Source organism: Bacillus sp. BF2-3 (assembly GCF_008368795.1).
GTDB lineage: Bacteria > Bacillota > Bacilli > Bacillales > Bacillaceae_G > Bacillus_A > Bacillus_A cereus.
In genome coordinates this window covers 1-115,343 of sequence record NZ_QOSA01000020.1, presented here as the reverse complement: position 1 = coordinate 115,343, position 115,343 = coordinate 1, and the positions used below count along the sequence as shown (strand labels likewise).

The following is a 115,343-nucleotide window of genomic DNA, read 5'->3' as shown; positions in this document are numbered from 1 at the left end:
AAATATTTCAGACATTGAAATACTGAAAACAACAAATCATACTACTTCCAAATCTCAAACAGATAATAAAGAAATGATAAAATCTATCGTTTCAGCCGTTCAAAATGGAACACCTAAAACTATCACTTTAGATCAAAAAAAGAGAGAATCTGCACATTCTACTATTAACGTTACATATAAAGATGACGCAAAAGAAGAATTTCTTGTTTGGGTTGATAATAAGGAACAAATTACAATTGCTAAAGATGAGAAGAAAGATAAGGTAGAAGATGTGATAGTAAATATTAAAGATGCTAAAATGATGAAGGATTTCTTTTAAAATTCTAGTTAACGTTAAAAAAAGAGTAGGATTACACCCTACTCTTTTGTTTAATCATGCTCAATAAATAGACCTTTATAAAATCTATTTAAGGTCTAATTTTGCTAAATCATGTTGTAAAACATTATTTCCTTCTTGTGGGTTAAATACGATTGCACTAAGACCAAAAACATTTGTAACAACATCTCTATCTTTCGGACGAATGATTCTTACTTCATAAGCAAAGAGTGCTGGAGGAAGAGCTGCTGAACGAAAAGTAACATATCGATTAGGTGGCAATGTTTGTGTTGAAGGGTCTATTAATGGTAACAATACCGGAGAACCCGATGACCAATCAAACATTTCAACTGTTACTCTACGAGTATCATCTGGATCAACATTCATAGCTTCAACAGTAAGAAATAACGTAGCGGAATGTCTACGTAATACACCCGTTGATAAAGTTTCATTATGATGTTCAAAGCATTTTTTTGGAGGGTGACCATAGCCATAACTCATACCAATTCCCCCCTTTCATTTACAATTAAGGACAAGTATTCCTTATAATATATAATGCTAGTATTCTTTTATTGAAAGGTATAAAAGCGGATTTCTATCTATATTTTTGGATATTTTATTTTTCATTTATTCGCTCTTAAATAATAAAGTGAAACTATATTCCAAACAATATCGCTATTGCAGCAAAGTAAAACAAACTGGACAACCTAGATTTCAAACTGTAAGATTAGATGTTGGTGAAATTGGGCAGCAAAGCATATATAGAAAATAGGTGTTAATGTTGAAAATCAATAAAAAATTTGAACCATTAATTTTTAATATCTTTATGATTTTAGGCATATCTAGCATTATCTCTTTCGTCATGGTTTCAATGAATGTTGGATATACAGCTTTATTTCTCAAATCATGGATAAAAACATGGGGAATTGCTTTCATACTTGCATTTTTAGCTTCTAAATTATTACCCTTTGTAGTTAAAAAGATAATGAAAATCTTCACTTTTGTTGAGAATGATGCTTAAGAATAAAGTGATGTACTGCGTAGGTTCATTCCAATTAAAAGAGTTTATTATCACAAAAACTTAACCTAGTAAAATGTTTCAAATAGAAGGAAGACACCTTAAAGGTTGTCTTTTCTTTATAAGTAAAAAAAGCCCGCCTATTTCCGTAGGCGGGCTTTATCTTTATTACACAATACGAAAGTATACTCTCTTTTTCACTGAAATTTTATGTAATTTTACATATTCATGAACATACATGTCTTGATGGACTTTATCTATATACTCATGACAGTAATCCATTGAAAATGTATCTTCTTGAAAGCAAAACTCTCTTTTAGAAAGAAAAAAAGACACCCTAAAGTTCATTCCTCCGACTTGAACCTCTTTAATTTTAATAATATGTATTGGACTCTTATCTAAAAAATAATCTAGTGTATTCCAATAAGAGAAAGATAATGATAAAATAAAAGTGCAACAAGATGTTGCTTAGTTTTTAAATTTTATGGGAATAACACAAAAGCTAGGTTTGGTCGCCAAGTTTTTTCATTCCTATCGGTCATGAAATACCCCGGTTGGTCGCTGGGGTATTTCTTTTTTATTAACGTATATATAGGTCTATTATGGACAAAATAAAATATAATCTTAGTAGAAGATAGAACACTGACATCTTTGCCGCTTCTAAATCACTTTGGTCTTGTGCGAAGAAAGGATGGTCAGTACTTTCAGCTCAGTGTTCGATCTACTTTAGTTTTTGAGTTGAGTGTTGCTAATCATAGCAGCACTTTTTTACATTCCAATTTGTTCTTTGATGAATTGAATTATATGTTTTACAAACTGGCTTTGCGTGAAGAAGTAATGAATATTTCTCAGTACTGTCGTCCACGATGCTAGATTACTTACGAAAGACTGGGATTCTGTCTTTTTGGTCGCCTTTTTTTTACGTTTTTTCATTCCTGTCCCTCCCTTCATAAGGGAAGGGCAAAGATGGCACATTTTACATTTTAAAGAGTTATATAGAAGAGGACAAGCTATTCATTAGCAAAATAAAGAAAAGACACCCTAAGGTGCCTTCCTCCGACTTGAACCACTTTAATTTTAATAATATGTATTAGACTCCCATCCAACTGTTATTTTTGTTTATTGAGAAATACAATAATTTATTTGTGCTGGTTGTCTGTATGGTCCATGCAGCGATTAACAAGAGGACAATAGCAGTGATGACACCTAAAAGTCATTGCTTGAGCTGATGGCTAGAAACATAAGCGTTACTGTGTATTTATGAAATTTCATTATAAGCAACCTCCTAGTGGAACTACACATTGGTAGAAAAATATATATACTTCTTTCTACTTGATAAGTTCTTATTTTAATCATATATAAAAGGAAATGAAACCGGCTATAACAATCAATGGAAGGATTACTGCGAGTTTATTTTTTAGAGGGACACGCTTGTCTGGGACGCCGGGGTGGATAACAAAAGCTAGTAAAACAATTACTCCAATAATACCTAAAAGTGTATGAATGATGATCATCCTCCTAAGTAATATTATTATTAAAATTATGTCACATTCAAATGTTTATAAAGTAAATATTTTACAATATAACCCAGATGTTGCATTTTTAAATTCAAAAAAGCTCCTCAAAGCATCAGCTTTAAGAGACCCCATCCTATCATCTTCTCTCTTCATACAATCGATTCGCTTTATACGAGCAAACGAAAAACATACATGTCGCAACGGGGATAAATGTCAAAAAAAGTCCTCTCATTAATGCAAATGGCGTTTCAAATAAGAATGACCATAGAAATGATACACCTTGCTTATCCCATAATCCTGGCGTCAAGTATAGTTCTTTCGGATTTACAAAGGCTCCTAAATTCATTGTATTACTATACATAAATAAAAATAATATTGGCAAATAACAGATCGCTAATTCTAGAAATGTTTTAGATAGACGCTTATACTTCCCTGCTCGTGACATTGGATCTGAAAAAATGTCATCTTCACTTTCCTCATTTACCTTTTTAAAATAGTACGTACCTGACCAACGATTACCAGCTATATGCTCCCAGCCACTATCTTCAAATAATGTACAGTAATTAATAAAGTCACTTTTTCTACTAAATACTCTATGGTCTATTTTAATCGTCGCATCTTCTGGTTCTGTATATCTAAATGTATAACCAAATGTAGTGCTTTCCAGTTGATAGCCTTTCCAAGCCATCTCTTCTAACCATTTTTCCTCTTTCTCAAAGTCTAAAAAGAATTTCAATCTCCACATCATCGTTTCCCCCTAACTATACGTGTAATAAACTCTTTGTAACCTCAATAATGTGCTGCATTCTCATAAAGTCTAAGTGCAATACTTCTTTCCCGCGTTCCGTAATGACATACACTTTTCTTCGTTTATCTTCACTTTTTACTGATTCTATTAACCCTTGTTTTAATAAATTTTCAACCGCACCATACAATGTACCCGCTGCGATTTTTACTTGATGATTACTCAGTTCCTCCACCTTTTGCATAATTAAATATCCATGAGCTGGCTCTAATAAAGCTAAAAGAACGTAATACGTTGTTTCCGTTAATGGTAAATTTTTATCTCTATTCATAAAGACCTCCAATGTCACGATAAATATATAGTCAAACTATATAGTTGAACTGTATAGTTTAATTTTATACAGTCAGACTGTATGTGTCAAATGTAGGAATAACTTTATAACCCAAAACAAAAACGCTATCTTTTAAAAGATAACGTTTTTGTTTTACCCTTGCTTATTCTTCGCCTTCATTTGCTCTTCATAAACAAACTTCGCGGTCATAAAGTCGTTAGAAAAATCTTTCAATGCATTCTTCATTACATTTAATTCTTCTTGTGATTTAATTTCAATACTGTTTAAGAAATCAAATGCTTTTGATTGTTCCTCCGCAACAAAGTTTTGTGTCATATAATCATCTTGGAAGTCTTTCTTCGCCTTTTCTTTTACTTTATTCATTGCCTCTGTTTTGTTTATGCTTTTCATTGGATTTTCGAATGCTCCAGTAGGTTGTTCTGGTTTTGGCTCTTCTTTCTTTTCCGGCTGTTGCGCTGGTGCTGGTTGTTGTGGTTCCTGCTTTGGTTGTTCTTGTTGAACCGGCTGCTGCGCTACTTGTTGCTCTTTTTTCGCTAACTCATCTTTTAACTTCTTCACTTGCTCATCAAGAGATTTTTTTTCAGTTTCTAACACACTCATATCACTTTTCAACTTTTGCGTTTCTTCAAAATGTTCATCTACTAATTTATTATATTCTTTCTCAGAGTACATTTTTTCACTAGTTGATGTCGTTTTCTCTTTCATAACAACTACATTAATAATTACAAATAAGGCTACAATTCCTATTAACGCACCGAAAATCTTCTTTTTGTTCATGATTAATCCTCCAAAATGTAAAATTTCAAAAATTATCATAACAGACCAATTCGCCTTCCCTTGTCATATTTTGTCGAATCAATACAATAAAAAAAAAGCATCTGAAACAGATGCTTTTTCTCATTCTTAATACGTAAACGTAATTGTTACTAAAGAATACCCTTCTTTCGCATTGTAAGGCTCCGCTTTATAAGAAACTCGATTTGCCCCTTGCGGATAATCGATTTCGCCAATTGCCTTCTTCACATCTTGCAGTGCACCATTCATTGATTGCTTGTATAGCACTTCAATTTTCTCTGGTTTTGCACTATAGCGTTGCTGCATTTTATTTTTTAATTCGGTATAGTTATTTGCGATATATTCATTTCCTAAATAGTTTAACTTTGTATCTTTTAATATTTGTTGATATGCAGGCGTTTTCGTACTACCTGCCGCAATTTTGTTTGTCAGTGTACTATAATAATTCGTTGTAGCTTGCGGGTAGTCTCCGCGGTTCCACTCATGGTTTCTTGCGATTTGTTCATCTGATAAATTGAAATACGAATACGTGACGCGGCCCTGCTCATCTGGCACTGGATCATCGAATGTTGTATCAAGGTGATACCATTTGTTTTCGATTTTCACTAAATTCCAAGCATGAGGTTGTCCGTCCCCAGTTCCTGTCACGAAATGATTTTCAATTCCTGCTTCTTTTAATAATTGATACGTTAATAGTGCGTAACCTTGGCAAACCGCAGAACGATTTACAAGTGCTTCATATGCTGTATAAGCTTTATAAGACGTATCATAAGAAACATGTTTTACTACGTAATCATGAATCGCCTTCACTTTTTCGTGATCATCCATTCCAACTTGAGTAATAGAAGAAACGATTGCTTTCGCTTGTTTCATGACATATTCCGTCTGTTCTTTCGTTTCACGATATGTAATCTTAAGCGTAAACGTATAATTTCCAGGTGATCCAGAAAGTCCATATGAAACATTCGATCTATTATTATTTGTATACTCATTTTTACTTGCAACTTCTTTATATGCGTTAAAAAGTGTATTCATCACTTCGTTTGTATTATTGTTTTTCGTTTTATATGGAAGTGTAATATTTGTCTCGTATGTATTAATACGCTTTTGTACTTCCTCTTTAAACGCTGTTAATAATGCAGCATCTCCTGTATCTTTCACATCGGCATTTTTATATTTTAAAGTTTTATATAAAAACTGCGCATACTGTTCACGTGTTACTGTGCCATACGGTTCAAAATTCCCGTTCCCTGTGCCATCTGCGATTCCATTTGACTGCACTGCACTAATTGCGTTTTCTGCCCAAAATGGATTTGGAACATCCTTAAAGGTATGTTTTTGTTTTGCCGCAAGATGGAAAGCATTTGTAAGAATTTGTGCCATTTCCGCACGACTCACAGAAGCTTTCGGTCTAAATTGGCCATTTTCATCACCTTTAAAAACTCCTAAATTCGTTAAAGTTAATACCTCTTCTGGAAACATTGTAGAACTTTGATTAATATCACCGTAAGGATTTTTAAACGTAGACCCATCCTTTAATACGTAACGAGTTCCATCATTACTAAACGAACCGCCTTGTTTATTCGGTACTAACACTCGATAAATTAAAGCCGCAACTTGCTCCCTTGTCGCAACATCTCCAAAACCAAATATCCCATTCCCATAACCGGAAATAATATTCTTACTGGCTAAATCTTTAATCGCAGGATATGACCAATGTGATGTCGGCACATCAGAAAAAACACCCACTTCAGCAGCTTTCACATCGCTGCCATTTGTATATAACAACGCACCACCAATAAGTGATAATGATGTAATTGATTTTAATAGTTTTGTATACATAATGTCTTCTCCCAATACGTTCTCTATTTTTGTTGGTTTATGTCGAAAAATCTAAAAATATGACAAAATATATTATACAATTAAAAGTTTTTGAGGGATATATTGAATTTTAAAATATGCAAAAATTCATATTGTTATAAGGATTCATAGTGATATTATGTTATTTTACTTGCGAATATATAAATAAAAAAACGCTCATCTGAGCGTTTCATCTATATACTTATTAGTTACTTTTTCTTCACTTAGAACTCTTCTTCGGTAATCATCCTTCGATCTAACAACTCTTTATACTTCAATATTTCTTCAGCCCCACAGCTCTCCATGCGTATATTGTATAACACTTGTTGTATTGACCTTTGATTGGTCCGTTGAAACATTTACTCCATTTAGAGATAATTCTATTGAATTTTTCACTACTAATCACAAAAATATCTTATAATCTCTATATAACAAATTAATGTATTAGGAGTAGATAAAATGCCAGTTACACTCGAACTTATTCTTTTCATTCTTATAGCAATTAGTGCTGTTGGCTATTTAATAAAAGAATTTCAAAAAACTAGGAAACGAACACTTGGAATTTCACTAGAATTTTTAGTTCTTTTCTGGTCAATATGGAGAATATCAACTATCATAATCTAATTTATAAAACATAAATTCCTTCGAATGAATTGAAACTCTAATCAGCGGGGTTATAGGATAAATTTACCGGTATTTTTACCACAACATTCATGTTAAAATCCCTTGTGAGTACGACATAACTCGACCTTATGAAGCTCCGTAGCTTTTATCGCGGAGCTTTTTTTATTAAAATTAACGCTTTTGTTCACTTTTTTGATACATTTACGAAACATTCATATGTTACGTTATATAAGTCCTTTTTTAAATCTTATTCATTCTAGCAAAAAGTCCTAGTCCCCCTAGGGCTTTTTTGCATTCAAACAATGAGTTGTATTTTTTCTCAATAATCGAAACTACTTAACGTGGTAAAATAATAATCAGACTGGAATTTAATACCATATTGCAATGGATCAAATCGCAAAAAGCAGCTTAGGGTGTCTTTCTTATAGAGAATCAGTTTAAAAACTAAAAATAAAAGAACCTCAATAAATGAGGTTCAAAAAATCTACTATTTTAAATTACCTTCGTAAAAAGCAACTCCATTTTGAACATGTTTTAAGTACCACGTAATCGTCCCACCACAAACATTTTCATTAAAACTATTAGCATATACTCCATTTGAGTAATAAAGAGTTCTTTTGAATTTACCATTAGAATACTCATAAGGAATTGAGCATGTTGCTTGCTTCGGAGAGCTCACAGCTTTTTGCGTATCAGCTGAAGCTGCACCAATTCCCCCTGTTAATGCAATACCTGTTGCTACTGCTCCTACTACTAATTTCTTGAACATAATAAATCCCCCTTTAATAGTTTTTATAGATTACAACTTAAATGTATCACTTTTGTAATTTATGTAAATGTCTTGAATATGTAGAAATATTTATTAAACTATTGGTAATATTAGGATTTTATTTTATCAAATGGATAATAGAGGGATTAGAAAAGCATGTAAAAATACAGATAAGTTTATATTAAATGAATGTGGTTCAAGTCGGCGAAAGGAACTTTTGGTGTCTTTTTTTGTACATAAAAAAATCTCAACATCTTATAGAAACGATAAGCCCTTTAAAACAATAATTGCAACTATATTAATTTTACATTACATTAAGGTTAGAGAATATCATACTAATAAAGTGTTAAATAGTAGGTGGGGAAAATGGAATTTAACGATTTGGGTATTACCATTAAAGAACTTAGAATTAAAAAAAATATATCACAATCCGACTTATGTCACGGAATATGTTCACAAAGTCAAATTAGTAAGATCGAAAAAGGTGTGATTTATCCATCTAGCATATTATTATATCAATTATCTGAAAGACTTGGTATTGATCCGAATAACATATTTGCACTAACTCAAAACAAAAGATTAAAATATGTAGAAAACGTAAAATACGTAATAAAAGATTGCTTAAAGCAAAAACAATATAAAGAACTTTATGAAATAGTAAAAAAAGAGAAAAACTTAAATAATTTTCAAACAAAAGATGAGAAACAATTTCTAATGTGGCATGAAGCAATTGCTATATTTATGGTGGATAAATCAATAAAAACTGCTTTAGATTTTTTAAATAATGCATTAAAACTGACTTTAACTAATTCTGATTTTTTATCAGAAAGAGAAATAGATATTATGCAAACAATGGCTATATTTTATGCAGAAAATAAAGAATATGAAAAAAGTATTAATATATTCAAAAGATGTTTAACTAATTTTAATAAATTAGATTTTCCTAGAGATAAAGAAATTAAATTAAAACTCATGTTAAATTTAGCAAAATGTTTCGACTTCACATATCAACATGAAGAGGCAATAAAGTATATTGATAAGGGTATCAAATTAGCAATTAATCTAAATACTTTATACTTACTAGGTGAACTATTCTATTTAAAAGGTCAGTGTTTATTAAAAATGAAACAACATAATGTAGAAGATGTTATTTATAACTGGAAAAAAGCATTATTTATATTTGAACTAACAGAAAAAGAATATTATACAAAAATGCTACCAGATGAACTTATTGAAATACAAAATAAAAAACACTCATAATTTCGTAAAAACTACTTACAAAACCCACAGAAAAAATCCCTACAGCTTTTAAACTTAGATCGATAATATTAAAATTAATTTAAGTCGGCGAAAGGCACCTTTAGATGTCTTTTCTTTATTTTTACAAGGACCTGCTCAATTAATTCTTAAAAACATACTGAGAAACATTGTTTTATTTATCCCATTTTCATTCATGCTATATATAAAATTCTTTAATAAATCCACCTCAAACATACTTATATGCATAGGAGTATGTTTGAGGTGGAACTTCTTCAAATACTAGTTCCTTTTATAAACCGTTTTTTGATGTAGATGACATTATTCTCAATACAATAGAATGAATTATGGGAACATATTTAGCAATATATATCAAAAAACATATTAAAAAAACCCTTCACCTTAAGGTAGAAGGGATCCTCTAATTTCTATTTCAAACTACCCGAAATCTCCGTAAAGGTACCCCAAGCGCATGTGCACCTGCATCTGGATATCCTAAACTTCTTTCACCAACTACCGCTCCTCTGCCGAATGATCTTTCAACGATAGATTATATGCCTTGAAGTGCTGTTTGCAACATTTCAATTCAGATATACGACAGTAAAGAATACATTATCACAGTGTCAGCAAGCAAAAGTGTATTCTGCATTTCTGAAAACAGTAGATGGCAGATTATGACCTACTGAATCTGCTAAGAAAGAATATACAAGAACATCCTTAACATCCTCTCTATTTCCACTAATGATGATATCAAGGAAATCTTCTACTTGGAATTCTGGAGTAAACAACACAATCTTAGTTGTTCTGTTTGGTTCTAAAGAAACAAAAGTACGAGAGATTTCAACTAATTCATTTTGAGTTGGGAAAAAGGTGTTTCGACTTCTCTTAACAGTTACCGTTACATTACTAGTATGACAGCGTGAATCATTGTTTAACATAATGTTGAGAGCAGTTGGAATAATCCCATTTTCAGAAACTGGAACTCGAAACACTCCAGTAGATTTATGAGCCATATAATCACATCCTTCCAAAATAAAATATATTTACAATATATTAAATGCAAAAAACGTTCATTTTGATATGGACAAATTACATGATTAATATATCTATAATAACCCTCGGTATTACTAAGCCAATGTTTTAAAAGATTAACAAATATCGCGAGAACCAATCGAATGTATATTAAAAGTAAAAAGAATAAGTTGTCTAAAAGACCCCCTATTTTGAGCCAATAATGAGACATTATGTTAATCTTATATGTATAGTTGCACAAAATTGAGAAACTTAAGGAGACAGATAAATTTTATGAGAAAATTATCTATATTACTTACTTTCATTCTAGTATTAGTCAGTGTTACGGCTGCTTGCACACAAGATAAAACAGATAGTGCCGTTGAAAATGGTCCAATAGAAGAACCAACCGCAAAAAATGAAAATGAAGAATTAATAAATTTTGAAGAAAAAGAAGATATGAGCCGCTTGGAACAAGGTATTTTATTAGTTGGTGAGAGTGTTAAGGGAGGCTATTACTTGACCGCTGTTCAAAGTGCCTATTTAAATGCTAGCAACGATTCCGTAGTTGTTAATGTCTCTGTAAAAAATGTACGAGGTCAAACGATTGGACTATCAGAATTAAAATATAACTTAAAAGATGAAAAAGACGGAAAGATCTATAAAGGAAAGGTGCTTGATCAAAACCCTTCTGATATACAAGTTAAACCAAATGAAACGGTAGAATTGAAAATAGCTTTTGAAGTACCACGTACCGCAGATGAATATATGTTTTATATTGAAAGCTCTTTAGACCCTCTACAAACATACTGGAAAATTGATAAGCTGCAATCACAAACAAACTAAGTCTAAAATAAGCAAAAAGCAATGAAAAATTTAATATAGATACAAATGAATACTATATAAACGTAAGACCATCGATTTAATGAATCGTTGGTCTTTTTCAAAAAATGCCCCATTAAAAACTAAGAGATAAAAAAGAACTAATCTCGAGAAGAGATTAGCTCAATATATCCAAAGCTATTATGGTACATAGTTTTATGAGCAAACGTTATATAATGTTGTATGGGATACATAACCTGTCATCCCTTTATATGTAACTTTTAACCACTGTTTAGAATTACTGTAATGACCTTGAACATATTCACCAGTTACCCATGTTCCAGTAATTTTCGTACCATCATTAAATGTATGTAAGACAGGTGAATCGACAGTATAACCACTGCGCATCTTTGCACCATATACACCTACCGTACCTCCCTTTGCACAAGCTGCTACTACATTTTGATTTTCAGTAGCATTCGTAGCCGCGAAAGCAGAGCCGTTAAATGTAAATAAAGTAAATATAAAAGCTGTTAGTACTGTACAAATAGATAAACGACGTAACAAAATAAATTCCCCCTTTTTTTATAATTTACTTCTTCACAAATAATTATCTTAAATATTCTAACTATTTTCAATATATTAATGTTGAGAAATATTAGTTGTATTTTTGAAATAAGATTTTATCAAAAATAGTAACAAACTCATATTTTACTGAGAAAGAACCGAAAGAAGTCTTCTACATATCAACTATATAAAAATCCCTCCACCTTAAGGCAGAGGGACTTTCCAATTACTATTTCAAACTACCTGCAATCTCCGTAAAGATAACCCCAAGTGCATGTGCACCTGCATCTGGATATCCTAAGCTTCTTTCGCCAACTGTACCAGCGCGGCCCATGCGAGCTACGATTTCTTTCGTGTACTCTGCTCCTTTGACCGCTGCTTCTGCTCCTTTTTCAAAGGCAGTTTTTACGTCTACTTCGTTTGAGGCGCTATCTAACCAAGAGTCTACACATGGAGCAAGTGCGTCAACAAGTGTTTTGTCACCAACTACTGCTCCTCTGCCGAATGATCTTTCACCGATCAATTGGATGCCTTGCAATGCTGCTTGCAGCATTTCAGCGAATTCTTTCACTGTTAACTCACGCTTCTCGGCTGCTGCTTTACTAGCTGCGCGGAATGCACCGCCCCAAATTGGACCAGATGCGCCGCCGCAATGTTCCATAATAATCATCGAACAGCCGTCAAGGAATGATCCGATCGTTACGTTTTCTTGTTCTACAATAGAGTGCCACTCACGTTTTAATTGCTTAAATCCTTTTGCCACACTCATTCCGAAGTCGCCATCACCAGCATGCGTATCTAGCTCACAGAACGGTACTTCATTTTTAATAATAATATCGCTCATTTTATCAACGAGATAAATCATGTTGTTTAATGTAATAACATTATCTTTAATAACAGCGTGCTCTTCCGCAGTTTCTAGTTCAAATGAAACTTCCTTCTCTTCTGTCTCTTCAAGTACATTTACGTACTCTACACTTTCAACTGGACCGTCTACTTTAAACGCTGGTGTATTACATTCTTTTGATAGTAATGTTTTTAGCTCTTCATCTAACTTCATTACCGTTAAAGACATACCAGCCATATCAATACTTGTCATATAGTTACCGACGAATACTCTATTAATTTTAATGTTTCTTGCAGCTAGTTCTCTCGTAACTGCGTTGTTAAATAAGTAAAGTTCTTGCAGTGGTGTTCCGCCAAAACCGTTAACTAGAATTGCGATTTCCTCGCCATCTTTTACTCCTAAATCTTTTACAAGGTCATTTGTCATACGGTTCGCTAGTTCATCTGCTGACAGCATTTTTTCACGCTTAATTCCTGGTTCGCCGTGAATACCTACACCGTATTCCATTTCATCTTCCGCAAGTGTGAAAGTAGGTGATCCACTCGCTGGAACTGTACAAGACGTTAATGCTAAACCGATTGTGCGCACGTTAGCCGCTGCTTTTTCTGCTACAGCTTTCACCGCTCCTAAATCCATACCTGCTTCCGCTGCTGCGCCGGCAATTTTATGAACTAAAATAACGCCCGCAACGCCGCGGCGTCCTACTGTGTACAGGCTATCTTCTACCGCAATATCATCGTCCACCTTTACGTAGTCGACTTCAATTCCATCTTCCGTCGCTAAATGCGCACCGTTTTTGAAATTCATAATATCGCCGCTATAATTTTTAATAATTAATAACGTACCTTTTTTACTAGCTGTCTCTTTAATCGCTTGGTATACCTGAATTTGTGAAGGTGACGCAAACACATCTCCGCACACTGCCGCATCTAACATTCCTTTTCCGACTAATCCTGCATGTGCCGGCTCGTGACCACTACCGCCTCCACTAATTAACGTTACTTTATTTTCGTTCATTTCTTTCTTCTTAATCACTTTATATTTTTTCAAAAGCTCAAGCTCTGGATGAGCCATAACCATTCCGTTGCACATTTCCATTACTAATGTTTCTGGTTTGTTTATAATCTTTTTCATTGTAGTTCTCCCTCAATTCCTTTAATATATTGTGATATATTTGAAATCTTCTTCTTACTAACCATGTTAAAATGAAAGCGTTTTATAGTAAACGGACAAAATGGACAATCTGTCTAAAGACACCGCTCTCATTTATAGATAGGATTTTCATATTAATAACATTCTAGGGATGATTCAGATGACCTCTTCTATAATTTCTAAAAAGATAATCGCGAACTCATTGAAGTATTTAATGGAAACAGAGTCGTTTCATAAAATATCAGTGAGCGATATTATGTTACACTGTCAAATGCGTAGGCAAACTTTTTATTATCATTTTAAAGATAAATTTGAACTATTAAGCTGGATTTATAGAGAAGAAACGAGGGAAAACATTATCGACTTTCTCGATTATGAAACGTGGGAAAACATTTTCGATTTATTATTTGATTACTTTTATGAAAATCAAAAATTTTACCGAAATGCTTTTAAAGTCATTGAGCAAAACTCGTTTAATCACTATTTATTTGAGCATACGAAAAACTTATATATGAAGATTATCGATGAACTATCTGTGAGCTGTGGATTCAGCCTTTCTGATGAGACAAAAAATACGATTGCCTCCTTTTATAGTCACGGCTTCGTTGGAACGATAAAAGATTGGATTGAAAGTAAGTGCGAAGTAGATCCTTCCATTATGTCTTCTCTTATGAAAAATATGATAAACAATCAATTACTACTATTACTGGAGCAATCAGCAAAGTAATTAAAGGGTGGCAAAAGCAATGAAAAAGATTATGAATGATGTACAAAATATCGTTCAAGATATGCTGCACGGCTTTTATTTTGAACATAACGACAAAGTAAATTACGATGAAACGAATAACATCATTTATGTAAAAGATATCGAAAAAATGAAGCAAGACGTCGCTATTATAAGTGGCGGTGGTAGCGGACATGAACCTGCTGATATTGGCTATGTAGGAAAAGGTATGCTTACAGCGGCAGTAAACGGAAGCATCTTCACTCCGCCTACAGTGGAACAAATTGCGGCGGCAACTCGCCTTATGCCAAAAGATAAAAGTATACTATTCATTATTAAAAACTTTAAAGATGACGTTGAGAACTTTCTTGCGGCAAAGCAGATCGCTAAAGAAGAAGGAAGAAAAATTGACCACATCATCGTAAATGACGACGTTTCAATTGAAGATGATGCTTCTTTTAATAAAAGAAGACGCGGCGTCGCTGGTACTGTTTTCGTTCAAAAAATACTTGGTGCGGCCGCTCTTGAAGGCCATTCTCTAGAAGAACTAACAACACTTGGCCACTCTATCACTAAAAACTTACACACATTAGGAGTTGCTCTTTCCCCTGTCAACGATCCAGTAAAAGGAAAAGCTTCATTCACATTAAATGACGATGAAGTGTTTTATGGCGTAGGCATTCACGGAGAAAAAGGTTACCGTAAAGAAGCACTATCCTCTTCTGAAATATTAGCGATCGAACTAATGAACAAACTAAAAAGCATTTATCGCTGGAGAAAAGGAGACAACTTCGCTATCCTCATTAATGGACTCGGCGCAACTCCATTAATGGAACAATACATTTTCGCAAACGACATTCGCCGTTTGTATGAACTTGAAGGATTGCAAGTGACATTCGTAAAGGTTGGTACACTGTTAACTTCTTTAGATATGAAGGGTGTTTCGCTTAGTTTGCTTAAGGTAGAGGATTTGGATTGGGTGAAGTGGTTGAAGGCGGATGTTAGAGTGGGTAATTGGTAAGTAAAAATTATGATGATAAAAGCCTTTAACTATAACAAGTTAAAGGCTTTTTGCAAATTGAAATATCACTCGAGCATTCAAAAGAAATTCGTAATTGCCTCACTGAATGATGACAGGTCTTCCAAATAAAGCTGGATGATAAATTAACATCGCTCCTACAAATGAACATACTAAACAAAAAATAGCCTCGTATTTTATAACTAGAGAAGAGCTGGTATCAAGCTTTTCCCCCTCTCTTTTAAATATCATTTTTAAAGCTCTATATAATAAATACCCAATAATCGCCCCGAGGGTGTTCGTAAATAAATCATCAATATCTGTAATTCTATTATTTAACAATTGATTTAACTCAATTGCCAATGAAAAAAAGAATCCTGCACATACCGTGTTTTTTATTTTTCTAAAATACGGCCAAATCATCGGTAATAAAAAACCGAACGGCATAAACAGTACGATGTTCAAAAGATACGTAGTACTACCTACCGTATCAAATAGAGTCAAGTTAATTTGACTTACACGAATCCACGTTTCATATCTACTTATATCCCATACAGTCGCGATTTGCGTCACCTTATACACAAGCGAAAGGTAAAATAGAAAAACATGCACCCATAGAAAATGCCGAATAGATATATTGTTTTTCGCTTTAAAATAACATCCAATTTGAAATACAATACAAAACATAATTGTAAAAAAATACGTATACAAATAACTCATCAAAACTTCTGTATGCATGTGGAATCCCCTAACTTTACATTTTCATCTATTATTTAGAACATAGTTTAAGAACCAGTACTTTGTTCATATATTTAATCTTTTACTTTGTCTTCGAATATAGGGAATATATTAAAAATAAAAAAATCCCCACTTATTCATTTTCAGTCTCCTCCTTGATGTAACTTGTTTATAGGATAGGAAAAACTTTTAAAATAAAAAGTGGGGGAAATATAAAATTTTCCTTAAATTTTATGTTAGATTTTATTATTACTCTAATTACTAATCCGCTATTCGTTGTTAGGCAACAGTATGCTGAAACTTAGGTTTCACTTTATCCCTTCTCATCCCTCATACTGTAATACCCCAAATTAATAATAACCAAGAAATACCCACCCATAATTCCAGCAGCGAATGTCCACATGAATTCATGGTGTTCAATTTCATACATAATAATCGCGCCGAGTATTGCGGCTGCGAACCGATTTATCATTCCAAGCATCGGTGTTTTTTCTTTTTTTACAATGCTATCTCCGAACTTTTCAATACGCCTTCCTAAAATCCAGGCGCAGTACATACTCACCAAAAGGCCAATGCTTATCCCTACGAACTGGGCTGAAAAAGGTGTCACAAGCCATCCCAATAACATTACGCCTAGCAAACAATACATTTGTATGTTGAATGATCTTAATGCCATACGAATCATGTTATACTCCTTTATCTTTCTCATTGTAATCCCGTATCATCAATCCAATCTTCCAGGCTTCAAGCTTTCAGCTATATCTTTTTTAAAATGAGGGAATTTGATTTTGCTTACCATTAAATAAGCGAGTACGCATGTACCAAACGCCACGGAAACTGGATTCTTAAAAAAACATAAAATGAGGAGACACATTGCCGCGAATGGGATTGGCATGCCGATAAAGGTCGGGAGTTTGCTTTGCTGTGTGTTAAATCTTGCAAGCCGAAGCATGCCGCAAATACTGTAAGCAAGCGCGCATATCATCCCGATAGACTGCAAATCTTTTAACGAGGCACTATATGCAAGAATAGACGGTGCCACACCAAAAGTAACTAAATCCGCAAATGAGTCTAACTCTCCACCAATTTCCGAAACAGAATCAAGTTTCCGAGCGACCATACCATCTAAAAAGTCAAACAACATACCTGTAATAATAAAAACTGCTCCCAAATAAATATCGTGAACGAAAACAGCGTAAATAGCTAAAAGCCCACATACAAAATTTGCTATCGTAATCATATTTGGTATGAAACTCATAATACACTTCTCCTCCTTTCTACTAATTGCTTCATCTACGTTCTTACTCATTACAATCAAGATCTTTCTGTTTTTCTTCCAATATGACTTTATTTATTTTCGTTAACGTATCTGTCATTTGCTCTAGGGCGTTTATATCGATTTTAGAAAAATATTTCTCAATTAATACATCATCTAACTCCGACAACCGCTCTATATACTTACTACCGTTTGGACCAAGTGTAAGAAAATACTCCCGTTTATTATTAGGGTTTACTTGTTTTGAAATCATCTTCTGTTTCTCCAATTTAGATAAAACTTGGCTAACGGCACTTTTTGATATATTAAAAGTAGTCGCAATGTGATTTGCTGTCGTGTTTTCATTTAAATTAATATGAAATAGCATGCTCTCTTGCTGTCCTGTAAGACCGAACTCATCTTTTAACTCCTGGAATAGTAAAATGTAGAATTCATTATAAGCTCGGTTCATTTCATTAATTACTTCTTTATACGTTCTAGTCATAGCGTTATTCCTCCATGCTTTTATTTCGTTTTGTTTAATAGTTAAGTTTACTTAACTTAACTATATTATACCGTTATGTTCGTGTAAAGGGAAATATAACTCTACACTTTACTCACAATGATACAAAAAAGAAGACACTCTTCTAAAACAAGTTAAGTCCCTTCTTCCTCACCGCTTCCTTCATCCAAATACCCGATTAATCGTTCTGAATAATCAAAAAGAAAATCAATTAAATTCCATATAGACCCATTACTGGTTAAAATGTTATAATGGAATTACCCTACATAGTTACTCATAGCCAGACTGAGGAACTAGCGTCTTATTAAGTAATGCGCATAACTAAAATAAAAAAGACACTTTACGGTGTCTTTTTTATTTATATTCCTAGGAATCATCTCTTTTATAAACAGACCCTATCAAACAGTAAAGGAGACAAACAGATGGAACATCCTGTTGCAAGAGAATTACGTTTTATACGGGTATGTCTTATCATTTTGATTATTGTCATTGCATTCTGGGATCGCGAGAAAACTGTGGAAATTACTGATCACGGTAGCGATCCTATCTTAAACACCAGCAATATGACCCAAGTTGGTGAGAATACATTTGCATACAAAGACGAATCGAATCAAATTAAAATATTTAAGTTTAATCCAGATACAAATGAAATAAAATTAATAAAAGATTTTTATGCTAACGAATATTAATTACATGAATTAAATAATTCAAATCTGTAGAAGACACTTTAAAGTGTCTTTTCTTTATGAACTACAAAGTATGAGGCCCCAAGTCATTAGCTGCAATTACGACTAAGGCTTTTACTATATAAAAAATAAAACATAGTAAGAATAGAATACTCACTTAAATTATTTTTCACTTCACAAACTACATCCAAAAAGTTGGATAACTTCTTTTACTACTCATATTATTAATGAATAAAGCAATAACTACAATAACAACGGAGCCAATTAAAACTGGTGTTACTAAATAACTCCAACTATTTGCCCCTAAAATTACGATAATCGGATCGGCGCCTGCCGGAGGGTGCGTCGTTCTCGTTAACATCATAACGGCTATTGCCATCCCCACCGCTAAAGCAATTGTCCAATATTCATTCCCAAACAAATGATATATTGATAGACCAATGAAAGTTGAAATCAAATGTCCTCCAATAATATTACGCGGCTGAGATAATGGCGCATTCCAAACTCCAAACGCTAATACACAACTCGCACCAAATGGAGCCATTAATAATTCTGTAGAGGTTATGCTCGTTAAATATGTTAAGGTAAGAATTGTTAAAAATCCCCCTAGTAGTCCCGTTAAAGAGTCCTTTACATTTACTTGTAATGGACTTCTTCCTTTCCCTTTCATTTTTGTAAAATATCGTACACTTATTGGTTGAGGGTCTTTTTGCTTAGTTGCTGTTATATTATTCATCGTTCTCCTCCTTTATTTACCAACCATTATAACTCGGCAATAACTAACCTGTAAATATCATTTTTATAGGTTAGTTGGAGAATACAAAAAAAGAATCAACTATTATAAGTTGATTCTCTAAACTTCCTCAAATTTTCGATCCTGAAATTTTGCTACCTTTTTCCGGTTCCCACATATTTTCATAGAACACCATTTTCGTTTTCCACTCTTATCTATAAATAATAAAACACAGTCAGGATTTGAACACCTTTTAAGGGAAATAAGCTTATTTTCTGCTATTAACGTTAAAGCGTCAAATGCAATTAACGATGCGAGTACATCCTCGATTTCTCCAACTGGGATAGATACTAGCTGCTGTTCAATGATTTTATATGTAAATGGTGCCTTCTCAATTTGTTTTTCTAAATACGTAATAAAATCATTAGAAATTTCTTGCTGATCAGCAATTGCCTCAAACTGTTTTCTCAATACTTCTCTTACCTCTAATATGCTAGATGTAACTTGATCCATTCGCTTCTGAATTCCTATAAGTGTTTTTTCATTCCAAAAAGGAAGATTAACCTTTATTACATGTAGCCATTCTAATACATCTTCATCTGTTATTAATAAATCATAACGTTGTCCACGCCTAACTAACTCTGTATTTACTAAATCTAATGAGAGATTTCCCGATATAAGCGGGAATTGTTTTGTTTCCTGCATGTACTCATCACCTTCTCTTTAAATAATCATATTCCAAATTAATACAGCAGTGCAACTTTTTTATAAACTAAAAAGTATGAAGATTAAGGCCTTTAGCCATAATTACGACTAAAGGCTTTTTGTATGTAAGTAAATGAAAAAGGAGCTAATTTTATGGAACATAATAAAAATGGAATACTTGCTTTAATTGTTTTATTTGTAGGACTAGCATTTTTTGTTATCGGTATGGTTTATCATTTATGGGGAACGGTTTAAAAATAAATAATAATTCATTTAAGAAAAAGTACTCGTATGAGTACTTTTTTAAATGTCATATAAAAACATTCTAAACTTACTTACATGCATACAATTATCAAAGATAGTTATATAATTGAGAAGGTTTTAAATTATCAATCTATATTTATGTTGATTAGGAAAGGAGCTAAAAATGTTAGAAATCATTTTTGTTGCTGTATTACTTTTATCTAGTATCATTCCCATCTTTATCAAACGGGGTTTGACGAAAAAAAATGGAGTCATTTTACTAATAAATTATGCATTATTATTTGTCACCATCATTGTAATTGGTGCAAACTGGCGTATGATTCCCGCCTATTTCTTATTGTTCGTTTTAACATTACAAGTTTTTTTGAAACCAAAAACTACAGCCGTTTCTAAAAAGTTAGTGATGAAAGTTTTAAAAGGTTTAGGAATTATCGTAACTGCTATCGCAATGTTTACATTACCTTTACTTTTTCCGATCATAACACTCCCAGAGCCTACTGGAAAATATACAGTAGGCACGAAAGCTTTTCATTTAATTGATACAAATCGAAAAGAAACAACTGTACCAAATAATCATGGAAATCGTGAGTTAATGATACAAGTATACTATCCTGCCGCAAAAGGATCAGGGAATCCTTCTGTCTATTTTGAGAACATAAACGAACTGGCCGAACAATTGGCAGTAACAAACGGTGCTCCGTATATCGTAACGACACATTTAGGGCTGACAAAAACACATTCTTATCAAAATGCTAAGCCACTTCAAGCTAAAGAAAAATTCCCCCTCCTTTTATTCGGCCATGGGATGGGATTATATGGTCAACAAAATACATTCCAGTTAGAGGAATTAGCTAGTCAAGGCTATGTAGTAATCGCTCTTAATTTCACAGGATATGCAGCAACAACGATTTTCCCTAACGGAAACCGTGTAGACTCTATACCAATTGAAAATACACCTACGGCCTTAAATACCATAGTTCAAAAATGGGAACAAGATACTACTTTTGTTTTAAACGAAGTAATAAAAGGTAATTTCGATAAAAGTTTTAAAACTATTGCAGACTTAATTAACTATGACAAAATTGGAATGTTCGGTCACTCTTTTGGCGGAGCAACCTCCGCACAAATGTTAGTAAAGGATACGCGTATTAAAGCTGCAATTGATATGGATGGCGGATTGTTTGGCGACCCAATGCCTAAAGACGGTCCTCAGAAACCATTCATGTTGATGAATGCTGAGGCGACGATTCATTATATGAAAGAAGCGGAGAATCAAAAGACAACCGGAATCCAAAATGAATTATTGGAAATATCCTATTTAAGAAATAAAACGATTGAAAAACCGGGCGTGTACACAGTGGTAATTCCAAAAACAAACCATACCAGTTTTACAGATTTAGCAGCATTTTCACCTATTATTAATGAACCAGACGAAGATGTAGCCGCAAATTATACACTCATTAATAAACTAGTAACTAGCTTCTTTGATCAAAATTTAAAAGGGATAAACGAAAATCATTTAGAAGAAATTCAGAAGCAATATCCTGAACTTCAGCTCATTAAACACTAATAACCATTCATTTCCCTAGTCATGTAACCCCTCACTATGCTTGAGGGGTTTCTACTTTAACACAATTATAAAAAAGGCCTCATTACTGGGGCTCTCAAAAAATAATACGAATAAATGAATTAAAACAAATAATAGATAACTAAAATAGGAGTCGACAATCGTTATTTTCTTCTTATTTCTAAAGCAATATGGATATATCTTCTTAACTTCATTTGGATTGTACAAGCAAAAGAAGACATCTTAATTGATGTCTTCTTTTTTTATAGTTTTATGAATTTTTTTGAGCAGCTGCTCTCCAATCACGAAAAGATGTTGGGCGTCCAGAAAAAGCTCTTTGCTTTGTAACAGATGGTTTTTCTTCAGGAGTCATTGTTTTTTCTTTAAGAGTCGCTGGTTTTTCTTTAAGCGTCACTGACTTTTCTTCAAGAATAGTCACAGCTGTTTGCATTTTCTCTAACTGTTCTTTCAACAATTGTTGTTCAATCTTTAAATCCGTAAGTAAACGTAAAATCATCTCAGAATTAGCCATAAGATCCTCCTTCCCCCAATACACAGAATAAAATACAATATGTAGAAGACAAAATTCCGGTGACAAAAATAAGATCGTCAACTCTTTTTAACTTCCAAAATCCTTTTATTTTTTTAAGGACCTGCTCCATTCACCCTTAAAAACATAAATTAAATTAAATCCATTAATAAATGGTCTTTATGGAAGGAGGAGTTAATATGGGCTATGGAGGTAGTTGTGGTGGAGGCTGTGGTTTCGGCGGCGGATTTGCCTTACTTGTTGTGCTCTTCATCTTATTAATCATCGTTGGCGCTAGCTGTTGGGGCGGCGGATTCGGCTGCTAAGGAGAGGCACTCTTGAGAGTGTCTTTTTTTGATATGTGGCTCGTATACATATTGTTCAAATCTATATATTTTTTAAAAATATATATTTAAAGCATATTTCTCAATGAATAAAACAATTTAACATGGTAAAATAATAGTTGGATGGGAGTCCAATATATTATTAAAATTAAGATGGTTCAAGTCGAAGGAAGGCACCTTAGGGTGTCTTTTCTTTATGACTTCTATCATCAACAAAGGGTGATACAAACTATTACATATGTTTGTACCACCCTTTATTGATGCGTTTAGACTTCACAGTTGTTGAAGTTTTAGACTTCTCCCTTAGTGTACCCATATTATTAGAACATCCTGTAATCTGTAGACAAAATGTAGCTAATAAAAACAATATTAATAATTTCTTCAATAAATCCTCCTACATGCATAAAACACGATATGTTACAAAACAAACATAACATCAACCCTTTATAAAAACAATATAATCCTCGGTCCTTAAGCTATCTCTTAACATAGGAGTACCGCTACATATTCATCAAGCTAAGATTTTAAAATATCCTTTACTTAAGGAATTTGTAAGTATCAAGTAAGAAAAACGAGAGCTTTGTTTCGTATAATCAAAATATAAAGTGAAGGAAGAAAGATTATTTCTGGGATTAATATGCATGTGACAAGAGAAGAAAGCTACGTTTTTTTAGAATAATAATATGAGTATGTCCAAGTTTTAGAGATTGCTTGCAAATATTTTGAAGTTTTCGCACCAGAATTCTAATTACCATACCTGTTTTTTACCATCACATATTGGAGGTTAAAACATGAATAAAAAAAAGAAAATACAAAGATCAATACTTACCTTTCCCCTACTCTTTTCTTTAGGCGTTTTATCTTTCCCGCTTACCACAACTATTCACGCAGATACACACGAGGAACAATCTGCTGAAAAGAAACTAGTCTCTTTAACGGAGCTTACATCATTATTTTTTGAATATCTCCAGCAAGGTAAATATGCAGAGGCACTACAGTTGACGTCTACTGCTTTTCAATCCAAGTTTACAGCAACCACATTACAAAACTGGTGGACACAAAGTGGCTGGAGCGGGATAAAAAGCATGGGAACCCCTGTGATAAAAGAACGAAACTTGGTCCATCAGACGGTAGAAATTCCAGCAGCTACCGAAGGAACTACCATACCACTACTCCTTAAATTCACACCTGGCGGGAAAGTAGATGAAATTGGAGAAAGGCCACCCGAGGAATCTTTTACCATCCCCCATCCTAGCTATGATCAACCTAACTCCTATCAAGAACGTGAAATCGTCATTGGAAATTCTACCTATCCGTTACCAGCGACATTAACAGTTCCGAAACATAAGCGTGGTGAAAAGCTGCCCTTAGTTGTTCTTGTTCATGGTGCTGGCATCCATGATCGCGATAGCACATATATGGGAACAAAAATCTTACGAGACATTGCGGTGGGACTTTCATCCAACGGAATTGCAGTGTTGCGCTATGAAAAACGCACCTTAGAACATGCATTAAAGATGAGTGCAGAACCCATTACGTTAGACCGTGATACTACAGATGATGCCATATATGCAGCAAAATCAGCAGCGCAGCAGGAAGGCATTGATCCAAATAATATTTTCATTCTTGGACATAGCCTAGGAGCTGGCACAATGCCGCGTATACTGAGCAAAGCGCCTTCCTCACTTGTCCGAGGAAGCATCTTACTCGCACCACCTGCACGCCCTTTGACTGAAATTGCCATTGATCAGTATGAATACCTTGGGGCGTCAAAGGAAGAAATCGATGAACTAAAAAGACAAGCTGCTTTTATTCAGGATCCTACTTTCAATCCTGACCATCCTCCAGCTGGCTACAATTTTGGGTCACCTCATTTTATGTATGATGTTTCTAGGTGGCGTCCAGTTGAAGAGGCAAAATCACGAAAAGAGCCTTTACTCATTCTGCAAGGAGCACGCGATTATCAAGTAACAGTAAAAAACGAATATACAAAATGGCAGAAAGGACTTTCAAACCGCGGGAATGTTCAGTTCAAAAAATATCCGAAATTGAATCATTTCTTCACGGAGGGTGACGGGGAATTAAGTCTTCCTAGTGAATACGAAATCCCTGCTAACGTTCCCGAATACGTCATCCAGGACATTATTACATGGGTTAACGAGACAAAAAAATAAGAAAACATCAAAAGCCTTCATGCAATCATCATTGCGTGAAGGCTTTTTGAAACTGGTGATTCAGACATATCTATTATAATTATATTTTTCTACGCACTAAATAAAAAACTAAGGACCCCATCATAACAGGTGCAACGAAATAAAAGAAATGTGAAAAAGAAAAAGTAAAAAGAAAAAGAAATGGTATGAGTGTATAGATAACTGCTAGTCCTATAAATAAAGGAATTCCAAATTGAAACTCTCTACATCGTTTAATTTTCCTATATAAGACTTCCCCAAGTAAACAAGCTATAAGAGCTGGTATACTACCATAAGTGACGATAGTTTTTATGAATCCCTGTAAAACGTCCGGGTGAATAAAGCTAGGATTAAAAATATATGAAATTAAGAACCATCCAAAAATAAAAGCAAATAGACTTGCAGCATAACTAACTACAAATTTTATTAAAGTAAGCAACGTAATCATCCCCACAATTTCCTAATATTATCTTCATTGTATCATTATATAAGATAGATAAACTGTGAAATAAATGGAGCATACATGTGAGTTTGACATAACGTCCTATTATTGGAATTGAAATGTGCTTACTTACACATCCAAACTGTTGATGATAGCTAATATTTGATGATCTGTCCATTTGCCATTAATCCTTATATTTTCTTTCGCTATACCTTCTTTTTTAAACCCCACTTTTTCTAATACACAAATAGATGCTATATTATCAAGCATCGCTCCTGCTTCAATTCTATGTAGCTTTAATTCCCTAAAAGCAAAATCTACAACAAGTTGAAGAGCCTCTGTTGTATAGCCATTTGCATTATGCTCCTTATCTAAAGTAAATCCCGTATAACAGCTTTGGAGGTCTCCCCTAACAATTTGAGTTAATGAAATGTCTCCAATCAGTTTATCATTTTCTCTTAAAAAGATTCCGAAAGGGTATACTTGCCCTTCAGCTGTCTTTTTTAGAGCTTGTTCAAGACGTATTTTTTGATGTTCTTCTGTATAAAAAACTTCTGGGAGCAACGGGCAAACTCGTTGAAAAAATTCGCGATTTCTAATATGTAAGTTAGCTAACTCGTTAGCATCAGCAGTTTTATAAAGCCGAATATAAATGTGCTTCCCTACTAGTTTCATAACATCCCTCCAACATTTTTATATGTCTAATGAGGAAAAAATATACCGTATACTATATACAGTTGGATATTATCAGGAATCATTTTGCACGAAAGAAAAGACACTCCATATGAGTGTCTTTTCCAATAGTTTTTAGCAGAAGCAAGAAGCTCCAACAATGATTAATAAAATGAATAACACAACTAATAAAGCGAAGCCTCCCGAGAAGCCACAACCGCCACAACTACCACCATAACCCATAATAGTTCCTCCTTTAGATAAGAGGGGAAAACTAAGGTTCACTCATGTATTTTAATGGATTCGTTTCATCTTATGTTTTTCCGCATTGATTGAGCAGGTCCTTTCGAAAACTATTCACATATTAACTATATTTTTAAAAATGAATAATTTAACTATATCAATAAATAGATTAATTAATATAATGTATTAATTCCAAAAGAAGGGAGGAATAGCCATGCAAGTAGTTTGTTTTAAAATAGTAAGTGGTCAGTATTTCTTGTTTGTAGAAGGTATTCAAATTCCTGTACCAATTCCAGCAGTTGCTGCAGCTTTATTAATTGGTTTAGGAGTAATTCCACTTTGTTCTTAATGTAAGGAATTCGGATCATTCCTATCTTTCCATTAGAAAAGCCTCAAGTATATGAATACTTGAGGCTTTCTTTATATTAAAGAAAAAACACCTTACAGCGCTTGAAGATCTCCTGATTTAACTAATGCAGCCGTTACATCATCACCGAAAGTATTGAGACAGAATACTTGCTCGTCTACCGTATCCATTACTGTAGCTTCACCTATCTTGCCACCTTGAAGTTTAATAAAATAGTTATGTTCTTCTAAAATTTTACTAAAATCTCTATTTGCCCATCTTTCAGTAATTGCTAATAGCTCTTCTTTGTTCTTGAAATTGTTTCCGTTTAGAATATTTCTTACTTTCTCTGCATTCTTTTTGGACATAGGGGTTGCTCCCTTTCCTTCACACGCTTTTACTTTTTGATGAGTCATGCTATGCATAGCTGAAATAACTTCTTCTTCAGTAGAAGTTACTGTAATGTGAAGTTGTGCATTTGAACCTTTCACTTCTGCTTCATTCGATAGTATGTCTTCTTTATTAACCTCTGCAAAAACATGGTCCTCACTCTTAAGCGGGACTTCAGCAAACTGTAACATTCCATAAGTCATACCAGTTGCAAGTACTACTCCCCCTATAATAGATGCTAGCCAATACGTTAGCTTCTTGTCCATCTTCATTTCCCCTGTCTTCGTTTAAATATCTTAACTAAAGAATACCATATTTAATTCCTTTTTATTGAAGAGTCTCTAATTTTCACTATAAAAAAACGCGCAAATCGTTTAATGCAAATATAATAACTTCATAATCATGACTATGCCTATTCTCATAACAGAATCTATATACGATGTCACTAAATCATCTGGTGAACTATTAGCGGCAGAACTTATTATAAGAACACACTCTCTCATTATTGGACTTTTAGTTATTAGCACAGCTTTGCATCGTTATTCTCAAAAAGGATAAATATTGTACATACCAATTCTTATGTATGAAGACAACCAAAACAAGTGTTACGAAAAAAATATGAAAAAGACATCTTTGCTAGGGAAAGATGTCTTTTTTATATAAACCTTAATGTTCGTTCTGTAAAACTCTCGCTTCCTTTACTCCTTCTTTCTCCTCTTTTAAGAATAACGATACGATAAATGCAACAATAATAAAGATTAACCCAAGTGCAAATGCACCTTGGAACCCTGAAGTTAAACCGTTTAACTTCTCTACTGGATCCAGTGGATTTGCGGAGCTTTCCATATACTTAGTTGTTCCTGAAGACATTTTCGAAATAAAGATAGCTGTACCAATTGCACCAGCTACTTGTTGCAACGTATTAAACAGTGCGGTTCCATGCGGATATAAATCTGGTGTTAATTGATTTAAACCGTATGTTTGTGCTGTCATGACAAACATAAGTCCAACCATTAATACGCTATGCATAATAATAATTTGTAACATTGATGTATCAGGAGTAATGCCTTTAAATAAGAACATTGCAATCCCTACTAACACAATGCCGGGAACGATAATAACTTTCGGACTAAATTTATCAAATAGTTTACCTGCAATCGGTCCCATTATAGCGCTAATAATACTTCCCGGAAGCATGATGATCCCTGACTTAAAAGCTGTAACGAGTAAAACTGTTTGCAGGAACATCGGTAATAAAGTCATCGTTGAAAATAACGACATCATCACAATGACAATTAATCCGACTGATAATGTAAACATCGGAACTTTAAATGCTCGTAATTCTAAAATTGGATTCTCAATTTTCAATTGTCGAACGGCAAAAATACATAATGAGATAAGCCCAACAATTAAAGTACCATACACTTTTGCATCGGACCACCCTAAATCACCCGATGCACTAAAGCTATACACAAGCCCGCCAAATCCTAATGTCGATAAAAGGATAGATGGGTAATCTACTTTTGGCCTTGTTAACTCTGAAACATTTTGAATGTACTTCATCCCAATCATAATGGAAATGATCACGATAGGAATAACAATATAGAATAACCAGCGCCAATTTAATGAATCCACAATTACTCCAGATAATGTAGGGCCAATTGCCGGAGCTGCCATCATCACGAGTGCGATTAATCCCATTGTCGCACCACGTTTTTCAGGCGGACAAATAATTAAAATCGTATTCATTAATAACGGTGAAATTAACCCTGTCGCTATAGCTTGGACGATACGGCCGATTAATAAAACAGAAAATGTTGGTGCAAATCCCGCAATTAATGTACCAGCTAAAAACGTTACCATAGCGATCAAAAACATTTGTCTCGTTGTGAGCCATTGCTGAAGTAACGCTGTAATTGGGACTAAAACCCCAACCACCAACATGTAAGCTGTAGAAAGCCATTGAATCGTTGAAGCTGTTACGTCAAATTCTTTCATTAATACTGTTAACGCATTACCAAGTAATGTTTCATTTAATAATGCAACCATTGCTCCTAAAAGTAACGCAATTAAAATGGGGGTATGTTTCAAATTAGAAGTATCAACTTTGCCACTTGCAGGGCTCTTAGTTGTCATATTCATTTACAGATTCTCCTCCTGTTTCTTACTTAAAAAACTTTAAATATACCTAAACACATGTAATATAATATACATATGTAGATTAAAAAGGGAGAATCAATTTTCAACCACTGTATATTTAATCTACAAAAAAGGAGAATTGTAGATGAATGATAACGAAAAACAACTTGATTTACGTATTAGACGTACACATAAATTACTGTGGGATTCCTTATTTGAATTAATGACGCAATCAAAACAGAAATATAGTACGATCACGATTAACCAAATATGTGACCGCGCTATGGTACACCGAACAACCTTTTATAAACACTTTGAAGATAAAGATGCTTTATTAACATTTGGATTTAAACGATACGGCAAGATGATTGCTGAAATACCGGTTTCAGATCGATTAAGTAAACCATTTCAAGTAATGGAACAATTCCTACATCATGAAGAACTCGGTAAAATATTAGAAACGCAAATGTCTGATGAACAATTTATTACCCGTACACATTATTTAAGTCACGAAACGAGAAAACAAGAAATAGAAGCATTAAATCAGCTTTGCAAAAACCATACGATACCAAATGATTTAATCATTGAGTTTTATTCAGGGGCAATCACCTCATTAAGCACATGGTGGTTTAAAAATAAAAAAAGCGTTTCTGCTGCTGAAATGGATAGGTACCTCCACCAACTCATTAATCGGGATATTTTTCAGTTTGAAAAGGAATAAGACTACACCTTTTCAATCATTCAATCAAATTGAAACTTTAATCAGTGGGGGTTTTGTTCATCCCCCACTGATTATTAGCCTTCACCAATCGGACTTTTACGGACAGCCCGACCCCCACCTAACTTCTTTGCTTCCACTGAATTTTGAGGTGGGGGTCTTACTGCCCGTTAAAGCGGGATCAAATTGACCACAAAATAGGAATATGATATATTTTCCATAGAATACTATATAAGTATGACATCAAATAAAATGGCATATAATAAAAAGAAGAGATGCGCTCACATCTCTTCCCTAACTGCTACCGCTTAGGGTGGTGGTTATTATAAGCTATTTCTTTTTGCGGAACCCACCCTTTTGCTTGTGACGGCGCGGAGTGGGTTTTTTGTTGTCCTTATCCAGAAGTTGCTTCCGCAAAAAATACGCTGAAACTTCGCGCACAGTCGCTTTGACAAACTCTTTTACAAGGTCAAACAAAAACTCCATATTATCACCTCCTTTCCTTCCGAATAGAAAGAAGGGATAACCATCCACCCTCACAATATGCAGTTGATTTTATTTTATCAAATGATTGTAAAGGTATTATGTAAACAAAACAAATGAAATTTTACATAGAAAAAAGCCCCTCCAAACTGGGCTTTTTTTTATACATACTATTACTTCCCAATTGTTCTGAAAAAACCGTCGATAAATTTAAGTTACAAATATTCAGAATTAATATTAAAATTAAAAATGGGGATAGGGGTATGGGCTTATAAAATTTATACATAACGAGGGAATAGAAATGAAACTACAATTAAAAGCGGATTTAATGTTACTACTAGTTACATTTTTTTGGGGTGCATCCATCCTACTTACAAAGCTTGGACTTGATGGCATAGAAGAATATAATTTAATTGCATTACGATTTATTATCGCTTTTCTTTTATCAGGTTTAATATTTTACAAACATTTATTCAAAGTTGATTTTAAAACTGTAAAATATGCATTTATACTTGCTTCTGTCTTATTTATCGTTTATATTTTCGCGACTTTCGGTACAAAGTATACGAGTGTTTCTAATGCTGGTTTCTTACTATGTCTCACAGTCATTTTCATTCCAATATTATCAGCTATATTTTTAAAACACATTCCGGAAAAGAAAGTTATAGTAGGAATCATTTTAACGATAATAGGAATCGGCTTATTAACATTAACGAGCGAATTCAAAATCGGTAACGGCGATATATTTTGCATACTGTCTGCCCTATTTTATGCGATCCACGTCATCATTACTGGAAGCGTAACGAAACATGTGAATTCCATTGCACTTGGAGTAGTGCAACTAGGTTTCGTCGGTCTATTTAGTCTTATTTTTTCATTCATTATGGAAACACCAAAACTTCCTAGTACGATCAACTCATGGCTCATCATATTAGCTTTAAGCATATTTTGCACCGCAGTCGCATTCATCGTGCAAGTAATTGCCCAGCAATACACGACACCTACCCATACAGGTCTTATTTTTTCATTAGAACCTGTCTTTTCCGCAGGCTTTGCTTTCGTCTTCACAGGTGAAACGCTGACAGGAAAAGGATACTTAGGGGCTACGCTTATATTGCTGAGTGTGCTAATTGCTGAGTTAGATTTTAAGAGTTTGTTGAGGCCTAATTATAAGAAGAATATAGAATAAACATTTCACTATGATCAATAAACATACCCCAGAAAAATATGAGTTTATATTATTTTCATTCTCTTCAATTAGATTTTCTTTTTAGATGCTATCTTCAAATAAGGTAGCATCTAAAAAATGTTAAAAGGAATTTTCTCCCTAGTGTCTTCTTATATTTTATGTAATCTGCATCTTTGACCTTTTCTACGTTCTTTAATTACTTACTGAATATAGTCATACAGATTTTTCGCTAACAATAAACAAGTTACTGTAATGAACAGAGCACGAACATACCCGCTTCCTTTTTTTATAGCGAATTTGGAGCCAACAATCCCTCCAGCAATTTGAGCAATCCCCATTATAAAACCATATGCATAGTTGACTTGCCCTACATACATAAACATCAACAATGCACCAACATTACTTCCTAAATTAAGAAGCTTCGCATTACCTGCTGCTTTTAAAAAATCATACCCAATAAATAAAAGAGAAAACATTAAAAATGAACCTGTTCCAGGACCTAGAAATCCATCATAAAAACCAATAGCAAAAACAAAGAAAGTAAAAATAATGACGTGTCGACCAGACAATTTCTTATGAGTGGAAATACTACCCCAATCCTTTTTAAATATCGTATAAATAGCGACCGCACCAAGCATAATCAACATCAATGGCTTCAGTACTTCTGGATTCATTAAATGAACGGTCCATGCCCCTATTATGGAACCTATGAAAGTGAGCGGAACTAATTTAAACGCCGATTTCAAATCAAGATTACCAGAACGATAAAACACAATATTACTAGTTGCACTTCCCATTGTCGATGCTAGTTTATTCGTAGCTACTGCACTTGCTGGATTCAGTCCTGTAAATAATAAAGCTGGTAAAGCAATGAGTCCACCACCACCTACAACTGAATCAATAAATGCAGCTAAAAATCCAAAAGCGATCAAAATCATTAATACAGATGGGTCTAAATAAAAATCCATACTATTAACCTCCCCTTTAGTCACTATTCGAATAGTAACTAATAATTTGCTAAATGTAAATAGTTATTGTAACGTTGAAATATAAAAGCAAACATCGGAGGACGAAAAAAGTGGACTACATAGTGCAACAGCTTAAAAAAATTGGTTTCAATGAATATGAAGCTAAATCTTATGTATCTCTTGTTAAACAGGGGCCTGTCACAGCCTATCAAGTGAGTAAGGATTCGGGTGTCCCAAGAGCGCGAATTTATGAGATTTTAGGTAACCTTGTAGAAAAAGGAATTGTCATGAAAGAAGAAATAAATGACACCACCCGCTATTCACCTCTACCTGTTGAAATCTTTTTACAGAAAGCGCAAACAGAATGGCAATCTACTTACGAAGGAATAAGTGATTCATTAAAAAAACTAGAAACTTCCGAGGAAAAAACGGATAATCGAGTAATTACTTTAAAAGACAATCAAACAATCATTAGCTATTGTCAGGCATTAATAAAAAAAGCAGAACGACGTATTGTCATTTCAATGTGGGATGAGATGTATGAAGCGTTAAAAGAAGATCTATCTGAAGTAGCTGATAAAGTTACAATACAAGGTATTACCCTACATGTTGAAAATCCCATTAAAAATCTAGAAGCCCACCGCATAACACCTTATACAGAAACCTTGTCTACAGAACATTGGTTTATTGTATCGATAGATTCTAAAGAGATGATTTATGGACCATCACTTGAAGAGCGTAATATTGCTTTTTATACAGATGACCCCGTTCATATATACTTATTAGAGGATTATGTATGGCATGATGTTTTAGTAAATCGACTTGTCCGACGTAGCCAAGATGACTTGCAGCAGTGGATTACTGCAGAGAGAAAGTCTTTCTTTATGGGGAAATAAGTAGCATATTCAAGAGCAAACCAAAAGATTTGCGTATTAAACCTAACAACTTCTCCGTACAAAAATAGCCGACTATTATATAATAAATATTCGGCTATTTTTGTATAAATTTATACAGACGCTGCCATTACCCCAGCGATTAATGAGATAAACGCTTCTCCCACTCTTTCACCTTTTCAATTGTTACATCTAATTTTTAGCTATTTCTTCTACACTCATTCCTTTAAAAAGCATTCCAGCTGCCGAAAGTGCTTTATCAATTTCTTCTTGCTTCTCTTGTTCATATAAACGACCTACTTTTGTCATCCGTAACCACTCCTTTACCTTTTTATATGCCTTCTTCTATTTTATCATCCAATCTCCACAAACCGCCCAAACTCCTTCAAAAACCTCAACTTAAAACTCCCCACAGGTCCATTCCGATGCTTCGCCACATGAATCTCCGTCATCTCTTTCTGCTTCGTTTCCTTATCGTAATAATCTTCGCGATACATAAGCATAATGACATCCGCATCTTGCTCAATTTGCCCCGTCTCTCTTAAATCAGATAAAAGCGGACGCTTATCTTGCCGCGACTCTACAGAACGAGATAACTGTGATAACGCTACTACACAAACATTTAACTCACGTGCTAATACCTTAAGCTTACGAGAAATCTCACTAATCTCTTGAAATCGATTACCCTTATGCTTCGGATCGCCCGTAATAAGCTGCAAGTAATCTACAATAATTAAAATCTTTTTATCACCGTGCTTCCTCTTTAACTTACGAGTTTGCATCCAAATATCTTGTACCGTAACGCCTGCATTGTCGTAAATCTCAAATGGCAACTCACCAATCTCCGCAAACGCCTTACTTACCTTCTCCCAATCTTCCATCGCAAAACGATGCTTCGGATTTTTCAGCCTACCTCCTGACACTTCGCCTACGCAAGATGCCATCCTTTTTAACAATTGCTTACTACTCATCTCTAACGAAAACAATCCGACCGCCGCTCCAGACTTCGCCGCATGCAGTCCAACATTAAGCGCAAACGCAGTCTTCCCCATAGAAGGACGCGCACCAAGAACGACAAAATCACCTTCCTGCAATCCGCACGTCATTTTATTTAACGATGTATAACCAGTCTCAATACCAGTAATCTCTTTCCCATCTTGATGAAGCTCCTCATACAAATCAACTAATGCACCCTTCAAATCAAACTCACATACAGAATCTTTCTCCTCTAACTCACAAAGTGCCGTAATCGTCTCACCGATAACTTTCTCACTCTTCTCCGCAATAAGACGCTCCCCCATCTTGTGCCCGAGAACACCAGCCTGATACATTTTCCACGCACCTCGAACAAGCCCCTCATAATAAGAGAAATTGCTAATAGTAGGCACACTATCCATTAACCCTATAAAATACTCCATTCCCCCGATCCCCTCTAAAAACTTCGGATCCACCCTAGAAATGAACGTCACAAGATCAATCGGTTGCCCCTCTTCTTCCATTTTTCGCATTAACTGAAATATAGACTTATGCACCGGCATAGAAAAATACTGCTCCGTCAAACGGCACTCCTTAATAAGCTCTCCATCAATTAATAGAGAACCTAACACCGTCTTCTCCGCCTCCACATTTTGAATACTCATGGCCGCCACCCGCGCTCCGCTAAAAAGCGCTGCAACTCTTCCTCAGATGGCGCATTCTTCTCCCACTCCTCACACCTCGCCAAAAACTCCTCCGTCTCCCCCGTACTAACAGACGACTCCTTCTTCCGAAAGCTCGCCGTATCCGCCTCAACCTCAGAAACTTTCGTAAATCCTTTCCCGTGCCACCCTCTCAAAATTCCCTTCACATAAGCAACCGTCCGCTTATTATTCTCAAACGCAATTTGAAGCGCCTTCAGCACAAGCTCCTCTGACAAATCTTCCATCCACGCACTCAGTTCCTCCACCGCAAAAGGAGACAAACTACCGAAATGTTGCTCATAAAAAGAAAACACGCGACTTCCCGTCTCTTCCTCTATAACCTCTTCTTCCTCTGTCTCCTCACAAATCGGCTCAACATCATCCACATTCAAATCATCAGGCATACCGAAATGTGCTAAAAGCATCGGAACATTCAGCTCCTCCTCCGCACACTTCTGAAGAAACATATGTACAAACTCCTTATTCTTCACACTCTTCAGCTCACGAAGCACACACTTCTCCACATTCGTATTCGTCACAGGATTATAACGAAGCCAATTCAAAACGAATAGCTCCCGTGTATCTGCATCATAAAGAATCTTCCCATAATCAATGAAGCGCTGCACAAGCTTATCAACAGTCTCCCTGTTATAACCCGTCTCCATCTCAGCTAACCGCTTCGGAAAAGGAAAAATCCCGCACTGCGTCGTCTTCGAACAAGTTAGCAAATACACATAAAAATACCGCTCCTCCGGCGTCAAATCCAAAACAAAATCATCCTGCCAAAAATTCACCTGCACATTACGATACACCGCCATCCTAATTCCTCCCGTCCTCATTCAAAAATGAAAATTCCTCTTTGTACTATATATAGGAAGGAGGGCCGGGTTTTTGGCGTGTTATTTCAAATTTTTTTTCGACTCCTACTACGGTGTTTGTTGGTGTTTTTGTTTTGTTATGTTTTTTCTTAGTGATTTATTACTTGGTAGGGGCTTGTAAGGGGCTTAGGAGGGGCTAGTTATCGGTTACTTCGATTAGAAAGACTCGATCTGAAAAGCCGCCTCGTTCTTCTGCTTTCTTTTCACGGATGTTGTTGATTTCTTCTAGTGTTGTGCCTTCGTGTTCAGCTAGGGCGTTTATTAGTTCTAGTAGGTTGGATAGTTCTTCGAGTTTATGTTCTTTTGTGTCTGCTTCTAGGTATTCGGTTAGTTCTTCTTGTGTTTTCTTGCAGAGTTCCTCTATGTATTCATCTTCATTTAGGATTCTTGTTGTGGGTGTTTTTCCGTTGGATTTTATTATTTGTGGAATTTTGTTTCGGATTAGTTTGTTGTAGGTTGGCATGGGATTTTTCCTCCGTTTGGTTTTTCTTCTATTATAATGGAAAAGCAGTTTAACTAGTTGTTAAACTGCTGGATTGCTTCTTTTATATAGTTTTCTTCTTTGGTTGTGAAGAGAGCCGGGAATTCGGATAGTGGAAGGTCTGATTTTTGGATTATATCCTCTATATCACTTTGAGGTATATCAAGATAGTTCGTTACTCCTTCTATTAAATTGAAAAATTCCTTCAAAGTAACTTGAACGTCATGATGACTCGGATCCTTCTCTTCTTCCTTATACTTTTTCAACTTCCCTATCACATCCATAAAACGCCGATCAAACTTTTCTTTTAATTCCTTATTATTATAAAACGCTTGAATACTCTCCGTTGAAAAGTGTTCCTCTAACCATTCTTTATTTTCTTTCTCCCATATGAAGGTTTGCAAAAACGAAGAAAACAAAGCGACATCCACTCGTTCTTCCTTTTGAAACTTCTTCGTCATCTCATCCATATGCGAAAGCACCTTCGCAATTCTTTCTTGCTCTGCCAAAAGCAATTCCCTTTGAAAATGCATTTGTCTTAAAAAATCTTCAGTCTCTACATTCCGCTGTAATATAATATTTTGAATTTCCCCAAGCGAAAAACCGAGATGCTTAAACGATTGAATTTGCTGTAGCACATACAAATCATCTTTTGTATATAACCGATGACCTCCCTCAGTATAATCGCTTGGCTTTAATAAATTAATCTTGTCATAATAACGAAGCGTCCGCACCGTAACATTCCCAACACTTGCAAACTCACTAATCATCCACGCCATAACATCACCTACTCCGCTAACTTCTCTCTCACATACTGAAGCATACGAGAAAAACTCATCTCATTCTGCCGACAATATTGAAATAAACCTATAACAAGCAATAAAAAAGGAATATTCCTTCTATAACGATTTTCATACTCACTAATACCATCATAAAAGTACTCATACATTCTTTTTCGTAAAACAATATAAATTGCAATAAACAACACTGCAACCATAACAAAAAATTGCTTTCCCTTTACCTCCACTTCTTGTTTCATCACCTATTCTCCTTCCAACGCGTACTTATCTTCTTTAAATAACGGAATTCGAATGAAATAACGATACGGTTCATCACGTATTACTTTCCACGCAACAATGATCACTTGAACTACCTCAAAGATAAATACAATCCAAAACAAAACATCACTAATACGCGTACTAATATTAAATAGAAGAAAGATTAACAAATGAAAGTTGAACGCCTTTCGGCAATGGTACTTGTACACCTCATTTTTACGTGCCAGTGTGCTGTACATGAGTAGTGGTGAAAAGATTCCTATTACGGCTGAGAGTAGTAGCATGATGATGGTGTTTCTTTTTTCTATTTTGGTGGTTTTCATGAGTGGTTTGGTCCCCCTTTTTATTTTGTCTTCTTTAGGTTAGGGGATGACGTTGGGGTAGGTGCAAGGGGATTGTATAAAAAAATTTAGTAACACTAATATAGGATAAGAGCTTTACAATGACAGGGTGGAAGTCGTGAATTCAAGCCTCTCCGGGTCATACAGTTAGTTATATCAAGAATTTGAGTACGTTTCTTAACAATTAAAAATGTTATGGTCATTACCAAACCGGTATGACTAAACGAAAATCACTTCGCAAAAAATGCGGTGTGGTTTTTTTTGTTAAAATTTGCTGTCCTTGATTTTTTGGACGATAGAGAGTTTAAAAATATTACATCGAAAACGCTACAAAGCTATCGGGATATTCTGAAACAGTTTGAAAATTTCTGTTTAGAACATGATGTTATTAATGTCGAGGATATTACTACAATTATTATGAAGCGATACATCTTGCATTATCAAAAGAAAGGAAACAACGCAACGCTACCTTCCCTAAAGTCGTCACGCTGTTTGGCAATGACTTTGCCTTCCTGATTACGTTCTATAATTAAGTTTCTTTCCATTTCTGCCACTGCTAATAATGTAGTTAAAAAGAACCTTCCCTTTGTGGTATCTTCTAATAGTCCTTTTACAATCACGATTCCATCAACAGTGTTTCTTGCTAGTCTATCTAGTTTAGTGACAACTAATGTATCACCTTCTTTTAGGATTGAAAGAACTTCTTTTAACTGGGGTCTGTCTGATTTTGTTCCTGTAAACTTCTCAGAATAAATATTGTCACAGCCTTCATTTTCTAATGCTGTTAATTGTACATCTAATTCTTTTGACACTGTACTTACTCGTACGTATCCGTATTTCATTATGTAATAGCCTCTTTTTTACCGTCCATTTATGACAACTAAGTTATGACCCTCTTTTTGAAAAAAGTAGAATTAAAATATCTATAGTATTATATAATCAAATAGAATTATTTTACTAAAAAACAAAGGGTGGATATTTATATGGGAATCTATGAAATTCATGCAAAAATCCTTTTATTTTTACATGAAAATTACTTTAAATTGGTATCAAGCGATTTTAATCGGAATGAAAGTTTCGATAAAAAAGAATTTGAAAGTGGTATGCAATTAAATGATTATTATAAAAGTAGAATTACCTACAAAGAAAAATTTATTGGTGGCGGTTTAAAAAAGGTTAGACCATCTTTTAAGGTGTATGAGTCTACAAAGTATGGAACTTTTGGTATTGAGTACAGAAGCTACTCCGGGCTGGTAGGATTTAAAGCCAAAAAGAAGATTGAAAAAAAGATTGAAGATGGGATGTCTGCTGAGAGACTAAAGCAAGGTTGGGGAACTGGGGAATTTTGGAACGGAAGAAATGGAATGTTCGATTTTTATTTAGATACAGGAAATAGGTACGAGGTCTTGTATAATGGTGGGGATGCAACTCACTTTAATTTATTTGATGACTTGAAAAGACACGCAACATTTGAAGATTGTCTTAAAGTTTGGCATGGTGAAGATTTTTATTCTGGAGAGAAAGATAAAGAAAAGTTAGAGGCACTTATAACATTATTTTTGTTAATGTTTGAACAAGAAGTAAACTATGGCGAGTTAGATTTTCAACAATATACTAATTTTAGTATTAGTGAGGGTTTTAGACCAAGAGATATGATTATGGGATTTTTGAATATGATGTACAATGGCAAAGATGATTTTGATTCTTATCCATTCTGGACTGAAAAAGATGGAATAAAGTTCTCGACACACTTTGGATTTGATAAAGAAAGGGAGGGTTATGCTAATTTAGAAAATCGGTACAAAAAATATTTCGAGGAATATAGAAATATTTATCCGGACGTGAAATCTTTATTTAGCAATGAGGACATAAAAAATTCCTTTATAGCTGCAGCTAATGCAGCTGGACAAAACCCTGAACTGGATAAACTTGTTATAAATAATTAACATTCTCTACTTTGGTAAGTTACCAAATAAAAAAATGAATGAAAGATACTACAAGTAGATGTGGTATCTTTCATTCGACTTGAATCCCTAGAAGCCCACTAATATATCAAGCTACTCAATAGAAACAAAATAATAAAAACTAGGATAAAGGAACGAATGAAAGTATGTATCGGCAAATTTACTCTCAAAATAATGACTTTTCTTTCGTCGAGAATCTTTTGAAAATTCATAAGAAAAATGATATAGATTCAGATGAAACTTAATTCCAATAAAATAAAAAGTAAGAGTATTCTTCTATAGATTTATCAAGGGGGAAAAAGATGACTGAAGATATTAGGGATATATTAAAGGCAATGAATGACTATAATTTAATTAGTATTTACGGTGTGTGGCTAGCGGAATTGAAAGCTAGGGGAATGATTAGAACTAATAATGTTATTGGTGAACTCGGTGAATACCTAGCTATTAAATATTATAAGGAAAACCCTAAACTACCTAAACTTCAAGCTGCACCAACAGGAACCCAGAATATTGACGCAATAAGTATCAACGGAGATCGATATAGTATTAAATCAACAACAGGAAAAGTAACAGGTGTCTTCTATGGATTAAATGAACCGGATAGTGAAATTGAAGAAAAACAAAAATTTGAATATGTAGTAATAGTTGTTTTCAATAAAGATATAACATTAAATTCTATTTATGAAATTACATGGGAAAACTTCTTGAATCATAAACGTTGGCATAGCAGAATGAGGGCTTGGAACTTATCTATTAGCAAAACACTTTTAGAAGATTGTATAAAGATTTTCTAACAAGGTTGCAAAGACTCAACAATACCATCAACTATTAATTAGGGGCGGCTTTATGCCGTATAATATTTGGGTAGAGGAAATTATGGAAGCCTTGATTAAATTGGGTGGGAATGCTTCTTTAGTAGCTATTTATAATATAGTCGAAGGAAATGGTAAGACTGATTTATCAAAATATATCGACTAGAAATCAAAGATAAGGAAAAATGCATATCTACATTCTATCGATACTGATATTTTTAATTATACTGTTGGTGGAGAAATGGATCTTTCTATTCCATAGTTGGGAAAGGTAAAGGGATTTTTGGATTACGAAATTTCAAAAAAACAATTCAAATGATGATGCCGCTGAAACTGTTGAGAAGAAAAAGAGCTTAGATTCCTTTTAAATTAAGGTTTCTAAGCTTCTTTTAATTATTCCCATTCAATAAAAGTTTAATTCTATTATAACAAGAATTACTTTTAAATAAGGTCTTTATATGAAATTACGTTATTAAACAAAACTAAAATTCGATAAGCTCAGTATCATTTTTACATCTCAGAGGTGTTTTACGTTATCTTATGAAATTATGTTTGCCCAACCCTTATTTCAATTGAGGATGTTTTTTATTTTGTCTAACTCGAATAGAGTAGTTCATCATCCTATCTTTTAAACGTCGTTTATTCACTATGTACTATTATAAAATAGGGTAATTTTAATTATTGCATTTGTGGCACTCGAATCTTTTCTGTGTCTAAAAGATTCGCACAAATAATTTCTTTTACTTCCTCACGTGTTAGCATGTCTAACATTCTCACCCCACCAATTTGATTTAAGATTTTATTTGCATTTGAGTAAGAATAACGATTTACAATCATTTTATCTTGCTCGGCTAGCTCTTTAATGGCCTCTAAAATCCCTAATGAAATAGCTTTGTTAGAAATAATATTACTCGAGAACCAAATAACTGCGTTACCACGGAATGCACCGTCTACAAAAAAGTCCGTTAAGTGGAATGGATTACTTGGATGTTGCACATCTACAGTGTAATAAGCTACCCACCATAGTAACGATAAATTATTAATCGTCAGCGAGCGCTTATGGCCTTGATTAAAAATTGTTCTACTTTCAATACTACGGTCCTTATCTTGAGCTGAAATTAAATTCAACTGATTTAAATGATAATCTATGTAGTACGTGTTAGCTAAAGCTACCCACATCTTTTCACTTTCAGCTTCTGAAATTGAAATATGCTTCAAACTATTCCACAGCGTTCGAATATTTTCTTTTATAGCTTCACCATCAACTGTTTCTAACTTCAATGGTACATAATCGAAAACTGTCGAGCTTTCATGAACATTTTCAGGATTCGAAAAGATTTTCGCAATTTCTACTGTATTATTTGTTTTATACAGCGGTAAATAATCCGTTTTAAAATTAACTTTAAAGTTTTCTAGAAATTCATCTGTTACATATTTAATAACATTAGTCATAAGTAAGCTCCGCTCCTTTATAAAAGTTATATAATGCATCTTCTACAGGTGCATCTAATAGCTGCTGTGCAACTTTCATGGCGTCAGCAGTTAAAATCGTTTGTTCGTCATAACCCGCTTTGCTTAGTAACTCAAATAAGGCCGGCACCCATAAACAATCTCTATTGAAATCACCATTTTTCACGCGTTCAATTACATATGTTAATGCAGGCAAAACAATCGTTACTAGCAACATACTTTGTTTAACTTGATCCGAGCGACTCATAACTTGATAAGCTTCGTGCGCTTTTTGGGGTAAGTTGACTAAAATAATATCGCCATCAATATTAACATCCATAAACACATCATTAATCGCTGCAACACGAATCATCGACTTAGCATTTGGATTTTCTTTATTAGCAAATTTAATATTTAGCTCCGCCATCGTATCAAACGCTAAAATATCTCCTTTGATCAGCTTAAGTACATTAAAGTTATCACCATAGTATTCATTATTGAAATTTGGATTACTATAATTTTCAATCATTTCATTAGCTAAAATCATCGTATTCACTTCGATTTTGCCACTGATCTCGTTAGCATTTAACGAAATCGTAAGCTCATTTTGTAACTTGGACGCTGTAAATAACTTACGATAACTTGAAGAAACCCCTTCTAGATGAACGGCATACACAGCCTTTCCCTCAATAATGAATCGCTCTAACATCGCATCGTTTAATTTAAATTTCACCGTAACACTCATTTTCGATGGTGATACTTTTTCAAAATGAATGTCACTACTAAATTCGCTATTTTCATAGTCATTCATTTCACTATTTAAAACCGGATACGGAAATAAATCAGCTTTTAATTTCATATACCGTGCCCTCCATTTTCAAACGTAATTTACTATCAATCGAAATATCTGCACTGAATACAACATTTTTCGAAGGATTCTCTAAACGAACCGCGTTTCGTTTAATCGAAGTTTCATTCGATGGACTTGCAACATCCACTACTTTCAATGGGTATGTCATACCATTTGCACCAATTGACTTCAATTCAACTTCAATTGCTTTTGATTTCTTCAATACTTTCCCGACAATTCGGTACTTCCCTTCAGCTGCATTAAGCTCAACAATTTTCAGCTTAATAGAAGTAGACGGGCCTACTCGTTTTTCCTTATTCGTGATAACTTCCTCACCTTCACCATTTGGACCTTTATCGCCAGGTTCTTCACCTGGCCCATAGATTGTGTTAGGTGAGTCTCCACCGCCATGGCCCTCACGTTTACCGCCGCTACCAGAAGTATCACCATCCCCGATTCCTACAGCTTCTAGTACATTCTTTAACAAAGCTTCTTCTTTATCGCCATCTAATGTTTGAGTCTTATTATTTTTTCGCGAAAACTTAAAATCCTCGAAATTATTTTTTATACCCGAGTCTTTCTGCTTTTTCTCCCCTTCAGTTTGTTGCTCATTTAAAGGCAATAAATCATTTACTCCGAATGCATCAATAACATCCGTACCGATATCTGCAAACGCCTCTTGTACTTTATCTTTATACCATTGCAATAAATCCTTTAAAAAACCTGCTGCTTCTAGATGTGCTTCTCCCTGCTTACGATCAATACTCCATGTATCATGATTAGCGTTTTCTAAATCTTTTAAATACCCATTCAATTCTTTCCCTAACGCTTGAAATACGCCTGAGAAATTGATATTGCCACTAATACGATTACGCTCATAAATTTTCATACCAGCTGCACGAGTTTGCAATACTGTACGATTGGCTGGCTCATGCTGCAACAAATATAATTTAGCATCCGCTACATCTTTAACAAATGGATATTTTATAAAACGTTCATCCAAAGGAAAATGTAGTGTTTGCTCACTTGTTAATACTTCATAAAAACGATATGTTTTTAAAAACTGCGCTTTTATATCCCCACGAAGTTTATTCTCTTCATATATACGATTCATTAAAGAATGTACAGTTACATCGTTAATTATTTCTGATTTACCAACTTGTACAACAAGCTTCCCTTGAATAATCGCAAGTAGAAAATTATTTAAAGTTGAAAGAATAATATTTTGCGTCCAATTATCGTAATTTTTCAGACCGATAATAAAAATATCTGTACCAAATTCATCATTTTTTCTTTCAGGGTAACCAAATGTTTGCTGTTCAGCAATATAATCTGTTTCAGCGTCTACATATGTCGCACGCTCTTGTGTAATGAAGTTTTCTTCTTTAATTTTGAATGAAACGAAATTCATTACACCCACTGACTTTTCAGTTCCTTCATTTGCTAGTGTATTATAAAACACCATCCGTAGATCTGAAGCTGCAAACGGTGCTGCTTTACCAATTCCTTTACTACCCGCTGAATCAGTGTCATCCTTTTCTGAATAACCGTCTCCCAAAACTAATGACTCATACTTCTTTTTATTTAAGCCTGTTGTATTGTAGTCACTAATTTTTAAGACAGAGACTTTAGATGCATGAAGCACATCACTAAAACGATTTAAAAAATCGAGAGTGTCTTTATTATTTTTTTCTGTCCATAATTCGAGTGCTTTCGGCAGTGCCTCATCTCTAATAGATTCAATATTCGAGATATTTTCTGTTGGCATTTCAAAAAAATCGAACGTAATTTTAACTGCTTCCTCCTTACTTTTATCTTTTGCATCCAATGAATTTTGCAGTACCTCACGCGTCAAAGACTCCGCAACATTATCTAAGAATATTTCAATCGATGGATTATTTACCCCCTTTGGAGTTAACCCTTGTCCATTAGGAAATTTCCACTTATGCATATCTTATCCTCCTGTATTTTTAAATAATTGTTTGTCTATTTGAATTTAAACTCTGTAGAACGTTGTTTGCTTTCTTCTATATTTAATTCACCTGCTAATACAGGTTTTATCAAGGGTCCACCACCGATTCCTACTAGTAGGTCGATATTCAGAATTATTGAATATCGGACTTTGACGTTCCCATTTCTTCTCAATTAATCTATAATCTATTAAATCATTAATTGAGTCAGAAATACTCTTCTTTGAAACTCTAGGATTATTATTATAATGTTGTATTAAATCGTCTTCTGTAATACTATCCAGTACATCTTTTATTTCCTGCCAGAGATGAACAAATTCAGGCTCGTAGGAAAATAACTCTTCTCCATAACGAAATGAGTGCGTCTTAAATTGCATAGAAACCTCCTAATATTATCACCCAAACTAAATTCTTTACATTACCATAATCTATATTAAACTAATAAAAACTATACTTTCATGTCGCTAAAAAAATAAATATTATCACAAAGAAAGCAACCGATTTGTTAGTTGCTTTCTCATTACTTAGGAACATAAAATTACATTACATTCTTATTATAAAACTGGGAATCAATCTCCTTCAGCAATGAAGAAGGTTGATCATAATAATAGAGCTGTAAATACGTTTTGGCACGAGTGATGGATACGTAGAGAAGACGACGTTCAATTTCCTTATATTCCTCATCTTGAAGTTCTTGATCACCGGTATCATCCACTAAATCTAAAATAATAACATAATCAAATTCTAATCCTTTTGCAGAATGAAAGGTTGTGAGTTTGACTCCAGCAGTATGCGCATTACCTTGATCCTTTTTAATGTACTCGTGAGGAATCGATTCGGCTTGTAACGCATAATAAAATCGGTTAACACTTTTCCATTCCCTTGAGAGAACTCCTATCGTTTTATCTGGATTTTTCTGCAACAGCATCTTTATTGTGCTAACGATTGCAGTATCTTGTTTTTCTCTTGTACTACATTGATATACATCTGGTACAGGACCAGTATATTCTGGCAGAATAGGCATTACATATTCCTCGTCCTTAATAATAGAATCATTCAATTGTAGGCTATAAGCCATTTGAATAATCTGTTTCGTCGACCGGAAGGAATTTTGTAAAATTTTAGTCCTCCCTCCCAGGATATTAATACCTATTTCTTTCCATGTAAATGACGTCTTGTAAATCTTTTGCCCCTTATCCGCCGCGACTGCAAATCCCTTTTTGGCAATAAACCGTAGTAGCATTAGCTGAACTTGCTGTAAGTCCTGCCCTTCATCAATCATGACCTGATCAAATTTATAGGTATCCCTTATCTTTTCTTTATTTTCGAGAAGCGTCAATGCAAAGTCATCATAATCTATTTTCCCCGAATTTCGCTTCACCCTCTCATACTCTTCAAAAATACGATACATAATCTTACGATCTGGCTTCGTCACCCTAACCGAACTTCCTCTTCCGGTCCGCGACACATCTTGGTACTCGGTGAGATTCTTAATTCCTTTTCCTTTAACCCATGAAATTTCCTCGGCTAGGAATTCCCTAAATTTTTCTTCTGTGACAAAACGATGCGTGGAATCCTGTCTAACAATTTCAACGGCATTTTTTAGAAAATCCTTTTGATCTTTCGTATTTGTTACAAACAGTTTTCTTTTTTTCGTCACATCTCGCAACGCGCCGGCTGCCCAACCATGAAAAGTATAAACAAATAGATTACGCGGGCCAATTTGTTCAGCAATTATCTTGGCATATTGACTGAGCGTTTTATTATAGGTAAAAAGTCCTATCCGAATGGAAGGATCCTTTTTAATCATTTTTTTTGCTTTATTAAGCAGCACCGTCGTTTTACCACTTCCAGCAATTCCTTTTATTAACAATTCGTCCCCATCATAGTTGACGACTTCCTTCTGTTTATCCGTCAACGGATGTTCAATTGCAGCTAAAGTCATGATTTCCCCCCATTTTTACCAATCATCATCGTCATCATCGGCATTGATTGCATCTAACACCGACGGGACGGAATTGCTTTTCTCTATTGTTTTCATCACATTATCCAGATTTCCACGAATGTCCTCTTCAAGCCTTGCTTTATCGATTTTCGGCTTACTGATACGCCACTCTTTAGCCATTCTCTCCCATATCGTTGTCATTTCAGCCGCTTCCTTTCTGCGTCATCAACGGGATGAAAGGCTTCAGGACAAATTAGATTATGTGGACAATAGCGGCATTTGTCACTTGGGGTCGCTTTCATCTGGACTGGATGTTCTTGCAGCTGTTTTTCAAATTCCTCCCTCAAGGTCGGAAGAATGGTATCAGGCTGTTTATAAAGCTGTCCTATCGCAGCCGCAACAGCCTTGCTTTCCTCATCCGCCTTGTTGTTTTGAAGAGCAGGAAAGAGAAACAACTTGCGCAAATCACTAAACTCCTCTTCTTGTCCATATGGCGTATATCCCCCATAATGCTTTTTAGCCCAATTTCGATACTTTAGATTTTCATCCGTAATCAAGTTTAATTTAAATTCGTTCCAATAAGGGAAAAGCTTAAACACTTCTTCCTTAATCTTCTCATCACCTAAATTCGGCAATAAAGCACCAACTGACTTTAAGAGGTTACCGAATAGAAATTCATGGACAAATTCACTATGAAACGTCTCCGAATTCCCTGATAGATAACTATAATAAAATCTCCGCGGGCAGAACTTGAATTCCGCTAAAGCATCAATCGGATAGGCCAAGAAGGAATCCAGTTCCTGCTTCGTGATTTCTCTCTCAAGCTTTACATCCATCAATTCGTCTTGCTCATCCTTATCTTCACTATTTGGATTCAAGTTTAGCTGACTTAAATAGACGGCTTTATCAAGGTTCTTTTTATCCTCAAATTGTACCATCCACGATAATTCAAGCCTCTCAGAGAATTGAAGCAGATTATAGACCAAGTATCTCGTAATCTCCTTCACATAGTCATTTCGTAAAACTTGAAAAGACAGTGGGATATTCCTTTTGGCCAAATCATGGAAGACATCGTCACTCAGTGGCCATGGAAGCTTAAACTCAGAATACGGAAGACTGTTTTCATCAAGTCCTGTCACATGAGTGATGCCATTTTCCTTGAAAGCTTCCCCATCAATTTCAATAAACGGCCGAATTAACTCTTCCTCATGATAATCCTTTTGTAAATGCCCCGATAAGTATAGACTGATAGCAGTACTAATATCACTCACATGAAAGGTACCAATATCAGGAGTTGTCTGTAATGTTTTCTTCAGTTGGTCAATCAAGTCCCTTTCTTCCTTTAAAATTTCCTGCTCAAGGTACGGATTAGATGCATCGACCAGTTGACGAAGCTTAGAAAAATGGTTGGCGAGTGAAATCCGTTCTTTTCCATCACCGAACAAGTCAACAGCAATTTTAAAAATCATGTTCATAAAATGTACCAATTGAAGAACGTCCTCTTTTGCTGTCGCAAACTGCGAAAACATCGCAAACGGACTCGACATCCTTCTTTGAAAAGAGTCATCCTCTTCTTGTTTAAATACCGGGAGAACATTTTCGAGGATAGGAAGTAAATCCTTTACCCTTGTATCCCATGAATCTTTTGTCACGCACCCCTGAAAAAAGGGAAGCACGTCTTGAAGAATCTTTGTATACTCTCTTGCATTCTTCTTCGTTTCCTTATCATACAACCACCCCGAGGCAAAGCATTCAAAGAGACCATTCTCCGTCAAAATTAGGGTCTCCTCTTCCTCACTCCACATTTGATGAAGCTGGTAAAGAAATTGCCCAATCGGAAAACCAAGAAAATGCCTTTTAGCCTTGAATAGTTCTGGATAATATTCCTGTAATCGATTGTTCAAGGAAGTAGCATTCGGGGCAAGATACGTCTTATATACTTTCTTTTCGTTTTTATCTTTTTCAAGATTGGTTTCATAATCTTGAAGAAAGGTATAAAAATCCTGAAAATCCTTGACTCTTAAATGCGCTGGGTTTTTATAGCCTTCGATTCGTTCTCCTTCAAAATCAGCCAGAAACTTATCGGCTAAGGTCCGCACTTGTCTCAAGTGCTTCTCAATTTCCCACTGATTCCTATCTACCCAACCATGTCTTCCGTTTATGAATTTCTCAATAAATAAAAACGTCTCTGGATACCGCTCATCGTAAAGATTCAAAAAGACGATGTTCACTCCGGCTTCTTTTAACAATAAAAATATTCGCTGCTGTTCAGGCGTCATAAAGTAGAAACCGTGAAGAACAATCGTATCAAAACCGACCGAATGGTTAATCTTATGAAAGTCGACCTCACTCTTATCATAAGAGTGTTCAATCATATCTTCGATTATATTATTCCAACGATTAGCTAGTGTTTTCTTGAAGCCAAAAGTAAGGAGATTTCTTACTTTCTTGATGGATGGATGCACTTCAAACCTTTTCCAAATCGTTAAAAATACTTTCTCTTTCGTGGAAAGAACGAGCTCGTCATCGTCTAAATCAGCAGGGGTTACTCCTGCTACTTCCATCATTCGAATGGTTTCAAGTACATCTATCTGATTACGGCGAAACGACGAAAGAAAGTTCTCTTCTAGCACCATCTCATTTTGGATAATCTCTGATAGATGCAAATATTGTTTTAGTTTCGTTTCCGAGCTGGACCAATTCCCCAGCAAGCTCTCTATCAATTGAATCGAACTCACAATCGGAGCGCTGATGAATGGGTGATTCTGCTGTTTTTGATATCGTTCATAGACCCCTTCCCTCATGTTTTTGGTAGCACATACATGAAGAACATCCCTATAAGGCTTAAAGCCGTCTAATCTGTCAAGAGTCTTAGGATTGGTATAGGTTACCACTTTACAATTCATACAAGTTGCACTCTCCTCCTAATTACCCATGTCCAATTGCATAGACCAGGTATCATCCATTCGTTTAATTGGTTGAAAAATAATGAGTCTCTCCCGAGATCTTGTCATCGCAACATACAGCAATCTTGTTTCTTCTTTAACAATTTCCTTTGTTTCTAAATCACTCAAATCATCATAATAACTGTTTTTAAGTTTCAGTTTCTTTAGAAACCAGCCGACTTTTTTCTTTTCATTATCAAATAAAATCTCATCCCATTCAAAATGGAAGGGTTGGTCTGTGAAAGGCATAATAACCGTATGGTATTCCAAGCCTTTTGATTTGTGAACGGTCACGATTTCGACTACATCCTCTGTATCAACTGCTTCCACTCGTGGTTCATCTTCTTCACGATTGGTTTTGATATTGATTCCAAGCCACGAGTGCAGGGCATACAATGTCGCATTCGTACTGTCAAACTGCTGATGAAGTAAGTTCATCAAATGATTTAGATTGTTTTGATATTTGTGAACCTCAAATTTAGCCTTTACTTTTTCCTTATTTGATGGTTCACCATCGATTAAAGCCAGTTTTTTAGAATAGAGAGTTTGAAAAACGTCCTGGGTCATGAACTTCCGAATCACCGCAAATACAGGCTTAATTCTTAATTCCTGCACAGCAACGTCAAAATCTTTATTTAGCCCATGGTTCTGCCGTAAATACGCAAGAATCCGATTATTATCACCCTTGAATTTCACTAAGTTCTCTAACAACACTTCCGTTTTGAAAAATGGAGTCGCCAATGCATTCAGCACGCTTTTCGCATCATTTGAATAGAGCAGTGCTCCTAATAAACGATAAAAATCCTTTACCGCCTCGCTATTATAAAAAGTTCCACCAACATTCATCTCCACAGTAATTCCATGCTCATCGAGCCATTCATAAGCACACTTCGCTTGCTTATTCGTCCGAACAAGCAAGGCAATCTTCTTTTTCTTTGATTCATGCGTCTGTTTTTTTACAAGCTCTTGCGCGTTCTCCACTTCATTCAGTACTTTTCCTTTTAGTTCATCAGTCCATTTATTGTACTTTTTCACTCGGAATTCATTCATACCAAAAGTCGAACCTTCATTTCCAATCAATCGATCTTGTTGTTCATACGTTAACTCGCCACGCTTACCCCACGTCATAAAATAACAATCCAACTTTTCCAACAGTGTCTTGGAAGTACGGTAATTAATTTGAAGAGGTTCTTCAATGAATGCTTCGTCAACGTTTTCCCTCAATTGAGTAAAGGACGTATAATCCGCCCCTCTGAAACGGTAGATTGATTGCTTGATGTCACCTACGACAAATAATCTTGCTTGAATCATTTTATTAATTTGGGCAACAAGCTTGATTTGGACATCGTCACTGTCCTGAAATTCATCGACAAACAAGTATGCAAACTGATACGGCATTTCTTTTAATATTTCAGGTTTTTCCGAACTGATTTCACTAATTTTCCGTACAAGATCTCCTATTGTGATAGCGTTCTCCCGCCGTTTTACTTGATTAAACTCTTCTTCACACCTCGGGAATACATATGTGAATAGGTCATTGAACTTCTCGAATACTTCTTCTGAGGAGTAATTTCCTCTCCACTCTAAGTCAGCAATTTGTTTCTTGCTTAACCCTTTACTTTCCATTTCATCCCAGAAAGACTCCACAATCTTTACAAGTTCATAGTGTCGGAACCCATCAAGCCCTAACTCATTACTAGGTCTGCCAGCCACATACTCATTTAAAATCGTACTGATGATTTCTTTACGTTTGACCTTGTACCCTTTAAGCTGTACATTGCGGCCAAAACCAAGGATAAAACCAAGATCCTTAATTAAAGATTTCGCAAAGGAATGTATAGTGCTGATGTTCATTTCCCTAAGTTCCTCTGCATACTTTAAGTACCTTGGCTGTCTCGTTACCTGTTGCCTAAGCACCAATTCCTTCTTCAAACGATGCTTCATCTCTTGAGCTGATTCTCTCGTAAAGGTAATCATCACGATATCCTTTAGAGAAAGCTCTGGAACCATCGCGAGCAAAAACATAATCCGTTGTGTCATGACCGTAGTTTTCCCGGTTCCAGCCCCCGCCGTAATCGTCAAGTTTTCCTCTACCGGAGAGTGCTCAACTTTGTACTGCCCTTTGTTAAAGTTCGGAAATTTGTCTAGCCAATGCTTCTCGAATTCCTTATCCACTCCAGCTCCATCGATAACATAAATTGGCTTTGCCAATTTATATGGCTGTTTTGAAGAAAAATATTGAAACAAATAGGCTTTTTCAAACTTTTGATAAAAATCAATTGGGAACCATTCTGGTTTCTTTTTAAAATGAGACAGAATGATGACTTTAACTCCTTTTTCCAATAGTGGTTCAAATAATCGCTTATCTTGCAGCAGCTTTGTTTCCGTTGAAGCTATGTAAAGCAGCGAATATTTCGGACCTTCTTCTACCCCAGAAGTCTCAGGTAACTTCCCACCATGGATTAATTCCGTTAAACTTTCCCACTCATTTTCCTTTAATGAACTATTAGTTCTACTTAAGGAGACAGATGTTATGCGTCCAAGAAACGCTTCCTTATTAGAAAGATCCTCCTTGAATAAGATGGGCGGATTACTTGGCAAGCGACCAAATCCGCTCTCTTCCCACTCCATTTTTGTTATATATGGAAGGGCTACCAAAACTCGTCTTGAAAGCTTATTCGCTAAATCTCCTTTCTCTTTAATCCAATCCATCAAACTATGCATTTGATTCTCCGCCTGTTGATATGGATTTCCTTCTTCCATATAGAAGTTTTGATAAACCCATTTATGCCCTTGTATCGCAACAATTTGGTCAATCGTAATTCCTTTTACTTCAATAATATTAATCCCTAATTCTTTATCTAGAAGCAAGATGTCCGGTTCTTTTCTTCCGGAATAATCAGCTGAGAAAATAGGATAGTTCCAATAACCTAAACATTCTCTCTCCTTAAAGTTTTCTTTAATTGACTCCCATACAATCCCTTCCGCTTTGCTACCCTTCTTTTTTCTTACAAAGGTAGAAATAAACAATCCAGCCAATACTTCACCTACTTTAGTCATTTTTTCCTATTATTCAATATCTATTATTATAGCAAAAAAGTGGTAAATTGTAAGCGGACCCAAACTTCCTACAAGCATAGTGGAAAGATATTATTTTTTCATATTAAGGTAATAAAAGAAAACCTGCTATCAGGTGTGCACTCTTTTTATTATATATAAATTTAATAATGTATTATAAAATGCAAATAGAACAGTATTTCTACTGTTCTATAATATAGTTATTATTACTACTCACCAAAGAAAAAGTGGTGCGAACAGCAATAAATAAGAAGAAAAATATAGCCTGCATGCACCCAATCCTTCAAGTATCATTATAACTATATATAACATATTAAAACCTATAGTTATAATATTCACGTGTAATGTTTCTTGTATACTATTATACATTACTTAAAGCAAAACAATTCACCAGACTTTCTTGCACAATTTTAATAAGGCTAATCATACTTAATCAACTACTCCATTCTAAATTTCAAAAATCACATAAAAAATAACCCGAGCCTATAACTATAGAACCCAGGTTATCCCAACACTTTATTATTTTAAACGTATCAGAAGCCTATGCCACATTTATTTCCTAAAACAAACTCAATTGCACAATACTATCCATCTTCTCTTCTTCTTTGTTAATCTCTAAAATCCTTTGACCCATTCGCTCCACCAAATCAACCACTAAAGCATTTCCCATACAAAAGTATCTGTTTCTTTGTGGCATTCCTGTATTCGTCCAGTCCATTGGGAAACCATTTAACAGTTCACATTCAGCTGGTGTTAAATATCTTAGTCTTTTTGTATAAGGATCTTCAATAACATGGGAACTTCTATTACATGTTCCTTCACTTGTTAACATTGTACGCCCAGGCTTATCTAAATCATCAGGGAAAGCCATTCCTCCCTCAGAGTAGAAATATTTATGACCTGTCGCCTTTGATACTCTTTCTTCTTTTTTAGGACCTTTAAGATACTTAAGTTCCTCAAATTCCGTTCTGCCCTTTTTGTTAACCTTATCCATTTTTAAATAATACGATTCATCTGCAGGGCCAAATTTATCATATACCTTTTGAACAACTTCACCTAAAGTCTCTGGACTTTCAGTTACTGGAACTAATTCTTCCGTATATACTTGTCCATCCATCATTACGCCAGAATTATAGTATTCAGCTTTAAATGTATCAGAAACTTCAATAATATCGACTGGCAACTCAAATTGCCCTCTTTTTTTGTTTTCTTCAGGTGCTTCATGCACATTAAAAATTGGAGCGAAGAATCCATTTTCACACAATATCTCTAAAGGCTTCATCTTACTTTGAACAGATGTGAAATGAGATTCTTTTAAATACGCAAAAATAAATACTCTTCGTCTTCTTTGAGAATTTCCATAATCCGCAGCGTTAATAACTCTCCATTCCACTACATATCCTGCGTCTCTAAAGCTCGCCAGCATAATAGAAAAATCACGACCTCTTTGTTTTGCTGGTGACTTTAATAATCTATCTACATTCTCTAACAAAACAAATCTTGGCTTGCGAGAATTAACTATGTTCATTATCTCCCAAAAAAGAACACCTTTTTTCCCTTGTATTCCTTTTTCATTTGATAAAGTACGTGCTACAGAATAGTCTTGACAAGGGAATCCACCTACTAATAAATCATGCTCAGGTATTTCCGGCCAAGCTTCTGCTATATCTCTATTTACATGTATTCCTTTATTTTCAAAGCGAGTTGCATAACAATTAAATGCATGTTGTGCTTTAGTTGAGGGCTCCCACTGGTTTCCCCAAAGAACTTCAAAGTTTTCGTTTGCTTCTAGTCCTAATCTAAAACCTCCTACTCCCGCGAAAAGTTCTACTACTTTCACCATAAATACACGAACATCCTTTCGGTATTTTATTTATCTATGCTTCATTATAATAAAAAGTGAGGAAAAGATCAACTATAACATTTTAGGAATCATATTTTTTACAGTTCCTTTTTTGACTTGTAACCGTTAAGAAAATAATTCGTTACTATATCAATAGTATAAACGAAACAAATTGCCTTGAATAGATCCAATATAACTGTTCGTTAATAGAACAAACTGACTTTTCCTTCTTATAAATTTTACTTGTATAAAATTGAAACAGCTTTTTATTATAGCATAGATTTAATATGTATTGTTTAAAATCATACTACGCAGCACTGGATACAGAAAGGAGTTTATTATGGACTATACTACAATAGAAGAACTAATGAAAAAAGCACATGAAGCTGAAGGAAAAACATTTGGTGAAATTGATTCCACTAACCGACTTGCAAATGCTAAATCGAAAGGTGGACTAGGGCAAGTAATCGAAGAAAGCTTTTTTGGATATGAAGTCAATTCAAACGCAGAAGCTGACTTTAAACACCTTGGTATTGAACTTAAAGTAACTGCATTTAAACAAAATAAAAACGGTTCATTATCTGCCAAAGAGCGGCTGGTCTTAAATATTATCAACTATATGGAAGAAGTTCATACACACTTTGAAACCTCAAGCTTTTGGAAAAAAAACGAAAAACTACTATTAATGTTCTATGAATGGGTACCTGGTGTAGACCGTAAAGATTTTCACATTACAAAAAGCCTTTTATTCACCTATCCCGAAGCTGATTTAGAAATAATTAGACAGGACTGGGAAACCATCGCAAATAAAATTCGTGCCGGCAAAGCACATGAATTATCTGAAGGTGATACAAACTATTTAGGAGCTTGCACTAAGGGTTCCAATAAAAATTCACTTCGCTCACAACCGTATTCTGAAATTCCAGCAATGCAAAGAGCTTTTTCGTTAAAGCCTTCTTATATGACAGCACTAGTTCGCAGGTATCACCTAAACGAAGAACTAGTAAGTTTTACAACAACAAATGAACTAAAAGGAAAATCTTTAGAAGAAATCCTTTATTCAAAATTTAAAAATTACATAGGCTTAACTGATCAAGAAATCGCTCAAAAATTATCTATTGATTACAAACCTACAACAAAAAGCTTTGTTCCACTATTAGTAAGCTCTTTACTTGGTATCAAAGGAACTCGACTCGATAAAATTGAAGAATTTGCGAAAGCTAATATAGAATTTAAAACAGTTCGTTTAGAACCCAACGGTAAACCCGAACAAAGCATGTCATTTGAAACAATCGATTTTCATCAATGGACAAATGAATCCTGGGAAGAAAGCGAAGTTCGAGAACGCTTCTATCAAACCAAGTTTTTATTCGTAATTTTTGAATTTAACCAAACAAAAAAAGAAAATCCAAACCGTAAACTCTACTTTAAAGGGATTAAACTCTGGAACATGCCTGCTCCTACAATAGAAAAAGAAATACGTGAACTATGGGAAGAAGTGAATAAAGTAATACGTGAGGGTATTCAAATTGAATATAAAAAACGTGGTGATAAAGTCGTCGAAGCAAATAACCTACCAAAAATAAATTTCAATGGCGTTGCGCATATTAGACCAAAAGCTCGCAATGGTGCTGATAAAGTAACTTTACCTAATGGTCAGCATATTACAAAGCAGTGTTATTGGCTGAATAATTCTTATATTGCTCAAATTATTAACAAGATGGATAAATAACTATTCATTCCTAATCTTTTTCATTAATAAAAATGGATTATAGCTAGATGATATATAACTTATCCAGCTATAATCCATTTCATATACGCAAATCATTAAAATTATCTATGCCTTCATTATCATTGAAAATACTTCTGATAATCCTCTTCATTTTTAAATTCAATCGGCCCAACATCCATTCGGAATTTTCCATTCTCGTACAATAATGGTGAAGCCTCTGAATGGTCTTTTGAGTAACTTTCTACATGTGAAATTTTCATCTCATTTGAATTGGTGAAATCAATATGAGCAATGCAGACCCAATAAGCGTGGTCATTTATTTCTAATAATGGTGCTGTTACAACGCTTCCCATATGATTATCAACAACAGCTTTAGCCTTCATAGAATAGAAACTACCTATTCCATTTCCGACAGCACTATATGCAGCAAATAAAACATATTTTAAAGCTTCTGGTCGGTAAATACGAATTGTTTCTTTTCCTGGTTCTTGCGAATCACCGTCCAATACAATATACGGCGATACTTTAGACGAACCTAGATTTTTATAATAAACTTTTCCTATCTCTCCATTCGTTGTTACGTAAAAACAATATAAGTCTAAATCTTTATTTGTTTCCCACTCTAAAGTAGCTGTTACCATTTTAGATTTTTGTATATTTATAGATTGTTTTTTCTTCAATTCAACCTTCACTGCATTAATAGCTTTTTGTACTGGAGGCTTAGTAGGAACTATTTTCTTCTCTACAGGAGGAGTAAATTGTTTTTCATCTTCTGCGATTTCTATTCCAAAATTTGTACACAATGCAGCTAACCCACCAAAATAGCCAGCTCCAATAGGATTGAACTTCCATCCTCCTCCATGTCGATATAGCTCTCCAACAATAATGGCACTTTCATCTGTAAATGGATATGTAATAGGAAAATGAATAATTTCTAAACCTGATTGTGCGTTACTTATTTTCAATTGAATATGGGAAACATCTCGTAACGCCTGTTTCTTCTCTTCCGCATTATGAATTGTAATCGAAAAGACAATCTTTTGTACCTCATCTTTTATATGAGTAAAATCTATCGAAAATCTTTGTTTACTTCCATTTGTTTCATTTTGATTCAATTGAACAGATCGACAACTAGAATAAGGTTGTCCATAGAAAACGAAATCTTCTTCTTTAGTAATTTTCCCATTAAACCCTACTAAAAAAGCTGATGCATCTACATCCATATTCATCGGGGCATTCCAAGTTAAATCTACCAGTAAACCTCTAATCTCCGGATGATTATTAGTGACGTCTATCTTTTGTCCCCTTACTAAAGTATGTATCATCATAATTCCCCCGTCCTATACCTTTAATGTTCTATCATTCAGTCCAATTATACTCCCCTTTAGATTTTCCTTTCTATCTTAAATATGAAACCATAATAATGAATTATCATTATAAAAGGAAAAATCTATATAAAAACTTATTGAATCAACTAATCTCTATTTAAAATTCTAAATAAATATACTAAGAATGATGTCAATATTTCATGAGTACAGGTGGCTAAAATTACTTATCAACTCTAGCTCCACCAACCATCCCCCCATACCACCTACTACTCTCCTCCAAAAACCCCCTCGTCTCCCCACTATCCTTATAATAAGAATTCCAACCCCGCTCCCTCAAAATCCCCTTCCAACTATCACTCTCCACCATCCTCTTAATCACACCATCCCAATAAGCAACCTCTTCCTCCGTCATATCTTTTGGGCCCATAATTCCTTTCCAGTGCTGGAATATGACGTTGATTCCTTGTTCTTTCCAGGTTGGGATTTCTGGTAGTCGGTCTAGTCGTTTTGGTGCGGATACGGCTAGTATTTTTATTTTGCCGGCTTTGTATTGTTTTTCGGCTTCGGATAGGGTCATGGTTGCGGCGCCTATTTGTTTGTTCGTTAGAGCATTTATGATTTTTTCTTTGTTTTCGTAGACGAAGAATTGTAGTTCGGCAGGGTTTATGCCGAATGCTTTGCTTACTTGTACGAAGGATAGGTGATCGTCGTTCCCTAGGCCGGGGGCAACGCCAATTTTGAAGTTTTTCTTGTTTTGTTTTAGTTGTTCCATTAGTTCGTTTGCGTTTTCTATGTTTGAGTCTTTTGAGACGACAACGACCTCCCAATCCGATGCGAGAGTTGCGAGCGACGTAAAGTCTTTATATGTTAGTTTACTGTGGCCTAGTAGGTTGTTCGTTATGAGTAAGCTTGAGTTAATCGCCAGTACGTGACCACCTTTTTGTTTCGTATATTTCCATCCGACATCACCGCTGCCGCCTACTTTGTTTGTGACAGTGATTGGTTTTGTGAAGATTTTTTCTTCTGTTAGTGTTTTTTGCATCGCCCGTGCTGTTAAGTCCCATCCTGCTCCTTGAACGTTTGGTGCAACGATTTCTAATTTGTCGATGTTCACTTTATTCGTATGGGATTTTTCCGAGGAACAACCAGCTATTACTCCTGTCATGATCCATATACATAGTAATAATCGTTTTTTCATAGTCCTCGTCCTATTCGGTACTTTCGTTCTGGTCGTCCGATAATGCCGTATGTGTATTCTACTGTGCATTCGCCGGTCGCTACTAAGTATTCTAAATATCTTCTTGCGGTTGTTCTGGAGGCCCCCATTTGTTCTCCCATTTCTTCTATTGTAATGCCCTCTTCGAATCCTTTTATAATGTCTTTCACTTTTTTCAGTGTTAACGGATCAACACCAGTCGGTAAGTTTTTTATGTCTTGTGTTTGTGAAATACCGAAGAAGTTATCGATGAGTGCTTGATTTACTTCATTGTTACTATGTAATAGTTGCTTCTTTCTTTTATAGTCTTCAATTGTGCGAACAAATTTTTCTAACGTGACCGGTTTTATAAGGTAGTTGCTTACGCCGTTTCGAATTGCTTTTTCTAGCATATGGTTTTCATTTGCCGCAGTAACCATAATGACGTCAACGTTTGGAAAGTCAGCGTGGATTTGTGGCAATAAGTCTGTTCCAATTCCATCTGGCAAGTAATTATCTAATAGAAGTAAATCGATTTCTTCCTTTTGTAGTAGTTCCATCGTTTCTTTCGCGTTCAATGATTTTCCGATTACTTTTACATCCTTTATTTTTAATAAAAACTCCTCTTGAATTTGCGCGACGCGGAAATCATCTTCTGCAATTGCAACCTTCAACATATGTCCATCCCCCTGTTTGTCATGTACTTTCTTTCAATGTTTTCGGAAGGTAAATTGTAAAAATAGCTCCCCCATTTTTCTCGTTTTGAATTTCAATTGTTCCCTCTAGTAGATCTACCATTTCTTTCACGTTTGCTAGTCCGTAACCACGATCAGTTCCTTTCGTTGAAAATCCTTTTTGAAAAATGATCGTAATTTTTTCTACCGGTATCCCTATCCCGCTATCTATCACTTCAAATACAATATCGTGCCCAATATCCGTAACAAAGAAGGAAACACTCTTTTCCTCTCGTTCGCTCACCGCATCAAATGCATTATCGATTATGTTTCCAAGAATCGTAATAAGGTGCGACACCTTTATATGGTCTGGTAACGGATGAAGCGCACTATCTCCTTCAATATGAAAATCAATTTTCTTTTCAGACGCTGTTCCGAGTTTTCCTAATAAAATAGCTTGTACTTTCGCATCGTGAATTTGATGAAATAAAATATGATTTTGGCTTTGATGAATAGTAGATCCTTGCTGGATAAATTCAATTGCTTCTTTGTAATGTCCTAACTGAAGTAATCCTGATAAAACGAAAAGTTTATTTGTAAATTCATGTGTTTGAGCACGTAAGTCCTCGGAATATTTTCTTACCTCAGATATTGTATTAACAAGGTTTTGCAGTTCTGTTTTATCTCTAAAACTACATACAACTCCTACCGTACTGTTATTTTCGAGTATCGGCGTCATATTTAAAATAAACACCTTATCTTGAAACGCGATTTCTTGATCGTTTTCTAGCACTCTCTCCATATTAAATTCCGGTAAAACTTTTGAAATGTGCTGCTGCATATAATCATCATTCACATGCAGCATCTCTTCTGCCGACGTGTTCATCATCGTAATAAAACCATTTTGATCAATGGCGATAATCCCTTCTTTTATAGATAGTAGTATCGCGCTTCGTTCCCGGTATAGCGCTGCGATTTCATTCGGCTCTAAACCGAGTGTATCTTTCCTAATGCTACGCGCTAAAAGAATGCCACCAACAATGCCGGCTACTAATACTGCTAATGAAAAGAGGATAATTTCTTTCGTTCTACTCAATATGTTAGATTCAATACCTTTTATTAAAAACTCTACCGTCACAACGCCTACTACTTGATCGTAATCTCCGTTATGAACAATAATAGGTGCCTTTGCCATTAAGGCTGGACCACTTACACCATTTCCTTCAAGCGTATAGTACCCTCCAAAAGTGAGTGCCTCATAGTTATACGGGTTGTTACTCTTTGTTCCAATCAACTCAGAATTAGAATGGGAATACATAACCCCATAGCGATCTTCTATAATGACATAATCCGCACCAGCTTGCTCACGAACTTGTTCCGCAATGGATTGGATCGTACTTTTATGTTCGTTATATTGAAAAGCCTCTTTTATAGCTGGCATAAAAGAAAGAGATTTAGCCGTTTGCAGCGCTAACTGTTCTACTTGGCGCTTCGTATCAACGGACTGAATGTAAACAAATATTCCCGTTAATAGGAGAACGACAAATAAAATTAACTCGATAATTAAGCTTACTATTTTCGTTTGTAATGACACTTTGCGTGATTTTTTCATGCTTCATATCCTTTGATAAAATATTCAAAACTATCAATCTCCTTTTTCTATTATTATGACAAAACTGAAAATGAAGCAACTATTAAAAATATCCATGTACATAAAGTACAAAAAGAATAAAATTGTCATAATATTGAGATTTTAAATAAAGAACAGTACAATTCAAATACAATGAACACGCTTTCATATATACCTTTTATTACTAAGCAAGAGGAGGAATTAGTATGGCTCAAGCAAAATCTAATCGAGTCGCCGGCAATATTTTCAAAGGTTCTGTCGGCAATTTAATTGAATGGTACGACTGGTACGTTTACTCTGCTTTCGCTGTTTATTTTTCAGCAGAGTTCTTTCCTAAAGGAGATCCAACGAGTCAATTACTGAACACAGCAGCTATTTTCGCAGTTGGGTTTTTAATGCGCCCTATTGGGAGTTTATTAATGGGACGTTATGCGGATCGGCATGGACGCCGGGCGGCATTAACGCTTTCCATTACGGTTATGGCCGGTGGTTCTTTAATTATTGCCTGTACACCTAGTTACGAAAGCATCGGTATTATGGCACCAATTATTTTAGTTCTTGCTCGTTTACTTCAAGGATTATCACTTGGCGGAGAGTACGGAACTTCCGCAACGTATTTATCTGAAATGGCTAGTAGTGGACGCCGCGGTTTTTATTCAAGCTTCCAATATGTAACGCTCGTTGCTGGACAGATGGTTGCGTTAGGCGTTCAAATTGTTCTTCAGCAATTACTAAGCGAACCAGATATGAAAGCTTGGGGATGGCGTATTCCATTCATTATTGGAGCGATGGGTGCAGTAGCTGTATTATGGCTTCGCCGCACGATGGATGAATCGGAGCAATTCGCAAACATAAAATCACAAAAACGTGAAAGCGCAGGAACCATTCGCGCTCTTATGAAACATCCGAAAGCAGTATTAACAGTAGTCGGCCTAACATTAGGAGGCACTGTTGCATTTTATACGTACACAACATATTTACAAAAGTTCATGGTAAACACAGTCGGCCTTCCGAAAGAAGTTGTAAGCTGGATTAACTTTGTCGCACTACTTATATTCGTCGTACTTCAGCCAATTGCAGGGCTATTATCCGATAAAATTGGACGCCGCCCACTATTAATGGCATTCGGTATTCTCGGAACATTACTAACAGCACCGATCTTCTTCTTCATGGAAAAAACGACAGAACCAATCGTAGCATTTTTACTCATGATGGTCGGTCTCATTATCGTTACTGGTTACACTTCCATTAATGCAATTGTAAAAGCAGAACTCTTCCCAACTGAAATCCGCGCACTAGGCGTAGGTTTACCATATGCACTAACCGTTGCGATATTCGGTGGAACAGCTGAGTTCATCGCATTATGGCTAAAGAGTATCGGAATGGAGTCACTATTCTACTTCTACGTAGCTGGATGTATCGCGATCAGCTTTATTACGTATTGGCGTATGGATGAGTCATCGAAGACTTCGCAGATTGAGGCGGAGCTTGGTGGTGGGGATAAATTAGTTAATAATAAGTCTAGTTAAAATTATGTATTCTATAATCTTCGTTTATCTGAACTCGATTTGCTTTATCTAAAAAAGCATAATTCATTCATATATAATTTAAAAACCTCTACTTATATGTAGAGGTTTTTGTATGACGAAAAAACACGTATTATCGACAATTGCAAAAAGCCAGAGATTTTGCCGATGTAGAATTCATTGGTACTCACACCATGCGAAAAACCTTCGGCTATTGGTTCTATAAACAAAAGATGTTGCTATGTTACAAGAAATTCTTAACCATAGCACACCACACATCCCCCTGAAATATATTGGAATTAATAAAGAAGAAAAAGATAATATTCTTGATACATTTCAAATTTAATTTACTTAAAATTACTATTTCAATCATCATAAAAAAGACCTTTTATTTTAAAATAAAAGGTCTTTTTTATAAACATATATGTATTAAGATTTATATTTTTTTACTGTACAAGGAATAGTTACAATGTACAAATCTATAGCATAGATTGTAACCCAGATACCTTTACCTTCAGCTTCTAACTTTTTATCTAGTTGAGACAAATGCTCTGAAACTTTTCTTTTTCCCCATCTTCTAGGAAACCATTGAAAAACCTTAGGAACATTATATTTTTTATTATACCAAGTATTCAATCTCCAAAAAATGAAAAAAAACAAAACAATAATTATGATATGAAAAATATCAGAATATGAAATTCCTAAAACCATATTATATTTTCTCCATTTTCACTAAAACTCAGATAATTTACTTCTTAATTCTAATTCATCCTCTGTTTCGAAACCCTTAAATAATAAATGAATTATTTGATTATGATTAAAAAACACATTATATTCTTTTAATAAATTACCATGAGGATATGGACAAGAAACATAATCGCATAATTTATTATCAGCTTGTTGTTGCTTTCTTCCATAAATCATAAGAGGTTGATTAATTTCTTCTATAAGAGCTACAGAACCAATTGGTAATAATTAGCCTCCAATTGGAAAATAAGGGACAAACAAAGACAATCTACTCAGCTCCCCTAAGGTTTTAATGGTTTAATATTTTGATTTTCAAGTTTGCCTTCACAAATTCCTGTTAACACTGATAATAAAAAAACATGCCGTAAAACGGGCGATCAATTTGATCATAAAGGTCATACGCTTCGCCGAGTAGAAAACGTTTGGATAAATACGAAGCAAATAAATTATTAAAAGATTGTAACCCCTACTATAAGAAATACTATTATTACCAAAGGAAGAATGATAATCATAAAGGATATTATTATTGTTAATAATGCTTTCCATGCTGAAAATTGGTGTGCTTCTCCTAAACATTTTAAGGAAATAATGATTGTCCAAATTGCAATAACTATATCAATTATGGCAAAAATAATAAACAAAATCGTTAAAGTTATGCTACTATCCATTTTCGGTGTCTCACTCGTAAAGTTTTCTATCCCAAACAAGAAAAATGAAGGCAACCAAACTAATATAAGAGAATAAACGTAAGGTATATAAGAATAGGCAACTGAGTAACGTGTTTTTTCAAAGGTACCTTGTCCACCAAGTTTTTTTGCTACCCAATTAAATAACGCTGGTAGCAAAAAATAATAAATTAAGAAAGCAACGAAGGTACCGAATATAACTATTGAAATTATTGAAAATGGACTACTTATTGAATCCGCCACATTTTTAGAAGATGCTCGATCTAAAGTCTGTACGAATGAGCCTAATAAAATGAGTAAAAACACATTCTTAGGTTTGGATATAAAAATTTCTTTCATTGTATCACGTGGTTTTGTCCAAATGGAGAACCAAGGATTGAGTGCACGTTTAAATTGATTTTCTGAAGTTTCCATAAAAAACATTCCCCTTTCTTAAAACATATTAAATATAAATCCCTAATTATCCCAGTTATCTATATAGAAATATTAAAGCATAAATAGTCGATTATTTAAATATAAATATTCAATTATTTAATTTCATCTGAAACTCAGGCGGAGTGCTTCTTAGCAATTACCTCTATATTTTCTTGTATTTTTAACTATAGGCTGAGTAGTTACTTTCATTTTGAGTACCTCATATTCTTTAATACATTGGATAAACAGTTATAATCTTATCATTAATAAGAACAAACCTAATTTCCATTCCTTCAGATGTTTTACTAGAATATAATCTTCCTCTTATACATCTTTTATTGCTATAAGTCTCGTAAATGGCTTCCATAAGAAGAATGCAATTATATACTTGAAATGCAACAAATCCTCTTTAAAAGCCTATACGTATTTTCCCTCCATCTTCTATATGCTTCCGTAAATAATAGTACTTATGGAGTTCTATAATCATATAAAACAAAACAAACGAAATCACTGTGCATGCAGACATAAATACAATTGCCCCCATCTGTTGTGTTGCAATGCTAAGAATTATATTAGCAATTAACTGCCCCGATCCCGCTGCAATAGCTGCTACTTTTACACCACCAGTTCCTTTCGATGATTTTGATTTTTTTCTTGGTTCCTGAAGTTTTTCAATATGATTTTTATAAAAATAATACAAAGCAAAACCATACAAACCAAATGAAAGAATAAAATAGATGGGATTTTGTAATTGTAACACTTCATAAGCATATTTTTGAGTTATAACCAATAATCCGACTGAACATATGCCGCCATATACTCCTCGAAATAGAGTGTATTGTAACTGTCGTTTCCGAGGATTGATAGCAATCCATATCGCCCACAAATTTAAAAAAACAACTGGAGGAGTTACTATATATACATAGAGTAATCGAAAAGGATTCGCAAACGCAGGCAAAAGAACAAACACGTCTGCCCCCAAAAGGACAAGAACAATTACGTGGACTCTTATTTCATTTACAGGATAAAGAGCCATATAATGTGCAAAAGCTTTCTTATTAAAATCTAGACTTTTTTTCATATTAATTAAACCACCCTGCTATTGTTGACCAAGCTTTTTTCGAACCTGTTTTCACCATATCCTTAATACTTTCATCTTCACCATCATCATCTAAATCAACATCCCATTTTACACCTTTTGTGAAATATTATTCTCTTCTCGAAAAGAAGATCAACCCATTAATAAGATCTAGACTTATCAAAAATCTCAAAACCCTGGAGACTTTGCCGGTATCGAATCTATTAGGACCCACACCATGCGTAAAACCTTTGGCTATTGGTTCTATGAACAAAAGACATTGCAATGTTGCAAGAAATCTTGAATCATAGCACACCACAGATTTTCACTTAAATATATTGGTATCACTAAATAAGAAAAAAGTAATACCTTAGTTACATTTCAAATTTTCAAAATAAAAAGGGCATATCCCTTTCGGAATTGCCCTTTACCTTAAGAGTATATGTCAGCTTATTATTTATTTCTTTTCACAAAATGATGAATCCCTTCAAAGATTACTTCTTTTAGAGCTTCTGCATAATCCGAATAACCTTGTTTCCCTGCAATTATTTCCAATAATCCCCTTACATTCCCATCAAGTATTATAGTAACTCCTGGCGTCAGTTCACCAGTTCCTTCATTCTTAAATGTTTCTTTTATCATAATTAATTTATTTTCTTCAATGACCTAATCCTCTCTAACTAAATAGCTTTTATTCTTATCTTCCCAGTATCTATATTCATAGGGTACTTGTTCATCAAATCGCTGTAAATAACCTCTCCAGTTATTCGGAATATATTCTTCAAAAGATATTGATTCCGGATAATTAGAATAAAAAATTAAACGCTCAAAATCTATTAGGAAACATGGATTATAATCATAATAGGCTTCTTCTCTATTAGTTCTTAGTTCTCTTAAAAATTCTAACCTAATATCTTCTGTAAATCTTTTATATTTTTCTATTCTTTCTAAAAAGTTAGCTATTGTAGTCTCATTTAAAATACTAATGCCTTTTCTTTCCTCTGGATATTCACTAGGAGAATATCCAGCTTGATTATAATCTAAATACCATAAATCCGATTCAGTTATATACCAATTGAGCTTATTTTTATATTTTACACCTACTATAATATTTTCGGCGTATAAAGGCTTAATCATTTAACACGCTCTCCTCTCTTACTTAATAAGTTTAGCATTCCGTCCGTATTCTACCAACCACCGACTAATGGGGTCAGGTAATTCGTATGCAACACCTTCAAATCCATATTTATCAAAAATACCCTTGTCAACAATCTTAGGAGCTGTTCTACCTTCGTTAAGTGGATTAGTTTTATAATCCTTCTGAATAAAAACAGCCTATGTAGTTATACAGGTTCTTCAACCATAAGTAGTTGTTTTCTTCCGTAAATTACAACCTTTTTTGTCCCTCCTTTTAAGAGAACAATAGAACTATTTGGTAAAAACTTTTCTTTAGAAAATTGCATAATTCCCCATCCTTGCTTTATCTAAATGTAATTCTATATTCATGATGTTGCTTCTCCCTTTTCTTTTCCGCATTCTTTACTGACTATAGGAGAACCACGATTATATACTTAAAATTCAATACAGACTCTTTAAATGGTTTCATGTGTTCTACCCCCATCTTCTATATGCTTCCTTAAATAATAGTACCTATGGAGTTCCATAATGAAATGAAACAAAATAAACGAAAGCATGGAGTATACACACATTAATACAATTGCTACCATCTTTTGTGTTGCAAAACCAAGACTGATATTAGCAATGAGTTGACCCAATCCTACAAAAGCCACTACTCCAAAACCAGAGTTTTTTTTCGATGATTTTGATTTTTTGATTGGTTCCTGAAGTTTTTTAATATGATTTTTATAATAATAATTCAAAGCAAAAATATACAAACCAACCGAAAAAATAAAATAGATAGGAGTTTGTAATCCTACCATTCCATATGCAAACTTTTGGGTTATAACTAACAATCCTGCTGAACATACGATGCCAAATACCCCACGAAATAGAGTGTATTGTAATTGTCGCTTCCTAGGATTTATAACAATCCATATTGCCCATACATTTAAAAAAGCAACTGGTGGAACTATTATGTACATATATATCGGTTGAACAGGATTCGCAAAAGCAGGTAAAAGCACAAATATATCTGCTATCCCAATCACAAGAGTAATTATAGTCGATCTTATATCATTTACAGCATAAAGAGCCATATAATATTCAAAAGCTTTCTTATTAAAATCTATACTTTTTTTCATGTTAATTAAACCACCCTGCTACTGTTGACCAAGTTTTTTTCGCACCCGTTTTCACCATCACCATCTAAATTACCCCCCATTTTACACCTTCTGTGGAATATTATTCCCTTCTTGAAAAGAAGATCAACCCATTAATAAGATCTAGACTTATCAAAAATTTCAAAAAGCCGGAGATTTTGCTGGTATCGAATCTATTGGGACTCGCACCATGCGCAAAAGCTTCGGCTATTGGTTCTATAAACAAAAGACGTCGCTATGTTACAAGAAATACTCAATTATAGCACTCTATAAATTACACTGAAATATATTGGTATCAATAAGGAAGAAAAAGATGATATACTAGATAATTTCTATATCTAATCATATATGATCAACATAAAGAAAAATTTGATATACAATCAGATTTAAAAACATTACTTAATAATTCTTTGAATTAAATTGGAGCTGATTCTCTACTTAAAAAACATGATTACTATATATTTCACCAGAATACAGATTCAAAACTATTTAATTAAAGACTAAAAAAAGCATCTATCTTTAGATGCTTTTTTCAATCCAAAAACTATTTTTCTTTTTTCCATGATATTCGAAATTCCCCACCATGTTCTTCCGTTTTAATTTTAACCTTATATGTATCATCCTTAGGCACTTTAATATTTTTTTCGCCTTCGCCACTATTAAACTCTAGTATTGTATTATCATTTGAATCCACAACATAAGCAATTATAGTTCCTTGTTTAGTTTTATCATCAAAAGAAAAAATCCAATTCTCACCTTTTTTAACTATCCTATCTTGAGTTGCAGATCCAGTAAATTTTCTATAATCTCCAGAGATACTACCTGATACACTATCTGAAGAACCATGAACTTTACCACCAACAATAGTTCCCTCTCTTGTAAAACAACCACTAAGAATTACTAAACACAAAACAAATAAAATTGTATTTTTAAAAATTCCCACTATCATTACCCTTCTATTCCCAATAAAATTTTCACCATTAAACTTATAAAAATAACTATAATAAAAAATTATATCCATTAAGATATATATGTTTTATTATAGTTATAAATTTCAAATTATTATTTCAAATCTTCACGCAACTTAATTTCATCCTCATTTATGTAACCAGTAAAAATAACTTCTGATATATATTCATGGTTAAAAAACATATTATATTCAGTTGAAACATTTCCAATAGGATAATAACAAGCCACATAATCCCAAGTTTCCTTAGTTTTTGAATCTTCCTGTTTTCTACCATATATCATCAAAGGTTGCTCCCATGTTTTAAATTTCACAACCGAACCTATTGGAAGTAGTTCTAACTCTAAATTTTGTACCATCTTAGTTTCCCCTTCTTAAAATAGCCTTTTTTATAAGGAAATAAGTGATAGAAAACAACAAACAAGTACCAATTGTACCAAAAACTGCAACCGAAATGTTACCTGCTAATGTTTCATTTGGATCCAATGCATTAGGTAAAATTGTACCAAAAATTGCAATACAAGCTAATATAATCATAAAATATTTAAATTGTTTCACTTTTTTATTCATGCTACTTATCTCCTTTATTCCTTAACATTAACTTCTAAACCAAATCCCCATAAACCTACATCAGGACCAAATGGTGCATGGAATTTGAATCCACTTTTTCCAGCTTCAAAAGATCCCCCGAGTGTTCCAAGCGATGCTGATCCCCCAGTGTGTAACTTTTTATCCATAAATGGAATAGGAATTTTTATAGCACTCTCATATTTTACTAGAGTAGCTTCAGCTCCTATATGTAAATTTCCATTTTCCACATGAGCACCTAAATCTACAGTAGCAAGAGCTACTTTAGCCTCAGCTCCTATTCCAAATCCTTTAATATTCTCTAGTTCTATTCCGGCTTGAGCTACTGTAAAACCAACCATTTGGTAATAGTTTCATTGATACTTTTGCCTTCTAAATATTAAATGAATTTTGCGAATTATAAATCCAATTCTTTTTCTTATTGTCTATACGTTTATAGATATACTCTACTGTAAAGTATGCAATAACATTGCAAATTAGTGACAGACCTATAAGTAAAAGTTTATCTTCTAACCGTATAGTAGAAGAAACCCCAATTAACAATATAAACATAATACATACAGTAAAAGTCAGAATTCTATTTATTGTACGCATATCTTAATTACTCCAGTCTTATATTAATCCCGTTTTTTTGTAAATTTATCATAAAATTTCTCTTGCGCCCACCTTCCGAATTTTAAAAAACATATTAAACCTGCTCCCAAAAGAATGAGAACGATAGTTCCTAACAATTTTTCCCACCAATTGTTGGATGGAGTAATCATTAATCCTATAATAGATACAGATATTACGACATAAACTAAAATATATAATGGTTTATACGATGGAGTTTTCATATCATTTTTTCTCCTCAGGTTTTTCAAATTTAAAACTACTTCCCATAGTAAACCCCTCTAAAACAGGAACTGTTATACCAGTTTCTTTTCCAACACTACCTTTCAAACCTATTGCACCCAATCACAAGAGTAATTATAGTCGATCTTATATCATTTACAGCATAAAGAGTCATATAGTATTCAAAAACTTTTTTATTAAAATTTATACTTTTTTTCATGTTAATTAAACCACCCCGCTACTGTTCCAATCAGTAAAAGTTTCATAACTATTCATTCTCTCCCCCTAAATTTATCCATAATATTATGAGCAACTATATTCCATAGTAAAGAAAGTACGGTAACAAAAAGTACAGCTAAAGAAAAATAAATCCTATCCTTCCATGTATCATGTACAATCATGCCCAGTATAATCATTATTAACGCACCAACACATATAACTATTTTTGAAAATTTTTGCATTCTATTATCTCGCTTCCTTCTCAAACTTAAATGAAACTCCTGCGGAATCTATAACCATACCTACCTATTATAATCTCACCTTTGACACTTCTATCATAATCATCTAATACAGGTATATAATCAGGTATCTTAATTTTAGTAATTTCCGCTCCATATGTTTGCAATACTATCAACGTTTCAAATGTCCTTTATACATTCCTTATTTAACCCCAAAATATTTAAATATGAATATTATAAAAATTAACTATCTACTTCCCATCAAAATTATGGTAATCCTATTAAACCTGGGGTTACCCCTTCTACCTTTGCCCATTCAAACGAGCACTCAACTAACATTTGATTCTTACACTTAATTTTTAATAAACCCTCTTCTTCTATCGTATTTATTTCAAAATAATCAATTATATTTTCTGTCCCTAAACCTTTTATTGTTAAATTATGAATAGTAAAGAAAGATATCTCTACATAAATTACATCCCAATTATTCCATCGTTTTGGCTTGTTTTCAACATTTTCCTTTGTCATCAATTGAATAACTAAAGTAGGACCATCTCTTTTAAGACGTACATCTAATAACTCTGATTCTTCAAACTTTGGTATTTCCCCAAAAATACTAATTAACGCTTGTGGATTTAAAAATTTAAATTGATCAATCATTTTTATACTCCCTATTTATTATTTCTCTTCTCAAAATAATAATGATTCTCCATACCCTCTACCTGTCCTGTTCGTGTATTGTATTCAGGTCTTACATTATGATGCGGTGGCTGATCTCCAATTCCACCTTCTCCAAACTTATGACTCTCTGAATGATCTTGAATTATAATTTTTTGACCTTTTACTTCATATGTTAATTCTCGAATCATAATAGGCTGTTTATTATCATTTAATATCCTTTTACCATTACTATCTGTTAATGGTACCATTTTTTTACTAATCGGATGTTGAAATCTAGGTATATTTAATTTCTTTTAAACTAGCTCCCCTAGATTCATGAGAAATTCCCCCTCAATTTTCTTAACTTTGAGATAATATTAAAAAGACTTATGCGTAATTCACATAAGTCTTACTTTTGTTACTCATAATTAATTATTCGTCCTCGTCTTCAAACTCATATAAGCTATCAAGTAATTCTGCAAAAGATGAACAAACAGGATAGATTGATTCTTCCATTTCTTCTTCCTCATGGTCCCAAAATACGACTGTTGGTGACTGAGGATTATTTCGGTAATCAAAGCATAGAAGGTTACCAAACGGGTCTCTAGCAAAAGGATATACTTTATCTACCAATCTATCTTTTATACTATTATATGTTTGCAGCATAGAAATTTTTCTCTCAGAGTCTAAGGTTAAAAGATTATTAAGTGAATCTTCATCCTGATTAGGAATATTGAATGTATCTGGAGTAGGATAGCCACCATCATATTTCTTTACACACTCAATAAAATCATTAGGAAATTTAATACCAAAGTACTCTTCTAATTGTTCAATTTGTTCATCTGTAACTTTTTTCTCACTTACATTAATCCATGTAATGTTGTTCATAATTATAAAACTCCCTATTTATCACTATCTTTTTCCCCATCTTCTATATGCTTCCTTAAATAATAGTACCTATGGAGTTCCATAATGAAACAAAATAAACGAAAGCATGGAGTATACACACATTAATACAATTGCTACCATCTTTTGTGTTGCAAAACCAAGACTGATATTAGCAATGAGTTGACCCAATCCTACAAAAGCCACTGCTCCAAAACCAGAGTTTTTTTTCGATGATTTTATTTTTTGATTGATTCCTGAAGTTTTTTAATATGATTTTTATAATAATAATTCAAAGCAAAAATATACAAACCAACCGAAAAAATAAAATAGATAGGAGTTTGTAATCCTAACATTCCATATGCAAACTTTTGGGTTATAACTAATAATCCTACTGAACATACCATGCCAAATACCCCACGAAATAGAGTGTATTGTAATTGCTGTTTCCTAGGATTTATAACAATCTATATCGCCCACAATTTACACTTAAATACATTGGTATCAATAAAGAAGAAAAGGATAATATCCTTGATACATTTCTCCTTTAATTTCTTTAAAATATATATCAACCTATTAAAAAGCAAATATTAGTCTTCTTTTTTAATTAAAATATTAAAAGCAAAAAAACTTTAATACAAATTCAAACCCATAAATAAAATTTAATTATTTTTCTTACATTATTCTTTTAACATACTTAAAAACTCACTAAAATTATCTGCAACTTCACTAGTTACCGGATTCAACTCTTCTGATTCTTCATGATACCATACCACAACAGATGGTATTTCCTTTTCTCTAAAATCTAAACAAAGAAAATCACCTGCGAATAAAACAGCAAATGGAATAACATTTATCCCTGTTAAATCTTCATCATCCGTTAAACGAGTATCGATATCAGATAATACAACCTCTATATCATACCAACCATTTTCATCATCATCTTCTGGGTCCTCCAACAAACATAAGAAACGTTCAATTAAAAGTTCGTTTTTTTCATGTGAAAAAACATTAGTAATTGGAATAGAGCCATTATATTTTTTCAAAAAATCTATAAAATCATTTGGTAATTTTATCTCACAATATTCCTCAAATGATTCAATTAATTCATCATTTGGTGATTGAAGTTCACTACCATTTTTAATCTTCATTTTAATTCCTCCATTTCTTTACCTACCTTTAGATCTATAAGACCAATGTCCTTCACTCCGCCCACCTTTATGAAATATGCTATTATGTATTCCAAATGGTACTAATTCCATTTTACCTGGCATCTAACCATTTAAATTGTTGTTTGTCACTTGCCAACCACATTTCCTCTGGTAACTCATCCGATTTAATAATTAAACCAGCTTTCTTAAAATCAGGATATTGTGTACCTAATTTCATAGGAACATCAGGTATTAATCCTTTCTCAATAGCAACCTGCTTAATAATAGCTTTTTGGGGAGCTGTTAATTTTTCTCCACCACTAATCTACCTCCATTTCCACGGACTATTAGAATTTACTACTGCAGCATTATATTCTAATTCAAAATCGAGATATTTCCCTTCTACAGCATCGTCTAAAATCTTTATATATTCATCCACTTCATATAAATTTTCTATAAAATCAGATACAATAGCAATCTCTTCCTGTAAACGAATTCTTAATCCACTAAATGGATCACACCAAAATTCATGCGAACTATCTCTCCACCCATCATCATATCTAAATACCTTTAGATTCTTTTGCAATGACTATTGCTGATAATTATTTAGGAAAAAAGACTTTAAAACCTGAGATAATGGAGAAATATGAAATAATAGATAGAGCTGACCTCTATAAGAAGTCAGCTCTATCTATTAGAAATATTAAATAGAAATAATAGATAGAGCTGACCTCTATCAGCTCTATCTATTATTTCAATTCTTTATTTTTTCCTTTTTTAAATTCTTTTTGTTTATCTTGCCAAATATGAATTAAATCTACTAATTCAATCGTTTCTATCTCACAAAAATCTCCCTTACCATCTTCAGCCAAATTGTCTAGGACAGTAGTTGTATCTTTCCGAATTTCTAAACCACAAATGTTTCCATTTACTACTACGTAATTTTCTTTCCCATTTAAAACACTATGTATTTCTTCTAAAATCCAATCTCCAAACGCAGAAACTTCAACGCCTAAAAAAGTCTCCATAAGTTTAATTTCTTGAGGAAGCCTCATAACTAGTTTTCCATTGGTAAGTACTTCAAAGCTATATGGATATTTCATTACTATTGTACTCCTTTATACTAAAGATAAAATTTATTCCGCTGGGAAAGCAGAGATAATTTTCCCATTCCCATCTATATACATGCTAATCCTTATACCCTCTGAACCTATTCCAGAATATGTGTTACCAAATTCATACGTTCTATTATTATATGCTTCATTTATATTATCTACAATCTTTTGCGGGCTCCAATCTTTAGGGAAAAATGTAGAAAATCCTCTATTTCCAGTTTTAGGGGTTCCATTCACTTCTACCCTAGCTTTATAAATGCCTTGATCATTTAATATCTCTTCTGTTCCGCTAATTATTTTTCCAGGTGTATTCTCCAATACTTCAGTATGATAACCCATTGCGTCACCACGCCAATTTATTTCACCCTCTAGGATATGTTTGAGTGTATTTGGTCTAAATTTTTCTGTATGTTGTAAATTAGATATAATTTCCCTATTAGAAAGTGAAGATCTATGATTTTCATTAACAAAATTACTCCCACCAGAATTACTTTCACCTCTAGCAAACTGATAGGTCGACAGCTTTTCTTCAGCTTTTTTAAAATCAGGCGTATCAAATCTAAATCGCAAACTATTTCCACCAGCAAAAGCAAAGCGATCTCCCATTTGTAAATTACTTGTAATATGTGAAACAGCTTGCGGAATCTTATTTTTTGCTAGTTTGGTCACTTTACCTGCTTGACCTAATTTACTTGCTTTACTTAATCCTTTATCACCAATAAGTCCTAATCCAACTTGTGTTAAAGCATAACTTCCCCATTTAGCACGACTTTCAGCATCTCCATTTATTACATCATTAATAAATGAATCTGACAATACATTATACATCGTACTGAGGGTATCAATAGGGTGCAAAGCAGCGTTCCCCATGTTTTCCCACGTTTCCCAATCTCCTAAAGCTTTTATTCCGTCTATTGTATCGCTAACTGCTTGTCCCGTACCCTCTACAATACCGTCCCAAATTTTTTCACCAGTAGATTTTTCAGGTAGCTTACCACACATTTCACCTTCTTCAATTAAATTGGCAGCTTGTCGTGCCCTCTCTTCTGTAATCGCTTGAATTGAAGTTGTCCAATCCATATTCAAACCTTGTGTACTAAACGTACCACTTGCAGGACTAAAACCTTTTCCACTTTGTACCTCTGCTAAACCTTGTGCGATACTAGCAGCTAGTTGAAGTGCTGTATCATAATTACTACTAGAAGTATAATTAAATTCATATAGATGTTCTAATTTTTCTTGCAGTTTTTTCCTCATGACAGTAAAAAGATTTACCATAGCTTCCATACCTGGGATTGGCATAGCTTGACTGATGGCTTCCATACTTGCTTTCATTCGGTCAATTTCCCGAATTTGTTCTAATATCTCTTGTTCAATAACATCAGCCTGAGCTACCTGTGATTGAAATTGACTTGGAAAAGCATCATTCTGACGAATTAATTCTTCACACAAATAAATGATTCCTTGTGCCAAAGGTCGAAAGGTTTGTACAAAAAATGATTTTGCACTGCTATAAGTTTGTCCTTGTAGAACAGTATCAATTGCAAAGGCATCAATTGACTGAATGACTTGTTCCATACCTTGAATAGTAGCGTTACATACAGCATTCATACTTTGAGTTTGGCCTTGTACTTCTCCTAAATACATATTTAAGCTCATGCATTGACCTCCCTCGCTAATTGTTGTTGTTGATAGGAAAGGTCGTTTTCTAAATCACTAAGGTTTCGTCTTTCTTTAAGCAACGTTTCTTTTTGGTTTTCTAATTCAAATGTGACTTTTCGTTCAATATGTTGTGCCTCTTGATATGTATTCATAAAAAATTGAGACATTTCTCTATCACCATGCCAAGTTCCTAAAATTCGATCAAACAAACGATGGTTTCGACCTCTCCATTCATAAAAATCTGCTTCCGCTTGCTCCTGAATGTAAATCGCGGATTGATTTCGGTCTTGTTCTTCAAATACACTTCTTAACTTTTGATTTACTTGATTGATTTGTTTTTCAATATCTTGACTCATTATATTCCTCCTACTATTTTACCTTTACGTAGGTTGTCACATTAGCGAAAAGTGTTGTGAAGTTCGTTATCCATTCTCTCAAACTCTTGGGCTACTGAATGAATATTATCGATCGCTTGTTGAAAGGCAGTGGAAAATTGTTTCGTAAAATCTAACATTTGTTGATTCGCTTCTTGTGCTTTGGAATTAACAGATAGTGTTGTACGCGTCGCCTTTGTTATAGAACGATTTGTTGCACTTTGGATTATATTCGAAGCTGTTCTCATCTGCGTAGCAATTTGTTGTGCCGTTTGAAAATTACTTTGAAATTGTCCCATCACTCAAATCCTTTCTCTAATTTTCAGAAGATGCCAAAGAAATCCCAATAAATATATGAAAATTCCCTATCAATATCACTCTTTTTAAACGTGTGTCCAGCTAAGTTGGGCATGCAATCAAATGAGCCATACAATATAAGCTGTATGGCTCATTTGAAATGCTTGTTATATAGAGTATGACAATTTTTATTTCAAACCGAAATTACGTGATAATTCTTCATCATGAGAAGCAACAGCCTCTGCAGTTTTATTAAGCTGCATATTAATTTCTTGTAATAACTGTGCAAAGTTTTGTACTTTTGGCTTTAATTGATTGAACTGTTGATCAAAACCTTCGAAAGCACGACCTTCCCATTCTCCTCTTAATTCATTTTGTAAGTTTTGTAGTTGACTTAAAATGTCCTCAATTTGATTTGCACCTTGTCCATATCGAGCCGCTTTCGATTTAAGCTCCTCTGGTGACATACGAATTTGTCCAGCCATTTTCATTTCCCCTTTAATACATAATGAGCAAAATAGTATTGGTTAATTTTACTAAAAATATTATAATGTATTATTTTGAACTTTTAAACGTTTTATCTTTCTATTGAATATTAGAATATTAATATTCAACTTTTTCTTACTTTACAAGATTTTATGCAAAAAAGACCACCAAAAGGCAGTCTCAAAACTCAATCCCATCCCGCGCTCCACTACTTTCTCATACAAATAATTCGCAACGATAGTATCTACTACAGCCAAACCAACTGATTTGAAAATAGTAATCTCTTCATCATTTTCGTGACCAGCTTTTCCCCCTTATAATTTAACCAATTTCGGCGTGGAGATTGCTAGTTTTATCAAAATTTGAAGACTACCTGTTTCTAGATCCTATTCAATTAAGCAATCCTACAAATACCTCTTCTTCCTCATCTATAAAACCTACAAATATAATTCCTTCAATATCCTCATGATTAAATACAAATGTATCCTTCTGGATAAAAACAGCCAATATAGTCATACATCACAAGTTCTTTAATCCCAAGTTTTTGTTTTCTTCCATAGTTATTTATGTGAATTCAGCTCGTTTTTTTGTTTTGGGTGAAAAAAATTTTTAACTTGATAGCAATGTGGTGCTGCCCCTATTAGGCAAATTCGACAAAGAAAAAACACCCAAAGGTGCCTTCCTCCCACTTGAACCATCTTAATTTTATTGTGTTGTTATTATATAAGAAAAGAAGACATCGCTTAAGATGTCTTCTTTTACTTGTACAATTGGTGTTAAGAAGGTATTTATTGCTTAAAAACCATAAAAAAATATAACAATCATCGAGTAAACCTATTATAGCATCAATAAATAGAGTTTTTATATGCATCTTTACATATATATAGATTTATTTATGTTTTATCTATATAGTTAAATTGTCTGTTTCTTGTTTTAATTCGTTTGTTTATTTTGAGTGCTCCAGCAATGGAGCCTTTTTTTATGCAATAAAATATTTTCTTAGCATTACTTAGTTGGTCTATATTAACTTTACCCTCTTAAATTATATCTATATTTTACCAAATGATTATATAGATAACCAGTTTTTTCTAATAATTTAGTGGATTGATAATTTTAATGTTAGTTGTTAATACTTATAGAAAAATTCATCATGCAATGAAAATTGAGAAATCAAGAATTATAAAAAACTTATAGTATCTTTTGTAAAGGTATATTTTTAATTTGTATATTAATATGTTATAATTTAATTTCTAAAACTACCAAAAAAGGACTGCCAGTAATGGTGGTCCTTTTTTATATTGGTGAGATTGTACTAGTATAATAAAATAGGATTAACTGTATATTGTGAGTGTGATTGGTTATCCCTTCTTTCCATTTGGAAGGAAAGGGGGTGATATACCTATGGAGTTTTTGTTTGAGCTTCTAAAAGAATTTGTGAAAGCCATTGTACGTGAAGTTTCTGCGTATGTTTTTAGGAAACAAATTTTAGAAAAAGATAACAAAAAACCCACTCCTCGTCGCCGTCCAAAGCAAAAGGGTGGGTTTCGTAAAAAATAAATGAGCACGTAATAGATATAATGTACAGAAGAAAAGAAACCCAAGTGAGTCTTTTTTCAATTTATTACATCCCTAATTGATTGTAAATTGATTTGAATACGTGAATTCACCACGATATTTAATTGCAGCTACATAAGTACCACTTGTATAGCTATCTGTGATAGGGGTTTGCCAAATTTCTGTTCCAGGAATAAATTCTGGTTCTATTGTTTGGAATCGTTCTAGGATACCATTTGTGTGGATTTTAAAAATTTTCATTTGCGCACCAAAATGTTCTCTACCAAAGTGTTGCGCTAAGTAAAATGTATCACCAGTTATTAAATTCCCAATCTTCCAATCTGGTTGATATGTACTTTCCTCTGAATTTTGTAAATCCACAATGGTTTTAAATCCCCAATCATCATTAAGTGGATCTGAGTAAGCTGCAGCTGCTTGTGAGGTAGGCTTACTCATTTCTATTGCAGTAAAACCGCTAAAAGTTAACGCCCCAATTAATGCTAATTTTCCTAACTTCATTATTGTTTCCCCCCTATTAATTTTTGTAATTTTTAAAACCAGAAATCATACACACATAATAATATAATTAACTGTATAATATTTCAAATAATTTCTAAAAAAAGTTATAAACACAAAAGAAAGACACCAAAAGGGGCCTTTCTCCGACTTGAACCACTTTAATTTTAATAATATGTATTGGACTCCCATCCGAATATTATTTTAACGTATTTATCCATATTTTGTTTGCGAAAAAATGAAAAGCATAATATCTTATTACTGCTTGTTCATAGCTTTTATCTGTTATAAACATATTCAGTAGTCATGAAGTCATTAGGGAAGTCGTTGATCACTTTCTTCATAACGTTTAGTTCTTCCTGGGATTTGAGTTCAATACCATTTATATAATCAAATACCTTAGATTGTTCATCTGCTACGTAATTCTGTGTCATGTAATCATCTTGGAAGTCTTTCTTTGCTTTTTCTTTAACGGCATTCATAGCATTTATAAAAAAATTGTACCGTGTAGAATTATTTCACTGTACCAAATATTTGAATTTACTAAACAGTTAGAATGAATACGATTAGTTATATAATTGAAAATAAAATTGTTAAACAAATGTTGAGAAATACTAAATTTCAATTTCCATTATATTCTATTATTGCTATCATTTAATGTAAGACTATTCAGAAAAGGAAGGGATTATATGCGTGTTCCAGTGAAGGGTAATGAACAGATTTCAAAATTATTTAATGACTGGTATCAAGCTATACTACAACATCAAAATGTACAAGCAACAAACTTAAAACAAGAAGTTGAAGATAAGCTTTCCAGTATAAAAGAAGATAAAAATTTATTATTATACTATTCATTATTAGACTTTAGATATAAAGTACTAACCGATGGATTTAACATTACAAAAGATAGCTTTAATGAAATTAACTCCTTTGATATACCTGATAGTAGTTTTTTATCCTATTATTATCACTTCTTCAAAGCTATTCACAGCACAATTCTTGCAGACTATAATGAAGCAAAAGTATATTTTGAGAAGGCGAAAAAACTTTTAATGTACGCAATGAATGAAGTAGAAGAAGCTGAATTTAATTACCGTTTAGCTTCATTTTATTATCAAATCTATAAACCGCTTTTAGCTATTGATTACATACGAATAGCTAAAGATATTTTTTCTAAACACACAGGCTATAAAATTAATGTAGCATTATGTGACAATGTTTTTGGATTAGCTTGTATAGATTTAAGGCAATTTGAACAAGCCGAAGAAAGTTTTAACACTGCCATAGATATTCTAAAAAGTAAAAATGAAAGAACATTGTTACTACGTGTTAGAAATAACATCGGACTATTATATGCAAATCAAAATCTATCCTCTTTAGCAATTCGTCACTTATCAGAGGTTACAGAAAATATACCAAATCACTTTAAAGCCCTATATTTACAAGCAGATGAAAATTTAAAATTAGGCGAAACGGCAATAGCATCTCAACTCATCGAAAAAGGCTTAAACATTTGCAATGAATTAGCAAATAAAGAATATCAATATCGCTTTAAAATCTTAGAAAAATTGAACAACACGTCTAACACTACAGAATTAGAAGCTGTTGTATTAGCAGGAGTTTCATACTTTAAAAAAGAAGAGTTATGGGATTGCATTGAAGAATATGCAGAACGATTAGCGAATAAATTTTATGCAGAGGAACATCATGTGAAGGCTAGTAAATATTTTTATATGAGTAATGAAGCAAAGAAAAAACTATTAGCTAAAGGGGCGTTAAAGTAATGAAAAAGTTTGGATTAACAATAGCAGGTTTAACGTTAGCTGGAATTATGACTTTTGGTATAAGTAACAACTTAGAATTTTCGGCATTAAACAAAGGTGACACACCTGCACCACAAAGACCTGATTTAGCATTTAGTGATGGGCATATCGGTACTTCTCCAGAATATACACATGGAGAAGGGTGGTCTTCATCTTACACACACGGGGAGCCTTGGGGTATAGCTGATGGTGATACTGGTGCACCTACTTACGATCATGGAAGACCGCCTGCACCACAAGCTTAATTGTTCCGCAAAGAAAGTCATACTACTTGTATGGCTTTTTCTTTATTTTAGTTACTTAAGCCCTACATTTTTATCTGATTTGCTTTTGCTGGTGTAGAAGAGGGAAAATATAGAAGCATAAAGTGAAACTTTGCCCTCACCAATTGGGCTTTTACGGGCAGCCCGCCCCCACCTAATTTCTTTGCTTTCGCTGAATTTTGAGGTGGGGATCTTACTGCCCGTTAATGCGGGATAAAAGAAAACCGCCTGAAATGATATGTACTTGAATAGTAGTACATAAAAAATACAAATAACAATAAATTAAATATCGTTAAAACAAAAAGGAGATGTCCCAGGCATAGTACTAGGACATCTCCTTTACTTATCTAAATTCTACAAAGCACTATCAATTAAACAATTATTAAATATATCTTCTATCTAAAACATCGTATTATCATTAGCTGCTTCACTTGGAATCTCTTGAATTACATCCCAGTGTTCGACAATCTTTCCATCCTTGATACGAAATATATCCACTATAGCAACTCCCTTATCTTGAGAATTAGTACGAGAATGTACATGAAGAGCAACTGTATCCCCTTCAGCTACTACACGTTTAATCTCTGCAGAGGAATTAGGATTTTTAACAAAATCCTCCTTAAAGAAATCCATGAAGGCTTTTCGTCCATCAGCAACAAAAGGATTATGTTGCTTATAATCTTCGCTAACATATTTAGGGATAATATCGATATTATGTTTGTTAAAAACTTCATTATAGAAATCAACTACCATCTTTTTATTCTTTTCATTTTCTTTCACTTCTTTTGATACAGAAGCAACATTTTCGCTCTTTATTGAGTTACCTTTGTTATTACCGGTGGAAGCTTGAAATATCAAAGTCGATACAATTCCTAAAATAAACACAGAAATAATTATTACTATTAAACTTTTCTCTAATTTCATATATACCTACCTCTTCTACTTAAATAAGTTCTCTTCTATAAAAAGCTTGAAGAAGGAGAAACCTTCCCCAAAATGTAATGTCAGGGGTAATGTTAGGAATTTCATTTATCCTAACCTCCCCCTATACAACGCATATTAGAAACGATTCATTCTAACTTAATACCTCATTAACAGTTGCACTGTCCACAATTTGAATAAACTTCTTAACCTTATCGTTCTCATCAAACTTATAAAGGTGACAAAAATCTGCTATGAACGATTTCCCTGTAGCTTTATATGTCCCACTATATTTTCCATACACGATAACAGTATTGTTATTAAAAGCATAGATTTCATCTTTAGCGCTATAGTCATCCCATTCTGTGCCAAGACGTTCATGTACGTTTTTCACTACTTCATCTGGACCTATATAAGTACCTGCATATGGAAACCCAGCAGCTTCTGTCCAAGATACATTTTCACTTAAATACGTTTTGAACGCATCCAATTTCCCTTCGCCAGTTAACACATACGTTTCATGTAATAGCTTTTGATATTTATTCATATCATTAACCCCAAGGCATTTCTTTTGTTACAACTTTTGCACTTAATTCTAATACACCTTTATTTGCATAGCCTGGATATGCTGCTTCAAGTTTTGCCACAAAATCTTTTGAAGTTCCACTTTCCTCAGAAGCTTGAACCGCAGTTCTTAGATAATCCATTGTCGCAGTAAGTGCTTGATTATTTAGGGATTTTTCGATTGATCCATGGCTAGGTACAATTATGTCAGCATGTAATGCTTGTAATACTTTCAAGTTCTCAATCCACGCCTCCATAGCCGCTTTTGAGCTAGTATCCGCTAAGAATACATGTATTTCGTTAAAAACATCAATACCACCAATTAATACTTTTAGTTCTTTATTAAATAGGCTAGTTCTGTAATGATCTAAGCCTACTAGTTCAAATGTTAACCCCTGAAAATCAATCGCTTTTTCTTTAAACACTTGAGGTAATACCACGTTACTTGGTGCATTTTCTCCAAGGGCGTCTTTCCAAACTTTTAATTTCCCTAAGACAGAATGAACGATATGTTCAACAGTAGACTCTGTTGCATACGCTATAGCTTCTGGGTAAACGGCTTTAATGCTCTCTAATCCAAAGTAGTAGTCTGGATCCCCATGAATAATAAAGATTTTATCTAAAGATAAGTTATTTTTTTTCAGATACTCAACAATTCCTTTCGAATCAGATTGAGTAAATTTTGAATTTATTAAAAATGCATGTCCTGCTTTCTCAACTAATGTTGCTGTGACCATAAAGCTTTTTTCGTCCGAACTAAACACCGTTAATTTCACATCTTTTTGATTTGTATCGATTGTTTTAAACATAGTATGTTATTCTCCTTTTGTTAAAGTTATTAACTAATTATCATATTTTTATCTTGTTCCGATAAAGTGAAACTTTAATCAGTGGGGGTTTTGTTCATCCCCCACTGATTATTAGCCCACACCAATCGGACTTTTACGGACAGTTGATCCCCCACCTAACTTCTTTGCTTCCACTGAATTTTGAGGTGGGGGTCTTACTGCCCGTTAAAGCGGGATAAAATCTCCCACTCCCATTTATCTGAAAGTGTAATAGTACTAGCGAATATTCCGGAGATCAATGTCAGGTGGCCTAAGATAACGTGTTTGCTACTATATCCTAAATTTTCTTAATATAAATTTTTAAAACGCGCTTCAATTTTATCCGGTGTCATTACGCCACCACCAATAGGAATAATTTGATTATCCTTTTGTAAAAGTAAGGAAGGATAGCTATTAACACCAAGCTGTCGAACTTTATTAAAATCATTTTGGACATCTATTATTGTTTCTTGAGCGTTTAAACGTTCTAATACTTGTTCAGGGTCCAAACCATGCTCGATTGCAATTTTACGATATGTTTCAGGATCACTCAGACTTTGGCCCTCATAATAAAACGCTTTTTGCATAGCCGAAGTGAATTCTAATAAACGGTCTGGCGCTAATGAGCGTAAAGCTGAAAAACCAATTGCAGCATCTTTCGAATTCATTTTAAAAGTCCCTTCCTCCACCAATTTTTGATAGGAAGGACCAAATTCAGCACCTGTAAGTTGATTAATTCTTTTATTTCCTTCTTCTATATATGAGAAGTGTTTCATTGGTAAATTATCCAAAAATAACCCTCCACATAAAACCGTTAATGGCACTTCAGTGTGGTTTTTGTAAAATCCTTTAATACTTTCTGAAAAACCATAGCACCATCCACAATATGCATCCCATACGTAAATAAGATTATCTTGTTTCGTCTCCATTTAAATCTCCTACCTTTTTTTTATTATCCAGCTCAACTAAATTTTTGGTTTATATAAGTACATCTTTTTATACCTTGTTCTTTTTTAGATACCTTACTATATTTCCCCAAAACTAATATTTCCAAAGAAAGATCCACCAAGGTTTTTAACAAAAGATAACGTTGCACCTTATTGCCCCGTAACAGAAAATACTAAAGCTTAGAATATGCATCGATTTGAATGTGTTAGTAACTTTCTACACCGGGTGGCAACGTATGGACCACCATCCTTAATTAAATATATAAATCATATTTTTAGCAGATATTAGTTGTAACTAAATTGATTACATCTTTATGTAACTATTTTAGTTACAACTAATATAGAAGTCAATTCTTTTTTCCGAAAACATTAAATTTCTACATTAATCTACAACTAATCCCACTCTTTACAAAAATATATCAACGATTATTCAATTATATCGATCGTAACTCCGAATATATCAACGTTTCGACACAACATATCGATTTACCGACAAATTTCGAGCGCGTTATCTCCTAAACTAACAACCAATCCCACACCCCAACACAAAACAAAAAAGCACCAGGTCCCCCCTGGTGCTCTCCCCCTAAAACAAATGACAAGCTACTTCATGCCCCTTCGCAATCTCAACCATCTTCGGTACTTCCTGTGCGCATTTTTCAGTGGCGAATTTGCAGCGCGTTCTGAATTTGCAGCCGGATGGTGAGTTTAGTGGGCTTGGTACTTCTCCCTCTAGGATAATCCGTTCTTTACCAGTGTTTGTTGGATCTGGTTCTGGCATGGATGAGAGTAGTGCTTGTGTGTATGGATGTGCCGGTTTTGTGTATAGGTCTTCACTATCGGCAATTTCTACTATGTTTCCTAAGTACATGACTCCGATTCGGTCTGATATGTGTCTTACCATCGATAGGTCATGTGCGATGAATAAATATGTGACGCCTGTTTCTTCTTGGATGTCTTGCAGCATGTTTACGACTTGTGCTTGGACTGAGACATCAAGTGCTGAGATTGGTTCGTCACATAGGATAAAATCTGGTTTTACAGATAGTGCGCGCGCGATGCTAATGCGCTGGCGCTGGCCCCCGCTAAATTCGTGCGGGTAGCGATATAAATGTTCTTCTTTTAAGCCTACCTTTTTCAGAAGGTCTAAAATGATTTCTTTTTGTTCTTCTTTTTCGTAGGAACCGTGAATGTTCATTGGCTCACTAATAATTTGGAATACGTTCATTGCCGGGTTTAATGATGCGTATGGATCTTGGAAAATGATTTGCATTCGTTTTCGATATTCTTTTAGTTCACTTTCCTTTAAACTTGCGATATCTTTTCCGTCGAATAAAACGTTACCTGAAGTGACGTCGTGTAAACGAATGATGCTTCTTCCTGTCGTTGATTTTCCGCAGCCAGATTCTCCTACTAACCCGAATGTTTCACCTTTTTTAATTGTAAAGCTTAAGTCATCGACTGCTTTTAATTGCTCTGTTTTTCTACCGAATAGTCCTTTTTTAATAGGAAAATACTTTTTTAAGTTCCGAACTTCAATTAAGTTTTCTTCATGCATGGGAATCACCTACCGCCCTATCATTTAACCAGCACATGGAACGCCTTCCGTCTCCGATTTCAAAATATGGCGGACGTTCTTTTTCACAAATGTCCATCGCATGCGGGCAACGCTCTGCGAATGGGCAACCTTGTGGCGGGTTTAATAAGTTTGGCGTTACACCTTGAATAGGAGCGAGCCTTTCTTTTACGCCGTTCGCTATTTTTGGCAAAGAGTTTAATAGCCCTTTCGTATATGGATGATTCGGCGATTGGAAAATATCAAGTACAGGTCCTTCTTCCATAATAAGCCCGCCGTACATAACGATAACGCGCGTACAGTTTTGCGCGACGATTCCTAAGTCGTGCGTAATAAGAAGTAACGCCATATTCGTTTCGTTCTTTAAGTTTTTCATTAAATCTAGTATTTGCGCCTGTATCGTTACATCAAGTGCAGTCGTCGGTTCGTCCGCAATAAGAAGGTCTGGGTTACAAGACATCGCCATTGCGATCATAACCCGCTGCTTCATACCACCGCTTAGTTCATGCGGATATTGTTTTACCCTTTCTTCTGGTGACGAAAGGCCGACTTGTTTTAACAAGTTAATCGCGATCTGCTCTGCTTCTTTCTTTTTCACTTTTTGATGCCTTATAATTACTTCCGTCATTTGTTTTCCAATTTTCACGACCGGATTTAGCGCTGACATTGGGTCTTGAGAGATAAGTGAAATTTGATTTCCTCTAATAGAACGCAATTCTTTTTCAGATTTAGAAAGTATGTTTTCATTATGAAAAAGGATTTCCCCTTCTTTCACTTTTCCTGGTGACGTAACGAGAGACATAACAGACTTCGCCATTACACTCTTCCCGCTTCCAGATTCCCCAACGATACCGACTACTTCTCCTTTATTTAAGCGAAATGTAACGCCGCGAACCGCTTCAACTTCGCCACTTTCTATGAAAAAAGAAGTCTTTAAATTTTTCACTTCTAGTAGTTTTTCAGACACGCTTCTCACTCCTTTCACTTAACACTTTAGTTTTCATGTCCGGCTCCTTTTGGTGCGAAAGCTTTCTTCAATGCTTCACCAATTACGTTAAAACTAAGTACCGTTAAAAGGATAAGGAATCCTGGGAAGAGTGTTAAATACCAAGCTTCACCAATATATCCTTGCGCATTGTTTAGCATGCTGCCCCAAGAAGAATCTGGTTCCCTAATACCTAAACCTAAGAAGCTAAGTGATGATTCCATTAAAATCGATGTCGCAATCGTTAATGTCGCGGCGATAATAATGGTTGATAAAATGTTAGGAATGATATGTCTTACAATAATCATAAGTGATTTTTGTCCTGATACTTTTGCGTATAAAACGTACTCACGCTCTTTTACAGATAACGTTTCTGCCCTTACAATGCGCGCGGTGTCCATCCATGTTAGTAATCCGATAATAAGAACCAACGTCGTAATTCCTGGTTTTAAATACGCATTTAATAGTAGCATTAAAAAGAATGATGGAATTGACATAAGTACCTCAACAACCCTCATTAAAAAGTTGTCTAACTTTCCGCCAAAATACCCGCTAATTGTTCCAACTGCAGTACCGATTGTAATAGAAACAACCATCGCAAGGAAACCGACCGCAAGCGAAACTCGTCCGCCATATAACGCTCTCGTTAAGTAATCCCTTCCGTAATCATCCGTTCCGAAAGGATGACTCATACTTGGTTCTTGTAAGCGATCTGGAATCGACATTTTGCTAGGATCGTACGGCGATACGAATGCGAAAATTGATGCGACCGTTAAAATCGCAAGTATTATAACTCCCATTAGTACAAACTTATTTTTCGTAAAGCTATGTTTTATCGTTTGAAATCTCCTATTATTCATTCCAAATCACCCCCTCATTCGAATGCGCGGATCTACTACGCCATATAAAATATCAGCAATTAAGTTACCGAGAATTAACATGAATGATGATAGTAATGTAATTGCCATGATAATCGGATAATCAAATCTAAAAATAGCATTTACCCCAAGTGAACCAAGTCCTGGCCATGAGAATACTGTTTCCGTAATAAACGCTCCGCCTACTAAACTTGGAATCGATAATCCAAAAATTGTAATGATTGGTATTAATACATTTCGAAGTACGTGATTAAATAAAACCGTTTTCTTCGAAGCACCGTACGCATATTGAATTTGTACATATTCTTCTTCTAATTGCTGAATCGTACTTGAACGAATATATCTCATATAAACAGATACGTTTTGGAACGCTAACACCATGCAAGGTAAAATGCCGTGTTGCACAATATCCCAGACAGAATCTTTACCTACGGTGCGCATACCCATACTCGGAAGTAGGTTCAATTTTAAAGAGAATAAGTAGACTAATAGTAGTGCAAACCAGAAAACCGGCATAGAAATACCAACGTATGAAATAAAGTTTACAATGCGGTCAAAGAATGAATTCTTTTTCACACCTGTAAATAGTCCAAGTGGTATTGCAATTACGAATGAGACGAGTAAAGATGATCCCATTAATCCAATTGTTGCAGGTAATCTTTCTGTGATAAGTTCCAAAACAGGACGATGATTTTGAAGTGAGTAACCAAAGTTTCCTGTTAAAATGTTTTTTAACCATAAAAAATACTGCACGTAAATTGGTTGATCTAGTCCTAAACTTTTGCGAATACGCTCCACATCAATTGGACTCATGTTTGGCGTGACAAAGTTTCGAACCGGATCCCCCGGTGCTAGTTTTATTAATAGAAAAGAAATAATAGAAATAACAAATAAAAGCGGAATTGCATTTAAAAGCCTCTTCGCAATTACTTTATACACAAACTTCCCCCCTCAAGCTAAAGAAGCTGATTTCCACCAGCTTCTTTATTGTTTCTTATTTCACTTCATAAATCTTAGATAGATCTTCAAACATTGTGACAGGAATTGCTTTTGCTTCTTTTAATCCATCAAACTTTTTATCTACTGCAATAACTGCTTTCGGATACGCGATTGGTAGATAAGGTACGTCTTCTCTAGCTGTCTCTTGAATTTTATGGTATAGCTCTGCGCGTTTTGTTTTATCTGTTTCAACTGCAGCTTCTTCCCATAACTTATCGAAATCAGCGTTTTTATATCGTGCATAATTGTATTCAGCATTGCTTAAGAATAAGCTCTTATATGAATCTGGCTCAGGTCCCATTATGTAACCACCAAATGTAATATCATATTCTTTATTCTCTTTATCTAAGCCTTTTTCGCTTGCCGCACTAGCATCTAATGCATTTAGTTCAACTTCTAAGCCAACTTCTTTTAATTTTTGTTGTGTATATAACGCTAAGCTTTCCATAATTTTATTATTCGTTACATACATCACACGTACTTTTTCTTTCACGCCAGCTTTTGCTAATAAATCTTTCGCTTCTTTTTTATCATACTTATAGTCTTTAATATCTTTCGCATAATACATAGCGTCTGGCGTTAAGATTGAATTTGCTGGTTCTGCAAATTCACCTGAAACGAATGCTGAGTTAATCATTTCTTTTTTATCTAACGCATGCGCAATTGCTTGACGCACTTCTTTTTTCTTCATAAGATCAGTATTCATGTTATAAGATAAGTAGAATAATCTACCTTCAGGGAATGTCACCATTGAGAAGTTCCCAGTGCTATCTAATTTCTTAAAGTCTTGCGGCTCAATCATCTTCATGTTGATTTGACCATTTTGCAGTGAAACATTTGCTGTATTACGGTCTTTTACAACTCGGTATACGATAGAGTCTAATTTAGCTTTCCCACCTACATAATCATCGAATCGATCTAATGCAACGTACTCATCTGATTTATATTCTTTAAACTTAAACGGACCTGACCCTACAGGTTGTAAGTTTTTCTTACTCTTCGCTAAATCTGCTTCCCCTTCAAATACATGTTTCGGAATTGGGAAGAAATCATTCATCACACCTTCGAAAGATGCGCTTACTTGTGGTAAAACGAATTGAGTTGTTAACTCATCTACCTTTTTCACCTCAAGCGGCTTTCCTTTAAAAATAAAGTTTTCACGACTTGAGCTATTTTGCTTCTCATCTAAAATAGATTGGAATGTAAATGCTATATCGTCTGATGTAATTTTCTTACCATCATGCCATTTCAAATTATCTTTTAACTTCAGTGTCCAAGTTAATTGATCTTCTGAAGGCGTAAAGCTCTCAGCAAGAACAAACTTTTTCTTACCGTCTTCCATATGATATAGCGGCGCATATAAAGATTGCTGCACAGTTAATGACACACGATCATTCGCATAAAGCGGATTCATCGTATCTGGATTATCGCTAACACCAATCGTTAACGCCCCTCCGTCTTTCGGAGTCCCTGATTTACTAGTGCTCGCTTGCTTCGAATCTTTTTCCCCTGAACAAGCAGCTAATGCAATAAATAATAGTAGGACAAATGGTAATACAAACAACTTCTTCTTCATATTTCGACCCCTCTCGACTATTTACACCTATAAGAAAACTCGGGATTAATACCGAGTTTTCTTATAGGTTTTAAATTACCACTACCCGTATGTATTGTCAAACTTTTTCGCAAAGGTAGAAAGTTTGTAATCTATTAATGCATTCTTGCGATAAACTATATTTATGCGGAAGATAAAATAAAAAGACCACGCATAGGTTACCTCATAAAATGAGTTAAAAAACTAGTAGCTTCCCAAAAAAACTCTGAAATGATTGTTATATATGATCGAAAATGTAGAATGGGATTAAAGACAAAAAACACATTTAGGAGGTTACCATGACATTTGATGAATTGAAAAAAAGACCGCCAAAAGGCAGCCTCAAAATTCAATCTTATTCCCTACTCCTTGCTCCACCGCTTTCTCATACAAATACTTCGCAACGATAATATCTACTACCGCCAAACCAACTGATTTGAAAATAGTAATCTCTTCATCATTTTCGCGTCCAGCTTTTTCTCCGCTTATAATTTGACCAAGTTCAGCGTGAATGGCGTTTGCTTTGAATAGCCCTTCTTTTATTGGAACTTGAAGATCTCCTGTTTCGTCTAGTGCTGCTTCTTTTGATTCGACTACTACTTTGTTTGCTCCCGCGATGGCATGGGATGGTAGTTCTTGCATGTTCGGTTTGAATGAGCCGACGGCGTTTATGTGGACGCCTTTTTGTAGTTTTTCTGAGAAGACTGGTGTGGATGCATTCGTAGTTGTGACGATGATGTCTGCTTCACATATCGCTTCATTTGGATCCTTGTAAACGTAAGCTGGTTTGCCTAATTTCTCTTGTATATATTGCGCAAATGCATACGCTTTTTCTTCTGTTCGATTGTATAAAATGACTTTTTCAATAGCTCTTACCGCAAATACAGCTTCAGCAATCCCCTTCGCCTGTTCTCCTGTCCCGATTATGCATAAAGTTTTTGCGTTATGACGAGCTAAATATTTTGTCGCTACTCCTGATAAGGCGCCTGTTCGGATCATCGTTAAGTACGATCCTTCTAAAAGTGCGAGCGGTTCTCCCGTTTGAAAGTCTGATAGCATCACAATCCCGTTGATCGTTTTCTTTCCTATCTGTTTATTTTGCGGGACTACCGTTACTATTTTTACTCCAAGTGCCTCAAGCCCTTCCGCTACTGAAGGCATAATTAATGCCGTATTTTGCTCATTCGCAAATGGTAACGAGCCTCTTATTGGTGTAATCGTTCTTTCTGCGGAAAATTCTTTTAAAGCAAGCGCCGCGTATTCAATAACTTCATTTATATTTACTAAGTTCCTTTGTTCGTTCGCGCTTATGACTAGCATATCTTTCCACCTCCTCCTTCTATCCTAACAAAAATCCCCGGTTCAAATCATCTCTCGGATCTACAACGAACTGATGAAATCCTGTAATAAATGCATTCCCCGTTACTTTCGGAACGACAGCTTCATATGTACCTACCGCTGTTACCGACAATACTTCCCCCTCGAATTTCCCGTCAGTAATGCATTCATGGACGAAAATTTCTCCCTTTTGTAAAGCATCTTTTTCAAAAAGAGTTGCGATTCTTGCGGAAGTTCCTGTACCGCAAGGAGAACGGTCTACTTGCCCATCAGCAAAAATCGTTACATTTCGTAGCGTAGCACCTTTGTCTTTCGGTTCATCTGAAAAGATAACGCCGTATATCCCTTTTAATCCTTCTTCAAGTGGATGCTTCACTTCCATTTTGCTCTCTATATAATGTTTAATTTTACCGCCCCACGTTTGAATAGCGGGCAAGTCTTTAAAATCAACTTTCAAACCAAATTCTTTACAGTCTACAACAGCGTAAAATGCTCCTCCAAACGCGATATCTACTTGAAATTCATAGTTATCTATTTTAATAGGAACGTCTTTTTTGTATACAAATGAAGGAACATTTTCAAATGATACAGATTCTACTTCACTCCCGTTATATTTTGCATACGCAATAACTTCTCCGGCTGGGCTATCAATAATGAACTTTTGTTTTTCACCCTTTACTTCAAACATGCCTGTTTCAATTCCAACTGTAATGACAGCAATAATGCCATGACCACACATCGTACTCCATCCTTCATTGTGCATAAATAAAACACCAAAATCAGCGTGGGCACTTGCTGGCGGTGTAATGATACAACCGTACATTCCGTGATGTCCTCTCGGCTCATACATAAGAACTTCACGAAGGTAATCCAAATGTTCCATACAGTATGCGCGTCTTTCCAGCTGCGTTTTCCCTTTTATTTCTGGCACGCCGCCCGTAATAATTCGAAGCGGCTCCCCAGCTACGTGTGCATCAATCGTTGTATATATTTTACTAACCTTCATTTCTATCTCTCCCCTATACGTTGATACTATTTCCAACGCAAGTATCATGCCAAATCGTATAGCATTACTTTTTTCAAATCCCCTCAGTAATGTGTATTCTTTTTTCAACAAATTCATATACAACTGTCTACTTTTTTATACACAGCTTGGATGTTACGTTATAAAACATCTCGATAACTTTGCAATTCCTCTCGTACACACATGTAGGATTCCTTTTACCATTAATATTTTCAATGTAAAGTTACTTCGCCCCCCAACATATACTGTTCAAAAGCAAAAAGGAAGTGATCCCATGTATTACGGAACAAAGGGCTGGTACGTAGCTGAACTAAAAAAATTAGGCGTACGCTATCATGAAGGACGAAAACTAGAAAGTTACCGCGGACACGTATTACGCAATTTATTAATCGCACAACAAGAAAAATTAAAAGAACAGTAATATTCTAATGTAACGATATCGGCGATTCGCCATGGAATATCGACTTACCGACAAATTCCGCTAATTCATCTATCTACACCACCAATCAATCACACATCAAACTACACTAAAAAGGTCACCCAAACGGGTGACCTTCCTTTCTTATTCACAAACAAGAATTTGTCTAGTAAATGATCCTTTTCTTGTAATACAGCGATCCTTAATTTCAAATCCTGCTTCATGGATCATGTCGTCCATTGTTTCCATCGTGACAACGACTACCTTTTTAGCGATGCGGCGTGCACTTGAAAGAATGGAGAGCTGGTCTTCTGGTGTGGCATGCGTAAATAGGTCGTACGGCATATCGATAATGGCAACGTCGTAGTTCTCAGTAATTTCCTCGATTGGTCCTTTTGTTACTGTTCCTTCAAATCCGAAATGTGCGATATTTTTTCTTGTTCCAAGAACTACAAGTGGATTTATATCTCTACCAACGATGTTAATCCCCATAGAAAGTGCTTCTACTACTACTGTTCCAATACCGCAGCACGGGTCAATTGCTCGTACTCCCTCTGGATTTGGTACAGCGATATTTGCAACTGATCTCGCAACACGTGTGCTAAGTGATGTCGAATAGCTATGCGGTTTTTTTATGTGATGATACCAAACTGGTTCGCTTTCTACATAGTGCCCGAAGTACCAGCGTCCTCCAAGAGGAACAATCCCGAATACACGCTCTGGATTACGAACATCCGCTTCTCCTTCAATATGCATGCCAAGGTCTCGTTCAATAAGACGTCTTTCTCCGTATTCAATTTTATTCTCCCCAACGAGGTCATTGATTTTAACGAAGATAACTTTAAATGTCGCTCCCGCCAAATCAATTTGTTCCACTTGTTTTAAAATGCTTTCTAAGTCGTCCCCTTCATACATAACTTCAATTCGCTCTTTCATAAACGCACTTCTACTCGGGTCAATTTTGACATCACTTTTTAAAATATTAACGTGGGACTCCATTCCAAAGAACGAGCGCATTTCCAAGTAACATAAAGCACGCTCCTCCTCACGAAATGCATACGTATATATACAGGCAGGTGTTTTACTATGATTATTCAATCTATTATCATCCTCTATCGTTTAAAATTGTTCTAATTACAATTACTCAAATACTTTTTTGTATATAAAATTAAATGATATCATATGCCGGAAATAAAGAGAAACGTTAATAAATAAAAGAGACTGCCAATGGCAATCTCTTATTATTTATTAACGGAAAGAAGACACGTTGTTACCCATTTCTTCATAGTAATCTAAAATACCTTGATAAATAGCTTCCGCTGCATTTTGTCTTTGCGCTGGTGTAGCTATTTTATCTGCATCACTTTTATTATCTACAAATGCTAATTCTGCTAATACAGCTGGCATTGTATTTTCTCTAATTACGTATAAATCGCCTTTTTTCACACCACGATCTTTTGTTCCCAGTGCATCTACAAGACGCTCTTGAATTTTTTCTGCTAATAAACGACTTTCTGATACGTTAGGATTTGTTCCTCTTGCTGTCGCTGATTCATAGTAGAATGTTTCTGTACCTTGTCCATTTTTCTCTTCCGTGCCATTACCATGAATACTTACAAAAATATCCCCATTATTTTTTTGAGCAAATTCTACACGTTTCTTTAAAGAATCAGAAGCACTTGTTCCTGGACGTGTATCATCTGTACGAGTGAATAACACAGTAAATGGTGTCTTTTTCTCAAATATTTTCTGTAATCGTAATGATACATCTAATACAGTTTCACTTTCTTTCTCATAATAACCTGGATTACCTGAATCTGCTCCACCATGACCTGGATCAATAATAATCGCTTTTCCTTCTAAGAAATTCCCTTGCTTCACTGGATTTAATTGATTTTTATTAACCCATTGGAAACCAGCGCCCATGCGGATACGAATCCAGCTGCCGTTCTCTTCAATAACAGTTACTTGCTGTGCGTTATGTGTTCCCATTACTTTTGACGAAGAAGAAGCTTCTGCATAAGTAGTGAATCCTTCATTAATAACTTCTGTTTTCTCTACTAAAGGTGTCCATTTATCACCGTTACTTGTTGCAATTTTGATCCATCCATCTCGTTCTTCTTTAATTTCAACCATTTGTGGATTATGCTGATTTGCACTAATCCCAGAACTTAATGATGGTGCGTGATATGTAATGAATTTTCTATCTATGTACATTTTCTTTGTTTCTACTGGACGATCACTATTCTTGCTAAATTTATCTGTTTGCGCAGTAAGCTGAGCTGCTTGTTCACGCGTAATAGAATCATTCGGTTTCCAGCCATTCTCTGTACCTAAAGAAAGTTTTAATTCTACTAAAATATTAACTTCTTCTTTACCCCAATGATTCTCTAAATCAGCAAATTTTGTAGGAACTGGTCCTGTTACTTTGCTCTTCAGATTATATGCTCTTACAAGCATAGCTGCCATTTCAGCACGAGTTACTTTTCCTTCTGGATCAAATACTCCTGGTTCTCGTCCCTTAATAATATTCTCTTTTTCCATGGCTGCAATAAATGAAGCTGCCCAACTATTTTTTGCATCATTATAAGACGGCTTTGCATTTGGATCTACTTTAGCACCAATTGCTGTTGCGATAATCTTTGCTGCCTGGGCACGTGTTAAATTTCCGTATGGCATAAAGTTACCATCTGGCATACCGTTAATTACATTTCTCTCCACTAAATAATAAATTGCGTCTTTCGACCACGCACTATCTGAAACATCAGGAAATTTCTTCGTTTCTGCTAAACTACTAATTGGATGTGCTAGTAAATTTGCTGCTAATAAACCTGCGGCTATTGCTTTGTACTTCATGAAAAATAAATCTCCTCTCAAAACTTCATATTCATACAATTTTTTTAATCAAGCTAACTAAAAAATATTAACTATTAATTAATTCCTTTCATAGTGTATAACATTATATATCTATAGTAAATACGTTTCCGGCCTTATAACAAAAATCGCATATATATAACTTATAATGAATGTATATAAAATAAAACTTTAATCAGCCCACAAATAGCGGGATAAAAAAACGATTAGGATATGTCTCCTAATCGCTTCGCCAAATAAAAAGCTGATTAAAAATATTATTTTTAATCAGCTCTCTATTATCTATGAAATTACTCTTCAATTAAATTAGACATTACATATGCATACACTAATGCTTCTGTATGCGCAATAGAACTTTCATGTGTACGTTCAAATGCGTGAGAAGAATCAATACCCGCTCCAATTAACGCATGTTTCACATCAAATCCCGCGCGAATCGCAGCTGATGCATCAGATCCGTAGTATGGATAGATATCTACTTTATATTCAATATGATTCGTTTTCGCAAGCTCTACTAAATGTTTACGCAGTGCGTAATGATACGGGCCGCTAGAGTCTTTTGCACAAATAGATACTGTATATTCATCAGATGTTTGTCCATCACCTAACGCTCCCATATCAACTGCTAAGTATTCAACAGTTTCTTCTGGAATGTTAGAATTACCACCGTATCCAATCTCTTCATTATTAGAAATTAAGAAATGCGTCGTATATGGTAATGTTACGTTTTCATCTTGTAATCTTTTAATTAATTTTAATAAAATCGCAACACTTACTTTGTCATCTAAATGACGTGATTTTATGTATCCACTCTCTGTAATTTGAACGCGCGGATCAAATGAAACGAAGTCTCCTACTTCAATTCCTAATTCGCGTACTTCATCAGCTGAAAATACGCGCTCATCAATACGAACTTCAATATTTTTATCATCGCGTTTTGCTTCACCTGCATCTTTATATACATGTACAGATGTTTGATGCATTAAAATCGTTCCTGTATACGTCTTGCCACTTGATGTTTCAATTTCGCAATATTCCCCTTCTACAGAGTTCCAGCGAAATCCACCAATCATAGAAAGACTCAGGCGACCATCAGGCTTAATTTCTTTCACCATCGCACCTAACGTATCAACGTGTGCCGTTAATAAGCGGTGCTGCGCATCATTCTTCCCTTTTACCGTTAAAATAAGAGCTCCCTTATTATTACGTTTCGTTTCTACGTTCCACTCACTGACATAGTTTTCAATGAAATTAATAATTTTTGCTGTATTTCCAGATGGACTCGGAATAGAGACAAGCTCCTTAATCAGTTCCATCGTTTCTTTCGTATGATGTGCCATTGTCGTTTCCTCCTCATTTTCTCTACTATTCAGTATACAAAATTCGCCAGAAAACCTCTACTTATATAGCTTAATTTTCTAAATTGTAGTAAAATTCTTTTTAGTATACAAAAGGAGTCCTGAAATATGAATATATCAAAAAAATATATACACATTGCACTCATTTGGTTTTTAGCATCATTATTTTGTTTACAAATCTCTTATGCCATTCATACTACTACTTCTATTACAATCGGCTGGATATTAACAGCTATCTTCTTCATTATTAGCTTCATTGCAACAAGAAAGCATAGCGTTACTCAGTAACGCTATGCTTTTCCTATAAAACTATTCTTCTGAAACATCTAATAAATAAATACCTCTTTCAAATCCACCGCGCTCTATCTCTTTTTGCTTACGAAGGCGTTCCACATCTTCAATCGATGCACCTTCTGCACGTGCTAATGAAATGATAACCTCTAGCGCATCTGCAAGAGAATCTAGTGCATGTTCGCGTTCTTTCATAGAAGCAAATTCACGAATTTCTTCTGTTCCAATTTTCGCTAAAGCTTGTATGTATGCTTGACCTGTTAATTTTTGTGCTGTATACGTTTTTCCAGACATTAAAATCTTCTCTGGAACACGATCTCTTACTAACTTGTTATATGCTGACATCATTCATCCTCCTATATTTAATAACATCCGAGCTCTGCTTTATAGAAAAACCATTTTTTCTTCACGCATGCACTTAACATATCAATTCCTGATCCATGTGCTCTTACATGTGGAAAGAAATAGTGCTCTAAGTCTTCGTCCTTACCATATAGAGTTTGATACTCATCTGGAATCGCTTCTTTTTTCACATCTTTTTCTTTCGTCACCCCGTCAGAAAATGCAACACTTGGATGTCCCTCAAAAAATAACGCAGTCCGAACTGCCAAAGATGGTGTACTATGCAAAGCAGAATATGTAAGCAAAATAATAGTGATAACACCGATCATTTTCTTCATGTATTACTCCTTAAAAAAAGTGCTAACACAATTATACTAAAATGTGTTAGCACTTTCTCCCCTTTATCCCGAATTAACGAGCTAATAATCAGTGAGGAATGGACAAACTTTATTCCCCTTTAAATGCTGGTAAACGTTTCTCTAAAAACGCAGCAATTCCTTCCTTATGATCCGCTGTTTGTCTCATTGCATATTGACCACGCTTCTCTAATTGCAATGTTTGCTCTAAATTAGAGCGATTTACTTCACACAAAATTTGCTTCGTTTGAATCATTGCTTTAATCGGTTTTTGTGACCATTCATTAATCTTCTGCTTCACAGCCGTTTGGAAATCTTCGCCGATTACTTCATCAATTAAGCCGATATCAAGCGCTTCTGTCGCTGATAATTTCTTGCCTTCCCAAATAATTTGCTTCGTCATATTTTCACCGACGCGCTTTTGAAGGAAGAAATGACCGCCTCCATCTGGAATTAAAGCGATTCCAATAAAGTTCATTGCAATAACAGATGATATATCCGCCATTACATAATCAGCTGTTAACGCAATACTTAACCCAAGACCTGCAGTTGGTCCATGAATGGCACTAATAACAAGCTTTGGCATCGTATATAATGTCACGACAACTTCAGAAATGGTATTCATAATACCATCAAACTTACTTTCATCATTACTTGAAAGCATCGATTTAATATCCCCACCCGCAGAAAAACCACGACCGTTCCCGCATAACACAACGATATGCGCAGAACTTTCCGCTACTTCTTTCAACTTTTGTAATAACTCTTTTAAGGTCGGCTCATCTAACGCATTTAACACCTCTGGGCGGTTGACCATAACCGTTGCAACGTGCCCTTCATATTTCACAACGACAGATTCTGTTTTACTTGTTATTTCCATTATATATACCCCTCTTTTCTCCATAAAGATTATACTTATATAATTATAGAAAACCACTGAAAAATCCTTCTTTTTTCTCAATTTTCTGTCTAATAATCTCACAATTTGTACATATACCGTATAAAACATACAATTCCGTTGAAAAATATAGAAATTAAAGTCGGTTTATCCATGCTTTTCATCTATTTACCATTACAATGAAATGGTGTATTCTTAAGTTTGATAAAAAACAAATATTGAAATTCATTCGCCTTACTATGTAAAAAAGGCTTTATACCCATCTTTTGGGTGTTGTAATAAAGGAATGAAGAACTGGAGGAACATATGGTTAATAAGTTGAAACAAACGGATAACTACTTCCCACATTTCCTATTGCTATTCATTGTGTTTCAACCAATTTTAGATTTATTAACATCTTTTTCAATCTATATACTACACATGAGCGCAACAGTTGGAGTTGTAGTCCGTTTCGCCTTTATGCTTCTTGCATTAGGATACCTACTTCTTCATCACAAACAACAAGATGCGAAAAAGTACATCTTCTATTTATGTTTACTCGGAATCGCACTCGCAATCGGTCTTGTAAATAATATGATGGTTAAATCTCCAGTTTCATTTGGAGAAGAAGTTAAATTTATCTTAAAGACCGTATATCCAATTGTGCTACTGTTTGGATATATTATCGCCTTTAAAGAGCTAAAAAATAAAGAGTATGTATTTCATAAAATCATTACATATTTCTTATATGCAACTTTAATTTTAAGCATCACAATGATTGTCGCAATGCAAACTGGAACGGATTTCCCAAGCTATCCTCACTCAAAAATCGGTTCAAGAGGTTGGTTCTTCGCTGGAAATGATTTAAGTTCTCTTTTCGCCATTATGTTCCCAATCATTGTCTTATATTCGATTCATAAAACAACTTCTTTCTCGAAAATATATTACTGGATTCCAACAATACTTGCGATGTATGCAAGTATTATGGTCGGAACGAAAGTCGGATATGGCGCAATTGTTATTACATTAGGCGTAGCACTTTTCTTCTCATTCATTGAATATATGATAAATCGTAAAAAAGAAGGAAAAGGATTCACACATATTGTAAATACCGTTGTTGCCGCTGTTATACTAGGAGGTTTAATTGCTCTTACACCACATACTCCTATCGCAAAAAATATGGGCATTCACATGCAAATATACGAATACAAAAAATCAGTACAAGAAGAGAAAGATCGAAAAGAAGGAAAAGTAATTAAAGAAGATCCAGAAGATGCAAAAAAACATGCAAAAGGTGAACTTACAGATTCTGAAGTAAAAAGTTTAATTTACAGCGATCGCGACAAATTCTTAAAAACATACAAACAGTACTATAAAGACGCACCGCTTTCACAAAAACTATTCGGAATGGGTTACGCTGGTAACTACACAGATAAAATTAAATTAATTGAAATGGACTTCCATGACCTATTTTTCGCATTTGGAATTGTCGGTTTCCTTATTTACTTAATACCACTTCTATACTTTGGTATTAAATTATTAATCCGCATGATCACAAACTTTAAGAAAATCATGAGCGTAAAGTATATGCTATTAGCAAGCACACTCATTCTATCACTTGGCATTGGCTTTATGTCTGGCCACGTATTAACAGCGCCAGCCGTTAGCATTTTCTTCGTTGTTATACTCGCTTATATCATTGTTGATTTTGAAATTGAATAAAAAGAAGGTGCTACGAAATATTAGTAGCACCTTCTTTTTTATTTAATTAATGTTTTACGTATTCTAAGCTTTCTTTTGCAATATACGCTTCTGTTACAGTAGGATTATCTGAAATAACTTTAACCCACGCTTTTCCATTTATTATTTCTTCACCAGTAACTGTGACAACTACATTTGTATTTAAACGATACAGTCGCTCATTTGATATACTAGGATTCTTTTTCACTTCCACGTTATTCATCACACGTGCAAGTTTGTACTTGTTGTATTCTTTTTTACCTAAATAAGAATCAAAACGGTTCATATGCCCCGCTACTTTTTTACCCCAGTTCGCATCAGATGCATATTTCGCATTTAAACCAGCAGCTTTATCACCTGTATATGTTGCTGTATAACGCCAATGTCCTGGATTTAAATATCCTTCATTCATGTATAATTTTGCTGCATGTTCAATACAATCTTCTTTTGAATTGAATGCTTCTCCGTTACCATATGGACTATCGTCTGTTGCTTTTAAACCAAATAAATTATTTTTGTCTTTTGCAAGAGCGCTTGTTCCATAATAACTTTCATGAATTGCTAATGAATATAAGAATAATGCATTTACATTATACTTGCTTTCTACTTCTTTAAATTTCTTTCCTAAACCAATTAATGGAGAGTCTGGCTTAATCGATTTCACATAACTATCTAGTTGTTCAGCTGTATAATCTGTTTTCGAACGTAATGATAAATAATTGAAATATTGATAGAAAGTTTCGTCTCCAAATGTCTTTCCATCTACACTATACATTTGCTGTCCTTGCTTCATGAAAGAAGGTGCCACACCATATCTAAATTCTGTATATCCAGGTGAACTTGTATTATATGTATAATATTTATGGTATAAATATCCATCTGATTTCACATAATAAGACGACTGTTTCATTTCATTGGTAGGAATTAAAGTGATTTCATTCTTCTTCACATAACCTGTCAAACCAGAAAGTTGAACTTTCACACGATCTTCGCCAACTTCTAACACTTTCAATTCTGTTCCATACTGAATATACGTATATACTGTTGCTAAATTCTCATCATAAATATTAATGATGTTTTGCCCAGTTATTCTTTTCGCACTTGCAAAACCATCTTTAATCCATAAAAATTCGTTCTCGTATTTTACCGCATTCATACCTTTATTTTGAGCAGCGGTAACCGCTTCTTTATACGTATTATAGCGCTCTACTTCTTGCTCTGTTCCGTTTTCTCTTACATTTGTCACGACATATTTCTTAGTTTCTACAGGATTGCTATTTCCGTTTTTTTCAATCGTCTGAAGCATGCGATCCAACATAGCTGAAGCCATCCCTCTTGTAGCTGATAAATGTGGTCTAAATGTATTATCTTCTGGATACCCTTTAATAATTTGAGTAGCCACCATAACTTGCACATGCTCTTTATAGTTAATACTATCTTTATCAGTAAAGGTAAGCGGACTTACAGCTACTTTAATATTTTTATAGTCTAACGCTCGCTTTACCATGATCGACATTTCTTCACGTGTAATCACATCATTTGGTGAGAACGTCTCGTTCGTACGACCATTAATAATTTTCGCTCCATATGCTCTACTTACACCATCATATAAACCGTAAGTCTTCGGCACATCCTCGAAATTCGAATCAGCTTTCGGTAAATTTAAAGCCCTCGCTATGAATGTAGCAAACTCTGCTCTTGTTACTAATTTATCAGGCGCATATACATTGTCTCCATACCCCATTAAAACTCCTTTAGTAATAAGTGAGCGCATATTCGTCTCAAACATATGTCCTGTAATATCATCATTTGCCGCATAACTTGAAATAGGAGTTAAAAGTAATGATCCCGTTAATGCCACTGCTGTTATACCTTTTGAAAAAGTCTTCAAGGTTATCCTCCTCGTAATCTACGAATTTATTATCACAAATTTGATTATATAATAATCACAATCATTTTAGCATAATAAATAGGAATTAAAATAAAACGTTTTTTAATTTGAATTTTCATTACATTCAAAACAAAATAAAAGACACTTTACTTTTTTAATAAAGTGCCTTTTTCCATATGATCAATGAGTTTCTTTGTTGCCTGTTTGCCTTGCAACCGAAGCTCATCTATTGTCAATTGTAACTCTTGCTGCACAGTTCCTTGTTGCATTAATTGCTTTTTCGCAATTTCATATAAATATTCAGCACTCCATTCGCCATCCACACTTCCTATAACTGGCTGATTCACTTGACTTAAAAACGAATCAATTTTCGGATCGTATGAAATCCCGACCATTGGAGTTTTGGCTACAGCAGAAAAAACTAGTGCATGAAGACGCATACCAATTAGTAATGAACATTGTGATAAAATGAATATTTTCTCGTCGATATCCATTTTATATGGAAGCATATACGTCTCTTCTCCCATTAAGTCTACTACTTCACGTGAAGCTTTTTGATCAAATGGCTCATGCATTGGAACAAATAGAATTTGGTATCCTTCTTGCTTTAATTTTTTTAATGCCGCAGCTAATTTTTTTATATAATCTTCTTTTGCATTCCAATAACGCACACTAACCGCAATTACTTTTCCATGTATCGAATGCTTTTGCAACCAATCCGATTGTTTTGTCCGTTTCCATGTTAAAACAGGGTCTGGAACAATTTCAATATCGTTTTTTATGCCAAGTTCTTTTAAATATAAAAACGAATCCTCATCTCGAACTGATACATAGGAAGCTTTTGCCAAGTTCCATTTTACTAATAGACGATTATATCCTTTTGTAATTGGACCTATTCCTTGTGAATAAATATAATACGGCTTTTTTAATAATCGAGCGAGTCCCATAATACCCGTATAATATAGAATACTCTTCGTACTTGTCTGATCTTGAAGAAGGCTCCCGCCACCGCTAATAACTCCATCACTGTTTTTGATTGCATGATAAACAGCTTTTATATCCCAGCGATCTACCGATTCTACACCATACATTTCCTTTGTATATTTAGAATCATTTGATAGTACTACTAGTTCTATATCCGGGTTCTCTTTACTTAACGATTCAATAATTGATTGTAGAATCGCCTCGTCTCCAACATTATAAAAACCATAATATCCTGATAAGACTAAACGCACCCTAAATCTCCTCCAAAACTAGGTAACCGTTTATTTCATCTAACATAAACTAGTACCCATTCCTTACCTAAACACTTGATACCCTACATAGTTTCCTCTTTATCAGTTCATATGAATTATAATAAAAAATTAAATTTCTATATTTATCTTTTCAAAAATGGTATTTTGTTTATTGATATCCATTTTAATTTCAAAGCACATACACCATACAAAATGGTTGTAATACTTAATGCTATACCACTGAATAATAACGTCATAATTCTTGAAGATGTAATATTTATCACATTACATAATTCATACAATCCTAGTCCCAAAATACATGCTATTGCTAGCACACCAAAAAAGCTTTTTAAATGAATAGAATAGGCAATATAGCTTCGAATATACAAATGATTTACAATACAAATCAATACGTAAGTAATTAATGTACTATACGCCGCTCCATCTATGCCAAACTTCTGCACGAACATTATGTTTAACACGACTTTCACACAACTCGCACCAATAACAATCCATGCAGCTTGTGCAGAACGGTTAATGCCCTGTAAAACACCTATTGATAATACCACAACCGCAGTAAAATACGAACTGCCAATCATCACTGTTAACATACTACTGCCTTTTACGTCTGTGAACAATCCGACATTTAACGGTACTGTTAATGCCATCAACCATATTGTTAACGGTGCTGTCAAAACATGCGCTAGTCGATTTGTATTTTGAATTGTTATTTTCGCCAAATTTATATCTCTTTTGGCCAATGCGGAAGTTAAGAGTGGTATTAACGGAAATACAATTGCGCTTGCAAAAATAACAATTATTTGCGTGAATGCAAAACCGCGACTGTATATTCCAAATTGTTCTTGAATTTCTGTTGATGATCCTTGTAATACATGCGGTATTGTAAGCGAGTCTACTAAATTTAAAAGTGGCATTGATAAAGCTCCAATAGCGATTGGGATCGATACCCGCAATATCTTTTTGCCGTTTTCTCTTAAATCTCGGAGCGAATAGGAATTGCTTTTATTGTAGTATGGACTTCTATTATATTTTATACGCAAATATATAAGCGAACTAATGACTCCAAGAAAAGAGCCGACCATCGCACCACTAGTAATAACAGTATTACTCTTATCCCATGATACTAGTATGTAAGCAATTATTAACATAAAAAACACACGTACAAATTGCTCAATGACCTGTGATACCCCTGTTGGTTTCATATCACCGAAACCTTGAAAATACCCTCTATACACCGCCATGTATGGCGCAATGAGTAACGCTAATGAAGTAATAAGCAACGGCATTCTAGTTTCTTGTCCACCAAGCATATTTGCAATTTCAATAGAAAATAATACAATGACTAAACAGCCGAAAACGCCAAATGCTATCCCAATAATTGACGCTGATTTAAATAATTTCGCAATTTCCTTTTGCTTATTTTTTTCGTTCAACTCTGCAATTAGTTTCGAAATTGCAAGTGGAACTCCGGCTACCGATAATGTAAGAGCAATCATATATACAGGAAAAACAAGGCGGAAAATACCGAGCACTTCATCTCCTGCAATATTTTGTAATGGAATTTGAAAAAAACTACCCAGCAATTTCGACAAAAAAGTTGTAATGGTTAAAATTGCTGCTCCTTTTACAAATGTTTTATTCATATTTTTTCTCTTTTCTTTTATACATATACTCTCAAACATATTGTTTTAAACGATAGGAATTCACTTTATCCCATTGGTTATCATAACAAATTTATTATAGGTTGAATACTTGGTTTTTTTTTCAAAATAGAAAAGAGAACCCATTTAAGCCTGTCTCTTCACAATATTTTTTCTAATTCCTTCCATTATATATGTACACACTATAACCGTTTCTGTTACGCAAAAAGAGCCCTTCCTCTCTATCACTGCGATACATATTACTAAAAACATTATAAAAATATCCCACAACTCTACATTATAATTTATGTAAGATTGTGAGATATTCTAATTACCATCTAAACACTTAAAATTTTCAATTGCTCTTTCTGTTCATCGCTTGCCATTACTGCGATTGTTTTTTCAATACTCGGATGTACTTGCTCAAGCTTTACACTTGCTCCTACTTTATTTGATTGCTCAACAAAATTTAATAATGCCATAGCTCCTGATACATCCATATAACGCACATCTTTCATACGTAAAACAACCGGTGACTTCACATCTTGTAAAGTAGAGAAAATACGATCTACTGATAGGAAAGAGAGCGGTCCTTGAATTGTGTACGTTTCTTCTTTTTCTTTTACGATAGAAGTTTTGCGTTCTTTACATTTCACCATATATATGATGAACGAAAGAATAATACCGAATGCAACAGCAATCATTAAATCGAACTTCACCGTTACAATCATCGTTACGAGCATAACAACGACATCACCTTTAGGAGCGACATGCATCTTTTTCATGCTTCCCCAATCGAACATTCCAATACCAGTTAAAATTAAAATACCTGATAATACAGCAAGTGGAATATATTGTACGACCGAACCAAGACCCATAATAAAAATAAATAAGATAACACTATGCATACATGCCGAAAGTGCCGTTTTACCGCCACTTCTTATATTCACGATAGACCTTACAGTCGCACCTGCACCTGCTAATCCGCCAAACAATCCGCTCATCATATTACCGATACCTTGTCCGACCAGTTCTTTATTACTTTTATGACGTGTACCTGTCACATTGTCCATTACAACCGATGTTAACAACGAGTCAATCGATCCTAATAAAGCAATACTAAGCGCTGGCAAAATAAGTGCTGCTATTCCTGTTCCACTTAAAGATGGAATATGAAGCGTAGGCATCGCTTCTGGAATGGTTCCAATCTTTTCAATTACTTTATTTAGTGAAAGATTTCCGATAATCGGTAACTTTACTGTAAGTCCTTCGAGTAAGGAAGAAAATAAAGGAAGCAAAGCTGTCACACCGACTAGTGCTACTAAACTAGACGGAATCGCCTTAATCCATTTACCAGAAACAATCATTACAATAATCGTTAACACAACAAGTAAAAAACTATTTTGTACGTGCTTTATTTCGCCTAAAATAATGATTAATGCAATACCATTCATAAATCCCGAAACGACAGGATACGGAATATATCGAACGTAAGAACCGAGCTTACATACACCGAATAAAATTTGAAATAACCCTGCCATCATAAAGGCAATAAAACTTGCCTCTAACCCGTGCGTCGCAATAACTCCTGTTGCAATAACGGTAATTGGTCCAGTTGGTCCTGTTACTTGCCCAGGTGTCCCGCCAAATAACGCTGCGAATAAACCTGCAAAAATCGCACCATACAATCCAACAAGCGCTCCCTCAGACGTTCCTGTCGCGGCAATACCAAATGCAATCGCAAGTGGTAACGCAACAATCGCAACAGTAAATCCTGCTAAACATTCCTTTGCTATTTTTTGAAACATAAAAAAACCACCTTTGTATAAAGTCCATGTTCCATTGTACACCTAAAAAGATACATTCGTTAGCTCACTTTTTACATTCTCGTGACGTAAACGTATTCAACGAAAAGTTTTCCCCTTATCTTTGGAAACAATTGCAACTATGCTATAATGAACAAATTAAATCTTTTACTATATACTTGGAGGCACTATGCTAACTTTTGAAGAAAAATTATCGATTATTGAATCTTTCCCAGAACTAGAAAGAAAGAACGTATCATTAAAACGTGTAAACTTCCACTTTGAAGAAAGTCGTTTAGATAAAAAGAACGTTGTATTTCATTTACACCCAAATGGAAATGGATTTGTATATGCAAGCGGTATTAAAGGTTATAAAACAGATGATAAAGGCATGGTTAACATCCGTGAGTTTTCAGCAGAGGAGTTACGTTCAGTAATTGAGAAATCAATTGACCTTCTATCACAAGAAGAAGTAGTAGCACCTGTAGAACCTGCGAAAGAAGAAGAATGGCAGAACGAAGATGGTCATATTCTTACTCTTATTTCAGAGGATGACATGTGGAACGTGTACGCTGGTGTAAACTTAGACGGTACATTCAACTCTTATCCAGAAGCTGCGGAATACCTTGATGAAGAAGGCTTTTCACGCAAATAAAAATAGAAACCTATTTTATTCAACGACTTTTATAGTAATCAAAGAAGACACTTAAGGTGTCTTTTTTTGTTATATAAACTCCTTTCTCACACTATCTCTATTAATTTTCATAAAATGATTCAGAGGAGGTTTATATGAATACAACTGCTAAATTAATAACTTGGAAAGAACATGGCGATATGATTATTCTAGAATGTGAATTAAATGGAAAACGCTTCGAGATATCAACATATAAACAACGAATATATAATGCACACCTTTTATCAGCTGACGTTTATATTCGTTTAGACTCATCTGATAATATAATTGGAATAAATATTTATAAAAAGTAAGAAAAGCCCCCTATTCGTAGGCGGGCTTCATCTTTATTACACAATATTAGAGTATACTCTCTTTTTTTTCATACAGTTTATGTAATTATACATATTCATCAAAAAATACACTAAATGAATATTACATGTAGTAAAATATAACTTGTGGGCACGTTCTATAAAGCAGATTCTTTTAAAAGGCGTAACATATCAATTATTATAGGGGATGTGGCGTCACTTCGATATTGATCTCAAATCTCTTGTCTTTTGTGAACTAACAATCTAGTGTATATAGACGATTCTGCTTTATAGTGTGTGTTTACACTCATAACAAAGGGGTAATGGTAATACGGATAGATTCCGATTCGTATGAAATGAAATGGTTCAAGTCGGAGAGAGGCACCTTAGGGTGTCTTTTCTTTTTGTGCATTACATCCCTTTTGTTTTTCCACCTTATTTCAAATGCGCTAATTAACCTTCACCAAGAAGAAATGAGAATTAACAAAGATATTGTTTCTTCTGTTTAATACAGAAAAATGCAGGATACCCCATAGATATGGGGCATCCTGCATTTTCTATTTTTTCGCACCTTTCAACGACTCCCTCAGTACAAACTTCTGCAACTTCCCGCTCGCATTACGAGGGAGTTCATCTACAAATAAATAATGACGCGGACGTTTATAATCTGCTAGTTCATCACTTTCTTTGCAATACGTTTCTAAATCAGCTTCAGTTATTGTTTCATCTTTCTTCACAATAACTGCCACAACACGCTCTCCCCATAATTCATCTGGCTCACCAAGTACCGCCACATCTAATATACCTGGATGACTATGAAGGAAATCTTCAATTTCACGAGGATAAATATTTACGCCACCGCTAATTACCATATCATCAACGCGATCAGCAACGAATAAATAACCGTCTTTATCAAAATAGCCTAGATCACCAGAATGATACCATCCTTTATACATCGATTTTTTATTCGCTTCTTCACGATTATGATAGCCAGCCATCATAGTTGGGCCGCGTAAAATAATTTCTCCCACTTCATAAGGAGGTAATACATCATCTGGTTCTGCCGGTGCATCCTCGTTCGGTTTCACAATACGAACTTCATGGCTAAAACATGGCGTGCCTGCTGAACCAGCTTTCGTAATTTGATCCTCCTCTACGAGAAACGCAACAACTGGCCCCATTTCTGTCATTCCGTATATTTGAACAAGATCAATATAAAGACGTTCTTTACATTCCTTCACTAACGCCGGTGCCATTGCTGCTCCGCCATATATACCGATTTTCATTGACGTTAAATCATACTGAGCTAAATCTTTTTGCAACAACATATTCCACATCGTCGGCGCTGCAAAGAACGTCGTAATCTTTTCTTCTTGAATCGTATGTAATACTGTTTCTGTATCAAAATGATGCAAAATAACATTCTTTCCGCCAACTTGAATGCGTGGTATGATTCCGGCATTTAATTCACCACAGTGATATAAAGGCGCAACAACAAGCCCAACACTATCTCTATTATATTTAAGGAAATACGTACAAATCATACTATGCTCAGTCATTTCGCGATGACGATGTAATACGCCTTTCGGATGCCCAGTCGTACCGCTCGTATAAAGCATTGAACAATAATCCATTTCATCAATTTCGATATTTACTTTCTCAGAAGATGCTTCATTCACTTTTTCATGGTAGGAACTTGCATAGGAAGGTTTATCGTTTTCTATAGACCAAAAAGATGTATTTGGAAAATCTCTTTCAATTATAGCAACAGTTGACTCAACTGCTTTTTCAAAGACAACGACTTTCGAGGATGCGTCCTGAAGAATATAAGATACTTCTTTCGCCTTTAAGCGGAAGTTAATCGGGTTAAAAATCGCTCCAATTTTCGCACAGGCTAAGTAAACGTTTACAAATTCATGGCAATTATATAAGTAAACAGATACCGTATCTCCCTTTCTTACCCCTTCTTCTAATAGAGCGTGTGCCGTTTTATTTATTTGTTCATCCCACTGTTTATACGTCCAGCGAATATTTTTTTCAGGTTCCACTAACGCCTCTTTATTTGGATACTTACCAACTGATAAATCAAAAATTCTCCCTATCGTCATATACATGCCAACAATTTCCCCCTTTTCTCTTTCATAAATCTATCATTTCGTCCATAAGTAGACATTGTCCTCTAATGATTTGACTAATTTTTCTGATTATTATCGACATAGTTTTACATACGGTACCGCTAGACGCTAAATGAAATTATATCGGCGGTTTTCCAGATATATCGACCGTAACTTGAAATATATCAGCGATTTTCAAAATATATCAACCACAACTCAATTTATATCAGCGATTTTTCGAATATATCAACTTACCGACAAAAACTGACAAGATATAATCGGACCGCCCGTTACTGCAGGATAAAAAAGAGGTTGTTCCCACTCGGAACAACCTCCTTCTTCTTATGCAAATAGCTCTTCTAAAATTTTCAGTTTATCTTCTGTATATTTCACAAAGCCATCATTATATGATTTTGGATCTTTCGGATTCGCAAAGTGCGTAATTGCTCCCGTCTTCGGGTGAACAAATTTACTTGATGCACCACAACCAAGTCCGATAATTGATTGTACTTCTTCCATAATGACAATGTTGTAAATACTTTCTTGCGTCGGCATTGCATAACCAACATTCTCTAAGTTACCTAAAATATTCTTTTGACGATATAGGTAATATGGTACGTAATTATGCTTTTGCGTCCACTCTTCTGCTTCGTGCATCATCGCTGTAATTTCTTCGCGACCTGCTACTTTATATTTACGTTTGTTTTGCGTCATTTCAGAAGCACGTTTAAATGATAACGTATGAACTGTTAATGATTCTGGCATTAACTTTTCTGTTTCATCTAACGTATGCTTGAAGATATCTAACCCTTCACCAGGAAGACCAATAATTAAGTCCATATTAATATTGTTCATTCCCATTTCACGAGCTAAATGGTATTTCTCAATTGTTTCTTCTACAGTATGATGACGTCCAATTGCTTTTAGTGTCTCTTGATGGTATGACTGTGGATTAATACTAATACGGTCAATGTTCCATTTATTTAACACTTCTAGCTTTGCTGGAGTAATCGTATCTGGGCGACCTGCCTCAACTGTTACTTCACGCACATTTTTCACATCTGGGAACGCTTCATACATTTCTTCATACAGCATATCCATCTCTTCTGCTGTAATACTTGTAGGTGTACCGCCGCCGTAATAAATCGTCGTAACTTTTACACCTTTTTCTTTTAAAAACTTACCAATTTCACGAACTTCATAATGTAAACCACCTAAGAACGAATCAACAGATCCTTGGCGTCCATTAATTGCATAAGCCGGGAATGTACAGTATGCACATTTCGTTGGGCAGAACGGAATACCGATATAAATACTTACTTCTTCTTTCAAACGGTATAAATCCGGAACAACTGCTAATTGGCAATCAACAATGCGCTGAAGAAGTTCAATTTTCTCTTCATGAATTAAATAACTTTCACGAAGTTCTTGATGCGCTTCTTCTTTTGACATACCATTTTGAAGCATTTTGTGAAGAAGTTTCGTCGGACGTACTCCCGTTAAAATACCCCAGCTTTGTTCAATACCAGTTAACTGCTGAAGAACAGAAAGATATACATAAGAAACAACGTGTTTCACTTGCTTCATACGCTCTTTTTCATCTGTGAAAGCAGATAAATCTTTCGAGAATGTTTCTTCATACACATTTCCTGTGCTAACATCCGTTAATTGAGCGGATGCTTTCACATTATCCTCAATGTGTATATCAACAATCAGATTTGCTTCCTCTTGTTCAAATCCAATCGTACTATCTTCAAAAAATAAGCCGCCAATATTTTGTAGCGGACGTAAAAAACGATCATCTTGTAACGTTTTAATTGAAATTAACAACATTATCACCTTTTCATTTGCAAACTCTCTTTAGTTTACTTGAAGGGCGTTTACAGGTCAATACAGAAGGTTTTACCTGTTTCTCTTACATTTTTTCAAATAATTCTTTTTATGAATATTGCTCATGTATATAGACATCATGATTTTCTCTTGTTAAAATTTATTAGTGTTAAAATCGATACATAGTGAAAATACAATATAAAAAGGAGGACTGTTAACACTAGATTCCACAATCTAATGTGTTAAAAACAAATATGAAAAAGAAATTTTATAGTGTTTTAACTCTCTCTCTTGCATTACAAACTGTTCTTGCACCTACTTATTCATTTGCAGAGAGTGCTGAAAAATCCGCCGAAGTATATACGGAGGATCAAGTTTTTAAAAGTATTAAAGAACATGTTAATGAGCATAGTACTCATGAAGAAGATATCGAGGTTACTGGCCAATTCCTACTATACACTTCAAAAAAACATTCATTATATACCGCGAATGATTTAAAAAACAAATCGAATATCGAGATTACAGAACAAGTCGTAACGGCGACAAAGAAAAAAGGAAATGCTTATTACATAACCACGTCAACTGGCGCTGGATGGATAGATAACAATGATAATAGCTTAGAAGTTCAAGAGATTCATAAACTATCTAACCAAAAATTAATCGTAAAAGAAGAAGCTTCCATACATGCACTTCCGTTCCAATCGTTTAAAGAAGAAGGAAAACTAGAGCCACAAGTCATAACTCCTACTGAACAAGCTGGAAATTGGTTTAAAGTCCAAATAAATGAAACAGCAAAATGGATTTATGCACCTTCTGCTACATTTGAAGGTACAAAAGCTTCATTATTAAAAAACAGTCGTACTGCTAAAAATAGTTTATTGAGATCGCCAGAAGCTCTACAAACAAACAATATTTATGGCGTTACATTTAAAGAAATGATTGTCCCAAAAGGAAATGACGATATTCGCCCTGGCTACCCGATGGTGCCTAAATATATTACGATTCACGAAACGGCTAATACAGCGAAAGGTGCTAATGCTCTGAATCATGCAAAATTCTTAGATAATCAAGCACGCGGAACAGCTGATCGCGCTGCATCTTGGCATTTCACAGTAGATGATAAAGAAATTTATCAACATCTTCCAGTAAATGAAGTTGGATGGCATGCTGGAAATAAAACTGGAAACTATGAATCTATCGGAATTGAAATTGCCGTTAATCAAGATGGAAACTATGAAAAAGCGGTAGAAAATGCGCGTAAATTGGCAGCTTATTTAATGAACGACTTAAATATTTCTCTAGATAAGGTCCAAAAACACCAATTTTGGTCAGGAAAAAACTGCCCTGCGTTTATGATTCAACGCGGACAATGGGATGCTTTCTTAAAAGGAACTGAAACATACTATAAGGAAAACCAAAAAAATCCCGTAACTGATGACATTACAGGTGGATGGTATGAACAAGACATTCGTCAATTAGCAGCTAGAGGCATTATGCAAGGAGAAGGGAACGGCAAGTACTTCCCAGAACGTCTTGTAACGCGTGCTGAATTTGCTACATTAATTACTCGTGCTTTACAATTACCAAGTGGAAATGCTAATTTCACAGACTTAGAACAAGTACACCCATCTTTAAGAGACGGTATTAATCGTGCAGCAAGCGCAGGCATAATCCGCGGACGTGGTGATAATACATTTGATCCAAATACTACAATTACACGCGAAGAAGCTGTTATTATGATCGATCGTTCTCTAAAACACGCTGGTATTTTTGCAAAACAAGTTGAACTACCATTCGTAGACCAAAACTTAATTTACGCTAAAGAAGAAGTACAAAGAGTGTATGGATATGGAATTGTAAAAGGTAATGAATTTAATCAATTCGTACCAAAAGGACCATCACAACGTGCTCACGCAGCTGCATTTATAAACAGAATGCTTAGCGTAATTGAAGCTTAACATATTTATCATTCCATATAGATATTTTCATTTTATCTGTATTCACTTAAAAGGCATCAGAGATTATATATCTCTGATGCCTTTTATACATCCGTTAACTATTTTTAGCCATGAATCTTAAACGTATTCCTAGTAACAGAAGCATAAAACCGATGAATGGAACGTAATTCGTATTGTGTCCTGTAGCTGGAAGTTGTTGATTATTAGAAGAACCTTGTCCTTTTTCTGGTAAATTAGGTTTTTCTACTCCCTCACCTGGCTTCTCTGTTCCTTCACCTGGTTTTTCTGTTCCCTCACCTGGCTTCTCTGTTCCTTCACCTGGTTT

119 protein-coding genes and 12 pseudogenes (1 of these 131 running past the window's edge) are annotated in these 115,343 nt (G+C 34.6%); 33 read left to right on the top strand and 98 right to left on the bottom strand.

The window, feature by feature from the left end:
* Positions 1-319 carry the 3' portion of a hypothetical protein gene (locus tag DN401_RS16140; RefSeq protein ID WP_149287865.1) on the top strand. Its footprint begins 137 nt before the window's first position, so only the last 319 of its 456 coding nucleotides appear in the window; its start codon lies off the left edge, out of view; the stop codon is at positions 317-319.
* An 84-nt stretch (positions 320-403) separates the two neighbouring features.
* Here DN401_RS16140 and DN401_RS16135 read toward each other — a convergent pair whose 3' ends face one another.
* The gene (locus tag DN401_RS16135) at positions 404-817 is read right to left on the bottom strand and encodes a hypothetical protein (RefSeq protein WP_000120217.1); all 414 of its coding nucleotides are present in this window, start codon (positions 815-817) and stop codon (positions 404-406) included.
* A gap of 280 nt (positions 818-1,097) precedes the next feature.
* Between DN401_RS16135 and DN401_RS16130 the strand changes: the two genes are divergently transcribed.
* Positions 1,098-1,337 carry a DUF2798 domain-containing protein gene (locus tag DN401_RS16130; RefSeq protein WP_000700223.1) on the top strand — a complete coding sequence of 80 codons (240 nt, stop codon included), beginning with the start codon at positions 1,098-1,100 and terminating at the stop codon, positions 1,335-1,337.
* Between the two features lie 765 nt (positions 1,338-2,102).
* Here DN401_RS16130 and DN401_RS29865 read toward each other — a convergent pair.
* From DN401_RS29865 to DN401_RS16100, 6 genes are all read right to left on the bottom strand, one after another.
* Positions 2,103-2,267: a hypothetical protein gene (locus DN401_RS29865; RefSeq protein WP_000746319.1), complete on the bottom strand. Its 165-nt coding sequence runs from the start codon at positions 2,265-2,267 to the stop codon at positions 2,103-2,105.
* Between the two features lie 720 nt (positions 2,268-2,987).
* Positions 2,988-3,599, bottom strand: coding sequence for a DUF2812 domain-containing protein (locus DN401_RS16120; RefSeq protein ID WP_002195227.1), 612 nt, complete (start codon positions 3,597-3,599; stop codon positions 2,988-2,990).
* A gap of 13 nt (positions 3,600-3,612) precedes the next feature.
* Positions 3,613-3,927, bottom strand: a complete 315-nt coding sequence (locus DN401_RS16115) for a PadR family transcriptional regulator (protein ID WP_001078066.1) — start codon at positions 3,925-3,927, stop codon at positions 3,613-3,615.
* Positions 3,928-4,080: 153 nt separating this feature from the next.
* Entirely contained in the window at positions 4,081-4,725 is a 645-nt protein-coding gene (locus tag DN401_RS16110) for a hypothetical protein (protein ID WP_001035208.1), read from the bottom strand.
* 126 nt (positions 4,726-4,851) lie between these two features.
* Positions 4,852-6,585, bottom strand: coding sequence for an S-layer homology domain-containing protein (locus DN401_RS16105; protein ID WP_000288184.1), 1,734 nt, complete (start codon positions 6,583-6,585; stop codon positions 4,852-4,854).
* A 1,129-nt stretch (positions 6,586-7,714) separates the two neighbouring features.
* On the bottom strand, positions 7,715-7,996 hold the full coding sequence (locus DN401_RS16100) for an LCI fold-containing protein (RefSeq protein WP_063220107.1): 282 nt from the start codon (positions 7,994-7,996) through the stop codon (positions 7,715-7,717).
* Between the two features lie 366 nt (positions 7,997-8,362).
* Between DN401_RS16100 and DN401_RS16095 the strand changes: the two genes are divergently transcribed.
* Positions 8,363-9,256: a helix-turn-helix domain-containing protein gene (locus DN401_RS16095; protein WP_149287864.1), complete on the top strand. Its 894-nt coding sequence runs from the start codon at positions 8,363-8,365 to the stop codon at positions 9,254-9,256.
* 425 nt (positions 9,257-9,681) lie between these two features.
* Here the strand turns inward: DN401_RS16095 and DN401_RS30470 are convergent.
* Both DN401_RS30470 and DN401_RS16085 read right to left on the bottom strand, forming a co-directional pair.
* Positions 9,682-9,782 (bottom strand): annotated as a pseudogene (locus DN401_RS30470) (DAK2 domain-containing protein); the annotation flags it as partial.
* A gap of 94 nt (positions 9,783-9,876) precedes the next feature.
* The gene (locus DN401_RS16085; RefSeq protein WP_065211908.1) at positions 9,877-10,266 is read right to left on the bottom strand and encodes a hypothetical protein; all 390 of its coding nucleotides are present in this window, start codon (positions 10,264-10,266) and stop codon (positions 9,877-9,879) included.
* A gap of 292 nt (positions 10,267-10,558) precedes the next feature.
* Here DN401_RS16085 and DN401_RS16080 point away from each other — a divergent pair, with 292 nt between their 5' ends.
* Positions 10,559-11,110 (top strand): DUF4352 domain-containing protein, encoded by a 552-nt coding sequence (locus tag DN401_RS16080; RefSeq protein ID WP_001228902.1) that lies wholly within the window; start codon positions 10,559-10,561, stop codon positions 11,108-11,110.
* A gap of 192 nt (positions 11,111-11,302) precedes the next feature.
* Here DN401_RS16080 and DN401_RS16075 read toward each other — a convergent pair whose 3' ends face one another.
* Together DN401_RS16075 and dhaK are read right to left on the bottom strand one after the other, a co-directional pair.
* Positions 11,303-11,653, bottom strand: coding sequence for an SH3 domain-containing protein (locus tag DN401_RS16075; protein WP_000946193.1), 351 nt, complete (start codon positions 11,651-11,653; stop codon positions 11,303-11,305).
* A 229-nt stretch (positions 11,654-11,882) separates the two neighbouring features.
* Positions 11,883-13,634 (bottom strand): dihydroxyacetone kinase subunit DhaK, encoded by a 1,752-nt coding sequence (gene dhaK, locus DN401_RS16070; RefSeq protein ID WP_000720736.1) that lies wholly within the window; start codon positions 13,632-13,634, stop codon positions 11,883-11,885.
* A 178-nt stretch (positions 13,635-13,812) separates the two neighbouring features.
* On the opposite strand from dhaK, the gene dhaS reads away from it, so the two are divergent.
* Together dhaS and dhaQ are read left to right on the top strand one after the other, a co-directional pair.
* On the top strand, positions 13,813-14,379 hold the full coding sequence (dhaS, locus tag DN401_RS16060; RefSeq protein ID WP_000204231.1) for a dihydroxyacetone kinase transcriptional activator DhaS: 567 nt from the start codon (positions 13,813-13,815) through the stop codon (positions 14,377-14,379).
* Positions 14,380-14,398: 19 nt separating this feature from the next.
* Entirely contained in the window at positions 14,399-15,397 is a 999-nt protein-coding gene (gene dhaQ, locus DN401_RS16055) for a DhaKLM operon coactivator DhaQ (RefSeq protein ID WP_000723362.1), read from the top strand.
* Between the two features lie 99 nt (positions 15,398-15,496).
* Here the strand turns inward: dhaQ and DN401_RS16050 are convergent, their stop codons facing one another.
* The 4 genes from DN401_RS16050 to DN401_RS16035 form a co-directional block, all read right to left on the bottom strand.
* Positions 15,497-16,132, bottom strand: coding sequence for a VanZ family protein (locus DN401_RS16050; RefSeq protein ID WP_000556720.1), 636 nt, complete (start codon positions 16,130-16,132; stop codon positions 15,497-15,499).
* A gap of 313 nt (positions 16,133-16,445) precedes the next feature.
* Positions 16,446-16,817, bottom strand: coding sequence for an ATP synthase subunit I (locus DN401_RS16045; protein ID WP_000620612.1), 372 nt, complete (start codon positions 16,815-16,817; stop codon positions 16,446-16,448).
* Between the two features lie 39 nt (positions 16,818-16,856).
* Positions 16,857-17,390, bottom strand: coding sequence for a CDP-diacylglycerol--serine O-phosphatidyltransferase (gene pssA / locus DN401_RS16040; RefSeq protein ID WP_000008336.1), 534 nt, complete (start codon positions 17,388-17,390; stop codon positions 16,857-16,859).
* A 43-nt stretch (positions 17,391-17,433) separates the two neighbouring features.
* The gene (locus DN401_RS16035) at positions 17,434-17,892 is read right to left on the bottom strand and encodes a MarR family winged helix-turn-helix transcriptional regulator (RefSeq protein WP_000198939.1); all 459 of its coding nucleotides are present in this window, start codon (positions 17,890-17,892) and stop codon (positions 17,434-17,436) included.
* Positions 17,893-18,332: 440 nt separating this feature from the next.
* On the opposite strand from DN401_RS16035, the gene DN401_RS16030 reads away from it, so the two are divergent.
* Positions 18,333-18,599, top strand: a complete 267-nt coding sequence (locus tag DN401_RS16030) for a YmzC family protein (RefSeq protein ID WP_000400964.1) — start codon at positions 18,333-18,335, stop codon at positions 18,597-18,599.
* 178 nt (positions 18,600-18,777) lie between these two features.
* Here the strand turns inward: DN401_RS16030 and DN401_RS16025 are convergent, their stop codons facing one another.
* The gene (locus DN401_RS16025) at positions 18,778-19,332 is read right to left on the bottom strand and encodes an HPP family protein (protein WP_001059994.1); all 555 of its coding nucleotides are present in this window, start codon (positions 19,330-19,332) and stop codon (positions 18,778-18,780) included.
* A 117-nt stretch (positions 19,333-19,449) separates the two neighbouring features.
* Complete coding sequence (locus tag DN401_RS16020; protein ID WP_001158435.1) at positions 19,450-20,034, bottom strand: CGNR zinc finger domain-containing protein; 585 nt, start codon at positions 20,032-20,034, stop codon at positions 19,450-19,452.
* A gap of 427 nt (positions 20,035-20,461) precedes the next feature.
* On the opposite strand from DN401_RS16020, the gene DN401_RS16015 reads away from it, so the two are divergent.
* Entirely contained in the window at positions 20,462-21,868 is a 1,407-nt protein-coding gene (locus DN401_RS16015) for an alpha/beta hydrolase family protein (RefSeq protein WP_000889696.1), read from the top strand.
* A gap of 268 nt (positions 21,869-22,136) precedes the next feature.
* Here the strand turns inward: DN401_RS16015 and DN401_RS16010 are convergent, their stop codons facing one another.
* Positions 22,137-22,397, bottom strand: coding sequence for a hypothetical protein (locus DN401_RS16010; protein WP_000013691.1), 261 nt, complete (start codon positions 22,395-22,397; stop codon positions 22,137-22,139).
* A 197-nt stretch (positions 22,398-22,594) separates the two neighbouring features.
* On the opposite strand from DN401_RS16010, the gene DN401_RS16005 reads away from it, so the two are divergent.
* A complete protein-coding gene (locus DN401_RS16005; protein WP_000540377.1) occupies positions 22,595-22,720 on the top strand; it encodes a YjcZ family sporulation protein in 126 nt (41 codons plus the stop codon).
* A gap of 809 nt (positions 22,721-23,529) precedes the next feature.
* Positions 23,530-24,912, top strand: a complete 1,383-nt coding sequence (locus tag DN401_RS16000; RefSeq protein ID WP_149287863.1) for an alpha/beta hydrolase — start codon at positions 23,530-23,532, stop codon at positions 24,910-24,912.
* A 79-nt stretch (positions 24,913-24,991) separates the two neighbouring features.
* Here the strand turns inward: DN401_RS16000 and DN401_RS15995 are convergent, their stop codons facing one another.
* The 3 genes from DN401_RS15995 to DN401_RS15985 form a co-directional block, all read right to left on the bottom strand.
* Positions 24,992-25,378 (bottom strand): hypothetical protein, encoded by a 387-nt coding sequence (locus DN401_RS15995; protein WP_086388855.1) that lies wholly within the window; start codon positions 25,376-25,378, stop codon positions 24,992-24,994.
* Positions 25,379-25,501: 123 nt separating this feature from the next.
* Positions 25,502-26,047 (bottom strand): GNAT family N-acetyltransferase, encoded by a 546-nt coding sequence (locus DN401_RS15990; RefSeq protein ID WP_086388854.1) that lies wholly within the window; start codon positions 26,045-26,047, stop codon positions 25,502-25,504.
* Positions 26,048-26,179: 132 nt separating this feature from the next.
* Positions 26,180-26,287: a YjcZ family sporulation protein gene (locus tag DN401_RS15985; protein ID WP_000540375.1), complete on the bottom strand. Its 108-nt coding sequence runs from the start codon at positions 26,285-26,287 to the stop codon at positions 26,180-26,182.
* Between the two features lie 214 nt (positions 26,288-26,501).
* Here DN401_RS15985 and DN401_RS30215 point away from each other — a divergent pair, with 214 nt between their 5' ends.
* Positions 26,502-26,636, top strand: a complete 135-nt coding sequence (locus DN401_RS30215; protein WP_001198456.1) for a hypothetical protein — start codon at positions 26,502-26,504, stop codon at positions 26,634-26,636.
* 92 nt (positions 26,637-26,728) lie between these two features.
* On the opposite strand, the gene DN401_RS15980 is transcribed toward DN401_RS30215, so the two are convergent.
* Positions 26,729-27,289: a PRK06770 family protein gene (locus DN401_RS15980; RefSeq protein ID WP_048558532.1), complete on the bottom strand. Its 561-nt coding sequence runs from the start codon at positions 27,287-27,289 to the stop codon at positions 26,729-26,731.
* Positions 27,290-27,689: 400 nt separating this feature from the next.
* Positions 27,690-29,165 (bottom strand): MDR family MFS transporter, encoded by a 1,476-nt coding sequence (locus DN401_RS15975; RefSeq protein ID WP_149287862.1) that lies wholly within the window; start codon positions 29,163-29,165, stop codon positions 27,690-27,692.
* A gap of 142 nt (positions 29,166-29,307) precedes the next feature.
* On the opposite strand from DN401_RS15975, the gene DN401_RS15970 reads away from it, so the two are divergent.
* The gene (locus DN401_RS15970) at positions 29,308-29,883 is read left to right on the top strand and encodes a TetR/AcrR family transcriptional regulator (RefSeq protein ID WP_000999319.1); all 576 of its coding nucleotides are present in this window, start codon (positions 29,308-29,310) and stop codon (positions 29,881-29,883) included.
* Positions 29,884-30,210: 327 nt separating this feature from the next.
* Here DN401_RS15970 and DN401_RS29860 read toward each other — a convergent pair whose 3' ends face one another.
* Positions 30,211-30,366 carry a hypothetical protein gene (locus DN401_RS29860; RefSeq protein ID WP_000394753.1) on the bottom strand — a complete coding sequence of 52 codons (156 nt, stop codon included), beginning with the start codon at positions 30,364-30,366 and terminating at the stop codon, positions 30,211-30,213.
* 298 nt (positions 30,367-30,664) lie between these two features.
* On the opposite strand from DN401_RS29860, the gene DN401_RS15965 reads away from it, so the two are divergent.
* Positions 30,665-31,552 (top strand): DMT family transporter, encoded by an 888-nt coding sequence (locus tag DN401_RS15965; RefSeq protein WP_049108293.1) that lies wholly within the window; start codon positions 30,665-30,667, stop codon positions 31,550-31,552.
* A gap of 200 nt (positions 31,553-31,752) precedes the next feature.
* On the opposite strand, the gene DN401_RS15960 is transcribed toward DN401_RS15965, so the two are convergent.
* On the bottom strand, positions 31,753-32,520 hold the full coding sequence (locus DN401_RS15960) for a TSUP family transporter (protein WP_000348425.1): 768 nt from the start codon (positions 32,518-32,520) through the stop codon (positions 31,753-31,755).
* Between the two features lie 110 nt (positions 32,521-32,630).
* Between DN401_RS15960 and DN401_RS15955 the strand changes: the two genes are divergently transcribed.
* Complete coding sequence (locus DN401_RS15955; protein ID WP_000384619.1) at positions 32,631-33,416, top strand: TrmB family transcriptional regulator; 786 nt, start codon at positions 32,631-32,633, stop codon at positions 33,414-33,416.
* Between the two features lie 350 nt (positions 33,417-33,766).
* Here DN401_RS15955 and dnaB read toward each other — a convergent pair whose 3' ends face one another.
* From dnaB to DN401_RS15920, 6 genes are all read right to left on the bottom strand, one after another.
* Positions 33,767-35,053 (bottom strand): replicative DNA helicase, encoded by a 1,287-nt coding sequence (dnaB, locus tag DN401_RS15950; RefSeq protein WP_149287861.1) that lies wholly within the window; start codon positions 35,051-35,053, stop codon positions 33,767-33,769.
* On the bottom strand, positions 35,050-35,910 hold the full coding sequence (locus DN401_RS15945) for a DnaD domain-containing protein (protein WP_149287860.1): 861 nt from the start codon (positions 35,908-35,910) through the stop codon (positions 35,050-35,052). Before DN401_RS15945 ends, dnaB begins: the two co-directional genes overlap by 4 nt.
* A gap of 196 nt (positions 35,911-36,106) precedes the next feature.
* A complete protein-coding gene (locus tag DN401_RS15935) occupies positions 36,107-36,433 on the bottom strand; it encodes a nucleoside triphosphate pyrophosphohydrolase (protein WP_149287859.1) in 327 nt (108 codons plus the stop codon).
* Between the two features lie 53 nt (positions 36,434-36,486).
* A complete protein-coding gene (locus tag DN401_RS15930) occupies positions 36,487-37,230 on the bottom strand; it encodes a MerR family transcriptional regulator (protein ID WP_149287858.1) in 744 nt (247 codons plus the stop codon).
* Positions 37,231-37,238: 8 nt separating this feature from the next.
* Positions 37,239-37,490, bottom strand: a complete 252-nt coding sequence (locus DN401_RS15925; RefSeq protein ID WP_023521293.1) for a hypothetical protein — start codon at positions 37,488-37,490, stop codon at positions 37,239-37,241.
* 3 nt (positions 37,491-37,493) lie between these two features.
* A complete protein-coding gene (locus DN401_RS15920; protein WP_149287857.1) occupies positions 37,494-37,832 on the bottom strand; it encodes a DUF4870 domain-containing protein in 339 nt (112 codons plus the stop codon).
* A 267-nt stretch (positions 37,833-38,099) separates the two neighbouring features.
* Here DN401_RS15920 and DN401_RS15915 point away from each other — a divergent pair, with 267 nt between their 5' ends.
* Complete coding sequence (locus DN401_RS15915) at positions 38,100-38,366, top strand: site-specific integrase (RefSeq protein ID WP_255481337.1); 267 nt, start codon at positions 38,100-38,102, stop codon at positions 38,364-38,366.
* Here DN401_RS15915 and DN401_RS15910 read toward each other — a convergent pair.
* Positions 38,318-38,692, bottom strand: a pseudogene (locus DN401_RS15910) (recombinase family protein); the annotation flags it as partial. The gene DN401_RS15915 and the pseudogene DN401_RS15910 overlap by 49 nt on opposite strands.
* 141 nt (positions 38,693-38,833) lie before the next feature.
* Between DN401_RS15910 and DN401_RS15905 the strand changes: the two are divergent.
* The 3 genes from DN401_RS15905 (at position 38,834) to DN401_RS30210 (ending at position 40,795) form a co-directional block, all read left to right on the top strand.
* On the top strand, positions 38,834-39,796 hold the full coding sequence (locus DN401_RS15905) for a hypothetical protein (protein WP_149287856.1): 963 nt from the start codon (positions 38,834-38,836) through the stop codon (positions 39,794-39,796).
* A 320-nt stretch (positions 39,797-40,116) separates the two neighbouring features.
* On the top strand, positions 40,117-40,611 hold the full coding sequence (locus tag DN401_RS15900) for a hypothetical protein (RefSeq protein WP_149287855.1): 495 nt from the start codon (positions 40,117-40,119) through the stop codon (positions 40,609-40,611).
* Positions 40,612-40,663: 52 nt separating this feature from the next.
* The gene (locus DN401_RS30210; protein ID WP_255481336.1) at positions 40,664-40,795 is read left to right on the top strand and encodes a hypothetical protein; all 132 of its coding nucleotides are present in this window, start codon (positions 40,664-40,666) and stop codon (positions 40,793-40,795) included.
* 512 nt (positions 40,796-41,307) lie between these two features.
* Here the strand turns inward: DN401_RS30210 and DN401_RS15895 are convergent.
* From DN401_RS15895 to dcm, 9 genes are all read right to left on the bottom strand, one after another.
* Entirely contained in the window at positions 41,308-42,081 is a 774-nt protein-coding gene (locus tag DN401_RS15895; RefSeq protein WP_098541718.1) for a DUF6339 family protein, read from the bottom strand.
* Positions 42,074-42,937, bottom strand: coding sequence for a hypothetical protein (locus DN401_RS15890; RefSeq protein ID WP_149287854.1), 864 nt, complete (start codon positions 42,935-42,937; stop codon positions 42,074-42,076). The genes DN401_RS15895 and DN401_RS15890 overlap by 8 nt, the downstream gene beginning before the upstream one ends.
* A complete protein-coding gene (locus tag DN401_RS15885) occupies positions 42,921-44,879 on the bottom strand; it encodes a hypothetical protein (RefSeq protein WP_149287853.1) in 1,959 nt (652 codons plus the stop codon). Before DN401_RS15885 ends, DN401_RS15890 begins: the two co-directional genes overlap by 17 nt.
* An 87-nt stretch (positions 44,880-44,966) precedes the next feature.
* Positions 44,967-45,275 (bottom strand): BglII/BstYI family type II restriction endonuclease, encoded by a 309-nt coding sequence (locus tag DN401_RS15880; protein WP_149287852.1) that lies wholly within the window; start codon positions 45,273-45,275, stop codon positions 44,967-44,969.
* Between the two features lie 161 nt (positions 45,276-45,436).
* The gene (locus DN401_RS15875; RefSeq protein ID WP_098541710.1) at positions 45,437-46,843 is read right to left on the bottom strand and encodes a UvrD-helicase domain-containing protein; all 1,407 of its coding nucleotides are present in this window, start codon (positions 46,841-46,843) and stop codon (positions 45,437-45,439) included.
* A 15-nt stretch (positions 46,844-46,858) separates the two neighbouring features.
* Positions 46,859-47,044 (bottom strand): hypothetical protein, encoded by a 186-nt coding sequence (locus tag DN401_RS15870; protein ID WP_098541708.1) that lies wholly within the window; start codon positions 47,042-47,044, stop codon positions 46,859-46,861.
* The gene (locus tag DN401_RS15865; protein WP_149287851.1) at positions 47,041-49,749 is read right to left on the bottom strand and encodes a PD-(D/E)XK nuclease family protein; all 2,709 of its coding nucleotides are present in this window, start codon (positions 49,747-49,749) and stop codon (positions 47,041-47,043) included. The genes DN401_RS15870 and DN401_RS15865 overlap by 4 nt, the downstream gene beginning before the upstream one ends.
* A gap of 18 nt (positions 49,750-49,767) precedes the next feature.
* Positions 49,768-52,848, bottom strand: a complete 3,081-nt coding sequence (locus DN401_RS15860) for a UvrD-helicase domain-containing protein (protein ID WP_149287850.1) — start codon at positions 52,846-52,848, stop codon at positions 49,768-49,770.
* A gap of 577 nt (positions 52,849-53,425) precedes the next feature.
* Positions 53,426-54,709, bottom strand: coding sequence for a DNA (cytosine-5-)-methyltransferase (gene dcm, locus DN401_RS15855; protein WP_149287849.1), 1,284 nt, complete (start codon positions 54,707-54,709; stop codon positions 53,426-53,428).
* Positions 54,710-55,049: 340 nt separating this feature from the next.
* Between dcm and DN401_RS15850 the strand changes: the two genes are divergently transcribed.
* Positions 55,050-56,441, top strand: a complete 1,392-nt coding sequence (locus DN401_RS15850) for a Sau3AI family type II restriction endonuclease (RefSeq protein ID WP_149287848.1) — start codon at positions 55,050-55,052, stop codon at positions 56,439-56,441.
* 119 nt (positions 56,442-56,560) lie between these two features.
* On the opposite strand, the gene DN401_RS15845 is transcribed toward DN401_RS15850, so the two are convergent.
* The 4 genes from DN401_RS15845 to DN401_RS15830 all read right to left on the bottom strand — a co-directional run bounded on the left by DN401_RS15845 (position 56,561) and on the right by DN401_RS15830 (position 61,250).
* Positions 56,561-57,766, bottom strand: a complete 1,206-nt coding sequence (locus DN401_RS15845) for a TerD family protein (RefSeq protein WP_149287847.1) — start codon at positions 57,764-57,766, stop codon at positions 56,561-56,563.
* A gap of 223 nt (positions 57,767-57,989) precedes the next feature.
* A complete protein-coding gene (locus DN401_RS15840) occupies positions 57,990-58,967 on the bottom strand; it encodes a tripartite tricarboxylate transporter substrate binding protein (RefSeq protein WP_149287846.1) in 978 nt (325 codons plus the stop codon).
* Positions 58,964-59,641 carry a response regulator gene (locus DN401_RS15835; RefSeq protein WP_149287845.1) on the bottom strand — a complete coding sequence of 226 codons (678 nt, stop codon included), beginning with the start codon at positions 59,639-59,641 and terminating at the stop codon, positions 58,964-58,966. The genes DN401_RS15840 and DN401_RS15835 overlap by 4 nt, the downstream gene beginning before the upstream one ends.
* A 19-nt stretch (positions 59,642-59,660) precedes the next feature.
* Positions 59,661-61,250, bottom strand: a complete 1,590-nt coding sequence (locus tag DN401_RS15830; protein WP_149287844.1) for an ATP-binding protein — start codon at positions 61,248-61,250, stop codon at positions 59,661-59,663.
* A 224-nt stretch (positions 61,251-61,474) separates the two neighbouring features.
* Here DN401_RS15830 and DN401_RS15825 point away from each other — a divergent pair, with 224 nt between their 5' ends.
* Positions 61,475-62,797: an MFS transporter gene (locus tag DN401_RS15825; RefSeq protein ID WP_076876258.1), complete on the top strand. Its 1,323-nt coding sequence runs from the start codon at positions 61,475-61,477 to the stop codon at positions 62,795-62,797.
* A gap of 131 nt (positions 62,798-62,928) precedes the next feature.
* Positions 62,929-63,140 (top strand): annotated as a pseudogene (locus DN401_RS15820) (site-specific integrase); the annotation flags it as partial.
* 83 nt (positions 63,141-63,223) lie between these two features.
* Here DN401_RS15820 and DN401_RS15815 read toward each other — a convergent pair.
* From DN401_RS15815 to DN401_RS15795, 4 genes are all read right to left on the bottom strand, one after another.
* Complete coding sequence (locus DN401_RS15815; RefSeq protein WP_016121995.1) at positions 63,224-63,505, bottom strand: hypothetical protein; 282 nt, start codon at positions 63,503-63,505, stop codon at positions 63,224-63,226.
* Between the two features lie 21 nt (positions 63,506-63,526).
* Positions 63,527-63,718 (bottom strand): DUF4176 domain-containing protein, encoded by a 192-nt coding sequence (locus DN401_RS15810; protein ID WP_042866487.1) that lies wholly within the window; start codon positions 63,716-63,718, stop codon positions 63,527-63,529.
* A gap of 272 nt (positions 63,719-63,990) precedes the next feature.
* On the bottom strand, positions 63,991-64,641 hold the full coding sequence (locus DN401_RS15805) for a Yip1 family protein (RefSeq protein WP_000450156.1): 651 nt from the start codon (positions 64,639-64,641) through the stop codon (positions 63,991-63,993).
* A 409-nt stretch (positions 64,642-65,050) separates the two neighbouring features.
* The gene (locus tag DN401_RS15795; protein ID WP_049108275.1) at positions 65,051-65,722 is read right to left on the bottom strand and encodes a hypothetical protein; all 672 of its coding nucleotides are present in this window, start codon (positions 65,720-65,722) and stop codon (positions 65,051-65,053) included.
* Between the two features lie 127 nt (positions 65,723-65,849).
* Here DN401_RS15795 and DN401_RS30205 point away from each other — a divergent pair.
* A pseudogene (locus tag DN401_RS30205) lies at positions 65,850-66,074 on the top strand (tyrosine-type recombinase/integrase); the annotation flags it as partial.
* 98 nt (positions 66,075-66,172) lie between these two features.
* Here the strand turns inward: DN401_RS30205 and DN401_RS15790 are convergent.
* The 4 genes and pseudogenes from DN401_RS15790 to DN401_RS15775 form a co-directional block, all read right to left on the bottom strand.
* A complete protein-coding gene (locus DN401_RS15790; protein ID WP_033684284.1) occupies positions 66,173-66,382 on the bottom strand; it encodes a hypothetical protein in 210 nt (69 codons plus the stop codon).
* A gap of 3 nt (positions 66,383-66,385) precedes the next feature.
* Positions 66,386-66,856, bottom strand: a complete 471-nt coding sequence (locus DN401_RS15785; protein WP_000595047.1) for a hypothetical protein — start codon at positions 66,854-66,856, stop codon at positions 66,386-66,388.
* 178 nt (positions 66,857-67,034) lie between these two features.
* A pseudogene (locus tag DN401_RS15780) lies at positions 67,035-67,182 on the bottom strand (DUF4176 domain-containing protein); the annotation flags it as partial.
* 129 nt (positions 67,183-67,311) lie between these two features.
* Entirely contained in the window at positions 67,312-67,980 is a 669-nt protein-coding gene (locus DN401_RS15775) for a hypothetical protein (RefSeq protein ID WP_149287842.1), read from the bottom strand.
* Between the two features lie 115 nt (positions 67,981-68,095).
* Between DN401_RS15775 and DN401_RS15770 the strand changes: the two are divergent.
* A pseudogene (locus tag DN401_RS15770) lies at positions 68,096-68,340 on the top strand (site-specific integrase); the annotation flags it as partial.
* A 202-nt stretch (positions 68,341-68,542) separates the two neighbouring features.
* Here the strand turns inward: DN401_RS15770 and DN401_RS15765 are convergent.
* The 9 genes and pseudogenes from DN401_RS15765 to DN401_RS30035 all read right to left on the bottom strand — a co-directional run.
* Positions 68,543-68,944, bottom strand: coding sequence for a hypothetical protein (locus tag DN401_RS15765; protein WP_042866583.1), 402 nt, complete (start codon positions 68,942-68,944; stop codon positions 68,543-68,545).
* A 116-nt stretch (positions 68,945-69,060) separates the two neighbouring features.
* On the bottom strand, positions 69,061-69,324 hold the full coding sequence (locus DN401_RS15760) for a DUF4176 domain-containing protein (RefSeq protein ID WP_000250495.1): 264 nt from the start codon (positions 69,322-69,324) through the stop codon (positions 69,061-69,063).
* 1 nt (position 69,325) lies between these two features.
* The gene (locus DN401_RS15755) at positions 69,326-69,535 is read right to left on the bottom strand and encodes a hypothetical protein (protein WP_001036924.1); all 210 of its coding nucleotides are present in this window, start codon (positions 69,533-69,535) and stop codon (positions 69,326-69,328) included.
* A gap of 14 nt (positions 69,536-69,549) precedes the next feature.
* Positions 69,550-69,894, bottom strand: a complete 345-nt coding sequence (locus DN401_RS15750; protein ID WP_016121988.1) for a hypothetical protein — start codon at positions 69,892-69,894, stop codon at positions 69,550-69,552.
* A 276-nt stretch (positions 69,895-70,170) separates the two neighbouring features.
* The gene (locus tag DN401_RS15740) at positions 70,171-70,389 is read right to left on the bottom strand and encodes a hypothetical protein (protein WP_000856866.1); all 219 of its coding nucleotides are present in this window, start codon (positions 70,387-70,389) and stop codon (positions 70,171-70,173) included.
* A gap of 723 nt (positions 70,390-71,112) precedes the next feature.
* Positions 71,113-71,505 carry an immunity 50 family protein gene (locus DN401_RS15730; protein WP_016121987.1) on the bottom strand — a complete coding sequence of 131 codons (393 nt, stop codon included), beginning with the start codon at positions 71,503-71,505 and terminating at the stop codon, positions 71,113-71,115.
* A gap of 11 nt (positions 71,506-71,516) precedes the next feature.
* Complete coding sequence (locus tag DN401_RS15725) at positions 71,517-71,774, bottom strand: HNH/endonuclease VII fold putative polymorphic toxin (RefSeq protein WP_016121986.1); 258 nt, start codon at positions 71,772-71,774, stop codon at positions 71,517-71,519.
* Between the two features lie 163 nt (positions 71,775-71,937).
* On the bottom strand, positions 71,938-72,393 hold the full coding sequence (locus DN401_RS15720) for an SMI1/KNR4 family protein (RefSeq protein WP_001060032.1): 456 nt from the start codon (positions 72,391-72,393) through the stop codon (positions 71,938-71,940).
* Positions 72,394-72,407: 14 nt separating this feature from the next.
* Positions 72,408-72,875, bottom strand: a pseudogene (locus DN401_RS30035) (hypothetical protein); the annotation flags it as partial.
* On the opposite strand from DN401_RS30035, the pseudogene DN401_RS30200 reads away from it, so the two are divergent.
* A pseudogene (locus DN401_RS30200) lies at positions 72,867-72,941 on the top strand (integrase); the annotation flags it as partial. The pseudogenes DN401_RS30035 and DN401_RS30200 overlap by 9 nt on opposite strands.
* Positions 72,942-73,070: 129 nt before the next feature.
* On the opposite strand, the gene DN401_RS15715 reads toward DN401_RS30200, so the two are convergent.
* The 10 genes and pseudogenes from DN401_RS15715 to DN401_RS15675 form a co-directional block, all read right to left on the bottom strand.
* Positions 73,071-73,541 carry an SMI1/KNR4 family protein gene (locus DN401_RS15715; protein ID WP_000694781.1) on the bottom strand — a complete coding sequence of 157 codons (471 nt, stop codon included), beginning with the start codon at positions 73,539-73,541 and terminating at the stop codon, positions 73,071-73,073.
* 18 nt (positions 73,542-73,559) lie between these two features.
* Positions 73,560-73,652 (bottom strand): HNH endonuclease, encoded by a 93-nt coding sequence (locus DN401_RS30195; protein WP_088351714.1) that lies wholly within the window; start codon positions 73,650-73,652, stop codon positions 73,560-73,562.
* 244 nt (positions 73,653-73,896) lie between these two features.
* A pseudogene (locus DN401_RS29850) lies at positions 73,897-74,127 on the bottom strand (hypothetical protein); the annotation flags it as partial.
* A gap of 163 nt (positions 74,128-74,290) precedes the next feature.
* A complete protein-coding gene (locus tag DN401_RS15705; protein WP_000877046.1) occupies positions 74,291-74,644 on the bottom strand; it encodes a type II toxin-antitoxin system toxin in 354 nt (117 codons plus the stop codon).
* Between the two features lie 33 nt (positions 74,645-74,677).
* Positions 74,678-76,315 (bottom strand): ribonuclease, encoded by a 1,638-nt coding sequence (locus DN401_RS15700; RefSeq protein WP_049108273.1) that lies wholly within the window; start codon positions 76,313-76,315, stop codon positions 74,678-74,680.
* Positions 76,312-76,674, bottom strand: a complete 363-nt coding sequence (locus DN401_RS15695; RefSeq protein WP_016121984.1) for a DUF3958 family protein — start codon at positions 76,672-76,674, stop codon at positions 76,312-76,314. Before DN401_RS15695 ends, DN401_RS15700 begins: the two co-directional genes overlap by 4 nt.
* A gap of 41 nt (positions 76,675-76,715) precedes the next feature.
* Positions 76,716-76,991: a TIGR04197 family type VII secretion effector gene (locus tag DN401_RS15690; protein ID WP_016121983.1), complete on the bottom strand. Its 276-nt coding sequence runs from the start codon at positions 76,989-76,991 to the stop codon at positions 76,716-76,718.
* A gap of 186 nt (positions 76,992-77,177) precedes the next feature.
* Positions 77,178-77,474 carry a WXG100 family type VII secretion target gene (locus DN401_RS15685; RefSeq protein WP_000918591.1) on the bottom strand — a complete coding sequence of 99 codons (297 nt, stop codon included), beginning with the start codon at positions 77,472-77,474 and terminating at the stop codon, positions 77,178-77,180.
* Between the two features lie 141 nt (positions 77,475-77,615).
* A pseudogene (locus DN401_RS15680) lies at positions 77,616-77,789 on the bottom strand (hypothetical protein); the annotation flags it as partial.
* Between the two features lie 76 nt (positions 77,790-77,865).
* Positions 77,866-78,034 (bottom strand): annotated as a pseudogene (locus tag DN401_RS15675) (DUF4176 domain-containing protein); the annotation flags it as partial.
* Positions 78,035-78,876: 842 nt separating this feature from the next.
* Between DN401_RS15675 and DN401_RS29845 the strand changes: the two are divergent.
* Positions 78,877-79,032, top strand: a complete 156-nt coding sequence (locus DN401_RS29845; protein WP_000394762.1) for a hypothetical protein — start codon at positions 78,877-78,879, stop codon at positions 79,030-79,032.
* 72 nt (positions 79,033-79,104) lie between these two features.
* On the opposite strand, the gene DN401_RS15670 is transcribed toward DN401_RS29845, so the two are convergent.
* Together DN401_RS15670 and DN401_RS15665 are read right to left on the bottom strand one after the other, a co-directional pair.
* Positions 79,105-79,548 carry a DUF5065 family protein gene (locus tag DN401_RS15670; protein ID WP_016121981.1) on the bottom strand — a complete coding sequence of 148 codons (444 nt, stop codon included), beginning with the start codon at positions 79,546-79,548 and terminating at the stop codon, positions 79,105-79,107.
* A gap of 255 nt (positions 79,549-79,803) precedes the next feature.
* A pseudogene (locus DN401_RS15665) lies at positions 79,804-80,030 on the bottom strand (hypothetical protein); the annotation flags it as partial.
* Between the two features lie 204 nt (positions 80,031-80,234).
* On the opposite strand from DN401_RS15665, the gene DN401_RS15660 reads away from it, so the two are divergent.
* The gene (locus DN401_RS15660) at positions 80,235-81,329 is read left to right on the top strand and encodes a response regulator aspartate phosphatase (RefSeq protein ID WP_016121980.1); all 1,095 of its coding nucleotides are present in this window, start codon (positions 80,235-80,237) and stop codon (positions 81,327-81,329) included.
* A complete protein-coding gene (locus DN401_RS15655) occupies positions 81,329-81,613 on the top strand; it encodes a hypothetical protein (protein ID WP_016121979.1) in 285 nt (94 codons plus the stop codon). Before DN401_RS15660 ends, DN401_RS15655 begins: the two co-directional genes overlap by 1 nt.
* A gap of 417 nt (positions 81,614-82,030) precedes the next feature.
* On the opposite strand, the gene DN401_RS15650 is transcribed toward DN401_RS15655, so the two are convergent.
* The 11 genes from DN401_RS15650 to DN401_RS15600 form a co-directional block, all read right to left on the bottom strand.
* On the bottom strand, positions 82,031-82,555 hold the full coding sequence (locus DN401_RS15650) for a nuclear transport factor 2 family protein (protein ID WP_000764219.1): 525 nt from the start codon (positions 82,553-82,555) through the stop codon (positions 82,031-82,033).
* A 151-nt stretch (positions 82,556-82,706) separates the two neighbouring features.
* Positions 82,707-83,099, bottom strand: coding sequence for a nuclear transport factor 2 family protein (locus DN401_RS15645; protein ID WP_001046359.1), 393 nt, complete (start codon positions 83,097-83,099; stop codon positions 82,707-82,709).
* 4 nt (positions 83,100-83,103) lie between these two features.
* Positions 83,104-83,925, bottom strand: coding sequence for an MBL fold hydrolase (locus tag DN401_RS15640; RefSeq protein WP_006919777.1), 822 nt, complete (start codon positions 83,923-83,925; stop codon positions 83,104-83,106).
* A gap of 326 nt (positions 83,926-84,251) precedes the next feature.
* Complete coding sequence (locus DN401_RS15635) at positions 84,252-84,872, bottom strand: DsbA family protein (RefSeq protein WP_000448615.1); 621 nt, start codon at positions 84,870-84,872, stop codon at positions 84,252-84,254.
* A gap of 604 nt (positions 84,873-85,476) precedes the next feature.
* On the bottom strand, positions 85,477-86,448 hold the full coding sequence (locus DN401_RS15630; RefSeq protein ID WP_000544135.1) for an ABC transporter ATP-binding protein: 972 nt from the start codon (positions 86,446-86,448) through the stop codon (positions 85,477-85,479).
* Entirely contained in the window at positions 86,441-87,433 is a 993-nt protein-coding gene (locus DN401_RS15625) for an ABC transporter ATP-binding protein (protein ID WP_048536188.1), read from the bottom strand. Before DN401_RS15625 ends, DN401_RS15630 begins: the two co-directional genes overlap by 8 nt.
* A gap of 26 nt (positions 87,434-87,459) precedes the next feature.
* A complete protein-coding gene (locus DN401_RS15620; protein ID WP_084065394.1) occupies positions 87,460-88,311 on the bottom strand; it encodes an ABC transporter permease in 852 nt (283 codons plus the stop codon).
* 6 nt (positions 88,312-88,317) lie between these two features.
* Positions 88,318-89,268, bottom strand: coding sequence for an ABC transporter permease (locus DN401_RS15615; protein WP_000278778.1), 951 nt, complete (start codon positions 89,266-89,268; stop codon positions 88,318-88,320).
* Positions 89,269-89,323: 55 nt separating this feature from the next.
* Entirely contained in the window at positions 89,324-90,904 is a 1,581-nt protein-coding gene (locus tag DN401_RS15610; protein ID WP_149287841.1) for an ABC transporter substrate-binding protein, read from the bottom strand.
* Between the two features lie 360 nt (positions 90,905-91,264).
* Positions 91,265-92,242 carry an ornithine cyclodeaminase family protein gene (locus tag DN401_RS15605; RefSeq protein ID WP_149287840.1) on the bottom strand — a complete coding sequence of 326 codons (978 nt, stop codon included), beginning with the start codon at positions 92,240-92,242 and terminating at the stop codon, positions 91,265-91,267.
* Positions 92,243-92,261: 19 nt separating this feature from the next.
* Positions 92,262-93,266: a proline racemase family protein gene (locus DN401_RS15600; protein ID WP_016121972.1), complete on the bottom strand. Its 1,005-nt coding sequence runs from the start codon at positions 93,264-93,266 to the stop codon at positions 92,262-92,264.
* Between the two features lie 208 nt (positions 93,267-93,474).
* On the opposite strand from DN401_RS15600, the gene DN401_RS15595 reads away from it, so the two are divergent.
* Complete coding sequence (locus DN401_RS15595; protein WP_100617920.1) at positions 93,475-93,705, top strand: YflJ family protein; 231 nt, start codon at positions 93,475-93,477, stop codon at positions 93,703-93,705.
* A 141-nt stretch (positions 93,706-93,846) separates the two neighbouring features.
* Here DN401_RS15595 and DN401_RS15590 read toward each other — a convergent pair whose 3' ends face one another.
* The 3 genes from DN401_RS15590 to DN401_RS15580 all read right to left on the bottom strand — a co-directional run bounded on the left by DN401_RS15590 (position 93,847) and on the right by DN401_RS15580 (position 97,916).
* The gene (locus tag DN401_RS15590; RefSeq protein ID WP_016121971.1) at positions 93,847-94,800 is read right to left on the bottom strand and encodes a TRM11 family SAM-dependent methyltransferase; all 954 of its coding nucleotides are present in this window, start codon (positions 94,798-94,800) and stop codon (positions 93,847-93,849) included.
* Between the two features lie 150 nt (positions 94,801-94,950).
* Positions 94,951-96,558: an N-acetylmuramoyl-L-alanine amidase gene (locus DN401_RS15585; protein ID WP_029441721.1), complete on the bottom strand. Its 1,608-nt coding sequence runs from the start codon at positions 96,556-96,558 to the stop codon at positions 94,951-94,953.
* Between the two features lie 308 nt (positions 96,559-96,866).
* Positions 96,867-97,916 carry a M42 family metallopeptidase gene (locus DN401_RS15580; protein WP_000930082.1) on the bottom strand — a complete coding sequence of 350 codons (1,050 nt, stop codon included), beginning with the start codon at positions 97,914-97,916 and terminating at the stop codon, positions 96,867-96,869.
* 126 nt (positions 97,917-98,042) lie between these two features.
* Here DN401_RS15580 and DN401_RS15575 point away from each other — a divergent pair, with 126 nt between their 5' ends.
* Positions 98,043-98,222: a hypothetical protein gene (locus tag DN401_RS15575; RefSeq protein WP_001027085.1), complete on the top strand. Its 180-nt coding sequence runs from the start codon at positions 98,043-98,045 to the stop codon at positions 98,220-98,222.
* A gap of 21 nt (positions 98,223-98,243) precedes the next feature.
* Here the strand turns inward: DN401_RS15575 and DN401_RS15570 are convergent, their stop codons facing one another.
* From DN401_RS15570 to DN401_RS15560, 3 genes are all read right to left on the bottom strand, one after another.
* The gene (locus DN401_RS15570; protein ID WP_001277350.1) at positions 98,244-98,570 is read right to left on the bottom strand and encodes a nucleoside triphosphate pyrophosphohydrolase; all 327 of its coding nucleotides are present in this window, start codon (positions 98,568-98,570) and stop codon (positions 98,244-98,246) included.
* A gap of 17 nt (positions 98,571-98,587) precedes the next feature.
* A complete protein-coding gene (locus DN401_RS15565; RefSeq protein WP_000738198.1) occupies positions 98,588-98,905 on the bottom strand; it encodes a hypothetical protein in 318 nt (105 codons plus the stop codon).
* 109 nt (positions 98,906-99,014) lie between these two features.
* On the bottom strand, positions 99,015-99,827 hold the full coding sequence (locus DN401_RS15560) for an enoyl-CoA hydratase (protein WP_001999174.1): 813 nt from the start codon (positions 99,825-99,827) through the stop codon (positions 99,015-99,017).
* 300 nt (positions 99,828-100,127) lie between these two features.
* On the opposite strand from DN401_RS15560, the gene DN401_RS15555 reads away from it, so the two are divergent.
* Positions 100,128-101,522 (top strand): O-antigen ligase family protein, encoded by a 1,395-nt coding sequence (locus tag DN401_RS15555; protein ID WP_149287839.1) that lies wholly within the window; start codon positions 100,128-100,130, stop codon positions 101,520-101,522.
* Positions 101,523-101,568: 46 nt separating this feature from the next.
* Here the strand turns inward: DN401_RS15555 and DN401_RS15550 are convergent, their stop codons facing one another.
* The 4 genes from DN401_RS15550 to DN401_RS15535 all read right to left on the bottom strand — a co-directional run bounded on the left by DN401_RS15550 (position 101,569) and on the right by DN401_RS15535 (position 108,135).
* On the bottom strand, positions 101,569-103,431 hold the full coding sequence (locus DN401_RS15550) for an S-layer homology domain-containing protein (RefSeq protein WP_000847503.1): 1,863 nt from the start codon (positions 103,429-103,431) through the stop codon (positions 101,569-101,571).
* Positions 103,432-103,577: 146 nt separating this feature from the next.
* Positions 103,578-104,666: a polysaccharide pyruvyl transferase CsaB gene (gene csaB / locus DN401_RS15545; RefSeq protein ID WP_016121968.1), complete on the bottom strand. Its 1,089-nt coding sequence runs from the start codon at positions 104,664-104,666 to the stop codon at positions 103,578-103,580.
* Positions 104,667-104,809: 143 nt separating this feature from the next.
* Positions 104,810-106,330, bottom strand: coding sequence for a putative polysaccharide biosynthesis protein (locus DN401_RS15540; RefSeq protein ID WP_149287838.1), 1,521 nt, complete (start codon positions 106,328-106,330; stop codon positions 104,810-104,812).
* A gap of 335 nt (positions 106,331-106,665) precedes the next feature.
* Positions 106,666-108,135: a SulP family inorganic anion transporter gene (locus DN401_RS15535; RefSeq protein WP_000486654.1), complete on the bottom strand. Its 1,470-nt coding sequence runs from the start codon at positions 108,133-108,135 to the stop codon at positions 106,666-106,668.
* Positions 108,136-108,322: 187 nt separating this feature from the next.
* Here DN401_RS15535 and DN401_RS15530 point away from each other — a divergent pair, with 187 nt between their 5' ends.
* On the top strand, positions 108,323-108,787 hold the full coding sequence (locus DN401_RS15530; protein WP_000954998.1) for a hypothetical protein: 465 nt from the start codon (positions 108,323-108,325) through the stop codon (positions 108,785-108,787).
* A 134-nt stretch (positions 108,788-108,921) separates the two neighbouring features.
* The gene (locus tag DN401_RS15525) at positions 108,922-109,119 is read left to right on the top strand and encodes a hypothetical protein (RefSeq protein ID WP_001098262.1); all 198 of its coding nucleotides are present in this window, start codon (positions 108,922-108,924) and stop codon (positions 109,117-109,119) included.
* Positions 109,120-109,673: 554 nt separating this feature from the next.
* On the opposite strand, the gene DN401_RS15520 is transcribed toward DN401_RS15525, so the two are convergent.
* Both DN401_RS15520 and DN401_RS15515 read right to left on the bottom strand, forming a co-directional pair.
* Positions 109,674-111,230 carry a fatty acid--CoA ligase gene (locus DN401_RS15520; protein ID WP_000281993.1) on the bottom strand — a complete coding sequence of 519 codons (1,557 nt, stop codon included), beginning with the start codon at positions 111,228-111,230 and terminating at the stop codon, positions 109,674-109,676.
* A 342-nt stretch (positions 111,231-111,572) separates the two neighbouring features.
* Complete coding sequence (locus DN401_RS15515; protein WP_002164625.1) at positions 111,573-113,063, bottom strand: coproporphyrinogen III oxidase; 1,491 nt, start codon at positions 113,061-113,063, stop codon at positions 111,573-111,575.
* A gap of 251 nt (positions 113,064-113,314) precedes the next feature.
* Between DN401_RS15515 and DN401_RS15510 the strand changes: the two genes are divergently transcribed.
* Positions 113,315-115,018 carry an S-layer homology domain-containing protein gene (locus tag DN401_RS15510; protein ID WP_044307491.1) on the top strand — a complete coding sequence of 568 codons (1,704 nt, stop codon included), beginning with the start codon at positions 113,315-113,317 and terminating at the stop codon, positions 115,016-115,018.
* Positions 115,019-115,112: 94 nt separating this feature from the next.
* Here the strand turns inward: DN401_RS15510 and DN401_RS15505 are convergent.
* Positions 115,113-115,343, bottom strand: a 231-nt coding sequence (locus DN401_RS15505; RefSeq protein WP_140421727.1) for an LPXTG cell wall anchor domain-containing protein, incomplete at its 5' end; no start/stop codon positions are given.

Coding starts and splice junctions, on each gene's coding strand:
- DN401_RS16135 (WP_000120217.1), bottom strand. CDS start 817: ATGAGTTATGGCTATGGTCACCCTCCAAAAAAATGCTTTGAACATCAT.
- DN401_RS29865 (WP_000746319.1), bottom strand. CDS start 2,267: ATGAAAAAACGTAAAAAAAAGGCGACCAAAAAGACAGAATCCCAGTCT.
- DN401_RS16120 (WP_002195227.1), bottom strand. CDS start 3,599: ATGATGTGGAGATTGAAATTCTTTTTAGACTTTGAGAAAGAGGAAAAA.
- DN401_RS16115 (WP_001078066.1), bottom strand. CDS start 3,927: ATGAATAGAGATAAAAATTTACCATTAACGGAAACAACGTATTACGTT.
- DN401_RS16110 (WP_001035208.1), bottom strand. CDS start 4,725: ATGAACAAAAAGAAGATTTTCGGTGCGTTAATAGGAATTGTAGCCTTA.
- DN401_RS16105 (WP_000288184.1), bottom strand. CDS start 6,585: ATGTATACAAAACTATTAAAATCAATTACATCATTATCACTTATTGGT.
- DN401_RS16100 (WP_063220107.1), bottom strand. CDS start 7,996: ATGTTCAAGAAATTAGTAGTAGGAGCAGTAGCAACAGGTATTGCATTA.
- DN401_RS16095 (WP_149287864.1), top strand. CDS start 8,363: ATGGAATTTAACGATTTGGGTATTACCATTAAAGAACTTAGAATTAAA.
- DN401_RS16085 (WP_065211908.1), bottom strand. CDS start 10,266: ATGGCTCATAAATCTACTGGAGTGTTTCGAGTTCCAGTTTCTGAAAAT.
- DN401_RS16080 (WP_001228902.1), top strand. CDS start 10,559: ATGAGAAAATTATCTATATTACTTACTTTCATTCTAGTATTAGTCAGT.
- dhaK (WP_000720736.1), bottom strand. CDS start 13,634: ATGAAAAAGATTATAAACAAACCAGAAACATTAGTAATGGAAATGTGC.
- dhaS (WP_000204231.1), top strand. CDS start 13,813: ATGACCTCTTCTATAATTTCTAAAAAGATAATCGCGAACTCATTGAAG.
- dhaQ (WP_000723362.1), top strand. CDS start 14,399: ATGAAAAAGATTATGAATGATGTACAAAATATCGTTCAAGATATGCTG.
- DN401_RS16050 (WP_000556720.1), bottom strand. CDS start 16,132: ATGCATACAGAAGTTTTGATGAGTTATTTGTATACGTATTTTTTTACA.
- DN401_RS16045 (WP_000620612.1), bottom strand. CDS start 16,817: ATGATTCGTATGGCATTAAGATCATTCAACATACAAATGTATTGTTTG.
- pssA (WP_000008336.1), bottom strand. CDS start 17,390: ATGAGTTTCATACCAAATATGATTACGATAGCAAATTTTGTATGTGGG.
- DN401_RS16035 (WP_000198939.1), bottom strand. CDS start 17,892: ATGACTAGAACGTATAAAGAAGTAATTAATGAAATGAACCGAGCTTAT.
- DN401_RS16030 (WP_000400964.1), top strand. CDS start 18,333: ATGGAACATCCTGTTGCAAGAGAATTACGTTTTATACGGGTATGTCTT.
- DN401_RS16025 (WP_001059994.1), bottom strand. CDS start 19,332: ATGAATAATATAACAGCAACTAAGCAAAAAGACCCTCAACCAATAAGT.
- DN401_RS16020 (WP_001158435.1), bottom strand. CDS start 20,034: ATGCAGGAAACAAAACAATTCCCGCTTATATCGGGAAATCTCTCATTA.
- DN401_RS16015 (WP_000889696.1), top strand. CDS start 20,462: ATGTTAGAAATCATTTTTGTTGCTGTATTACTTTTATCTAGTATCATT.
- DN401_RS16010 (WP_000013691.1), bottom strand. CDS start 22,397: ATGGCTAATTCTGAGATGATTTTACGTTTACTTACGGATTTAAAGATT.
- DN401_RS16005 (WP_000540377.1), top strand. CDS start 22,595: ATGGGCTATGGAGGTAGTTGTGGTGGAGGCTGTGGTTTCGGCGGCGGA.
- DN401_RS16000 (WP_149287863.1), top strand. CDS start 23,530: ATGAATAAAAAAAAGAAAATACAAAGATCAATACTTACCTTTCCCCTA.
- DN401_RS15995 (WP_086388855.1), bottom strand. CDS start 25,378: ATGATTACGTTGCTTACTTTAATAAAATTTGTAGTTAGTTATGCTGCA.
- DN401_RS15990 (WP_086388854.1), bottom strand. CDS start 26,047: ATGAAACTAGTAGGGAAGCACATTTATATTCGGCTTTATAAAACTGCT.
- DN401_RS15985 (WP_000540375.1), bottom strand. CDS start 26,287: ATGGGTTATGGTGGTAGTTGTGGCGGTTGTGGCTTCTCGGGAGGCTTC.
- DN401_RS30215 (WP_001198456.1), top strand. CDS start 26,502: ATGCAAGTAGTTTGTTTTAAAATAGTAAGTGGTCAGTATTTCTTGTTT.
- DN401_RS15980 (WP_048558532.1), bottom strand. CDS start 27,289: ATGGACAAGAAGCTAACGTATTGGCTAGCATCTATTATAGGGGGAGTA.
- DN401_RS15975 (WP_149287862.1), bottom strand. CDS start 29,165: ATGAATATGACAACTAAGAGCCCTGCAAGTGGCAAAGTTGATACTTCT.
- DN401_RS15970 (WP_000999319.1), top strand. CDS start 29,308: ATGAATGATAACGAAAAACAACTTGATTTACGTATTAGACGTACACAT.
- DN401_RS29860 (WP_000394753.1), bottom strand. CDS start 30,366: ATGGAGTTTTTGTTTGACCTTGTAAAAGAGTTTGTCAAAGCGACTGTG.
- DN401_RS15965 (WP_049108293.1), top strand. CDS start 30,665: ATGAAACTACAATTAAAAGCGGATTTAATGTTACTACTAGTTACATTT.
- DN401_RS15960 (WP_000348425.1), bottom strand. CDS start 32,520: ATGGATTTTTATTTAGACCCATCTGTATTAATGATTTTGATCGCTTTT.
- dnaB (WP_149287861.1), bottom strand. CDS start 35,053: ATGAGTATTCAAAATGTGGAGGCGGAGAAGACGGTGTTAGGTTCTCTA.
- DN401_RS15945 (WP_149287860.1), bottom strand. CDS start 35,910: ATGGCGGTGTATCGTAATGTGCAGGTGAATTTTTGGCAGGATGATTTT.
- DN401_RS15935 (WP_149287859.1), bottom strand. CDS start 36,433: ATGCCAACCTACAACAAACTAATCCGAAACAAAATTCCACAAATAATA.
- DN401_RS15930 (WP_149287858.1), bottom strand. CDS start 37,230: ATGGCGTGGATGATTAGTGAGTTTGCAAGTGTTGGGAATGTTACGGTG.
- DN401_RS15925 (WP_023521293.1), bottom strand. CDS start 37,490: ATGAAACAAGAAGTGGAGGTAAAGGGAAAGCAATTTTTTGTTATGGTT.
- DN401_RS15920 (WP_149287857.1), bottom strand. CDS start 37,832: ATGAAAACCACCAAAATAGAAAAAAGAAACACCATCATCATGCTACTA.
- DN401_RS15905 (WP_149287856.1), top strand. CDS start 38,834: ATGGGAATCTATGAAATTCATGCAAAAATCCTTTTATTTTTACATGAA.
- DN401_RS15900 (WP_149287855.1), top strand. CDS start 40,117: ATGACTGAAGATATTAGGGATATATTAAAGGCAATGAATGACTATAAT.
- DN401_RS30210 (WP_255481336.1), top strand. CDS start 40,664: ATGCCGTATAATATTTGGGTAGAGGAAATTATGGAAGCCTTGATTAAA.
- DN401_RS15895 (WP_098541718.1), bottom strand. CDS start 42,081: ATGACTAATGTTATTAAATATGTAACAGATGAATTTCTAGAAAACTTT.
- DN401_RS15890 (WP_149287854.1), bottom strand. CDS start 42,937: ATGAAATTAAAAGCTGATTTATTTCCGTATCCGGTTTTAAATAGTGAA.
- DN401_RS15885 (WP_149287853.1), bottom strand. CDS start 44,879: ATGCATAAGTGGAAATTTCCTAATGGACAAGGGTTAACTCCAAAGGGG.
- DN401_RS15880 (WP_149287852.1), bottom strand. CDS start 45,275: ATGCAATTTAAGACGCACTCATTTCGTTATGGAGAAGAGTTATTTTCC.
- DN401_RS15875 (WP_098541710.1), bottom strand. CDS start 46,843: ATGACTTTAGCTGCAATTGAACATCCGTTGACGGATAAACAGAAGGAA.
- DN401_RS15870 (WP_098541708.1), bottom strand. CDS start 47,044: ATGACAACGATATGGGAGAGAATGGCTAAAGAGTGGCGTATCAGTAAG.
- DN401_RS15865 (WP_149287851.1), bottom strand. CDS start 49,749: ATGAATTGTAAAGTGGTAACCTATACCAATCCTAAGACTCTTGACAGA.
- DN401_RS15860 (WP_149287850.1), bottom strand. CDS start 52,848: ATGACTAAAGTAGGTGAAGTATTGGCTGGATTGTTTATTTCTACCTTT.
- dcm (WP_149287849.1), bottom strand. CDS start 54,709: ATGGTGAAAGTAGTAGAACTTTTCGCGGGAGTAGGAGGTTTTAGATTA.
- DN401_RS15850 (WP_149287848.1), top strand. CDS start 55,050: ATGGACTATACTACAATAGAAGAACTAATGAAAAAAGCACATGAAGCT.
- DN401_RS15845 (WP_149287847.1), bottom strand. CDS start 57,766: ATGATACATACTTTAGTAAGGGGACAAAAGATAGACGTCACTAATAAT.
- DN401_RS15840 (WP_149287846.1), bottom strand. CDS start 58,967: ATGAAAAAACGATTATTACTATGTATATGGATCATGACAGGAGTAATA.
- DN401_RS15835 (WP_149287845.1), bottom strand. CDS start 59,641: ATGTTGAAGGTTGCAATTGCAGAAGATGATTTCCGCGTCGCGCAAATT.
- DN401_RS15830 (WP_149287844.1), bottom strand. CDS start 61,250: ATGAAAAAATCACGCAAAGTGTCATTACAAACGAAAATAGTAAGCTTA.
- DN401_RS15825 (WP_076876258.1), top strand. CDS start 61,475: ATGGCTCAAGCAAAATCTAATCGAGTCGCCGGCAATATTTTCAAAGGT.
- DN401_RS15815 (WP_016121995.1), bottom strand. CDS start 63,505: ATGGTTTTAGGAATTTCATATTCTGATATTTTTCATATCATAATTATT.
- DN401_RS15810 (WP_042866487.1), bottom strand. CDS start 63,718: ATGATTTATGGAAGAAAGCAACAACAAGCTGATAATAAATTATGCGAT.
- DN401_RS15805 (WP_000450156.1), bottom strand. CDS start 64,641: ATGGAAACTTCAGAAAATCAATTTAAACGTGCACTCAATCCTTGGTTC.
- DN401_RS15795 (WP_049108275.1), bottom strand. CDS start 65,722: ATGAAAAAAAGTCTAGATTTTAATAAGAAAGCTTTTGCACATTATATG.
- DN401_RS15785 (WP_000595047.1), bottom strand. CDS start 66,856: ATGATTAAGCCTTTATACGCCGAAAATATTATAGTAGGTGTAAAATAT.
- DN401_RS15775 (WP_149287842.1), bottom strand. CDS start 67,980: ATGAAAAAAAGTATAGATTTTAATAAGAAAGCTTTTGAATATTATATG.
- DN401_RS15760 (WP_000250495.1), bottom strand. CDS start 69,324: ATGGTACAAAATTTAGAGTTAGAACTACTTCCAATAGGTTCGGTTGTG.
- DN401_RS15755 (WP_001036924.1), bottom strand. CDS start 69,535: ATGAATAAAAAAGTGAAACAATTTAAATATTTTATGATTATATTAGCT.
- DN401_RS15750 (WP_016121988.1), bottom strand. CDS start 69,894: ATGGTTGGTTTTACAGTAGCTCAAGCCGGAATAGAACTAGAGAATATT.
- DN401_RS15740 (WP_000856866.1), bottom strand. CDS start 70,389: ATGAAAACTCCATCGTATAAACCATTATATATTTTAGTTTATGTCGTA.
- DN401_RS15730 (WP_016121987.1), bottom strand. CDS start 71,505: ATGATTGATCAATTTAAATTTTTAAATCCACAAGCGTTAATTAGTATT.
- DN401_RS15725 (WP_016121986.1), bottom strand. CDS start 71,774: ATGGTACCATTAACAGATAGTAATGGTAAAAGGATATTAAATGATAAT.
- DN401_RS15720 (WP_001060032.1), bottom strand. CDS start 72,393: ATGAACAACATTACATGGATTAATGTAAGTGAGAAAAAAGTTACAGAT.
- DN401_RS15715 (WP_000694781.1), bottom strand. CDS start 73,541: ATGAAGATTAAAAATGGTAGTGAACTTCAATCACCAAATGATGAATTA.
- DN401_RS30195 (WP_088351714.1), bottom strand. CDS start 73,652: ATGGAATTAGTACCATTTGGAATACATAATAGCATATTTCATAAAGGT.
- DN401_RS15705 (WP_000877046.1), bottom strand. CDS start 74,644: ATGAAATATCCATATAGCTTTGAAGTACTTACCAATGGAAAACTAGTT.
- DN401_RS15700 (WP_049108273.1), bottom strand. CDS start 76,315: ATGAGCTTAAATATGTATTTAGGAGAAGTACAAGGCCAAACTCAAAGT.
- DN401_RS15695 (WP_016121984.1), bottom strand. CDS start 76,674: ATGAGTCAAGATATTGAAAAACAAATCAATCAAGTAAATCAAAAGTTA.
- DN401_RS15690 (WP_016121983.1), bottom strand. CDS start 76,991: ATGGGACAATTTCAAAGTAATTTTCAAACGGCACAACAAATTGCTACG.
- DN401_RS15685 (WP_000918591.1), bottom strand. CDS start 77,474: ATGGCTGGACAAATTCGTATGTCACCAGAGGAGCTTAAATCGAAAGCG.
- DN401_RS29845 (WP_000394762.1), top strand. CDS start 78,877: ATGGAGTTTTTGTTTGAGCTTCTAAAAGAATTTGTGAAAGCCATTGTA.
- DN401_RS15670 (WP_016121981.1), bottom strand. CDS start 79,548: ATGAAGTTAGGAAAATTAGCATTAATTGGGGCGTTAACTTTTAGCGGT.
- DN401_RS15660 (WP_016121980.1), top strand. CDS start 80,235: ATGCGTGTTCCAGTGAAGGGTAATGAACAGATTTCAAAATTATTTAAT.
- DN401_RS15655 (WP_016121979.1), top strand. CDS start 81,329: ATGAAAAAGTTTGGATTAACAATAGCAGGTTTAACGTTAGCTGGAATT.
- DN401_RS15650 (WP_000764219.1), bottom strand. CDS start 82,555: ATGAAATTAGAGAAAAGTTTAATAGTAATAATTATTTCTGTGTTTATT.
- DN401_RS15645 (WP_001046359.1), bottom strand. CDS start 83,099: ATGAATAAATATCAAAAGCTATTACATGAAACGTATGTGTTAACTGGC.
- DN401_RS15640 (WP_006919777.1), bottom strand. CDS start 83,925: ATGTTTAAAACAATCGATACAAATCAAAAAGATGTGAAATTAACGGTG.
- DN401_RS15635 (WP_000448615.1), bottom strand. CDS start 84,872: ATGGAGACGAAACAAGATAATCTTATTTACGTATGGGATGCATATTGT.
- DN401_RS15630 (WP_000544135.1), bottom strand. CDS start 86,448: ATGCATGAAGAAAACTTAATTGAAGTTCGGAACTTAAAAAAGTATTTT.
- DN401_RS15620 (WP_084065394.1), bottom strand. CDS start 88,311: ATGAATAATAGGAGATTTCAAACGATAAAACATAGCTTTACGAAAAAT.
- DN401_RS15610 (WP_149287841.1), bottom strand. CDS start 90,904: ATGAAGAAGAAGTTGTTTGTATTACCATTTGTCCTACTATTATTTATT.
- DN401_RS15605 (WP_149287840.1), bottom strand. CDS start 92,242: ATGCTAGTCATAAGCGCGAACGAACAAAGGAACTTAGTAAATATAAAT.
- DN401_RS15600 (WP_016121972.1), bottom strand. CDS start 93,266: ATGAAGGTTAGTAAAATATATACAACGATTGATGCACACGTAGCTGGG.
- DN401_RS15585 (WP_029441721.1), bottom strand. CDS start 96,558: ATGAAGTACAAAGCAATAGCCGCAGGTTTATTAGCAGCAAATTTACTA.
- DN401_RS15580 (WP_000930082.1), bottom strand. CDS start 97,916: ATGGCACATCATACGAAAGAAACGATGGAACTGATTAAGGAGCTTGTC.
- DN401_RS15575 (WP_001027085.1), top strand. CDS start 98,043: ATGAATATATCAAAAAAATATATACACATTGCACTCATTTGGTTTTTA.
- DN401_RS15570 (WP_001277350.1), bottom strand. CDS start 98,570: ATGTCAGCATATAACAAGTTAGTAAGAGATCGTGTTCCAGAGAAGATT.
- DN401_RS15565 (WP_000738198.1), bottom strand. CDS start 98,905: ATGAAGAAAATGATCGGTGTTATCACTATTATTTTGCTTACATATTCT.
- DN401_RS15560 (WP_001999174.1), bottom strand. CDS start 99,827: ATGGAGAAAAGAGGGGTATATATAATGGAAATAACAAGTAAAACAGAA.
- DN401_RS15555 (WP_149287839.1), top strand. CDS start 100,128: ATGGTTAATAAGTTGAAACAAACGGATAACTACTTCCCACATTTCCTA.
- DN401_RS15540 (WP_149287838.1), bottom strand. CDS start 106,330: ATGAATAAAACATTTGTAAAAGGAGCAGCAATTTTAACCATTACAACT.
- DN401_RS15535 (WP_000486654.1), bottom strand. CDS start 108,135: ATGTTTCAAAAAATAGCAAAGGAATGTTTAGCAGGATTTACTGTTGCG.
- DN401_RS15530 (WP_000954998.1), top strand. CDS start 108,323: ATGCTAACTTTTGAAGAAAAATTATCGATTATTGAATCTTTCCCAGAA.
- DN401_RS15525 (WP_001098262.1), top strand. CDS start 108,922: ATGAATACAACTGCTAAATTAATAACTTGGAAAGAACATGGCGATATG.
- DN401_RS15520 (WP_000281993.1), bottom strand. CDS start 111,230: ATGTATATGACGATAGGGAGAATTTTTGATTTATCAGTTGGTAAGTAT.
- DN401_RS15515 (WP_002164625.1), bottom strand. CDS start 113,063: ATGTTGTTAATTTCAATTAAAACGTTACAAGATGATCGTTTTTTACGT.
- DN401_RS15510 (WP_044307491.1), top strand. CDS start 113,315: ATGAAAAAGAAATTTTATAGTGTTTTAACTCTCTCTCTTGCATTACAA.